Raw genomic sequence first — 115,343 nt, forward strand, 5'->3', positions numbered from 1 at the left:
GCGGGGTGGAGCAGCCCGGTAGCTCGTCAGGCTCATAACCTGAAGGCCGCAGGTTCAAATCCTGCCCCCGCAACCAAATTAGCCCGCTTCATGCGGGCTCTTTTGTTGTCAACGGAAGATTTACGCCACGCTATCCAACAATAGCCGAGGACTATCATCCGGCGCGCCGCAATAACACATTGGCGGTGGCTCCTCCGACTCGGAGGACTTCAGGCTTCGACAGGTTCGCTGACATCATCCAGGAGAAAGTGCACGATCACATAGCGCGTCGTGTATTTCTGACCGCTATCGGAGACGCTCTCGACGCTGCCGCCGTCGGAGGGATGCCATTTCTGATAGTGGGGGTTGTTGGTAATCAGCGTGATCGCCTTGCCCGAGAAGCTGCCATTCAGCCGATAGCGGGCCTCTGCCAGGCTCCAGATCTTCTCAAAATCCTCCTGGCTGATCCGGACTTTCAAGGCTTTTCTGGAGGTGGCTTTTCCAGGCGAGCCATCGTCGCTTGCCGCCGGTGGAACATGCAGGTCAACCTCTTCCGCACCATCAAGCAGAAAGGCAAATTCGTCTGGCCACATCCGTCTCACGTATCGCTCCTCCCAAAGCTTACCGCCCCACAGCACAATCATGATAGCGCGTCCGCCGCGAGAGGCAATGGCGGAAATGTACCTGCGTTTCGAATGCCCGGAACTTGAAATTGGCCGGGAGATCGTGCTTGTTCACGATCAGCAGGGCGTGTTTGCGTCCACCGTCAGTTGAGAACTGCATCGAGGAGTAAGGCATGAAGAAGCTCATCAACGATCCAGCCACCGTTGTGCGGGACATGCTTGAAGGGGTGGTGGCGCTTAGCCCTGCGACGGTCCTGCTAGCAGATGAGAATGTTGTGATCCGGTCTGGTCTTCCGGAAACGGAAAAGCGGAAGGTGGCGGTCCTGTCGGGTGGAGGCAGTGGACACGAGCCAGCCCATGCCGGCTATGTCGGTGCGGGCATGCTGACCGTGGCGGTGGCAGGCGATGTCTTCACTTCGCCCAGCACCGATGCGGTTCTTGCCGGTATCAAGGCTGCAGCCGGCCCCGCCGGCGCTCTGGTTATCGTCAAGAATTATACGGGCGACCGGCTGAATTTCGGATTGGCGGCCGAGCTGGCAAGGGCTGAAGGAATTCCGGTCGAGATCGTGGTCGTTGCCGATGACGTCGCGTTGAAGGACACGGTTCCGGCCGATCGCCGCCGGGGTATTGCAGGTACGGTACTGGTTCACAAGGTCGCAGGCGCTGCCGCGGAGCAGGGACTTCCCCTTCAGGCGGTGGCCCGGATCGCGCGGGAAGCCGCCGAAAAATTGTCCTCCATGGGAGTATCGCTGGGTTCCTGCACCCTCCCTGCTGTCGGCAGGCCGGGCTTCGTCCTTGGCGAAGCTGAAATCGAGGTCGGGCTCGGAATCCATGGCGAGCAGGGCGTGCGGCGGATGCCTGTCGCATCGGCGGACGAACTGGTGAAGCTGGTCCTCGAAACGATCGAAGCCGATGGCAGGCTGAAGAGCGGAGACCGGGTGACGCTTCTGGTCAACGGACTGGGATCAACGCCGCCGATGGAGCTTGCGATCGTGGCGCGATCAGCGGTCGCACGCCTGGAGGCGAAGGGCGTCGTGGTCGAGCGGGCCTGGGCAGGCACCTTCCTCTCCGCTCTCGACATGCCGGGCTTTTCCCTGTCCGTCATGCATGTGGACGATGCAACGCTGAGCCTCATGGATGCGCCAACCGATGCCGGTGCATGGCCGCGCGGCGGTGCGGTGAACCGCACGCGGGTCCTGCCTTCGGCAGGCGTCGAGAAGAGCGCGACTGCGGAAAACACGATAACGGCAGCCGGTGAGCGATTGCGTGCCGCCGCAGAATTGGTTGCCGGAGCCCTGATCGCCGCGGAGCCCAAGTTGACGCAGCTGGACAGTGTTACGGGCGACGGTGACCTCGGAACAAGCATGGTGCGGGGCGCCGAAGCAATCCTGGCGCTGCCCATGGAGAGCTTCGCAGATGTCTCCGGAGGATTGATGGCGATGGCAAACGCGATGCGCAAGGCAATCGGCGGAAGCTCTGGCCCCTTTTACGCCACGGGCCTGATGCGCGCCTCGCGCCATCTTGCCGGCATCGAAAAGCCGACGGCCCAGCAGATGGCGGAAGCATTCGTTGCAGCCGTTGCCGCGGTGTCTGAACTCGGTGGTGCGAGGCCGGGGGACCGCACGATGATAGATGCGCTTCATCCGGCGGCAGAAACCTTCCGGGATAAACTCGCAGGTGGAGCTTCGGCCGCGGAAGCCTGGCGATCCGCGGTGGCGGCAGGCGTTGCCGGCGCCGAGGCGACGGCCTCCATGAAGCCGAGGCTCGGGCGCGCGAGCTATCTTGGCGAGCGGGCTGTCGGACATCTCGATGCGGGAGCGGTCGCCGTCAGTATCTGGCTTGAAGCAATCAGGAACAATGAGCGCTGACGAGAGTGGGCCGGAACAGCCATGCCGTCGGCCGGACGCCCGTGAATATCTTGCGCCGGCTCCGCCGGCCTTGAAGCTCAGATACGCCGCGCCTTGATCGTGTTCATGACGAAGCTGGTCTCGATGGTGTCGACGCATTTCAGCTTTGCAATCTTGTCCTTGATGAAGCGCTCGTAATCCTCCAGCCCACCGCACATGACCTTGAGCATGTAATCCCTCGGACCCGTGACGAGATGACATTCGAGAACCTCGTCCCAGTCAAGAACGGCCGCCTCGAACATGCGGATTTCGTCATCGTGCTGACGGCTGAGGCGGATGGAGGCAAGGGCAGTCATCGTCCACCCCTCGATTGCCGGATCGATGATGGCGGAATATCCTTTGATCGCGCCTATCTCTTCCAGGCGTCGAAGCCGTCGCAGGCACGCCGATGCCGAAAGTCCGACTCGCTCGGCAAGTTCGTTGTTCGTGATCCGCGCATCGGCAGACAGTTCCTTGAGTATCCTGCTGTCGATCGGGTCTGCAATTTTCTGCGACATAAATGACCATTCTCCGCAATATATTGCTTAATGAGATAGTCCGACGCTTCAGAATGCAAGATATTTTGGTTTCACTGCGTGTAATCTGCAGGTAATTCAACGCCAGCTGAGGGATCATCGGAAATGACCGCGCCGCATCCATCCAAAACCCATATCGGCAACCACGCTCTCCATCCTGAAACCCAGATGCTCAATTATGGGTATGATCCAGAATTGTCGGAGGGCGCCGTAAAGCCTCCCGTGTTCCTGACATCGACCTTCGTCTTCAAATCGGCAGAAGACGGGCGCGACTTCTTCGACTACGTCTCCGGGCGCAAGGAGCCGCCGGAGGGCAGGGGCGCAGGCCTCGTCTATTCGCGTTTCAACCATCCGAACAGCGAGATTGTCGAGGATCGTCTTGCCGTTTACGAACGGACGGAGAGCTGCGCTCTCTTCTCCTCGGGCATGTCCGCCATTTCGACGACGCTTTTCGCCTTCGTCCGGCCGGGTGACACCGTGCTCCACTCCCAGCCCCTGTATGGCGGCACGGAGACGCTGCTGGCGAAGACCTTCCATAATTTCGGCGTCTCGGCAGTGGGTTTCGCCGACGGTGTCAGCGAGACCTCGGTGATATCAGCTGCAGAGGAGGCGATGGCGAAAGGCAGGGTGTCTGTCATCCTCATCGAGACCCCGGCCAATCCGACAAACAGCATTGTCGACGTCGCGATGATAGGCCGGGTTGCCGATGTTATCGGCGAAAAGCAGGGGCACAGGCCGATCATCGCCTGCGACAATACGCTTCTTGGGCCCGTATTCCAGCGACCCATCGAGCATGGCGCCGATATCTCGCTCTATTCACTAACGAAGTACGTTGGCGGGCATTCCGACCTCATAGCCGGGGCGGCGCTCGGCCGGAAGGATGTCATGAAGCAGGTGAAGGCGTTGCGTGGGGCAATCGGCACGCAGCTCGATCCGCATTCATGCTGGATGCTCGGACGCTCCCTTGAGACGCTGCAAATCCGGATGGAGCGGGCGAACAGCAACGCCAAGGTCGTGGCGGAATTCCTGAACGCGCATCCCAAGGTCGAAAAAATCCATTACCTGCCGTTCAGCGATCCGGCATCCGCGGTTGGCAAGGTGTTTGCCGCACAATGCTCCGGTGCGGGATCGACCTTCTCGTTCGACATCGTCGGCGGGCAGGCTGCCTCTTTCAAATTCCTGAATGCGCTCAACATATTCAAACTCGCGGTAAGTCTCGGCGGTACGGAGTCTCTTGCTTCTCACCCCGCGACGATGACGCATTCGGGAGTTCCTGCCGATGTCCGCCAGCGCATCGGTGTGCTGGATTCCACGATCCGGCTGTCAATCGGCATCGAACATCCCGATGATCTTGTCGCCGACCTGACCCTTGCCCTGGATCAGGCCTGACGACAGGTAGCCGACAATCTGTAACCGAGCGCGCCAGCGGCTATAAAGGTTGTCCTGTGCAGGTGGATCGATGTATCTGGGGGGAACTTCACTTGAACCTGCAGGCACATGGAAACGTCGCTTTATCTGCCCATCAAGGGCTTTCTCGAAAAGGCGGGCTACGCCGTCAAGGGCGAGGTTGGCGGTTGCGACCTCGTCGGCTTGAGCGATGACGATCCGCCTGTTGTCGTGATTTGCGAGCTGAAACTGAGCTTCAATCTGGAACTCATCTTGCAGGCTGTCGATCGCGCAGCCATTGCGGACGAGGTCTGGATCGCGGCTCGGGTTTCAGCCAGGGGCAAAGGCCGCGAGGCCGACAGACGTTACCGCGATCTTTGCCGCAGGCTCGGTATCGGTATGCTCGGCATTTCCGATACCGGTGAGGTCAGCGTGATCGTTGGTTCCATATCACCGATGCCGCGAACCAATCCGAAACGGCGGTCGCGGCTGATGCGCGAACACCAGAGGCGACGCGGCGATCCGACGGCAGGTGGCAGCACGCGCGCGCCGATCATGACCGCGTACCGCCAGCAGGCGCTCGGCTGTGCCCTGGCGCTGGCATCAGGGCCGATGCGGGTGCGTGAAGTCAGATCCAGCGTACCGGATGCCGGAAAGATCCTGCTTTCGAATGTTTACGGCTGGTTCGAACGGCAGGACCGAGGAGTCTATGGTTTGACCCAGCCCGGCCGTGAAGCACTACAGCGATGGCCGCAGCAGGATACGCCGGCAACTGACACTGTTACCGGCTGATTTTTTTCAGCAATGGAGGCTCGCGCCGCCACAAGATGCGGCCGGCCACACGGCCGGCTCCACATCACTGCTTTGCTGCGATTGCTTCCTTTACCGCCAGCTCCGCCATGGCCAGTGCAGCATCGCGGGTTCTGGCCGCTGCGACAAACCGGCCGTTATGGCAAAAGGTCGCGCCTTCGACGCCGCAAACCGCTTCGAGATCTTTGTCGGTCAGGCCGGCCCAAGCTGCCGGCAGGTCGGCACGCAGCTCAAAGCCCTCATCCGCGCGGCGGATACCGGTCAGACACCAGTCGTTGTTGCGCGGGTGAACGACAAAGAGCAGATGGTCGGCGCCTGCCTTCATGATGGCGGGTCGAAACGGCATTCCCACCGGCAGTTCCAGAATATGTCCCTCACCGGCATCCACGATAGCCCTGTTCACAAGCGCTTCGGCCCGCAATTTTGCAGCGCTGTTGGCAATCTTTGCCTCCACGAAGCTGCGGGCAACGGCCAGCGCCGCGTGGAAACTGCGATTATCCGCTTCGGGATCGGTCTCGTCGAAAACAGGTTTCAGAGTTTCCAGCAGGACGGGCAAAGTCAGCCCAGCGAGCTGCCCGGCGATAGAAGGGCTCAGTGCGCCATTGTCGACCAGATCGACCGGCAGCACGAAGCTGGTATCGAAAGAGGTGTGAATGGCTTCGATATGGTCTTCAGGAACGCCGGAGGCGGCAAGATAGTCGCGGCCGAAATGCTTCCAGATCAGGCCGAACGAGCTATAGGGTTGACCGTCGTCCCGTAGTGGTGCGCCGCGCTGGTGGTGATCAAATATTCCCGCCGTTGGGTCATAAGCACCTCCGACGTCGTAGATGATGCGGTTCGCGCCGGGCGTAATCCATTCGGACGCCCTGCTGCGGATGAGGCGGGCCTGCGGGAAAAGCCGGGTGAGCACGACGCTGGATAGGAGTTCGTCGGCGTGGAAGCCACCGGAATGGGTGACGAGGAAGTCCGGGATCATGTCAGGATGCGCCTTGTTGCTTGCGGAATATCCGCCTGAGATTGAGGCACCTGATATCCTTTGCCGGACGCTATCTCAACCCGCCATTCGTCACAGGGATCAAAAGCAATGCCATGCCGGACGACGTCGGTGGATCGAACCAGCCGACGTTGTCAGCGCTGTCAGTCTCTGTGAGGATATCCCGGGCGCATCGTCCAATTATTCTGCGGCGATTGTTACTCTTTCAAACCGTGCTTTAACAAGCAAAGCAGCTTCTGCGATTGCCTGATTTACCCGCGCGCTTATGGCAGGCGAAAGCTCGCCTTCTATGAAGTCCCGGCCGGAGGTGTAGATTGCGGTGGGTGCCACGAAGGCTTCGAAAAATGCAAATAGCGGTCTGAGCTGATGCTCCACCACAAGTGAATGCCGGTCTCCGCCGCCTGTCGCCGTCAGGATGATCGGCTTGCCTCTGAGGTCGGCGGGGTCGAGAAGATCGATGACGTGTTTAAAGAGGCCGGTATAGCTGCCCTTGTAGGTCGGTGAGCCGATCACCAGAGCTTCGGCATCGATGATCGTTTGAACAATCCGCCGCACATCACCATCGAGATCCGCCACGGATCGTGCCGAGCTCAATGATGCCCCGAGATCCTCGATGTCGAAAACCTGATGCTGCAGGCCCAGTTGTCCGGCCAGCGCTTCGCTGACATTTTCGACAAAGCGCTTCGTGCTGGATGGGCGCGATGTGTTGCCGGAGAAACCGACGATCAGATTGTTGCTCATTGACGTTCTTTCGAGTGATCTTGGGGAAGGGCGGTTTGCGCCAACGCGTCTTAAGCCGTCTTCAGGATTGAAAGGCCGGCCGGATGTGTCGATCGGTCATTCTCGCCTGTTTTCCAGCGCTCAAAGGCGGCACGTCCGAGAATGGCGACGGACGTATCTTCCTGGGGTGCATGGACGAGAACCGACTGGATATCGCGGAAATGCCGCTCCAGACCAAGATCGGCGTTGAGGCCGGGATTGCCGATGCCACGAACAGCCAGTTGCACAGCTTCGCGGATCTGCCTGCCGGCGAGGAGCCGGGCCCTTATCAGGTGTTCGGCATCGCCAATATGGCCTGTGAGCGCGCCGAAGATGATCTGCCGGGCGCCGGAGACCAGAAGGTCGATCTCACCCGAAAGCGTGACAAAACGTTCTGTCCGCGCAATGGGATGGCCCAGATTGGCGGGCACACGTTCGTGCGCGAAGCGGATGAAGGCTTCCTGAGCCGCTTCGGCTGCGCCGAGATAGATTGCGGTCAGCGCAAGCGTCATTGCCGCATGGCTGCGATTATCCTGCTGGGCAACGGAGGGATCAACGAGTTCCAGCACATTTTCTGCCGGGATTTCAACCTCGGTATATTCGACATCGTGCGAACCTGTCGCCCGCATTCCGAGGCTCTTCCAGTTCTCGATAATCCTGATGCCGGGCAGGCCGTTAGGCACGACAAACGTGCCGACCCGCGCCTGAGCCTCGTCGGTGTGCGCCCAGACGAGAAAATGGGTGAGGCCGTGCGCGCCCGTCACGAAGCGCTTGCGGCCCGTGATCGACCAGCCATTTGCCGTCCGGCGCGCACGCGTGGCCGGCAATCCGCCGCGCGCCGGCGAGCCCAGTTCCGGCTCCACACGGGCGGCGTTCAGCAGCAGTGGCCGATCTTTGGCTTTGGAAAGAAGGTCCCTGTAAAGACCGTCGGGCCAATGATCCTTCGTCGCCTGTCCCAGGTGGGTGAAGATCGTCATTGCGCTGATGAGCGCCACCGAGGGATCGCCGCGTCCAAGGGCCGCCAGAATATGGGCCGCGGTGCTCAAGGTTCCTCCCGGGCCGCCGTAACGCGTGGCCACGGTGCTCTCCAGAAGTCCGGCTTGATGAACGGCGCGAATGCCGGTCCAGGGAAACTGACCGGTCTGATCCGCCTCCGGTGCGGCTTCGGAAAGGGCGTACACAGCGGCGTCAAGTGCGGTGGGATCGTAAGACATGCGGATAACGGCTTTCTGGAAGGTCGAGAGGCGGGATCATCCGTTGCGGGCATGGATGATCCCGGTCTTGGAGGAAGAGGTGGGCAGGTCCGACGGCCTGGCCGGACTGCCGTGATCAGGCGGCTGCCTTCTTCTTTGCCTCTTCACGTTCGCGAATGCCCTCGCGGACGAGAGGCAGGATGTATCGTCCGTAGTCGACGGCATCATTGTAATTGTCATATCCACGGATCGAAATCAGATCGGCGCCGAGATCAATATAGTCGAGAATGGAGTCGGCGATTGTGCGCGGCGATCCGACCAGAGCGGTTGTTGCGCCGCTTGCATTGGTCGCGGTGACGGTCGGATACCAGAGCGCGCGGTCATGGACATCGCCGCGTTTGGCGATATCGAGCAGGCGCTGGGAGCCGATATTGGCGGGGGGGGTTGCGTTGACCGGCGCGCGCGAAAGGCCCCTCTGACGGTTCTCGTTCAGACGGTCGAGAACCCTGTGCGCCTTATCCCAGGCCAGTTCGTCTGTTTCAGCCACGATTGGCCGGAAGGTAACCCAGATGCGCGGGCGATCGGTTCGGCCTGCTTTTGCGGCTTCGGCATAGATGCGGTCAATCTGCTGCTTGGTTTCAGCCAGCGGCTCGCCCCAGAGCCCGAAAATGTCGCACAGCGAGCCACCGATACGATAGGCGGCATCCGACGAACCGCCGAGCGAAATCGGGATAAGACCGTTGGTGGGACGCACGGCGCTGCGAAACTGCTTGAACTGGTAATATTTGCCGTCGAAATCGAAGGGCTCGGTTGAACTCCAGGCAAGGCGGAGAATGCGGATATATTCTTCCTGGCGTTCGTAACGCTCTTCCTTGTTGAGGAAATCTCCTTCGCGCGCCTGCTCCTCGTCGCTTCCGCCTGCGATGAAGTGGACGACGACGCGACCGCCGCTCAATTGGTCGAGCGTGGCGAGGGACTTGGCCGCAACCGTCGGATAAACGGTGTTGGGCCGGAGCGCGACGATGATCTTGATGTTCTTCGTATGCGCAAGCACGGTGGCGCCCAGCGTGAAGGGATCGAACGAAGAGGAGGAATAGGGAATGAGCGTGTAGTTGAACCCGTAGTCGTCCAGTGCACGCGCATAACGTTCCAGGAACAGCGGATCAACCGGAGCATCAGGGATGGGGTTCAGATCATTGGACTCGTTGGGAAAGCTGACGCTGATGAATTCCGCAGCCATGGGAGCTCCTTGGTGTTTCTGAGTGTCGGGTAAAAGCTAAAGCCGGTGTGGCATATGAGGAAGACAGGTCTTTCTATTTCTATGGAATATGTAGAAAATATTGCCTGACTATCCTGATGGTCTAGAACCTTAGATTGCCGCCCGTTCCGGCCCTTCGTGATCGGGAGCAGGTTTCCACCCCAGAGATGGAGCAACCGTCGTCGCAAGATCGGTGAGCAGTCGTATGTTTTCGGACAGTCCGAAAGCGGGAGGCAGAAAAAGAACGAGCTCATCTGCGGCCGCCAGTCCCGGATCACCCAACACCGCCTCTATGACTTCTTCCGGTGTACCTTGAAAGACCGGGGAAATCTGCGCGCCAACAGGCGGGCCGGCAGGGGCCAGCGCACCCTTCGGGCGTGAGGCGGCAATTCCCACCGTGCGACGCTCAAGGTCGTAAGCCGCGTATTTCTCACGCAGCTCCGGGGTGGTGCCAACGAGAATGGAAGCGGCAACAGCGACCGGGGGTGGCGTCGTCTTCCAGATGCGGAGCCAGTGGGTGCGATAGGCATCAATGATCCGCGCCTGATATTGACCGAAAGTCTCGCCTTCTGCCTGATCGTGAAGGACGGTCCCGGAAATCAGGCCAATCCCAAGTTCGGCGGCCTGTATTGCTGAATCGAGGCTGGCGGAGCCTTGTCGGATACGGCTGCGCAAGGTTGGGCTATGAGGGGTCACCCGCAACTCGGCTCCCGGAGGTGCACCAATGTCCCGCTCGGTAACAGTGTGCAAAACATCACCGGCAATGGCGGCGAGGAAACGCGACTGGCGTCGCTTTGCCTCTGTGCGGGCATCGGTATCGACGGTTCCGAAAACGGCATCGAACGCGCCGTTGGTCCCGGTCGAAATGGCAAGTTCAAGCCGACCGTCGATCAAGAGGTCGGTTGTTCCCGCCGCCTCAGCCAGGAGGATGGGGTCCTGATAACGCATCGGGATGACGGCGGAGCCAAGCGTGATGTGCCGCGTATGCTGGCCGACTGCCGCAAAGAAGGGTAACGGGGAAGAAAGATAGTGGTCGAAGTGACGCTGATAGGCCCAGCCTGACTGATAACCCAGCCTTTCCGCCTGCCTGAACAGCTCTATGCCCTGTCGCAGCCCCTGTGCCGGACCGTCATCGTCGTTGAACGACACGCGCGTATTGAAACCCAGCCGCTGTTTCGGTCGAAACAACGCGGGAAGGTCGCGGGAAGCTGCTGCAATATTCATGCGAGTTGCTCCTTCCGCAGAGCGCGCTGGACAGCGGGAGCGCGAACCGTTCCGGCAATGCCCGACGGGATGGAGTTCAGCAGCGACGCGGTATATTCGTGTCTCGGATTGGCGAATATCTCGGTGACGGCTCCATGTTCGACAATGCGTCCCCGCTGCATCACCGAAACGCTGTGCGCAAGTTGCCGGACGAGGGCGAGGTCGTGCGAAACGAAAACATAGGTCAGGCCGAGCTTCGCCTGTAGCGACAGCAGAACCTCGACGATATCCGCCTGAACGCTGACATCGAGTGCGGATGTGGGTTCGTCCAGCACGATCACATCAGGCTTGAGGACCAGCGAACGGGCGATTGCCACACGCTGACGCTGCCCGCCGGACAGGGCCGACGGTTTACGCTCCAGGAGGTGCTCGCTCAAGCCGACATTCGCGAGAGCTTCCTGTACGCGTTCGGATCGCTCTTTCGGCGTCCCGATCTCGAAGCGGTCGAGTGGTTCACGAACAAGCTGCCCCACCTTCCACGTCGGGTCGAGGGACGTAAACGGGTTCTGGTAAACCAGTTGAAGATGCCGCCATACGGACCGCAGCGAAGCGCGGTTTTTGTTCGTGACGGTCTCGTCGGCAACCGTAATCGTGCCGCTTTCCGGCTCTTCGAGCCCCAGCAGCAGGCGGATCGTCGTCGTCTTGCCGGAGCCGGATTCGCCGACGAGGGCATGAGTCGTGCCCGCCGGAACCGTAAACGAAATATCGTCCACCGCAGTCAGGGTTTTGCCATCGACAATGAAGCGTTTGGTGACGCCGCTGACGGCGATCTTTGGCGACTTGTCGCCATCAAGGAGGCTGAACCCCGGATCGCGGAATTTGGCATAGCGCTCCGGGTTGAGCGCGGGGACGTCGCCATGGAGTTTTTTGGCATAGGGTGAGGAAGGGGAGGAAAAAACCGCGGACGTCCTGCCTTTCTCCTGCATGACGCCGTTCTTCAGCACGACGAGATTATCCGCCCTTTCGGCCGCTATTGCGAGATCGTGGGTAATAAGAAGGAGGCTGATGTTCAGCTCATCCCGAAGACGGGAGAGGAGATCGAGGATGCGCTTCTGGATCGTTACGTCGAGTGCCGAGGTCGGTTCGTCCGCCACCAGCAGTGCAGGGCGTGGCAATATTGCCAGAGCGATCAGCACGCGCTGCAGCATCCCTCCGGACAACTGGTGCGGATAGGAATCGTAAACCCGTTGCGGATTGTCGAGACCCACCTTGGCGAAGGTTTCGAGAATAAGTGTCCTGCGGATCGCTGGATTGGTCTCTTCCATCAGCGCTGCCGCTTCCAGCGCCTGGGAGCCGATTGTTCTCACAGGATTGAGAGAGTTGCCGGGATCCTGCGGCACGAAGCCGATTTCACGGCCGCGAAACGGCCTGAAGCGGCGTTCTGGCAATGCGAGAATGTTCTGCCTGTCGAAAATAACCTGCCCTGTGGCGTTTGCGCCGGTGGGGAGAAGCCTCAGCACGGCTTTCGCGATGGTCGATTTTCCAGAACCGGATTCTCCGATGAGGGCGAGGCTTTCGCCACGTCCGATTTCGAAGCCGACATTATGGACGACCTCCTGCCGTCCGTAGGACACGGCAAGATTTTCGACCTTGAGAAGGGGTATCGCGTGTTGTGGAGACGCAGCCACGAACTCGGGAAGGATTGGCGCTGTTTTCAGTGCGATTTGCGAAGCCATCGGCTGATCCTGTTGACAGAGAGGACGGTCACGATCGTAACGAACGCGGGCGCATAAACGAGCCAGGGCCATTTGAGGTAGTCCTTGCCGATTGAAATCAGCAGGCCCCAGTCGGAAGAAGGTGGAGGGTCGCCGTAGCCGAGGAAGGCGAGGCTGGCGATCACCAGAATGGACTCGCCGAATTGCAGCACGGCAAGCGGCAGCATTGAGCGGGACGCATTTGGAAGGACGTGTCTGAGAACGATGTAGCCGCGCGAACCACCCGAGAGAAAAGATGCTTCCACAAAGGTCGCCTGACGTGTCTTGATGACCTCAGAGCGCGCCACGCGGGCGAAGAAGGCAATGGCTGATATGCCTGTCGCAATCGCCGCATTGATCGTTTCGAAGCCGATGGCCGTGACGATGATGACCGCGAGCAGGAACTTCGGGATGGAGAGCAGCACGTCGACAAAACGCGCAAAGACGATATCCACCCAGCCGCCGAAAAATCCGGCGAGCAAACCGATCACACCACCGATGAAGACACCGATGACGACAGCGACCAAAGCGCTCGATACGGATGAGGCTGTGCCATAAACGACCCTTGTATAGAGATCACGCCCGAGATGATCGGTGCCGAACCAGTGCGCAAAACTGGGCGCAAGAAGCTTGTCGGCCGGGACACCGTTGATCGGGCTCTGGCTGGTGAACAGTTGCGGCGCAATCGACCAGGCGACGACGATTGCGATGACGAGGAGGGAAAGGGCAACCGTTGGAGTAAGGTTGAGAGCTCTCAGCTTCTCGAACGGATTGCTGCCGGAAACCGGGCTGGAGACAAGGCTCATGGTTTGGCCCCCGTTTCAAGGCCAAGTGACGTGTCGTCGATGGTCGCCAGGCGGCGTTTTCGGCCAACGATAATTTTCACCCGTGGATCGAGCAGCGGATAGAGAAGATCGGCGATGAGGTTGACGACGACGAACACCACGGCTCCAAGCGAGACGATGGCCTGCAGGACGGGCAGGTCCTGCGTGCTGACGGAGCGCTGGACGAGACTGCCGATACCGGTACGGCCGAACACGGTTTCCGTGATCAGCGAGTTGCCCAGAAGCTCGCCCACGGTAAGGGCGATAACGGTCACCACCGGTAGCGAAGCGGGCTTGAGCAGATGTGTAGTGAAAAGCCGTTTCGGCCCGATGCCGCGGCTGCGGGCAACCGCCGCGTAATCCTGTTCCGCTTCATGATCGAGATTGGCGATCAGCACTTCCGCGATCTGCGCGGAAAACGGTATGCCGATGGTGATCGCCGCAAACAGCGTCGCCCAGAAGCTGTCGGGCTCGATGACCCGGAACAGCCGGAGCTGAAACCCGAAAAGGTGGATCAGAAACAGGCCGATGACGAAATTGGGCGTCGACAGGAACAGCGAAGGGAATGCCCGCAGCAGCCCCTGCCCATATCGTTTCGGCACGACCTGTGTGCCATAGGCAACGGCGAAGGCGAGGATCAACGCAACCGTGAGCCCGGCGGAGGCCAGTACCAGCGTCGATGGCAGCACCTCGGCGATCAGGGTCGAGACGGGTCGATTGGAGCGCATGGAGATGCCGAGATCGCCCGTCAGGAATGCCGACAGGGAGTGCCAGAGCTGCACGATGATCGGCCTGTCCAGCCCCTGTGCAGCAATGATTTCGGCGATTTCCTGCTCGGTGAAACCGTTCTGCGGGTTGCGCAGAACGCTGGTGATCGGGTCGCCAGGCAGGACGCTGACGACCACGAACGTGAAGACATAGGCCAGAAGGATGACGACGATCGCCTGGCCGAGCCGCTTTGCGGCGTAGGTTAGGTAGGCATTGCTCATGCCGTCACCTCCTTGACGTTACTTGGTGGGCGCTGGCCTCATTCGGCAATGAACGCTGTGTAGTAGCTGGCGTAAGCGACGCCGTTATAGACTTCGCCCTTCAGCTTCGGCGATTGCACGTAAATGCGCTGGACGATTTGGGTGCGTGGTATGAAATAGCCCTGTTCCAGCACGTATTTTTGCAGGCCGTCCAGAAGAGGCTTTCGTTCCTCGACGGAACCCGCGCCGGCGATTTTGTCACGCAGGTCGTTGAGCTTTGCATCACGCTCATCCAGCGCAAACCAGTTCTCGCCATTGTTGGCGTTGGTCAGGATGCTGGCGACCGTGCCGGCATCGATGAAGCTGCGCGTGACTTCATATGCGGGAACTGCGGCGCCACCGAATTTGACCTTCTCGCCATAGGTCACGACATCATAAGCCCTGATGTTGACCTTCCATCCGAGCCTGCCAAGCTGCTGGGCAATCAGTTCATCGACGGATTTCGAAGTTGCCAGATAGGGATTGGAATGGATCGTCAATTCCAGCGGCTTGCCGTCTTTCACACGAACGCCGTCCGCGCCCTTGGCCCATCCGGCTTCGTCCAGAAGCTTCTCCGCCCTGTCCGGATTGTAGGCGAGGAGATCGCTATGATCGGTCGCGCCGGGGACGTTGCTCTGGATGAACGACGTCGCAAGCTTCCAGTCCTGCGTATAGACGGTGTCGATGATTTCCTGGCGATTGATGCCAGCCTGGAGTGCCTGACGCACCTTCGCATCATCATAGGGTTGAAGCTTGGTGTTGACCGCCCAGCCGTTGACGAAGCCGAGATAACGCGGCGTCGCGACGGTAAAGCCTTCTTCCTTTAGCGATTTCAGTTCCTGGGGCGAGGCGTTATAGGCGACGTCCGCCTGACCGGACTGAACCGAAGCGACGCGAAGGGATGGTTCCGACACCAGCTTGTAGGTGATGGTATCGAGATAGGCGGGTCCGGTATGGCCGACTGCGGCGGGCCCCCAATTATAGTCCTTGCGCTTGACGAGAGTGACATGGTCGCCCTCTTTCCAGGACTCCACCACATAAGGTCCGCTACCGGCGGTCTTGCTGAGGTCTGCCTGCTGGCTTGCAGGCTGGGCGATGCTTTTGGGAGAGATCAGGATGGAACCGTGATAGCCAAGGGTCGGAATGAAACCGAGCGTCGGCTTCTTGAAGAAAACCTTGACCGTCGTGGCATCGACCGCTTCCGCGTGATCATAGGTCTTGGGGAAAAGGCCGATCGGGTTGATCCCCTCGTTCTTGCGGCCGGCATACCAGATGTCGAGATTGGCGACGACGGCCTTCGCATCAAGCGGTTCGCCGTCGGAGAAAGTCACGCCGCTTTTGAGGTGCAGGGTGAATTCCGTTGCGGTGTCGTTCTGCTCCCAGCGTTCGGCAAGCCAGGGGCTGACCTTGCCTTCGGCATCGACGTAAAGCAGCTTATCCGTAACATGACCCCAGATGTGGCCCTGGAAACTGGAGATGGCGCTGTTGTTGGGGATCCACGTGTCGCCCAGTGAATCGATCAGAAACGTGATGTCACCGCCATCGCGCGGCGTATCTGCCGCCAGTGCGCTCAGAGGTGCCAATGTCGATAAAAACAGCGAGGCCGAGACCGCCAAGGAGGCTGTGAAAAGCAGCCGGCGACGCGACAGGGAGAATGAGAAAGAACGTTTTGTCATGGTATGATCCTGATAAATTCAAAGTTTTTTTCGTTGCAATTTCTGCATCTCCTGCGGACGGACTGCTGCTGCCATCGGCACAACGCACGTCAAACCGTTGCCGCACCGGCTTTTCAGCCGGGCGGGAGAATGCTGGAGTTCATTGATGATCGGGTTGGGCGTCGCGGGGTTAGCGAGCGGCTTCTGGAAGCCTGCTTGGCTGAGGAGCGCGCCCGCTTCTACATATTCCAGTCATGACGCGGTCCCTCGTTGCGGTGTTCATCTTGCCCATAACCTAGCAGTCAGGCGTGAGGGAGAAAGACTGGTTGTTCTTTTTCTATCGATTTAGTGAATTATTTTATCGCCATTTTGCCGACAGTTTGGATTGGTGTTTCAGACGCCCTTAAATTGCCGTCTCACGCCGGTGATTGAGGATGGCCCGGCGCCGAAGATGCCGTGTCACGCAGGGCAAATGTCATGGCTTCGAAAATCCTGACCGGCGGCAAATCACCGGTAAAAAGCTCAATCTCCACCCTGGCGATCTGGCCGGTCGAACCCTGAGACAGTTTCGAAGTGCCGATGTCGCGGGTCAGGATATTGGGGTTGCCATGGATGCAGATGGCATTGTCGTCAGCGGAATCCTGCGGCTCGAACCATGCGCCGGTGGCAAGCTGCATCACCCCCGGCATGACGTCCTCACTGACGATGGCGCCAGCGAGGCAGCTGCCGCGCGCATTAAAAAGCCTGACGACGTCGCCGTCAGATATTCCGCGGGCCGCGGCATCGGCCGGATGGATGCGGACAGGCTCCCGATCCCTGATCTTGGTCGAACGGCTGAAATCGCCATAGTCCAGCTGGCTGTGCAGACGTTGATATGGCTGATTGCAGACGAGGTACAGGGGATGCAGGCGGGCGTCATCGGGCGTCTCCATTCTTGGGGGATACCAGCGCGGATGACCTTTGCAGTCCTCATAACCGAAACCCTCGACCGTTTCGGAATAGATCTCGATTTTTCCTGAGGGTGTCGGCAGCGGCTTCGTCCCGGGACCCTCAAGGAAAGCGCGCGCCGGGCCACCATCGTCGGGTTTAACCGGAAGAAGCAGTTCCCCCCGCTCCCAGAAGGTTTCAAAATCGGGCGCGTCGTGGCCGCCCGCCGCAAGCGCCTGACGGGTCGTTTCGTACAGGAAGGCGAGCCATTCTCTGCTGTTGCGGTTTTCGGTAAAGGCATCGAACCTGCCAAGTTTCCGCGCAATCCCGGCGAATATCTCATAATCGTCGCGTGCTTCGCCGACAGGGGCGATCAGGCGCTTCATGGCGATCATCAGGGGATCGCGATCGGCGGCGCCGATGTCGTCACGCTCAAGCGTGGTCGTGGCGGGCAGCACGATATCGGCATGTCGCGCGGTCGAGGTCCAGGCGGACTCGTGGACGATGATCGTTTCGGGACGCCGGAAAGCGGCCCGCAACCGGTTGATATCCTGATGATGGTGAAACGGATTGCCACCCGCCCAATAGACAAGCCGGATATCAGGATAGCGGAGTGCGTTTCCATTGTAATGAAACTCGGTGCCGGGATTGAGCAGCATATCGGCGATGCGCGCACAGGGAATATAGTCCGGCACGGGATTTTTGAATTGCTGCAGCGTTGGCAAGGGAACGGCGAGCAGGCTCTTGCCGATATTGCCCAACGCGCCGATGGAATAGGAAAATCCGCCGCCGTCCAGTCCGATCTGGCCGAGCATGGCGGCAAGGACAATGCCCATCCACACCGGCTGTTCGCCATAATCGGCCCGTTGCAGTGAATGGCTGACCGTGATCAGGGTTCTGGAACCGGCCATCTTCCGCGCCAGCTTGCGGATCGTCTCCGGGTCAATGTTGCAGATCGCGGCCGCCCATTCGGGGCTTTTATGCTGGCCGTCCTCCCTGCCAAGAAGATAGTTCTCGAACCGGTCATATCCAGCCGTATAACGCTCCAGAAACGCCCGGTCGTGCAGTCCTTCCGTGACGAGGACATGAGCAAGCCCGAGCATCATCGCCACGTCCGTACCGGGAATAATGGGAAGCCACTCGGCATTCAAATCACCCGGAAAATCGTCTGCCAACGGGCTGATGAATATGAAATGCGCACCGCGAGCGCTCGCGCCGGCCAGTTTCTGCCGTACGGAATGCGTGCTGATCCCTCCACCGTGGACATCGGCGTTCTTGATCGCCATTCCACCGAAGGCGAGCACCAGCTCGCTGCTGCGTTCGATCGCGTCCCAGGTCACGCTCTTGCGGTCGAAGCTGTCATACGGTCCAAGCACATGGGGGATTATGACCATGGCAGCGCCGGAACTATACGTGTTGACGGACCGGACATATCCGCCAAGGACGTTCAAAAAGCGGTGAATCTGGCTTTGTGCGTGATGAAACCGGCCGGCACTCGACCAGCCATAGGAGCCGCCGAACACTGCGCTCGGGCCATGACCGTCATAGACCCTTTTCAGCTCATCCGCGACCAGCTTCGTCGCTTCGGCCCAGCTGACCTCGACGTAATCGTCAGCGCCGCGTCGCTGCGCGTGGCCGGTCTCGCGTTCAAGCCAGCCCCGCCGGACGGCAGGCCGTTTGATGCGAACGGGGCTGTCGGCAATCGCTGGAAGATTGCCCAGAAGCGGTGATGGATGCGGGTCACCGGGGTGGGGCTCTATCTCCAGTCGCCCATTTGCAAAGCGTCCGGAGAATGCACCCCAGTGGGAACTGTGAGTCTTGAAGGAATTCATCGCGTGGCCTCACGATCATGGATTGCAACGTGGCAATTCTATTTCGGCAGGATTTTCCCCGGATTCATGATGCCGGCAGGGTCGACCGCATGTTTGATGAGCGCCATCAGATCAACCGCGTCGCCATGTTCCTCGCGCAGATAAGCGATTTTCCCGGTGCCGACGCCGTGTTCGCCGGTCGAGGTGCCGCCGATGGAGAGGGCATATTGCACCATCTTCTTGTTGATGGCCGCCACTTCGCCGAGCTCTTCCGCATTGTCGGGATCGACCGCAAAGACAACATGATAATTGCCGTCGCCGACATGGCCGAGGATAGCCGCCGGCACGCTGCAATCCTTCAGAAGTTCGCGGGTCTTTAATATGCAATTGCTGAGCTGTGAGACCGGGACACAGACATCCGATGACCAGCCTTTGGCGTTTGGCCTCTGCGATACGACGGCGTAAAACGCGTTATGTCTCGCTTTCCAGAGACGATTGCGTTCTTCGGGTGCATTGGCCCACTCGAAATCCTTGCCGCCATGTTCCTCCACGATGGCGGATACCATGTCGACCTGTTCCTGAACGCCGGCGGGTGAGCCATGAAACTCGAAAGCCAACGTGTCCTCGATCTTCAGGTCCAGCCCGGAATAGGCGTTGACGGCCCTGATCAGGCCACGGTCCATAAGCTCCATGCGGGCGACCGGGATGCCCAGCTGCACGACCTGAATGGCTGATGCCACCGCCTGTTCGACGCTCTCGAAAGAGCAGAGCGCCGCCGAGATGGTTTCCGGTATTCCGTAGAGACGAAGCGTTATTTCGGTGATGATCCCCAGCGTTCCTTCCGAGCCTACAAATAACCGCGTCAGATCATATCCGGCGGAAGATTTTCTGGCGCGACCGCCGGTTCTGATGATCTGACCGGTCGGCAGCACCACGGTCAGCCCGAGCACATTTTCCCGCATCGTTCCGTAGCGGACGGCATTGGTGCCCGAAGCGCGGGTTGCGGCCATGCCGCCAATCGAGGCGTTTGCGCCAGGGTCGATGGGAAAGAATAATCCCATGTCTCGCAGATATGTGTTCAACTGCTCCCGCGTGACGCCGGCCTCAACCGTGCAATCCAGATCTTCACTGCTGATACGGGTTATCGTCGACATGCGCGAAAGGTCGATCGAGACCCCGCCATTGACAGCCGTCAAATGCCCCTCGAGCGAAGTGCCGGCGCCGAAAGCGATGACGGGCACCCCTTCCGCTGCGCATAGCCGCACGATCTCGGATACTTCGGAGGTGGTTTCAGCGAAAGCGACCGCATCGGGAAACACGGCTGCATGATGCGCTTCACCGCGCCCATGCTGCTCGCGCAATGTCAGGGACGTTGAAAGACGCTCCCCGAGGAGGTCCCCCAGGGATTGGATGAGAGAAGAGGACAGGTCAGGCATAAGAAGATTCCGTGGGAGCCTGGCAGCGGAATGCCACGGCAGACTTACAAACGTTGAAGGCGAAGCGCGCGCCCGGCGGAACGCCAGACTGTCTCCGCCATCTGGCGGTGATATCAGGCGGCGAGCTTTTCGCCCCTGAGATGACACTCTAGGAATGGAAGGCTATCCTGCCCCCAGTAGAGTTCATCCTGATAGCGATAGGTTGGCACGCCGAACACGCCGGCTGTCCTGGCGGCTTCGAAGCTGGCCTTTTGCAATGCCGCAACCGCATCGCTTTGGCCGTGGTTGTCGAGCGCTGCAGCATCAAAGCCTGCGGCTGTCGCAATGGCCCCTCGGACATCTGCGTTGCCGATGTCTTCACCACGAACCCAGAAGGCCTCCTGAAGCGCAGCTGCCAGCTTGAGCCAGTCATCGCCTGTCTCGATCGCCGCCGCGACTATCAGGCCGGCGGGTGCGGGATCCGAGAGAGCGGCGCGATTGTCGAAATTGAGCACTTTTCCGCGCAATGCCGCCCAGCGCTTCAGATCCCTGATCCAGTAGGCGCGTCTGGCCTCCGGGCGGTTTCGTGAATAAATGCCGCCGTTCTCCTCGATCAGCGGAATGACATGAGGGCGGATCGTGGCACCCTGTTCTTTCGCCAGCACAGCAAACGGTTCAAGACCGATGAAGGCCCAGGGGGAGCCGATGCTGAAAAAATAATCGATCGTCTTTGTCATTGTCTGCTGCTTTCAGTTGGGTTGATTGGTGGAGGCGGCGGCCGTGTCGAAGACGGAGAGAGCACAGTCTCGCGCAATCAGCACTGCTTTGGGATCGCGTCTGACGGCGACGGTTGCCAGTGCCCCTTCGTAGAGAAGCGACAGATGGGCAGAGGCAATCTCCACCGTGCTGCCGGCTCTTGCCAGGACAGCGGCAAACACGTCCCTGACCTTCGCCTTATGGGCACGCGCAACGACCACGACGCGTTCGGACTCGCCATGTTCCGCAACCGCAAGAGCGAAGGCGCAGCCGCGAAAATCCGGGCTATCGGCCTTTTCGTGGAGTTGCTCGAAGATCAACCGGATTTGCTCCTTCGGAGTCATGTCGGCATCCAGCACTTTATGGAGCGAATGGATTACCCGCTCGTGACGCGCCTCCAGATAGGCTGCAACGAGATGATCCTTCGACGGGAAATGCCGATAGAGCGTCGCCTTCGCCACATTCGCTTCTTCGATGATACGATCTATGCCGACAGCCCGGATGCCCTCGCGATAGAAGAGTGTGCCAGCGGCGGTGAGGATATGGTCTGATATGGCTTCTCGCATTATCGTTTCACACTGTCGTTTCAAAAGTCGCGCTGATACGGATTGCCGGTCATGAAGTGACGGCAGGACTGGCATGCGCCGCCCGGTCCGGGGCGGCGATGAGAGACGTGATCGCATCGAGCGGCAGCGGCTTTGAAAACCCGCCCTGATGTGCCAGCTTTCCGGCAAGCGTTTGCACGGCTTCGTTATAGGGCGTCGGAACGCCGTGAATCCGGCCCAGCAGAACGATTTCGCCATTGAGGAAATCCACTTCGCTCGAGGCTCCGCGCCTGAAGCTCTGCCAGGTCGATTGCTGGCCCGGATGAATCCCGCTGTTCGGCGCAACCCGCCAGTTCGAGATGTCGAGGCTTCGCTCGGAGGGCGAGGCAAGGGTGTAGCCTGCCGCTTCCAGCACATGTCGCGCCTCATCCACCAGCGCCGCGCTGATCCTGTCGTTCAGATCGGCCGGACCGTCGAACAGTTCCAGGGCATTGCGAACGTTGTGAAGGAGCTTTGCTGCTTTCCATCGGCGGATATCGTCGCTTGGCTCGGCAAGATATCCCGCCCTGTTCAGGTCTGCCGTGACCTGCGCGGTCACGTCATCCTGTCCGAGCGGAAAGCGCCCGACTGTCACGATGCCCAATTGCGGCTCGCCGCCAACCACCACCTTGCCGGTTTCGGTGAACCGCGCCGGGGTCAGAATGCTTGCGCCATAGACCCTGGAAAATGTTCTCAGGGCATTTGCTTCGGTCGCCAGTCCATTTTGAAAAGTTACGATCGGAAGATTTGCCGCCGCCGGTGTCGTTGTGTTCGAGATGCTTTGCCAGGACCAGAAGGCGAGCGCGCTGACGGCATCCTGCGCTTTCACGGTGAGCAGGAGGACATCATCCGGCGTCAATTCCGGAATATCTGTCAGGTCGAAAACCCTCAAATCGATCTGCCGCGTCTCCGAGGGGCGCTGAAAGGTGAGGCCATGCTGCCTGATATGGCTGATCTGGGCGCCCCGTCCGAAAAGCGCATAGTCAATGCCTGAGAGTGCGAACTGCGCTGCAAGGCTCGCGCCCACCGCACCGGCGCCGATGATAACGTAACGTGGCATCTGTCGTTTCTCGTCTTGTCTTTTTCGCGCTCCGGATTTCCCGGAGAGCTTGGCTGCTGATAGGTTCGGCGCTCTGTGCGGATAGCAATTGAGGATCGCGGTAACACACGGTTCAAAAGCACTCTGGGACAGATCGTAAAGCCTGCGAGCAGTTTGAAGGAAGACCGGTCATTCTATATCTACTAATTTTGTAGAAAATCAGTTCCCGAAATCGGCGATTTCGGGAGAGATTGCGCTGCCCCTGGCAGGCGGTCCGTTATCGCCGAGCCAGGCGCGCGTCTGCGTTCGATGCGGGCAGCTGCAACACAGTTTATTTGATGCCGAAACCGAGACGGCGCAATGTCTGGCTCAGTTCCGCGCGGCCTTTGAGCGCGGCGGCGTTCTCGACACGCTGGGAAATGGGTGCTGTCCAGCCGTTTTGCGGCAGGCCCTGTTTTTCCTGAAACGTCTTCAAGACCGCGTCATAGGAATCAAGATCATCCCGTGCGGCCTCCGAATAGGTTTCATGAAACAAGATGGATGACTGGGGCAGGCGCGGTTTGACGTCGGTTTTCACGGCCGGGTCTGGATAACCCACGGTGAGGCCAAAGACGGCAATCGTTTCGGGAGGCAGGTTCAGTTCGCGGGATACGTCTTCCGGCCTGTTGCGAATGCCGCCAACGTAGCAGGAGCCGAGACCGAGTGAATCGATTGCGGCAACGGCGTTCTGCGCGGCCAGCGCCGCATCGATGGCGCCGATCAGGAAGCTTTCCAGATAATCCAGCCCTTCTCCGCTGTTGCCGTGGTTGGAAGCGACCGTTCGCAGCCGCTTCAGGTCGATAAGCCAGATGAGGAAAACAGGTGCATCCTTTATATGGGCGTTGCCGCCCGTGAAGCCCGCCAGACGTGCCTTGCGCTCCTTGTCCTGCACCGCCACCACGCTCCACGCCTGAAGATTGGAGGATGTGGGCGCAGATTGTGCGGCTGCGACCAGAAGTTCCAGGCTGCCCTCCGGCAGAGCTTTCGGCAGATAGGCGCGGGCGGTGCGATGGTTCAGCAAGGCGTCGATCGTGTCATTCCAGAAAGGCGGAGAAAAATCGGCCTGTGTTCCGTAGCGGGCCTCAACACGCTGCTGCGGGATTTCCAGTTTGGTGATCGGACTGGAGAGGGTCATCGTGTGTAGCTCCGTAATGTTGGGAGTGGGGGCAGGCCCGGATGAAGGTCGGAAAGGTTGAGATGCCTTCCACTTGATATGCTTTGCCGGTGCCTGTGCCGAGCAATGTCTTACTCATTGGCGATTTTTCAGGGAAACAACATTTCCATAAGACGTCCGGGAGTCGTGCTGTCGAGATTTCCTTTTATCTCGCCATGTTGGGAAGAAACGCAACGGCGGTCCAAGGTAGCGCAATTATTCAGCACAAATTTTGGTGCCTGGCTGCATACGTATTGGAATAAAATTCTGCAAGAAATGTTTTCTTTGATGGTCGAGAAGAATTTTCTTCTTAAGAACATGCCACTTTGCCCCGATGCTTTCACTATCGAAACGACGTTTTCAAACGGGGATTTTCATGACGATAGGACGCCGCCAGTTCAACAAGATGCTTCTTCTGGCAACGGCAGGAACGGCCCTGCCGGGTTCGGTATTCGCCGCAAGTGACGATGCGAGCCGGCCCGTCTCCGGCGGCACGCTCAAGCTGCTCTATCGTGTCGATCCCGGCAACGCACTTTTCGCCATCAACACATCGTCAGGCACGGGGCAGGCGATCGGCCCGAAGATCGTTGAAGGTCTTCTGACATTCGATTTCGACCTCAATCCGCGGCCCTTGCTGGCAACGGAATGGTCCGTTTCGGATGATCACCTGCGCTATACGTTCAAACTCCGGCCGAATGTGAAATGGCATGACGGTGAGGATTTTACCTCGGAAGACGTTGCCTTTTCGATTTTCCGTCTGAAGGAAGCCCATCCGCGCGGCCGCATTACCTACCAGAACGTCGAGGCGGTGGAGACGCCGGATCCCCTGACCGCCATTATCGTGCTGTCCAAACCGGCGCCGTTTCTGATTGCCGCGCAATCGAGTTCGGAATCGCCGATCGTGCCGAAGCATATTTTCGAAAAGCTGAAACCGGCCGATGGTCAGACATTGCAGACCGCGATTGGCACCGGTCCTTTCAGGCTGACGGAGTGGACGCCGGGCAGTCATCTGATCTTCGATAGAAACCCCGACTATTGGGATGCCGGCAAACCTTATCTCGATCGCATCATTCTGCGCATCATCACCGACCCGGCCGCGCGGACGGTGGCGCTGGAGACGGGGGAAGTCGATATTGGCGACAACCCGGTGCCGCTGGCAGACCTTGAGCGATTGAAGCAGAACCCTGATCTCGTCCTGGACACGAACACCTATGCTTATGCGGGGCCGCAGCAGCAGCTGTTCTTCAACTACGATAATGAAATCTTCCGCAAGAAAGATGTCCGCCTGGCCATTGCGAAGGCGATCAACCTCGATGAAATCGTCAATGTGGCGCTCTTCGGTTATGCGCAGATATCGCCGAGCCCCGTCAGCACCGCCCTGCCGAACTGGTATGACGCATCCGTCAAGGCCCATGCCTATGATCCCAGGGAAGCGGAAAAATTGCTCGATGCGGCGGGATATCCCCGCAAGGAAGACGGCAAACGTTTTCCCGTGCGGTTGACCTACAATTCCTATCTGACGCCCGGCTTTGCCGACGTCCTTCGCAGCCAGCTTGAAAAGATCGGCATTGCCGTCGAAATCCGCAAATACGACCTGCCGACCTATCTGAAGACGGTCTACACGGACCGCGCCTTTGATCTGGTTGTGGAATCCCTTTCCAACACGTTCGATCCGTCGCTCGGCATCCAGCGGGCCTATTGGAGCAAGAATTTCAAGATCGGACTACCCTTTTCCAACGCGGCCAACTACGCCAATCCGGAGGCGGATGCGCTTCTGGAGGCGGCGGCCATCGAGCCCGATGCGAAGAAGCGCTGGGTGACCTGGAGCAGGTTCCAGCATCTCATCCATGACGACGTCGCCTCCGTCGATCTTGTGGCGGCGGGAAGCCAGATCGTGGCGCACAGGCGCGTCAGGAACTACGTCACCGGCGCGCAGGGGCTGAACTGGAGTTTCGGCGACCTATGGCTCGATCCGACCGCTTGAAACCCGATGTGGAAACCAGAATTTGTCAGGAGAATATGCAATGTCCGTAAATGCTGTAACCAAAGACCGCCTCATCGAGTGGCTGACAGATGGCAAGGAACTTGCCGTTCTCGACATTCGCCCCACAGAAGAGGTGGGATATGCTTCCCCATTGTTTGCGACCAACCTTCCGGCTGAAAGGCTGGATGCGGAAATCGACCGTTTCATTCCGCGCCCTGTCGTGCGAACCGTTCTGGTGGATGATGGCAAGGGAAGCGCAGAGCAGGGGGCGGAGCGGCTTGCCGCCAGGGGCTGGAGCGATATTCACTTTCTGCGCGGCGGAATTCCGGCATGGATCGAGGGCGGCCTTGACGCCTTGCCGACATTCGATATTCCCGGCGTTCCTTTCGTCCAGAAGGTGAGAAGCGAAAAGAACACGCCAGTGGTTTTCGCCCGTGAACTGAAGGCGTGGCAGGAAGCCGGCGAGGATGTTGTCGTCATCGACACCCGCACAATAGCGGAATATGAAAAGGCGCATGTGCCGGGCGCCATCGGCGTACCCGGTGCCGAACTTCTGCTGCGTTTTTCCGACCTCGTGCCGTCACCCGACAAAAGGGTTGTCGTCTCCTGCGCGGGCCTTCCCCGCGCAATCCTCGGGGCGCAGACATTGATCGACGCCGGTGTTGAAAACGATGTCAGCTATTTGCACGATGGCACGCGCGGCTGGACGGATGACGGGTTTGAGCTGGAAACGGGGCGTTCGCAAACATATCCGCCCGCCAGCGATGATGCGAAAAATATCGCGAAGGCGCGTCTGGAGACCTTCTCCCGGCAAGACGACCTGCAGTTCATCGATCGCGCCACGGCCGAGACATGGCTGCGGGACACGGCGCGAACGACCTATTTTCTCGATGTGAGAACACCGGAAGAATTCGCAGCCTCCCACCTTAAAGGTTCGATTTCCTCGGAAGGCGGCCAGCTTCTCGGCGTTGCCTATCGCACCATTGCCGTGCGCGGAGCACGGGTCATTCTGGTGGATGATCTGCTGGGCGCCCGCGCGCGTGTTGTTGCCCATTGGCTGAAACGCCGGGGCTTTGAAATCTCCCTTCATCTGCACGACTTCGAACAGGGTGTCGAGGCGGCGGCCGCATAGGTTTCCCAGACGGTAGATGTCACTCGATTGCCGCCGCGCCTCTCCCGTTTCATGAGGAGCCGATTTGAGCCTTCGGCAGGCGCGGCGATGAGATTGCCAGGGGCAGCGCTGTCACAACGACAGGCATGATCAGTGCGGACCATGCCGCCCCATAGCCGAAATGATCGACCAGAAGACCGAATATGTAGGGGCCGATTGCCATGACCCCCAAACAGATGGTGGAAGCGAAGGCAATTGTCGATGCTATCGAACCTTTCGGCGCACTTTCGGCGATTTGCAGAAGGTAAAGCGGAAACCACCCGATCCCGAATATTCCGAGCACGGCGAGCACGAAGAGGACAATGGTTGGCGCAGTGCCGATGGGGAGAGCCGCGAGGATTGCGGCAGCGCCTGCGGCAATAACGGATACCAGGCCGAACGATTGGGTGCGCAGTCCGGGTCGGAAGCGGTCACTGAGCCATGGCAGCAGAATCCGGCCGGGAATGCCGGCAAGCTGTGTTGCGGCAAACATGGACGATGCGGCAAAGAGGCCAAGCCCCAGCCCATCCGCCATGAAGCCGATGATGTGTGCGGTGAGGGTGAATTGAAATGCCGACATGGCGATACCAAGCCGCAATACGGGCCAGAAGCTCGAATTCCGCCCGACCTCGTGGATAAGTTTTCCCAGGGGAAGCGGGCGCTCGGTTTTAGCGGCGACATCGCCTCCTTCGCGATAGAGGCCCCAGAAGAGTACGGCGCCCAGGACGGAAACACCGGCGCAGAGCCATGCCGCCGCGTGCCAGCCGTAACGGACCGCCATGAATGGCAGGAGGGCGGCTGCGATCATGGTTCCGAAAGGAACCGCGGCCTGCCGAAACCCTGTCGCTATGCCACGTTTGGCGGGGGGGAACCAGCGCATGATCGCCCGCGTGCCGCCCGGTTGGACCGCAGCATAGGTGCCGCCGAGAAATGCGATGCACAAAAGCAGCGCGGGCAGGCTGTTTGCGAATGCCGCCGCGCAAGCCATCGCGAGCGCCATGCCGAGCATGGCAATGCCGACGATGCGGCGCTCGCCGTGAATGTCGATGGCGCGGCCGAGCGTGAACATCGTCACGATCTGAACACCGTTCATGACGGTCACGGCCAGTGATGCGGATGCGAGGGAAATACCGAATGCTTCCCGCCAGAAGGGCACGAGAATGTAAATTCCCTGCGATACGAACGAGCCCGCGGTTTGCGTCGCGACTGCCACGGCAAGGACTGCCCAGATCCGGCTGTCGGTGGCGGGCGTGGGCGAGGAAATCTGTGACGACACGAAAAGCTCCTATCATGGGTTTTCGTGCAATAGCGCTCGCGACTATCAGATAGAATTAGGGGCTTGCACATTTCAGCGATAACAGCTTGTTATGCGAAACATGCGCTCATTGGATCCCGAGGCCGTCGAGGCTTTTCTTCTTGTTGCCGAACTGCAGTCGTTCACACGGGTTGCAGGGGTGATGAACACATCACAGGCCGCTATATCCCTGCGCCTGCGCCGGCTTGAGGACATGCTGGGGCATCGCCTCGTCGAACGGACGCCGCGCCGGGTGCGTTTGACGACGGCCGGCGAACGCTTTCTGGAACCCGCGCGTGCTTATGTCGCGGCCGGCCGCCGTGCGCTTGATGTCTTGGGGCAGGAGCCGACCCGTCTCGCGATCGGTTTCACGCATCATTTGATTGGAGCCGACCTGCCTCGGATACTCCGGGTGATCAGCGAGCGCGAGACGAGCGTTACGCTTCATCTGCGCACGGCCGGCACCCGGACCCTGCTTGAACTCTACGATGCCGGCGAGCTCGACGCGATCGTCGTGTTGCGGCATGATGATATCCGCCGGGATGGCGAGCTGCTGTTTCAGGAAAGCTTCGGCTGGTATTGCAGCGCGGATTTTGATCTGCCTTCGAACGCGCCGGTGCCGCTGGTGCTGCAACCCGAACCCTGCAATTTGCGGGCCATGGCCCTTCGGGCGCTGGAGGCGGCGGACATCGCATGGCGGGAGGTATTCGTTGGAACTGGGGCAACGGCGGTAGGGGCGGCTGCCGAAGCCGGGATCGGCGTCGCACTGCTGGCGCGAAGTGTTGCGCCTGCCGGTCTGCGTGAGGTGAGGGACGGCCTGCTCCCACAGCTCTCAAAGCTGAATGTGGTAATGATTTCCGCGGTCACGGGCGATCACGCGAACGCGGTGCTGCGACGGATCACGCGGGCATTTCAGTCGCCTCGAACCTGAAATGCTATTTTCGAATTTCGAACGAGACCACAATAAGGCGGCCTGAGATCACAGCGCCTGTATCCAATCGTGACCCGGGTGAAGGCGGTTAAGGCAGTCTTTGAGCCATTGTCGTTCCGAAAGAGGTAACCCTGGCTGGGCTCTTGCGAAGTCTTCCTCATCCTTGGTGCGTCTGTGCTTCGCCTTGAACAGAAGCACGGCGGAGGGATTAAGGTGAGGAATGCCGTCAGCGCTCAGCGACACCATTTCGATACGGGGCCGCGTCATTTCCGGATTTCTCTTGTAAACCCAGGTGTCATTCGTTCCCGGCTCGATCATCATATCGGCGCGCCAGCATCCGGCAGCGCGATCGAAGCACCAGATCTGGAAAATCTCGGGAGCCGGATCCCGATCCGCCGGTAACGGCTCGATAACGCCATCGTTGACGGTGTAGAACGCCATGTAACCCAGCTTCCGGCGAAAGATGCCCAAATCTTCACGCAGGACCGTGAACTCAAGATCATCATGCTCGCGTGTCTTGCTGCCCAGCCACAGGTCGAGAGCCCAACCGCCAACAACGCACCATGGCCTCGATACACCGTCCAGTCGCCGTGACAACTGGGCAGGGCTCCACGCGTTCCAGGCATCCTGGTCCGGTATAGGCGGGTGATCATTCATAATATACGGTCACTTTCATTCAAATCTCGTGCTGTTGCTTGTTTCCTGATGGCGTCAAGCCCCGCGTTTCAGTAGTCCGGCCAGAAGCTTCAGCGCTTCCGTGAGATCGTCGAAGGACGGGCCGCCGAGGCAAAGGCGAATGCCGCTCGCCTGATCATCGGGATTAACAAGCATGGCTTCCGGAGGGGTCAACTTGATGCGCATTGCCGCAGCGGCGAATGCGAAGCGATTGGCGGCGTCGTGTTCCATTGGCAGCCAGACGTTGTATGCATCGGGATGCGCGCCAAGCTGGTTCGTGCCGAGCAGGGAAACGGCCAGGCTGGAGCGCCGTTGGGCCTCGTGGCGCAAATCGCGCTGGATCGAAGAGATGATGCCGGAGGTCAGCCAGTCCTCAACCACCGCGCAGGAGAGCGCGGATGGGGCCATCGGCATGTCCTGCAGAAGGTCTTCGGCGGTTTCGTGCAGACCGGCTGGTAAAGCAAGGACGCCGATCTGCAAGCCGGGGCCAAGGGACTTGGAGAGCCCGTTCACATGAAACGAGATTTCAGGAGCCAATGACGTCAGCGGCGGCAAGGCTTCCGCGGATGCCGCATAAACACCGTCCTCGATGATCCATACCCCCGCCCGGCGGCAAATATCCGCAATGACCTGCCGCCGCGCCGCCCCCATGGTAACGGTTGTCGGATTATGCAGGGTCGGCGTCAGATAGATTGCTGTGCAGTCACTCGATGGGGTGCCATCCAGCGCCGCCGCCAACGCTTCCGGCACCATGCCTTCGGCATCGATTTCGACGCCCTGCATCCGGTAACCTTTCCGCCGGGCCAGCGCGATGGCGCCGGGATAGGTGATCCGTTCGGTCAGGAGCAGGCCCTTGGGGCCGCAGGCTAGATCGATGGCCAGGGCCAGCGCCTGACGGGCGCCGCTCGTCAGCACTAGATGTGAGGGATCGATGGTGAGACCCTGCGTTTCGAGCCAGCGGGTCAGAAGGCGGCGGTGTTCCAGATGCCCCGCGGGCGGGGCATAAAGATTGATATGATCCGCATCGATCCTGCGCGCGATCCCCGTCAGCGTCTTTGCGAGAATGCGGGCGTTGAGCGTGGCCGGCGGTGCGTTGGACGAGAGGTCAATCTGCCGGTCGTTATGCGCCTCCCGGATCGCCACGAATGTTCCCCGGCCCTTGACGCTGCGTGTCAGCCCGCGCCGTTCCAGAACGGAATAGGCTTTTGTCACCGTGCCAAGGCCCACCCCCAGTTTCCACGCGAGATCGCGATGGGCGGGCAGGCGGTCACCGCCCGCCAGCCGCCCCTCGATGATGTCATCGGCGAGGGCAAGCACCAGCCGTTCTGCGGCATTCGCCTCAATGTCTGCAAGACGGGGAGTCCAGGGGGATTGCAGCAGCACGTTCATACCTTCGATAAAAGTGTCACGTTACACTATTTCAATAAACAGCAAGTGTAACATAGGCTATGACGAGGCTGATTGATATCCACACTTTACGGCGGCCGGCCTGCCATCCTGCCGGCGCGCTTAGAGGATCAAATGTTCAGCCATGTAACCGTCGGAACGCGTGATCTTGAGCGGGCGGAACGCTTTTATGACGCCGTGCTTGCCCCGCTCGGTCTGAAGCGGCGAACCGTGACCCCTGATGGCGGGCCTGCGGCGCTTTGCTGGGTGAGGGCGCAATCCCCGTTGCCCCGTTTTTATGTCTATCAGCCCTTCAATGGCGAACCGGCAACGGTTGGCAACGGCGGCATGGTTGCCTTTCTGGCGCCGTCGACAGAGGCGGTGACTGTGGCCCATGCCGACGGCCTTGCGCATGGCGGCACGGACGAAGGAGGTCCGGGGCCGCGTCCGCATTATGGAGAGGGTTATTTCGGCGCCTATCTACGTGATCCTGACGGCAACAAGGTCCACATCGTGCATCGCGGAGATCTCCAGCAATAGTGCTTGGGGAGGCCTGTCCTGTTTCCGGAGAAAGTCAGAATGATCGCCAGCCAGATCGCCCTCGTTTACGGCACCTATATCGTCGCCACCGCCAGCCCGGGCCCGAGCAACATGGCGATCATGGGAACGGCGATGCGTGACGGCCGTCTGCCCGCCCTTGCTTTGACGGCTGGCGTCATCACCGGCTCGCTGTTCTGGGCGATCCTGGCGGCGACGGGCATGTCGGCCGCGCTGGCCGCCTATACCCAGGCGCTTTTCGTCATCAAGATATTCGGCGGCGTTTACCTGCTGTATCTGGCTTTTCGAGCGGGCAGGTCGGCCATGAAGCCGGTCTCCGACTTTGTGAGTGTGGATACCGGGCGCGCGACGCCGCGCTATCGGGCGCTCTACCGGCAGGGTCTTCTCATGCATATCGGAAACCCGAAGGCCATCATGGCCTGGATAGCGATCATGTCGCTGGGGTTTCGCGAGGACGCGCCTGCGGGCATGTTGCCGGCGATCATTGGCGGCTGCGCCATTCTCGGCGTTATCGTGTTCGGCAGCTATGCACTTCTCTTTTCCACCGCCTCGATGATTGCGCTCTATACCAGATTGCGGCGCTGGATCGAATCCGTGCTTTCCGTGGTATTTGCCGCCGCCGGGCTGAAACTGCTTCTCTGGCAGAACTGACAGTCCCACCATCCGCGTTGCCGATTAATCCCAACTGAAAGAGCCATGTCATGAGTTTTGCTATCCATATGATCGATGTATTCGGCTCCGGGCCGCTTTCCGGCAATCCGCTGGCGGTCGTCATCGGTGCTGATGCCTTATCGACGGATGAAATGCAGCTGATGACGCGGTGGTTCAACCTTTCCGAAACCACCTTCCTGCTACGGCCCACCCATCCGCAGGCTGATTACCGGGTCAGGATATTCTCGCTGGACAGGGAGTTGCCCTTTGCCGGGCATCCCACACTGGGCAGCTGCCATGCCTGGCTCTCCGCCAATGGCATGCCCGGGCAAGAAACGGCGATTGTTCAGGAATGCGGCGCCGGGCTGGTCACGATCCGGCGCTCGCATGGACGGCTTTCTTTTGCAGCTCCGCCGCTTATCCGTTCCGGCGCGCCGACGCCCGCCGAGCTGGAAGATGCGCGGCAGTTTTTGGGGATCGAGGCTTGCGACATCATCGATGCGGCATGGATCGACAATGGTCCGGGCTGGCTGGGGATCAGGCTGGCGTCGGCCGAAAAGGTGCTTGGCATCACCCCGGCCCGCAGCTGGACCCATCACATCGATATCGGTGTGGTTGGCCCTCATGCGAAAGGCGGCGAGACCGCTTTTGAGGTTCGCGCTTTCTTCAGCGATCATCTGGGCGCCATCGTTGAAGACCCCGTCACCGGAAGCCTCAACGCCTCATTGGCGCAATGGCTGTTCGCAACGGGCGTGGTTGGCGAAGACTATGTCGCGGCGCAGGGAACGCGCCTTGGCCGCCATGGCCGTATCTACCTTACCCGCGATGATGCCGGCCAGATATGGGTCGGCGGCGAAACGCGCACGCATGTCGAAGGCCGTTTACTCGGCCTTTGAAAGACAGATGAAAACGAGGTGACTTTGATGAATAGCAGTGTTTACCGCCCTATTTCCGAGCGCGTATTGGCCGATGATTGGGGGCGGCTGACCAAGTATGAATATGAACTCCAGCTGAGGGACGGAAGCTGGCAACGGCAGACCCGGGAGGCATATGATCGCGGCAACGGGGCGACATGCCTGTTGTACAATCCTGCCAGCGACAATGTCCTGCTGACCCGTCAGTTCCGGTTGCCGGTTCTCCTGAATGGCGGTCTGGAATCGCTGATCGAGACACCGGCGGGGTTGCTGGAAGGCGCAGACCCGGCGACGCGAATGCGTGCGGAGTTGATCGAGGAAACCGGTTATGAGGTTTCCGAACTTACGCATCTGTTCGATATCTATATGAGCCCCGGATCGGTCACGGAATATCTCGCCTTTTTCTATGGCGAATATGCCGAGAAACATAAGGTCGGGGCAGGCGGCGGTTCAGCGGACGAGGGCGAAGACATCGATGTGCTGGAAATCGCCTTGCCTGAGGCTATGCGCATGATCACCCGCGGCGATATTCGCGATGCCAAGACGATCATTCTGCTCCAGCATCTCGCTATCCGGCTTCTGCAGGAAAAGGCCACGGCACGCTGATCCTCGCCTCCGGATTTATCGATCCGGGACAGGTGCCGATCATCCTCTCATCGTTGGCCGGCAACAATGCTTCTGATCCGGCGCGACAGCGCCGGATCAACCCGATCATCGTTTTTGAAGTTCAAAAATACGAAGGAGTTTCAGCATGGATATTGCGCCGCTCAGCCCCGTTCACGCATCCACCGCATCGGCAATAGATACCTTGAAAATGCTGGTACGCTACAAAGCCTGGGCGAACGGGTTGACGTTCAGAAGCGTGATGGACCTGCCGGAAGGTGAAGCCCTTCGGCAGCGGCCGACGCGGTTCGGAAACATGGTGCATACGCTGAACCACGTTTATGTGGTGGACGATATTTTCAGGCATCATCTACAAGGAAAGAAACACAGCTACACCGCCCGCAACACCGACCATACGCCCGCAATTGGCGAATTATGGGAAGCCGTTCAGGAAATGGACCGCTGGTATGTCGATATGGTCGATACCTGGTCAGACGGGGATCTCGCGAAAGCCGTTCATTTCGAATTTGTCGGAGGAGGAGAAGGCGTCATGACCCGCGAGCAGATCGTGCTGCATATCGTCAATCATGGCACCTATCACCGCGGCTTTGTCGGCGACATGATGTATCAGGTGCCTTTTACGCCGCCGTCAAACGATCTTCCCGTCTTCATCAGGGATCACTATCGCGGCGCTTACTGAGCGCTTGCGCATCGTTTTATGCCCTTTGCCGTTGGTGCTATCACCGGGTGAAAAGATTGGCGGCCATATAGTCTACAAATGCTCTGACTTTTGGAGAAAGATATCGATTGGTCGGCCAGAGGACGCGGAAGGTCCCTGTGTCGGCCATATAGTCGTCCAGCAGCGATACCAGTTTCCCGTCAGCGACTTCGGACGTCACGGCGAATGACGGCAGGCATGTTATGCCGAATGAACGTTCCGCAAGGTAGATCAGGGGTTCCAGCGTGCTCGCAACGGTGGCGACCGGCAGATCGATCCTGATCTCGCGGCCTTCGCGAACCAGGGGCCACGGCTCAAGCTTTCCGGAATTGGCGAAGCGATGGTGAAGACAGCGGTGCCGGACAAGATCTTCCGGAATCTCCGGACGGCCATGCGCCTCCAGGTAGCCGGGCGCCGCCACGATGCTGTGCCTGAACGTGCCGAGCTTGCGGCTCATCAGCCGTGTGTCCCTGATCTCGCCGGTTCGGATGACGGCGTCGAATCCCTCTTCGATGACGTCAACCAGACGGTCTGTAAAATCAAGGTCGAGGCTGATTTCGGGATATGCCTCCATGAAGGCGGATATCGTCGGCATCAGCAACATGCCTGCCAGCGGAAGGCTGACACGCAGTTGCCCGCGCGGAACGGCCTGCGATCTCGATAATTGCGCCTGCACGGTCTCATATTCCGACTGGATGCGCCGGCAGGTATCGAGGAAGAAACTCCCGTCCTCCGTCAGTGCCATGCTGCGTGTCGAGCGATTGAACAGTCTTACGCCCAGCTCCTCCTCCAGACGTGCAATGGCTTTTCCGACGGCGGATCCGGAGATGCCGAGACGATGCCCGGCGGCCACGAAGCTTCCCGCTTCCGCCACCTGAATGAATATGCCGAGGGTTCCGAGCTTGTCCATGATGTCGTGATTAAGGAATTTTTGTCCGGTATGTTGAGAATAGCAGCTCGTTTATCCGCTATTTTCCTTCCGATATCCAGATGTCGTCGCGGCTGAAATGGCCCGAAGCTTCAAATGGAGATAATTCATGGAAACGAAACCTATCGCAGCTTTTGCGGACTCGCCCGCTCCCACGACCTTTGTTGTCAACGTCATTCATGCCCATCCGGGAAAGCAGGACGAAGCCTTCGCCATCATTCAGGATGTCGTTCACTATGTTGCCGAACGAAAGGAAGGGTTCCTCTGGAGCAGCCTTGCGAAAAGCACCGACGGAGAGACGGTCGTTAATGTCGAGGCCATTCAGGGAACCGGCAATGTCGACGAGTTCTTTTCCGATCCGCAATTCGTCGAAAAATTCCGGAAACTGGATACCGTCTCCAAAAGCGAGTTCCACACATATACGGTCGGCGATCTGGTCCTGCCAAAGCCCGTGGCCGTGTGACAGACGTACGGCTCTGAAAAATGTGCCGGTCAGGCAGCTGCCGGGGGGCTTCCCCCGGCATTGGAGAGGGACGCCGCCGCCGGGCCGTGATCGAAGCATTCGATCAGCATTTCAGTGAGAACCCGGATTTTTCTGACGGGATGTTGCCCCGGCGGTCTGACGACATATATCCCGGCCGGCGGCGGCGGATGACGTTTCATCACCTGCACAAGCTCGCCTGAGGCCAGATAATTTTTGACGAGATCGTAAGGCAGCACGGCGACCCCCAATCCGGCTGCTGCGGCGACGGCAAGAGCGACCCCGTTATCGGCCTTGAACCGTCCCTGCGGGCGAAGAGTTATCACCTTGTCGCCATCCATCACCTGCCAGGTTTCCGTTCCCTGCATGAGAGCCTGATGGGTCACGAGTTCCTCCGGTGTCTCCGGAGAGCCGTGGACCTCGATATAGTCCGGGCTGGCGACGAAAATGCCGTAGAGGGGGCCGACGCGTCTGGCGACGAGGTTGGAGTCTGGAAGGGTGCCGACCCGGATCGCACAATCGTATCCTTCTGCAATCAGGTCCACGAAACGATCGGTGTAACAGGTCTGTATCTGGAGTTGAGGATGACGGCGCGCCATCTGCGCAATCACCAGCGCGAAATGCGTTGGGCCGAAGGAAAGCGGCGCAGCAATCCGCAGGCGGCCACGGAGCTCACCAGCCGGAAGGATTGTCTCTCTGGCGACGTCGATTTCGGCTGAAATCCTCGCCGCATAGTCGCGGAAGGTTGCGCCCTCCTCCGTCAGGGAAGCACCGCGTGTGGATCGGGCCAGAAGCTGGACACCAAGCTCCGCTTCAAGCCGCACCAGCCGCCGGCTGACCATCGATTTGGAGATACCGAGCCGCAGCGCGGCCGCTGTGACGCCTCCCGCATCCGCAACTTCGACGAATGTCCTGATATCTTCGATATCCATTCAAGCGTTCCCCATTCTGCGACACAGCTTAGCACGGACAAGGACTACCGCATCAGAAACGGGAATGACAAGTTTCGTCCCGCGGCAACGCCCAAGGGGGTGCATGCCTTTTGCGCAAGCGCGCTTCAATAAACCACCAATATAGGATGAACCCATGACCTTTCGTAACGGCCTTGATTCGCTTCTCCGTCCTGAAGACTCGGTCCTCGTTCTGATCGATCACCAGCCCTATCAGTTAGCAAACCTGAACAGCCATGATCCGCAAGCTGTGGTCAACCTCACGACCGCGCTGGCAAAGCTGGCTAAAGCTTTCAATGTTCCGACCGTTCTCACCAGCGTGATCGCGGCGCGCGGTGGCCTTCTCTTCAAGCAGATCACCGACGTGTTCCCCGGCCAGGAGGTCATCGACCGCACCTGGGTGAACACCTGGCAGGACGAGAATGTGGTGAACGTCGTCAAGGCGACCGGCCGCAAGCAACTGATCATCGCGGGCCTTTGGACCGAGGTCTGCGTCGCAATGCCCGTCATCCAGGCGGCCGGCGAAGGCTGGGACGTGACCGTGATCACCGACGCGTCGGGCGGGATTTCGAAGGAGTCTCACGAAGTTGCCATCCAGCGAATGATCGCTGCCGGCGCGAACGTGATGACCGTGATGGCGCTTGCTGGCGAATGGCAGCGCGATTGGGCGCGCACCGAGCATGTCGAGGAACTGACCGAGATTCTCATTCAGCACTTCGGCGGCAGCGGCATCGCTTATCTCTGGGAGCAGCAGCTTCTCAACACGCCGGCGCCGACCACAAAGGGCGGACACTAGAACCGGCAGGGATGGCGGGCGTCTGTCGGCCCGCATCCCGTCCTCTCCGAATATGCGGATTGACCCCTTCTGAATTGAGCAAGGCGTGCGGCCGCGACGGTTCCACTGTTGCCTCGACGCGGAAGGGGCTCTCCATTCGCAGCTGCATGGCACCGCCGGCGCGACCCCAATGAGAAAGGGAGGCGCCGGCGTTGATCCCTTGCTTATCGGCGCGCGCATCGGACATACTGGCTCCTGAACCAAAAAGGCCAAGGGCAAGACGAAGCCAGAGACGCAGAGCTGGATCGCGGAGCCATGCGAGGAGATGGACCCCATGAACACGCGATTCCTCGAAACTTTCCTCTGGGCAGCACGATTGAGCAGCTTTTCGGCGGCTGCGGAACGTTTGCACACGACGCAGGCGTCGGTCTCCAACCGGATTGCCGCGCTGGAGCGTGAGCTCGGTGTCGTGCTGTTCACGCGCGATGTGCGCTGCGTCAACCTGACACCCGCCGGTCGTCTGGCGTTGCAGCATGCCGAAAAGATCGTCAACCTCACCGGCGAGTTCCGCCAGATCGTCAGTAACCGGGAGGCGTTGAGGGGCACCGTGCGCATCGGTGCTGCGGATACGATCGTGTACGCCTGGCTGCCGCTGCTTATCCGCCGGATGAACGAACAATATCCCGGTGTCAGCCTCGATCTGACCATCGATACCAGCCTGAAACTTTCCCAGCGCATCCAGAACGGCGAGGTGGATGTCGGTTTTATCATGGGGCCGATCATGGCGGCGGATATCTACAACTCACCGCTCTGTACCTTCGAATCCTGCTGGGTCGGCGCTGTCGAGCTGCCGCTGCCGGAAACGGGTGTCACGCTCGAAGATATCGCGCATTTTCCGCTGCTTACCTTCTCGACCGGGTCGCAGCCGCACCAGGCATTGCGCGCGCTCCTCGATTCCCATGGATTGTCCGACAGCCGCATCTATAATTCCAATTCTCTGTCGATCATGACCCGGCTGGTGGCGACCGCCGTTGGCGTGGGCGCGCTGCCGCGCGTGCTGGTGGACGGCATCATCAAATCGGGCGAAGCGCGTATTCTCGACATCACGCCGCCGGTGCCGCCCCTTACCTTTCACACGGTTTACCAGGAGCGCGGCGACAATGCGCTCGCCCGAGCCATCGCCGACATGGCGACGGAAATCGTTAGTGAAACCACCACGCAATGGATGATCGCTGCGGCTTAAATTTTATGCTGCGGCGCAAAATGATTAATCCATAAGCTTATCTTATGGGTTTCGATAGAGTTTTTCCGTTTGTCAGGAAAACAGTTCCCGTTCTTAATTCTCCTCGCAACATGAGAGGAGAGCAACGTGAAAGTCTCACTTGTTCAAATGAATACCCAGAATGACAAGGCAGAAAATCTTAAGGTTGCTGCCGATTTGATTGAGAAGGCGGTCAAGGCGGATAATCCAGACCTTGTTGTTCTTCCTGAGTACTTTGCATTTCTTGGAGATAATCCTCAGGAGATGCATGAAAGCGGCGAGGAATTTCCCGGTGGTGAAATCTATACGCTGCTTTCGGGGCTAGCAAAGAAGCACGCGATCACGCTGCACGCCGGCTCCATCGTCGAGAAGGAAGGCAACCGCTTCTATAATTCGACACTCGTTTTCGGTCCTGATGGCAAGCAGATTGCCCGGTACCGCAAGATTCACCTGTTCGACGTCGATACGCCGAACGGCATCAGCTATCGCGAATCCGATTCCGTGGCCCGTGGCGAAGAGGTCGTGACCTATAAGGTCGGTGACAAGACGGTTGGTTGCGGAATTTGCTACGATATCCGCTTCCCGGAACTGTTCCGCGCCCTGCGGGACAAGGGCGCCGATGTCATCGTTCTGCCAGCCGCCTTCACGCTGATGACAGGCAAGGACCATTGGGAGGTGCTGGCTCGTGCCCGCGCCGTCGAAACCCAGACTTATTTCCTCGCTGTCGGCCAGATAGGCGCTCACGCGGGTGGCAAGAAGGCCTGCTGGGGTCATTCCATGGTCATCGATCCCTGGGGCCATATCGTCGCCCAGTGCTCTGACACTGTCGGAACAGCGGGGGCTGCCCTCGATTTCGACTATTCGACCAAGGTGCGCGCCAACGTGCCGGTGGCAAACCACCATGTGCTCTGATCGGAGAAAGACCTGATGTTTATCGTCAACCCCATGCCGGAACAGATCAGCGGCGACATTATCGAGCTTCTTGAGAAGGTCGAAGTCGCAACGATTGGTCATGTGCTTCACTCCGGCTTTGTCGATCCTGAAATCCGGGCCGTTCTTCCGGGCAAGCGCGTGGCGGGCACCGCCGTCACCCTGCGTATCCCGAACGCGGATTCGACCATGCTCCACTACCTGACGCAACTCGTGCGTCCGGGCGATATCGTCCTCATCGACCGTTGCGGTGATACCCGCCACGCCTGCTGGGGCGGTGTCATCACCAACACGATGAAGATGGCTGGCGTCAAAGCCGGCGTCGTTGATGGCCCGGCGACTGACTTCTCTGAGTTCACCAAGGTCGACATGCCCATGTGGTGCCGCGGCCCGTCGCCGATCACCACCAAGATTCTTGGTCTGGAAGGTGCGATCAACATTCCGATCAGTGTCGGCGGCCAGGTGATCAATCCGGGCGATGCGATCCTGTGCGATGAAAGCGGCGTCGTCGCCCTTCATCCGAGCCAGGCGCGCGCCATGGCGGAGCGCGCCATCGGCATGCAGGAAGCTGAACTCGTGCTTCTGGAACGCCTGCGCAACGGCGAGAAGCTGCCTGATATTTCCGGGGCCAACAAATTCGTCCAGGCCAAGCTCAGCGCCTGACACAATCTTACGGGTGGCGGATCAGTTCGCCACTCCCAATAACAATAGAGGAGAACAGGACAATGAAGAAAACGATACTTCTGAGTGGGATTCTCATGCTTGGCGCGGCCGCCCTGCCGGCGCACGCCCAGCAGACCGTAACGTTCCTCGGTTATAGCGGCCTTTTCCAGGAGCGTTACACCAAGGCCGTCATCGAGCCTTTCATGGCCGCCAACCCTGACATCAAGGTCGATTATTTCCCGCAGCAGGGTTCTGCCGCCATGCTCGGCTCGCTGCGCGCCCAGAAGGCTGCGCCGCAGGCCGATATTGCGCTGATGGATGTTTCTGTCGCCAAGACCGGCACGGATGAAGGCCTGTTCGACAAGATCGATGAAAGCGTTACGAAGAATGTCGCCGACCTCTATCCGAACGCCCGCTTCGAGGGCGTCGCCGGCGTTGGCGTGACCTTCGACAACCTCGTTCTCATCTACAACACCGATGCGATCAAGACCGCACCGGACAGCTGGAATGCCCTGAAAGACAGCGCCTTCAAGGGCAAGGTCGCCATGCTCAGCGCCCCTGACATCGTCGGTATCGGCACGACCATCATCATGGACCACATGAATGGTGGCACCGATTTCATCAAGAATATCGACGCCGGCATCAATGCCATGGCGGAAGTGGCGCCGAACATCCAGACATGGGAACCGAAGCCGGAAGTCTATCCGAATGTCGTCAATGGCCAGGTGTCGCTGGGCGTGGGCTGGAACGCCCGTAGCCAGGTGAATGCCGATGGTTCCAAGGGCAAGATGAAGGTGGTTCTGCCGAAAGAAGGCACGATCCTGCAGATCAACACGCTCAACCTCGTCAAGGGCGGCCCATCGTCCGAGGCGGCCCGCAAGTTCGTTGACTATGCGCTGAGCCCGGAAGCCCAGGCCGCCTTTACCGCCGCCATGTATTATGCGCCGACCAACGCCAAGGCCACGGTCGCTGCCGATGTGAGTGATCGCACGGTCGTCAAGGCGATGGACAAGGTTATCCCGGTTGACTGGATCGGCCTCTCGAAGGTTCGCGACCAGATCACGCAGGACTGGCGCCGCAAGGTCATCCCGCTCAGCCGCTAAGGCTTTCGCGCCCGGCGTGAAAAATGGCAAGACTTCCGCATCCCTCCGGGCTGGTGCGGAAACGGTATGGGCCTCGGCTCATTTCCTCCGTCGGTGTTGGGGTCGATGGAGGAGTGAGGTGGCTCGAGGGCCTGCGTTAGGGAAAGCACCGCGCACAGCGCAGGTGAATTTCCGCCGTGATTGCATAGATCAAGGGACAGGACATGTCCGAGACCCCGCCGGGGTGGGACATGTTCTGGAGAAAGGCAAAAAGCCAGAATGGGAACTTCAGACATCATGCAGCCAGGATTTCTCTCGATTCGTTCACTGACCAAGCGCTACGAGACTATGGTCGCCGTGGATAATCTCAACCTCGAGATACCCAAGGGCGAGCTGGTTGCCTTCCTCGGTCCGTCGGGTTGCGGCAAGTCGACGTCGCTGCGCATGATTGCCGGTCTTGCACCCGTGACGTCAGGTTCAATCCTGATCAACGGCAAGGACGTGACGCAGCTTGCACCCTATAAGCGCGACATTGGCCTTGTTTTCCAGAGCTATGCGCTCTTCCCGCATATGACGGTCCTCAGGAACGTCATGTTCGGACTTGAAATGCGCAAGGTGCCGGCCGCCGAAGCGGAACGGCGTGCCCGCGAGGCGATTGCCATGGTCCACCTGGAAGGGCGCGAGGACCGCCGTCCCGCCCAGCTTTCCGGTGGCCAGCAGCAGCGCGTCGCACTGGCGCGTGCGCTTGTCATCCAGCCCTCCATCCTTCTGTTCGATGAGCCTCTTTCCAATCTCGATGCCAAGTTGCGCGACGAGATGCGCTCGGAAATCCGCCGCATCCAGAAGCAGCTCGGCATTACCTCCATCTTCGTCACGCATGATCAGGTCGAGGCGCTCAGCATGTGCGACAAGGTCGCCGTCCTCAATGGCGGGCGTCTGGAACAGCTCGGCACCCCGCATGATCTTTACGAGCGTCCGGCAACGGCTTTCGTCGCCTCCTTCGTCGGCCGCACCAACAGACTGGTCGGAAACGCGGTCGGCGATCACATCACGGTCGGCGATGCGGTATTGCGGGCACCCGGTTCGCACAATGGCAAGATCGACCTTATGGTGCGGCCGCACCGCATGGTTATGACGGTTGCTGATGACGCCGTGCCAGATTTCGATGGCGCGCCGGTCAACCGCATCACCGGCGAGGTTCGTGACGTCTATTATGCCGGTGATATCCTCCACTACGAGATCTCAGCAGGCGGACAGACATTGTCGGTGGAGCGCGCCACCTCCGGCGGCGAAACGCCGGTTGCGGCCGGCAGTGCGGTCAGCCTCATCTGGCGCGTGGAGGACACGCTGGTCTTCGGAGCAGACCAATGACGGCGGCGGTCATGATCACGGCTCCCGGCAGCCGCACATCCTCCATGGTGTTTCTCGCAACGCTTCTTCTCGGGCCGATCATCGCGGTCAATGGCCTTGCCTTCGTGATGCCCGTCTTCAACCTGCTTTTGCTTTCCTTCCGTGAAAGCCTCGGCGGCGGCGGTCTCGGGGAAGCCCACACGCTCGACAACTGGTCGTCCACGCTGACCGATGGTTTTTATATCGAACTGATCGGCCAGAGCATCCTGACCAGTCTCCTGATCACCATTCTCACGCTCATCGCCTCCTATCCCATCGCCCTTTACCTTCACCGGGCGCAGGGCCGTTGGAAAACCCTGCTGCTGGTGCTGGTCATTTCGCCGCTTTTGACCTCGGCCGTGGTGCGCACCTATGGCTGGATCGCGATCCTTGCTGATGACGGCCTCATCAACAACATCCTCTTCGCACTCGGCGCCGAAAGCGGCGTGCGGTTGCTGTTCAACAAGGTTGGCGTCGTCATCGGCCTCACGGAAATCCTGATGCCCTATATGATCCTGGCGCTGCTTGCCGGTTTCGGCAGGCTTGATCCACGTGTCGAGGAAGCGGCCGAAACACTCGGCGCGTCGCCCTGGAAGGTGTTCTGGCGGATCATCGTGCCGCTCACCATGCCCGGCGTCGCGCTCGGTTGCCTGCTCTCCTTCGTTCTGGCGGTCAGTTCGTTCATCACCCCCAAGCTGCTCGGCGGTGGGCGCGTCTTCCTTCTGGCGACGGAAATCTACGATCAGGCCATCGTGACGCTCAACTGGCCACTCGCTGCGACGCTTTCGATGATCATCCTCGTGATCTTCGGTGCGGCGCTGGTGCTTTATTCCCGGCTTCTGCGGGCCATTCTTTAAAGGAGATCGAAGATGGAAGAACGTCCCGCTCCGCTGGCGCTGAAAATCGTCGCCTTCATCATGTTCCTTTTCCTGCTGGCGCCCGTGGTTCTCGTCGTGCCGATCTCGTTTTCGGCCGACAGCTACATGGCCTTTCCGCCCTCCGGCTGGAGCCTGCGCTGGTATGTGGAACTCATGCATAATTCCAAGATGATGGCGGCGCTCGGCACCAGCACCCTTCTCGCCGTCATCGTCACCGTGCTGTCCATGCTGATCGCGCTGCCTGCCTCCTATGCCATCGTGCGCATGCGGGTGATCGGCGCGGATGCGCTTCTCGCCTTCTTCACGGCTCCGCTGCTCCTGCCCACCATCGTGCTCGGCCTCGCGATCCTGATCGTCTTCGCTGGCGCCGGCCTGCTCGCCACCTTCACTGGTCTGGTGATCGCGCATCTCATCATCGTGCTGCCCTATGCGCTGCGCGTCCTCACCACCTCGCTTGCGGGCCTGCCGCTGATCTTCGAGGAGGCTGCTTCGACACTCGGGGCATCGCCGCTCACGGTCTTCCGACGCGTGACCATGCCGATGATCGCGCCGGGCGTCGTGGCGACGGCCGCACTTTCCTTTCTCGTGTCGTTCGATGAAGCGGTGATTTCGCTGTTCCTCACCGGCCCGCGCATCACCACGCTTCCCGTCGCCATGTATCAGCATGTGGAAACGCAAGCGGATCCGCTTGTTGCGGCCATTTCCGTTCTTTTGATCGTGCTCACCCTTGCCGTCGTTCTCATCGTCGACCGCACTGCGGGCCTGACCAAGACTTTCGTGAAGTAAAGTCGGCGGGGCCACCGGCTGGTGCTGGCTGCCCCTACTGGCACAGGCGCGAATTTCACTCTCGTTTATGAACGCCGCTGCTGCATCGGCGCGATCCGTCGCGCCTGTTGATTTCGCTTTGAAGGACGAAGGCAAAGGGAAGCCCATGGCTCAGACCCCCTCCACGGAATTCGACGTTGCCGTCATTGGCGCCGGTGTGGTCGGTTGCGCGGTCGCCCGCCGTTTCGCGCTGGCCGGTGCGAAGGTGGTGGTCATCGAAAAAGGCCCCGATATCCTCTCCGGCGCCTCCAAGGCCAACAGCGCCATCCTCCATACCGGCTTCGATGCGCCGGAAGGCAGTCTGGAACTGGAACTGGTGAAGGCAGGCCGGGCGGAATATCTTTCCATTCATGGGCAGATGGGCCTTAGCCTCGTTGAAACCGGCGCGCTCGTCTGCGCCTGGAACCCGGACGAGGCGGAAAAACTGCAGGCAATCGCCGATCAGGGGCGGCGCAACGGCATTGCCGGACTTGAGCTCGTCACGGCCGGACAGGCCCGTGAAACCATGCCGGGCCTGTCCGAGCGCCTTGTCGCCGCGCTCGACGTTCCGGGCGAACATATCATTGATCCGTGGTCCGCCCCGCTTGGCTATCTCACGCAGGCGGTGGCGCTGGGCGCGCGGCTGGTGCGAAACGCGGAGGTTCTGTCCGGTGTGTTCGACCGTGCGTGGCGGATCGAGACGATGGCGGGCGCTATCCTTGCCACGAGCGTCGTCAATACCGCCGGTCTGTTCGGCGATATCGTCGATGCGCGTCTGGGGCTTCCGCCCGAATTCACCATCAAGCCCCGCAAGGGGCAGTTCGTCGTGCTTGACAAGGCTGCCCGTCGGCATGTGCCGCGCATCGTTCTGCCTGTTCCCACCGAAATCACCAAGGGCATCGTGGTGTGCCCCACCGCCTTCGGCAATGTTCTCGTCGGGCCGACGGCGGAAGAGCAGGACGACCGCGAGCGTGCGACTGTCGAAACGGCGACGCTGGAAGCGTTGCTGGAGCGCGGCGCGGAGATCGTTCCGGCGCTGGCCTCTGTTTCTGTAACCGCCGTTTATGCCGGTCTGCGGCCGGCCTCCGAAAAGAAACATTACCGGATTTCCGCGCGGCCCGAGCGGCGCGCCATCACGCTCGGCGGGGTGCGTTCCACGGGTCTCAGCGCAGCACTCGGGCTGGCGCAGCATGCTTTGACGCTCCACGAGGGTTTCGGTAGGAGGTTTGCCCCGCCGCCATCAGTCCCCGAAGTGACGATGCCCAACCTGACCGAAACCTGTGAGCGGGACTGGCAGCGCGCCGATCACGGCGAAATCGTCTGTCATTGCGAACTCGTCACCCGCCGCGAGATCGAGGCGACATTTTTAAGCCCGGTGCCGCCCGGTGATTTCGGCGGGCTGCGGCGACGCACGCGGGCCGGCATGGGCCGCTGCCAGGGCTTTTATTGCAACGCCCGGCTGGCAGCGATGACGGGCGACCGTCTGGCAACCCCGCTTGCCGTTCGGGAGGGAGACGACCGATGAGCGCCGTGGAGTCCTTTCAACGAGAGCATCCAAACGCTGAGAATGCAGATGCAATCGTGGTTGGCGGCGGCCCGGCGGGCGTGGCTGCGGCGCTGGAACTGAAAGCGCGCGGTATCGCCCGTGTGATGATCCTCGACCGCGAGCCGGCCCTTGGCGGCGCGACCCGGCATTGCCTGCATTCGCCCTTCGGCATGCGCGAATTCGGACGGGTCTATTTCGGCCCCGCCTATGCACAACACCTGCAGCGGCAAGCACAGGAGGCGGGTATCGATATCCGCACCGGTCATTCCGTGGTGGAACTCGGGCAGGATGGCGCGCTGCTGGTGACATCGGCGCGTGGCGTCGAGACGCTGAAGGCTAGACGCATCGTGCTGGCGACCGGCGCACGGGAAAAACCACGCTCCGTGCGGCTTCTGCCCGGCGACCGTCCGGTGGGCGTGGTCACTACTGGCACGCTGCAATCCTATGTCGCCTTTCACGGTATCATGCCCTTTCGCCGGCCGTTGATCATCGGTTCGGAGCTGGTTTCCTTTTCCGCACTTCTGACCTGCCTCACCCATCGCGCCCGACCGGTCGCGATGATCGAGCCGGAGCCTCATCCGCTGGCGCGGTCGCCTTTTCATTGGTTTCCGCGACTGGTCGGGGTGCCCTTTCATTGTGGTGCGACACTCACGGATATTCGCGGGCGTGACCGTGTCGAGGAGGCCGATATCCGTCTGGCGGATGGCCGCATCCTGACCGTTCAATGCGACGGTGTTCTGCTCACCGGGCGATTCACACCTGAGGCAGCGCTTCTCAATGCATCCCCCGTGGATGTTGCGGCAGGCAGTGCCGGGCCGCTGATCGATCAGGACGGACGGATGGCCAATCCGATTTTCTTCGCCAGCGGGAATGTCTTGCGAGCCGTGGAAACGGGCGGCTGGGCGTTTCGCGAAGGCCGCCGCGTTGGCGCGTCGGTGGCTGACGATCTCGCCCGGGAACCCTGCAACGCGCCGGGGGTTCCCGTTGCCTTCGCCGATCCGCTCAAACTGGCGGTTCCAGCCATGTTCCGGCCGGGTGGACTCGATAGACCGGCATTTCGCGATTTTCAGCTTCGTTTCACCAGACGCGTTCAAGGCCGGCTTTCGCTTCGTCTCGACGGAACGGAAGTGTGGAGCAAGACCGGCCGGTGGCGCCCTGAACGCCGTGTGCTGGTGCCCATTCCCGGCGCTGCGTTTGAAGCGAGCCAGATTGCCTTTCACTTTCGGGAGACCAATTGATGCGCATTGCGGCGATCGATCAGGGGACGACATCGACCCGGTGCCTTGTGGTGAGCGATAGCGGCACGGCGGAGGTCGTGGCCAGCCGGCGTCACGCGCAATTTTACCCGGCCGCCGGCCATGTGGAACATGATCCGGAAGAACTGCTGCGCAATATTCGCGCGGTGCTGGCTGCCGCCGGACCGGTGGAGGCCATCGCCGTCGCCAATCAGGGCGAGAGTTGTCTGGCGTGGGATGCCGTGAGCGGTGAGGCGTTGTCGCCGGTCATCGTCTGGCAAGATGCCCGGACCACCGAAGCGCTGGCCGCCCTGCCGCCCTCGGCGACAAATCGTTCGAAAGAGATTTGCGGGCTGCCGCTCGATCCCTATTTTTCGGCCAGCAAACTGGCCTGGCTGGTCAGGCACAATCCGGCAGTGGCGCAGGCAAGGGCCGCAGGGCGTTTGCGGCTGGGCACCACCGATGCGTTCTTTCTGGACCGGCTGACGGGCGCTTACCGCACGGACCTTGCGACGGCGTCGCGCACGGGGCTGCTCGATCTTTCAACCGGAGACTGGAGCCCTGAACTCTGCGCGCTTCACGGCGTGCCGATGGATTGCCTGCCCCTGATCGGTCCTGTCGATCGCGGTTTTGGCGCGGTTGAGGCAACGCCCATCCGCGTTTCCATTGTCGATCAGCAGGCCGCGCTTTATGGGCATGGCTGCCGCAAGGCGTGTCTCCCGCATGGCCGTTTCCTTACGAGGAGCTGGAGCCATGGTACAGCAAGGCGGAGGCGATGTATCAGGTTCGCGGCGAGCTGGGCGCGGACCCGACCGAACCTGAACATTCCGCAGCATATTCATTTTCCCCCGTTGCGGACGAGCCGCCGGTGGCGGATGTCCGGGCACGCCTGAAGGCGAAAGGCCTGCATCCCTTCTCCCTGCCGCTTGCCATCGATATCGAAAAATGGCTCTCGAAAGGCCGGACACCGTGGGATGCCCATCCAAATTCTCGCGATGGCAAGATGGATGCGGAGACTGCGGCGCTCCTAAAAGCTCTCGAATATCCGAACGTCAAAATCGAAACCTCCGCTAAGTTAACCAGACTTGAGGCGGGACAGAGCGGCAACATCGAGCGCGTCCATTATGAAAAGCACGGCGAGGCCCGCTCGGATACGGCAAAACTGGTGATCCTGTCTGCGGGAGCCGTGCAGTCGGCCGTGCTGCTGCTCCGCTCGGCGGATGAACGATATCCGAAGGGTCTTGCGAATTCCTCCGATCAGGTCGGGCGAAACTTCATGAACCACAATTCGTCGGCTGTAATTGCCGTGTCGCCAAGCTTCCGCAACACGGCCGTCTATCAAAAGACATTCGGCTTCAATGACTTCTATCTGTCCGACGGTGAGGGCGGGCCGCCTCTTGGCAACGTCCAACTGCTCGGCAAGATTTCTCCGGCGATCTTGAAGGGGGCAATGCCCCGCGTGCCGGAATGGTTGCTCCGGCAACTGACCGGACACGCGATCGATTTCTACGCCATGAGCGAAGACATTCCTCATCCCGACAGCCGGATAATGGTTGACGGAAACCGCATCGTTCTCCACTGGCGGCGAACCAACTGGGACGCTCATCTGGCGCTGGTTGCGAAACTCAAAGGCATCCTCAAATCGGTCGGTTTCCCGATCGTCTTGTCGAAACCTTTCGATAAACGCACGCCGTCGCATCAGTGCGGCACGATCCGCATGGGCAACGACCCGGCGGCTGCACCGCTCGACCCCTTCTGCCGTTCCCATGACCACCGCAATCTTTTCGTTGTCGATGCCAGCTTTCTGCCGACGTCGGCAGCCGTCAATCCGGCGCTCACCATTGCGAGCCAGGCGCTGAGGGTTGCCCATCATATCTCGACGGAGGACCTCGCCCCATGAGGCTGACGACCCCGCATTTCATGGCCGCGATGCCGCTTTATGCCGATGGCGGCCATCAGATTACTCAAGTGTAACAGGATAGTTCGATGCGTTTCGACTATATTATCACCGGTGCCGGCCCCGCAGGATGTGTGCTTGCAAACCGTTTGAGCGAAGACCCCGATGTCAACGTCCTGCTGCTCGAAGCCGGTGGAGGGGACTGGAATCCGCTTTTCCACATGCCGGCCGGTTTTGCCAAAATGACCAAAGGCGTGGCGAGCTGGGGTTGGGAGACGGTGCCGCAAAAGCACATGAAGGGCAGGGTGTTGCGGTACACCCAGGCCAAGGTGCTGGGCGGCGGCTCATCGATCAATGCCCAGCTTTATACGCGCGGCAATGCGGCCGATTACGACACATGGGTCTCCGAGGATGGCTGTGAAGGCTGGAGCTATCGCGACATCCTGCCCTATTATAAACGCGCCGAAGACAATCAGCGTTTCGCCGACGACTATCATTCCTATGGCGGACCGCTTGGCGTCTCGATGCCGGTTTCGGCCCTGCCCATCTGCGATGCTTACATTCGAGCAGGCCAGGAACTCGGCATGCCCTATAATCACGATTTCAACGGCCGGCAGCAGGCCGGCGTCGGCTTCTATCAGCTCACGCAGCGCAACCGGCGCCGGTCGTCCGCATCACTCGCCTATCTCAACCCGATCCGGCATCGCAAGAACCTGACGATCAAACTCGGCGCACGCGTCTCCCGCATCGTTCTGGAAGGAAAACGCGCCATAGGGGTCGAGGTTGTCGGAAAATCCGGCTCGGAAATCATCCGCGCCGAACGGGAAGTCCTCGTCTCTTCCGGCGCGATCGGCTCCCCCAAGCTCCTGCAGCAATCGGGTATCGGCCCGGCGGACCATCTGAAATCCGTGGGCGTGAAGGTGCTGCATGACCTGCCCGGCGTCGGTTCGAACCTGCAGGATCATCTCGATCTTTTCGTGATTGCCGAATGCACCGGCGACCATACCTATGACGGCGTCGCCAAACTTCACCGGACGATATGGGCGGGGCTTGAATATATTCTGTTCCGCACCGGCCCGGTTGCCTCCTCGCTGTTTGAAACGGGCGGTTTCTGGTATGCGGACCCGGACGCGCGCTCGCCGGATATCCAGTTCCATCTGGGATTGGGGTCGGGTATCGAGGCGGGCGTGGAGCGGCTGAAAAACGCCGGGGTCACGCTGAATTCCGCCTATCTTCATCCCAGATCGCGCGGAACCGTGCGGCTGTCATCCTCCGATCCGGCCGCCGCGCCGTTGATCGATCCCAATTACTGGTCCGATCCCCATGACCGGAAGATGTCACTGGAAGGTCTCAAGATCGCCCGCGAGATATTCCAGCAGGCGGCGTTGAAGCCATACATCATGGCGGAACGTCTGCCCGGCCCCAAGGTCATGACGGATGATGAGCTTTTCGAATACGGCTGCGCGAATGCCAAGACCGATCACCATCCCGTCGGCACCTGCAAGATGGGCAACGGACGGGAATCAGTCGTCGGCCTTGATCTCAAGGTACACGGTCTTGAAGGACTGCGCGTCTGCGATTCCTCCGTCATGCCGCGCGTTCCCTCGTGCAACACCAATGCGCCGACGATCATGGTCGGAGAGAAGGGCGCGGACCTGATAAGAGGACTTGCCCCCCTTGCACCGGCGATTTTCTCGCACGAACGCAATGAAACGCGTCCAAGGGCGCGCGCGCAGGTTCGATAGTCATTCCGCGATCAGGCGGTCTTGATGCGAACCCGAGACGAAGCCTGCAAGGCAATTTACGAGGAGTACAACGCTCATGGACGCGACCGTCCCGCAGCATATTCTTGACGCGCTCACGGATGTGAACATGCCGCGTTTGCCGAAAGCGCCCGGTCCCAAGGAGATGATCGTGCTCGGTGGCATCGATGTCCCGGTTCATCGCGCCGGCTGCGTCGTGGTCGGCTCCGGTGCCGCCGGGCTGCGGACTGCGGTGGAAATGAAGCGGCGCGGCGATGACGTCGTCATCCTCAGCCAGAGCGCGTGGGGTGGGACATCCGCCTGTTCCGGATCCGACAAACAAACGCTCCACACCGCGAACACGGCCGATCAGGGCGACAACTTCAAGGCAATGGCGCGCGCCATCCGCAGCGGCGGCGCCATGGATGAGGATACCGCCTATGTCGAGGCGGTGGGATCGGCGCGCATGATGGCCTCCCTGCAATTCCTCGGGCTGCCCCTGCCGCAGGACCCGCTGGGCGGGACGCTGCGATATCAGACCGACCACGACGAAGTCGGCCGGGCGACCAGTTGCGGCCCCCGCACATCGCGGCTGATGGTCAAGGTGCTTGCGGATGAAGCGATCCGTCTGGATATCCCGTTTCACAATCATACCACCGTCGTCAAAATACTGACCGAAGGTTTGAATGACGAAAGACGGGTCGTCGGCGTCCTCGCCATGCAGCCCCATGAGCGCAGCGATACCAACCCGTTCGGGATTGCTCTCTTCGTGTGTCCGGTGATTGTGCTTGCAGCCGGCGGACCGGGCGAGCTTTATCGCGACAGCGTTTATCCCAATGGCTGTTTTGGTTCTCTGGGGCTGGCGCTGGAGGCGGGGATAGACCTCGTCAACCTCACGGAAAGCCAGTTCGGTATAGGCACCCGACGGGAGGGATTTCCCTGGAACCTGTCGGGAACCTATGTTCAGGCCATCCCGCATATTTATTCGCTGGATGCCGGGGGCAAAGAGCATCATTTTCTGGCGGACTACTATCGCAATACGCAGGAAATGGCCTCCAACATTTTCCGAAAGGGCTATCAATGGCCCTTCCATTCGACCCGTATGCTCGATTTCGGTTCAAGTCTGGTCGACCTTGCGATCTTCCGCGAGTCGGCGGCCGGGCGGCGGGTCTTTATGGACTTCAATCGCAATCCGCTGGCGGTGCCCGGCGATCTTCCGTTCAGCCTTGACCGTCTCGACGCAGACGTCAGCAGCTACATCGAAAACGCCGGCGCGATGAAGGAACGGCCGATCGACCGGTTGAAGCATATGAACCCGCTCGCGATCGAACTCTACCGGCGCTACAAGATCGACATCGCCAGCGAGCCGCTGGAATTTGCGGTGAACAACCAGCACATGAACGGCGGCATCATGGTCGATACCTGGGGGCGGACCAACCTGACGGGCTGCTATTCTGTCGGCGAGGCCGCAGGTACGCATGGTGTGACACGTCCGGGTGGTGCGGCGCTGAATGCCGGGCAGGTATTCGGCACACGCGCGGCCGAACATATCGGCGCAAGTCGCCGCGCGAAATCCCCGTCATCGGCAAATATTGAGGCGGCGGCATTAGCGGGCATCAATGACCTTCTCGCCATTCTGAAGGAGGATAGTCGCCTGTCCGCCAAGAACATCCGCACCGAAATCCAGTCCCGCATGAGCGATAAGGCGGGGATGATATGCGATGCCGAAAGCGTTTCGCAGGCGCTTGCCGGGGCGCGTTCGCTCAATGCGACGATCCGCTCGAACGGGATTGCTTACGGACGGGCTGCCGAGGCGGTTCGCGCCGTTCAGTGGCAACAGATGGCGATTGCGTCCGAGGCCGTGCTCACGGCGTTGGATTACTTCATTCGCGATGGCGGCGGCAGCCGAGGCGCACGCGCGATCTGCGATGCTGACGGTGAACTGGTTCCGAACGTCAATGCGGGACCCTTGCATCAATTCCGCTTTCGCAGGGAGAAAGACGACCATCGAAGCGAGCAGATCGTCGTCAGGCTCGAAGGTGAGGATATGGCGACATCGACGCGTCCCAACCGCGTCTTCGATGAAAGCAAGAAATCCTTCTTTGAACGGGACTGGCCCGCCTGGCTCACCGGACGCATCTATGATCTCGGTGAAAGAGAAGGATGCGCCGAAGACTGAATTCGTTTTGAATTATGCTCGGACGGGCCCCATTCACGCCTTTGATACGGCCGATCAGCATTCTGTCCTCGCGCTCGCAAGCTAGGCGCCTTTCAAGAAAAAAAATGAAGAAGCGGATCAGCCTCTACCGGTGGAGGTGTTTTCCTCCATGGCTGGCCAGCTTGCCGGTGCGAGGAGCCCCCCGGCGGGATTGTCTTCGGAGGACCGGCGTTGCCCCCGGTCGCGCTGACGACGAGCATCTAATTTCTCTAATTTAAAGAACAGGCGACAAAGGCGCCCGGATTTGATAAATTACAATTTAGCCGGTTGCGGTTTGACGCGCGGATAAAGTCTCCAGGCGTTTCCACGCCGCCAGCCGGATCATGGCGCAGGAGGAGAAGTGCTATGACGGCATTCCATGTCATGGCCGGTGCGACCGGTGAATTTACTCGCCCCGAAGTCCGCAAGATTGGTTTCGCGGATATTGTCGATGCATTGAAGTTGGGACTTGATGACTTCAAAGAGAAGCCGTCCCATTATGTCTTTCTCTGTCTTATGTATCCGATTGCGGGTGTTTTTCTGGTCATGTGGAGTTCCGGCGCCAATCTGCTGCCGCTGATTTATCCCTTGATGTCAGGTTTTGCGCTGATCGGTCCGATCGCCGCCATCGGTCTTTATGAAATCAGCCGACGACGTGAGCAGGGGTTGGATAGCTCCTGGCGTCATGCGCTGGAGGTTCGACACTCTCCGGCCCTGCCGTCGATTATCGCGGTCGCCGTCATGCTGTTCGTGCTTTTCGCCCTCTGGCTGATTGTGGCGCAGCACCTCTACACCACGACGTTCGATGCGGCCGGTCCGGCTTCACTCTCAACCTTTCTGTCAGACGTGCTGACCACCCCGGAGGGACTTTCCCTGATAATCTGGGGGAATCTTGCCGGTTTCGTTTTCGCGGTCATTGTGCTGGCGACAACGGTGGTGGCGTTCCCGCTGATGCTTGACCGGGATGTCGGCGCAGTCGCGGCGGTGGATGCGAGCATACGCGCCACGCTCGCCAATCCGGTTCCAGTTGCGCTTTGGGGGTTGATCGTCGCGGCGCTGCTCGTCGTCGGCACAATCCCGGTTTTCGTCGGCCTTGCAGTCATCATGCCCATCCTCGGACATGCAACCTGGCACCTCTATCGGAAATTGATCGTCCCCGTTTATCCAAACCGTATGCCTTGAACCCATAACGGAAATCTAGCTGTCGATCATCCTTCCCGCTGTTGCGGCTCTCCTAAGGGAGCCGTTGCGGCCGGGATTGCGATGGAGCGCGTGAGGATGCCATGTCGTATCGTTTTCTTGCCATCTGTCTGCTTTTCGCCACGACCCTTCCGCTTGATGCGCACGCACAGGAGGGGGACCCTGCCGCCGGCGCCACCGTTTTCAAAAAATGCGGCATTTGTCATGTCGCCGAAACCGACCAGAACAAGGTCGGACCTTCACTGAACGGCCTGTTCGGCAGAGCCGCCGGCACCCATCCGAATTTCGCCTATTCGCAGGCGATGCAGGATGCGGGCAAGGCCGGGCTGGTATGGGACGAGACATCATTTCGCGATTATCTGCACGACCCCAAGGCGAAGGTGAAGGGCACAAAAATGGCCTTTGTCGGGGTGAAGGACGACACCGACATCACCAATCTCATCGCCTATCTGAAGCAATACTCCAAGTAGCGAAATGATGCGAGCTGAAGAGCTGTTTCTCGCCGGGGTGGATCGGCAGGATAGGGCCGAATGAGGGGCGAACTGCTGCTGTTGCCGCAATTGCTCGCCCGAACTGTTCATGAGATAATGCTAATACGTTTCGCGATAGGATTGTAGAAATAGTCGCGGCCGTGTCAGGGGAGGAGACGATGGCTGTCGTTGTGGTTCTCGTTCTGCTGGTGGTGGGATCGATCGTATTCCACCTGCTGAGCCCTTGGTGGTGGACGCCGATTGCCTCCAACTGGAGCTATATCGACAATACGATCATCATCACCTTCTGGATCACCGGTTTCGTTTTTTCGGCCATCGTGTTGTTCGTCGCCTATTGCGTGTTCCGTTTCAGGCATCGCACGGGAAACCGGGCGGCATACCAGCCTGAAAACAAGCGCCTGGAGGGGTGGCTTGCTGGAGGAACCGGGGTCGGGGTGGCTGCCATGCTCCTGCCGGGCCTCTTCGTGTGGAACCAGTTCGTGACCGTGCCTGATGGCGCCAGCGAGGTGGAAGTCGTCGGTCAGCAATGGCAATGGAGTTTCCGGCTGCCCGGCGCGGACGGCCGGCTCGGACGGGCCGACACGCGCGCCATTGCGCCGGACAATCCGCTCGGTTTGAACAGAAACGACCCCGCCGGAATGGACGATGTCATCGTTGAAGGCGGCGAGTTGCATTTACCCGCCGGCAGGCCGGTGAAGATGCTGCTGCGCGCGGTTGACGTGGTGCATGATTTCTACGTGCCGGAGTTCCGGGCCAAGATGGACATGATCCCCGGTTCGGTCACCTACTACTGGTTCACCCCGACGCGGACAGGAACCTTCGAGGTTCTCTGCGCGGAATTGTGCGGCGTCGGCCATCCGCAGATGCGCGGCACCGTCGTCGTCGATACCGAGGCTGACTATCAGGCCTGGCTACAGCAGCAACCGACTTTCTCGAAATCGCTCGCTTTGGCGGAAAAGTCGGCAGCCAGATGAGCGCCATGCGTCGTTGAACGGAAAAGCCGCGTCGGAGGAAACAGGGAGGACGGAAGATGGTCGAGATTGGATCCGGCGCGGGGCAGGTCATCCAGCCCGCTGAGGTCGAGGATGTCGAGCTTTATCACCCGAAAAGCTGGTGGACGAAATATGTCTTCAGCCAGGATGCCAAGATCATCGCCATTCAATATTTCCTGACCGCGACGGCAATCGGCATGGTGGCGCTGGTGCTATCCTGGTTGATGCGCCTGCAACTCGGCTTTCCCGGTTATTTCTCTTTCATCGACGCGGAACATTATTATCAGTTCATCACCATGCACGGCATGATCATGGTGATTTACCTGCTTACCGCGCTGTTTCTCGGCGGTTTCGGCAATTATCTGATCCCGCTGATGCTCGGCGCGCGCGACATGGTGTTTCCCTATGCGAACATGCTGAGCTACTGGCTCTACCTGCTCGCGGTCCTCGTGCTGGTCGCCGGTTTCTTCGCGCCTGGCGGGCCGACGGGCGCTGGCTGGACGCTCTATCCGCCGCAGGCGCTTTTATCGGGAACGCCGGGCGGGCGCGACTGGGGCATCATCCTGATGTTGTCCTCGCTGATCCTGTTCATCATCGGCTTTACCCTGGGCGGGCTGAATTACGTCGTCACGGTGCTACAAGGGCGCACGCGCGGCATGACGTTGATGCGCATGCCCCTGACGATATGGGGCATATTCACGGCAACCGCCATGGCGCTGCTCGCCTTCCCGGCGCTTCTCGTTGCCGCCGTCATGATGTTGTTCGACCGGCTGCTCGGCACGAGCTTCTTCATGCCCGCCATCGTCGAGATGGGCGAACAGCTGAAACAGGAGGGCGGCAGTCCCATCCTCTTCCAGCATCTGTTCTGGTTCTTCGGCCATCCGGAAGTCTATATCGTGGCACTTCCGGCCTTCGGCATCGTCTCGGATCTCATCAGCACCCATGCACGCAAGAACATCTTCGGTTACCGGATGATGGTCTGGGCGATCGTCATCATCGCGGCGCTGAGCTTCGTCGTCTGGGCGCATCATATGTATGTCAGCGGCATGAACCCGAATTTCGGCTTCTTTTTCGCGACCACGACGCTGATCATCGCCGTGCCGACGGCGATCAAGGTCTATAACTGGGTGCTGACGCTCTGGCGCGGCGATATCCATCTGAACTTGCCGATGCTGTTTGCGCTCGCCTTCATCGTCACATTCATCAATGGCGGATTGACCGGTCTTTTCCTCGGCAATGTCGTCGTAGACGTTCCGCTTTCGGATACGATGTTCGTCGTCGCGCATTTCCATATGGTGATGGGGGTCGCGCCGATCATGGTGATTTTCGGCGCGATCCACCATTGGTATCCCAAAGTCACGGGCCGCATGCTGAACGTGGCGATGGGGCATATCCACTTCTGGATCACCTTTCTCGGCGCTTACGCCATCTTCTTCCCGATGCATTATCTCGGCCTGATGGGCGTGCCGCGCCGTTATTACGAACTGGGCGAGGCCGCTTTCATTCCGCCCTCGGCACACACGCTGAACATGTTCATCTCCGTTGCAGCACTGGTTGTTGGCGCCGCACAACTGCTGTTCCTGTTCAATCTCGCCTGGAGCCTTCGCTGGGGCAAACAGGCGGGCGGCAATCCGTGGCGGGCGACGACACTGGAATGGCAAACGCCGCAGACCCCGCCCGTTCATGGAAACTGGGGCAAGGAGCTGCCGGTCGTCTATCGCTGGCCTTATGACTACAGCGTGCCCGGCGCGGATGAGGACTTCCTGCCGCAAAACCAGCCGGCTGCGGCCGGGCCGTCGGAGAGGGCCCTGTCATGATCGCCATTCTCATCTTCATGGCGGGTATTGCCGGCATCATCGCCTGGTGGATGGCGGGGCAGCGGCTCACTTCAAAGCCATGGCTGGAAGTGGGGGTGGCAGGCGATGCACCGCAGATGCAGGGATCGTCGGCGACAATAGCGAAACTTGGGCTCGGCATTTTTCTGGGTGTCGTGGGCGCGCTGTTCACGCTGCTCATCAGCGCCTATCTCGGCCGCATGGGCGGCGCGGACTGGTGGGGCATCCCCATTCCCGGGCTGTTATGGGCCAATACTGCGACGCTTGCCGCTAGTAGTCTGGCGCTGCAATGGGCGAAAACCGAAGCCGGCGCCGGTCGCCGCGACAGGCTGAATATGGCTCTCGCGGCAGCCTTTGCGACGGCCGTTCTCTTCGTTGCCGGGCAGTTTCTGGCGTGGTGGCAACTCACCTCCGCAGGCTATGTGCTGGCGGATAACCCATCGAACAGCTTCTTTTACATGATCACCGGGCTGCACGGCCTGCATATAGTGGGCGGGCTCTGTGTGCTTGGACGCACCGCAATCCGCGCCCGCAGCGAGCCCTTGTTGGCAAGGATGCTCCTGAGCGTGGAGCTGTGCGCCATCTACTGGCATTTCATGCTGGTGGTGTGGCTGATCCTTTTTGCGCTCTTCGCCGGCTGGGCGAATAGTTTTGTCGATCTATGCCGTCAATTGGTCAGCTAGAGCGGCGGGAGATGAACCGGAGCAGGTCCCGCCGCTCTAAGTTTTATCTAAGCATCAGATTTTCCGGACGCTACGTACTTTTACTGGAAATCCTCTAAGGAGTGTCGATCATGACCGCATCCATGGAAAGGCCAGCAAGCGATCCGCATCTGCGCCCCACGGGAATGCGCGGCGTTGCCGCCGATCTGTCATCGGACCAGCGGGCGTTCAAGAACGTCTCCTGGGGCAAGGCGATGATGTGGATCTTCATCCTCAGCGACATCTTCATTTTCGGCTGTTTCCTCCTGGCCTATATGGCCGCGCGCATGTCGACCACCGTCGCCTGGCCCAATCCGAGCGAGGTTTTTGCGCTGACGATTGGCGGCAAGGATATCCCGCTGATCCTGATTGCCATCATGACCTTCGTCCTCATCAGCAGCAGCGGCACGATGGCCATGGCCGTCAACTTCGGATACCGCCGTGACCGTCGCAAAACCGCGGCGCTGATGGTGGTAACGGCCCTCCTTGGCGCGACATTCGTCGGAATGCAGGCATTCGAATGGACGAAACTGATCGAGGAAGGCGTGCGTCCCTGGGAAAACCCATGGGGTGCGGCGCAATTCGGTTCGACGTTCTTCATGATCACGGGCTTTCACGGCACCCATGTCTCGATAGGCGTGCTGTTCCTCCTCATCATCGCGCGCAAGGTATGGCGGGGAGATTTCGATCAGGAAAGGCGGGGATTTTTCACCAGCCGCAAGGGGCACTACGAGGTCGTCGAGATCATGGGGCTTTATTGGCACTTCGTCGATCTGGTGTGGGTCTTCATCTTTGCATTCTTCTATCTGTGGTGAGTGAGGATGGCATCATGGCACAGGAACAATCACAGCAGCATCCGATAAGACTTTATATGGTGGCCTGGGGACTGCTTTTTGTTCTCAGCACGTTCTCCTATATGGTCGATTATCTCGGCATTCAGGGCTATCCCCGATGGTCTTTGATCATCGTATTCATGCTGCTGAAGGCGGGGCTGATCATCGCGATTTTCATGCATCTGGCCTGGGAACGGCTCGTCTTGATCTACGTCATCCTGCTCCCACCGGTCCTCGTGCTTGTCTTCGCCGCCCTGATGGTGTCGGAATCCAATTATACGGCTTTCACCCGGCTGACCTTTATGACTGCGGGTTCCTAGGCCGCGGCAACATATTTCAGGCTTGCGGAAGCAGCACGCCGACGGCGAATTCCTCGTCAGTCGCTGTGTGGCCGGCCTGCGTCTTGCGATATTCGCTGGGCGTGAAACCGCGCTCGGTTCGCAGCGTGCGAGAAAGATGCGGCGCGTCGCAGAAACCGGTGGCGAGCGCAATCTGGGTGATCGGGTCATGCGTGGTGCGCAGGAGGGAGAGCGCACGGTCCAGCCGAAGCTCGAGATAGACCTTGGACGGCGTCGCGTTCAGGTCGGTGAGGAAACGCCGTTCGAGGCTGCGGCGGCCAAGGCCAAGGTCGTTCGCCAGTTCCAGCACTGTTTTCGGAACCTCGATATTCTGCTGCATCCGCAGGATCGCTTTTTTGACCAGAGGATCATTGGCCTTTCGCGCGCTCTGCTGGCCGGGCTGGGGTTTTTCGCCGCTCAGCGCGCTGTCGATCATCATGATGTTGAGGCTTTTGATGGCGGCGGACTGGCCGACATGGCGCTCGACGAGGAAAGCCGCCAGATGGGCTGCGCCGTGACCACCGGAACAGGTCAGCCGGTCACGGTCGATGACGAAAATCTGGTCGGAGATCATCTGGACGGTATCGAAACGGTCGAGAAAATCCTGATGGTGGAACCAGCTCACGCAGCAGCGATAACCATCAAGCAGGCCCGCTTCATGCAGAATGAAGACACCGGTGCAGAGCCCGACGATGGGAATGCCCGCCGCCGCCCGGTCTTTCAGGAACCGCAGCGCTTCCTGCGGCAGGGCGCTGTGATCGCTGATCAAGCCGCCGACAACGACGATATAGTCGTAATGCCCGGCGTCCATCAGCCGTGTATCCGGCTGCACCTTCACGCCGCAGCTCGATTGCACGCTGCCCAGCGTTGCCGAGAGCACCGACCACTCACACAGGATAGGCCGGGAACGGTCCGCCTCGTCGGCGGCAAGACGCAGCACATCAACGAAATTCGCAAAGGCTGACAGCGTGAAGCGGTCGGCAAGCAGGAAGGCGACGCTGAGGCGTTTTCTGGCGCGGTGTGAGGTCATGACGCAAATATTCATGCAAACAGACGCGATTGTCCAGCCGGGGCGCGGCAAATGCTCATAGCGTTTACGACACGAGATTTTCCAACCATCGGGTCCGCTCATGACGCGTTTTAATGCTTTCAATCTTTTGCGGAATGCCCTGACCGGCCACAAGAACTGGGACGAGCAGTGGCCGGACAGCCAGCCGAAAGCCGAATATGACGTGGTCATCGTCGGCGCCGGCGGCCATGGTTTGGGTGCCGCCTATTATCTGGCCAGCCAGCACGGCATCACCAATGTCGCCGTCATCGACAAGGGTTGGCTCGGCGGCGGTAATACCGGCCGCAACACGACGATCATCCGCTCGAACTATCTCTATGACGAGAGCGCCCGTCTTTACGATCACGCCGTCGATCTGTGGGAGAACTTGAGCCAGGAGCTGAACTACAACGTCATGTATTCAAGGCGCGGCGTGCTGATGCTGGCGCATAATGTGCACGATGTGCAGAGCTTCAAGCGTCATATCCATTCCAACCGTTTGAACGGTGTGGACAATCGCTGGCTCACCCCGGAAGAATGCAAGGAATATTGCCCGCCGCTCAGCATTGTGCCGAATGCGCGTTATCCTGTCATGGGCGGTGCGCTTCAGGAACGTGCCGGCACTGCGCGCCACGACGCCGTCGCCTGGGGGTATGCGCGCGGCGCTGCCGCCCGTGGGGTCGATATCATCCAGAACTGCCCGGTCACCGCCATTCGTCGCAATGCCGATGGCTCCGTCGCTGGTGTCGAGACGGCGAGGGGCTTCATCAAGGCGAAGAAGGTCGCGGTTTCCGCCGCCGGCCACACCTCAGTTGTTATGGACACGGCCGGCGTGCGCCTGCCGCTCGAAAGCTATCCTTTGCAGGCGCTGGTGTCGGAGCCGATCAAGCCGATCTTCCCCTGCGTTGTCATGTCGAATGCGGTCCACGCCTATATCAGCCAGTCCGACAAGGGCGAGCTGGTTATCGGTTCGGGTACGGACCAATATACATCCTATTCGCAGCGCGGCGGCCTGCCGCTGATCGAGCATACGATTGCGGCCATCGTCGAAATCTTCCCGATCTTCAATCGCATGCGGATGCTGCGCAAATGGGGCGGTATCGTCGATGTGACGCCGGATCGCTCGGCCATTCTCGGCAAGACGCCGGTTGACGGGCTTTACGTCAATTGCGGCTGGGGTACGGGCGGTTTCAAGGCCACGCCGGGCGCTGCGCACACCTTCGCCTGGACCATTGCCAAAAACGAACCGCACCCGATCAACGCGCCGTTCACGCTGGAACGCTTCCGCACCGGCCGCCTGATCGACGAGGCCGCCGCCGCCGCGGTGGCGCATTGAGGAGCCGACCCCATGCTTTTGATCCGCTGCCCCTATTGCAATGAAACGCTGCCCGAAGCCGAATTCACCTATGCCGGGCAGGCCCATATTACCCGCGCCGCCGATCCTTCGTCGCAGACCGATGAGCAATGGGAAGAATTCCTGTTCATCCGCGAAAACGTGAAAGGCCCGCATTTCGAGCGCTGGCGGCATCTGCATGGTTGCGGCCGCTTCTTCAACGCCGTGCGTGACACGGTGAGCGACCGCTTCCTCACGACCTATCGTGCGGGTGAACCGCGTCCAGAACTTTCTTCCCTGACCCGTGCACCAGCCAGTTCCGAGGTGTCGAAATGAACTCCTATCGCGTTTCCGGCCGTGGCCGTGTGGATGCCACCCGCTCGGTCAGCTTTACCTTCGATGGCAGGACCTATCGCGGCGTGAAGGGCGATACGGTCGCCTCGGCACTTCTCGCCAATGGCGTGCATCTCATGGGCCGCTCGTTCAAATACCACCGCCCGCGCGGCCCGGTGGCGGCGGGTTCCGAAGAGCCGAATGCGCTGATCGGCACCCGCCGCAGCGCAGGACGTTTTGAGCCGAACACCCGCGCCACGGTGCAGGAAATCTGGAACGGGCTGGAAACCACCTCCCAGAACAAATATCCGAGCCTGAAATTTGATATCGGCGCTGTCAACGACATGGCCTATATGCTGTTTTCAGCAGGTTTCTATTACAAGACCTTCATGTGGCCGAAGAGTTTCTGGAACAAGGTCTATGAGCCCTTCATTCGCGCGGCCGCGGGTCTCGGCGTTTCCCCCACCGAGGAAGACCCGGATATCTATGCCTCGCGCAACCTGCATTGCGATGTGCTGATCGTCGGCGCTGGTCCGGCTGGTCTGGCGGCGGCGCGTGCGGCGGCGGTCGATGGTCTCAAGGTCGTGCTGGTCGATGAAAATGCCGAAGCCGGCGGCACGCTGCTGTCGGAGCCGCAGGCGAAGATCGATGGCAAGCCCGTATGGAACTGGCTGGCGGATGAATTGACGGCACTGAAGGAGCGCGGCGTCAAGGTAATGACCCGCACGACGGCCATCGCCTATTACCACCAGAACATGATCGGCCTTTGCGAAAAGTTGACCGACCATTTAGAGGCCGTGCCGAAGGATACGCCGCGCGAACGCCTGTGGCGCGTTCGGGCGCGTCACGTCGTATTGGCGCAGGGTGCACTGGAAAAGCCGCAGGTTTTCCACGGCAACGACCGGCCGGGCGTGATGCTCGCGGGTGCCGCCCAGACCTATCTCAACCGCTATGGCGTCAAGGTCGGCAACCGGCCGGTGGTGGTGACGAGCCATGACAGCGCCTGGTATGCGGCGTTTGATCTTCACGGCGCGGGCGCACGCGTTCAGGCAATTGTCGATACCCGCGCCAAGGTGCGGGAAGAACTGGTGAACGAGGCGCGTGCGCTCGGCATTCCGGTCAAGCTGTCGCATACGGTCACGGCGACGTCGGGGCGGCTGCGCGTCAAGTCAGTCCGGGTCAATCCGGTTAGTGGCGCGTCGGTCGGTGCGGGACAGGAAATCGCCTGCGATGCGGTGCTGATGTCCGGCGGCTGGACGCCGTCGCTGCATCTCTTTTCCCATACGCAGGGCAAGATCGCCTGGGATGATGAGCGGACTACCTTCCTTCCTGCCGCCACCAACGAGGATTGCGTGATTGCCGGGGCCGGACGCGGGCTGTGGGGCATCGAAGCGGCGCTGAAGGACGGTGCTGAACGGGGTCGCGAAGTTGCAGCAGTGCTCGGCAAGGCCGCCAACCCTTCCGCTCTTGTGGTGGAACATGACCGCACCGGCAGCGGCGTCTCGCACACGGAACTGCCGAGCGACCGTGATGCCGGCAAGGCCAAGGCTTTCGTGGATTACCAGAACGATGTGACCGCCAAGGATCTGAGGCTCGCCGTGCGTGAGGGCATGCGTTCCATAGAGCACGTCAAGCGCTACACCACCAACGGCATGGCGACCGATCAGGGCAAGATGTCCAACATCAACGGCCTCAACATCGCGGCGGAAGCACTCGGCAAACGCCAGCCGCAGGTCGGCCTCACCACCTTCCGCCCGCCCTATACGCCGACGACCTTCGGAGCCTTCGCCGGTTATCACCGCGGCGCGCATTTCGAGGTAACGCGCAAGACGCAGATCGACGGGTGGGCTGAGGCGCATGGCGCGGTCTACGAGCCGGTCGGACAATGGCGTCGCGCCTGGTATTTCCCTAAACCGGGCGAAGACATGGATGCGGCTGTCGGCCGTGAATGCCGGGCGGTGCGCCAGAGTGTGGGCATTTTCGACGCCTCGACGCTCGGCAAGATCGAGGTTGTCGGGCCTGATGCGGTCGAGTTCATGAACCGCATGTATACCAATCCCTGGACGAAGCTCGCCGCCGGCCGTTGCCGTTATGGCCTGCTGCTCGGCGATGACGGCTTCATTCGCGACGATGGCGTCATCGGCCGCATGACCGAAGACCGTTTCCACGTCACCACCACGACAGGCGGCGCCGCCCGGGTGCTGAACATGATGGAGGATTACCTCCAGACGGAGTGGCCGGATCTCAATGTCTGGCTGACCTCGACGACCGAACAATGGTCCACCATTGCGCTGAACGGCCCGAACGCGGCAAAGCTGCTCGCGCCGCTGGTGGAAGGCGTCGAACTGACGGAAGAGGCCTTCCCGCATATGTCCTGCGTGGAGTGCACGGTGGCCGGCATGCCGGCGCGGCTGTTCCGCGTCAGCTTCACCGGCGAGATCGGCTTCGAGGTCAATGTCCCTGCACCGCTCGGCCGCAAGCTCTGGGAAATCCTGTGGGAGGCCGGCCAGCAATATGGCATCACGCCTTACGGCACCGAGACCATGCATGTGCTGCGTGCCGAAAAGGGTTACATCATCGTCGGTCAGGATACCGATGGTACCGTCACGCCCTATGACGCCGCGATGGGCTGGGCCGTGGGCAAGAACAAGCCGGATTTCGTCGGCAAGCGTGGCCTTGCCCGCCCCGATCTCGTCGCCAAGGATCGCCGTCATCTCGTCGGCCTTCTGACCGAAGACCGCTCGAAGCTGGAAGAGGGCGCGCAGATCGTCTTTGATCCGAAACAGCCGATCCCGATGAAAATGGTCGGCCACGTCACCTCGTCCTATCACTCGGATGCCGCCGGCCAGCCCATCGCGCTGGCTCTGGTGGAGGGTGGCCATGAGCGGATGGGCGAGACCGTCTACATCCCCATGCTGGACCGCACCATTGCCGCGAAAATCACCGGGATGGTCTTTGTCGATCCCGAAAATACCCGCCTGAAAATCTGACCCGGAGATGACAATGAACATGCGCGTTTCCTCCCTCGTTTCCGGCACTTTGGCCGAGAGCAAAGCGGCCCGGGTCAGCATCCTGCCGGTGCAGACGCGGCTGTCGCTACGCGCCCGGGGTGATCTCACCCCGCTCAGCGCCGCCCTTGGCCTTGCCTTGCCCGACCGGATCGGCACCCGCTCCGCCGCAGGCGAAATCGAGGCCGTGCGCCTCGGTCCCGACGAATGGACGATCCTTGCTCCGACAGGGGAAGCCGACAGGCTGATTGCGGCCTGCGGCGCTGTCTATGCCAGCCACCCACACAGCCTCGTCGATATTTCCGGCCGGGAAGTGACGCTCTCGATCGAGGGGCCACAGGCTGGCGAACTGCTGACGCTGGGCTGCGCCCGCGATATCGACACCATTGCTATTGGTGAGGCGCGCCGAACGATTTTCGACGGCGTGACCGTGGTGCTCTGGCGCGATGCGGAAAACCGTTTCCGCATGGATATCTGGAACAGCTTCGTGTCGCATCTTGGCCATTTGCTTGAAACCGGCTGCAAGGAACTTGCGGCTGATATCGCTTGATCTGGGAGGAAAAAACAATGCTCAACCGCCTGTCACATAATACCGTTTCGGACACGGTGATCGCTGACGCCATCGCCGAGGAACTCGACCGCCAGAAAACGCAGATCGAGCTCATCGCTTCGGAAAACATCGTTTCCGCCGATGTTCTGGCGGCTCAAGGCTCGGTGCTGACCAACAAATATGCCGAGGGCTATCCCGGCAAGCGTTATTACGGCGGCTGCGAATTTGTCGACAAGGTCGAACAGGTCGCCATCGACCGGTTGAAGCAGCTCTTCGGTGCAGAATTCGCCAATGTGCAGCCGCATTCCGGCGCGCAGGCCAATCAGGCGGTGTTTCTGGCGCTGCTGCAGCCGGGCGACCGGATCATGGGCATGTCACTTGCCCATGGCGGCCACCTGACCCACGGTTCGCCGGTGACGATGTCCGGCAAGTGGTTCGATGTCGTCTCCTATGAGGTCGATGCCGATACACATCTGATCGATATGGAGAAGGTGCGGGCGCGGGCGCTGGAGACCAAGCCGAAGCTGATCGTGGCGGGCGCATCGGCCTATCCGCGCCAGATCGATTTTGCCGGCTTCCGCAGAATAGCCGACGAAGTCGGCGCTTATCTGATGGTCGACATGGCCCATTATGCCGGTCTGATCGCCGGCGGCAAATATCCGAACCCGGTGCCGCACGCCCATGTCGTCACCTCCACCACCCACAAGACCCTGCGCGGCCCCCGCGGCGGCGTGATCCTTACCAATGACGCCGATCTGGCGAAGAAGCTGAACTCGGCCGTCTTCCCCGGCAATCAGGGCGGCCCCCTGATGCACGTCATCGCCGCCAAGGCCGTGGCTTTCGGCGAGGCCTTGCGTCCGGAATTTTCCGACTATGCCGGCCAGGTCATCGCCAATGCGCAGGCGCTGGCAAAGGTGCTGACGAAGGGTGGTCTGGGCATCGTCTCGGGTGGAACCGACAGCCACATGGTGCTGGTCGATCTGCGGCCGAAAGGCGTGACCGGCAAGGTTGCCGAAATCGCTCTGGAGCGGGCGGGGCTTACCTGCAACAAGAACGCCATTCCCAACGACCCGGAAAAGCCCTTCGTCACTTCGGGCGTCAGGCTTGGAAGCTCGGCGGGTACCACCCGCGGTTTCGGCGTGGCCGAATTCGAACAGATCGGCGCGCTGATCTTACGTGTCATCGACGCGCTGGCGGCGAATGCCGAAGGGGATGCCGCGGTCGAAGCCGAGGTGCGGGGAGAGGTTGCTGCACTTTGCGAGGCCTTCCCGATCTACGGTTCGTAAGCGGCCCTGCCGGGCTTCGATTAGTCTCAATCGCCGTCCTGACCACGGCCGGCGGTTGATAGGCAATCTGCGCGAAAGCGCGGGCGATCCGTCCGCGCGGCAAAGACCCAGGGGAGCAGGATTTGAGCACCTATATAATGACAGTCGCGTGCCCGGCGCGCAGCGGCATCGTCGCCGCCGTATCCGGTTATCTCGCCCGGTCCGGATGCAATATCAACGACAGTTCGCAATTCACCGACCAGGAGACTGGCCGCTTTTTCATGCGGTTGAGCTTCGTTTCCGAACAGGGATCGGGACGCGATGCGCTGCTCGACGGCTTTGGTCCCGTCGCGGCCGATTTCGATATGGACTATGATATTCATGACCTTTCGCGAAAGACGAAGGTCGTGATCATGGTCTCGCGCTTCGGTCATTGTCTCAACGATCTGCTGTATCGCTCCCGCATCGGCGCGCTGCCGGTCGAGATCGTCGCGGTGATTTCCAATCACCTCGATTACCAGAAGCAGGTGGTGAACGAGGATATTCCCTTTCACCACATTCGCGTCACGCCGGAAACGAAGCCCGAGGCGGAAGCCGCGATCCTGCAGGTGGTGCGGGATACCGGAGCGGAGCTTGTGGTGCTTGCGCGCTACATGCAGGTCCTGTCGGACCGGCTGTGTCAGGAAATGTCTGGCCGCATCATCAACATCCATCATTCTTTCCTGCCATCTTTCAAGGGCGCCAACCCTTATAAACAGGCCTATGAACGCGGGGTGAGGCTGATCGGCGCGACCGCCCATTACGTCACCGCCGATCTCGATGAAGGGCCGATCATCGAGCAGGATACGATCCGCGTAACCCATGCCCAAAGCGCGATGGACTATGTCAGCCTGGGTCGGGATGTGGAAAGCCAGGTTCTTGCGCGGGCCATCCACGCCCATATTCATCACCGGGTCTTCCTAAATGGAAACAGGACGGTTGTCTTTCCCGCGTCTCCCGGAGAACACGTGTCCGAGCGCATGGGTTGAATGCGGGGTCGCGCGGAGCCGTGATTTGTGTCCTTCGTCAGTGGTTCGTCGTCATGTCGTCCCGCCAGTAGCAGGCGTTGAGATAACGTTTTTTGGACAGGACGGATAATTTGTCCCGAAAGCCCTGCCATTGGGAGAATGCATTGGCGAGCCACAGGAAATAATCATTGGTGGAAGCGGCTGTCTCCATTGCCGCATCGCAAACGCATTCAACAAATTTTGCGGAAGACACGGCCGAGCGCGGCAGCCAGTATATTTTTATTCCCGAAGGTGCGGCGATGTCATATCGGCAATTCTCGGCCCGGAGGAAGATATGGCCCACGGCATTTTCGCGCAGGTTCTCGCAGATGCGGGCGGCAAGGCCGCTTCATCTCCGGCCAGCAGATAGTGTCGAACGATGCAGCAGTCGGTGCCGAATTCGAGAATATGCGAAGCGACGGCGTCGATAAGCAGGATCGCCCCGCAGGCATGATATCATCGGCCATCAATGTTGCCGGTATCATGCTTGCGGGGCGACAGCAAAGTAAAACAATCGCTGTACTATAGATTGGTCTGTGACCTTTCCTGCGCAAATATCAATTACCGCGATGAATGAGGCAGACTACGAGTAAAGGTTGTTATTCGGCGGGCTGCGCCACGGCCTCTATGCCGGATCTTTCGCGATCTCCGGAGAGGCTGCGCTGACCGAGCGTGATGATGGCAACGGTCGAAAGGCTTGCGGCGACTGACACCCAGAAACCGTTATCCGGGCCGAAATTATCGATGACCCAGCCGGAGAGAAATGCCCCGAGCGCCATGCCGATACCGATGCCGGTCATCACCCAGGTCACGCCTTCCGTCAGCATCGATTCAGGCACACGGCGCTCGATCAGGCCGAATGAGGTGATGAAGATCGGAGAGATTGCAACGCCGCTGAGGAAAACGGCAAAAGCCAGAAGGGCGACAGAAGTGCTGGCGACAAGCAGCGGCAGAGCGGTGAGTGCAAGCACGCTGACGGCGATCAGCAGTTGGCGTTGCAGCGGCATTTTGGGATTGAGCGCGCCGAGAATGAGGCCGACCACGAAGGACCCGATGGCATAGACGCCGATGACGAGGCTGGCGGCTTCCGGTTGGCCAAGTTCCTTGGTGATTGCGACGGCACTTACCTCGGCAGTGGCGAAAGTGGAGCCGACAAAGATCAGCGCAAGCGTGATGATCTGGACCGGACGCAGGGAGATGGCCGAACGCTGCCGGCGACCGCTTTCAACCGGGCGTACCTTGGGCTCGGTCGAACGTTGCAGAAGGAAAGCGAAGGTGCCGAGCGCCAGGAAGGTGGTGCTGATCATCATGCCCGCTTCCGGAAAGAGCGAGACTGCCAGGCCGACGGAAAGCGAGGCGCCTGAAATGTAGACGAGTTCGTCGGCGGCGGATTCAAAGGCGAATGCGGTGTTCAGTTCCGGCCGGTCGCGGAAGATTTCCGTCCAGCGGGCGCGCATCATGGCCGGAATGCTCGGCATGGCAGCGGCGAGGAAGGCGGAAAGGAACAGCGTCCAGGCCGGCCATTTCTGGTTTGTCGCGATAATCAGCGCCGCAAAGGCGATGACCGAGACGATGGTGGCGGGGATGAGGACCTTGCTCTGCCCCTTGCGATCCACCAGCCGGGAGATTTGTGGGGAGACGGCGGCATTGGTCAGCGCAAAGGTTGCGGAGACGGCGCCGGCCAGCCAATATTCGCCATGGGTTTGCGAAAGCATGGCGACGATGCCGATCGGGGCCATGGCAATGGGAAGGCGGGCGAAGAAACCGGCGGCGGAAAAGCCTTTTGCGCCTGGAGCCCGGAAAATTTCTCTGTATGGATTAGCCATCGGGATGCACCTTGTTCAGAGGGTGTCCACCACATACATACGTGGCGTATGTGAATGAGATAATTGCATACGGCGCGTATGTCAACTAATATACGCGTCGTATGTGGAAAATGGAGAAAAAATGCGCAAACCTCGCAGTGAAATGATTGCCGAGACGCGGACGAAGCTTCTGGCTGCCGGCCGCAAGGCCTTTGGCAGCATCGGTTATGCGGAAGCGTCGATGGATGACTTCACCGCCGAGGCCGGTCTCACCCGCGGCGCGCTCTATCACCATTTTGGCGACAAAAAAGGCCTGCTGTTGGCGGTGGTGGCCGAAATCGATGCGGAAATGACGAAGAGGCTCTGTGACATCTCCTCGAGGGCCGAGTCCCGGTGGGAAGGTTTTGTCGAGGAGAATCTCGGCTATGTGCGCATGGCTCTCGAACCGGAAATCCAGCGGATCATGTTTCGTGACGGGCCGGCGGTGCTCGGCGATCCGTCGCGCTGGCCAAATGCAAACGGCTGCATCTCGGCAGTCGCGCGAAGCCTCGATGCCCTGAAGGAAGAAGGCACCATCGGCGATATCGATGCGGAGGCATGCGCCCGCTTCATCAACGCGGCAAGCAGCGCCGCCGCTCAGTGGATCGCCAATTCCGACGACCCCGAAATGACCTCGAAACGGGCCGTGGGCAGCTTCCGGGCCTTTCTGGAGGGATTGCGGATCAGGAAAGACTGAACCGGGCTTTACACGGTTGCCCATGCGCGCCGGGCAGCCCGATCATTCGGCCCCGCAGCATCTCTGCATACGCCCGACAATTTCGTCGAGGCTCGATATCCGCTGGCCCCCTCGGAGAGAAACGCATCATAGAGGGTTGCCGCGCCGCGCGGCGACCGGAGGAGGACGGCGTGCTGAAACCGTCCCCCGCGAATTTCCCATGAGCCCGGATATGCTGCCTGCAAGTCATGCAACTGTCATATCGCGGGTCTAGGAGAAAGTGTGGTTTTCACACGTTTCGCGAGGGGAATATGCGCAAAATCGTTGCTGCTTTGGTCGCCACGACCTTTCTTGCCAGCGCCGTCCAGGCTGCCGAGGTTTATCCGCTTGATCGTGCTACGATCCTGACCGGTTCGCCGTTCGATTTCAAAGTCGAGTTCGCTTCCGTCGTAAAGCCGGAAGACGTCAAGATCACCGTCAACGGCCAGGATTACAAGGCCGCTCTCGGCAAGGATGCCGAGTTCGTCGCCGAAGAAAAGAACAAGGACAAGGTCCTTGGATCGGCCGTCATCCTGCGTGGGGTCACGCTCGCCAGCGCCGGTGACTACAAGGTCGAAGTTTCTGCCGGTTCCGAAACCAAGGCGATCACCTGGACCGTTTATGGCACGCCGGCCCAGGCAAAAGCCAAGAACGTCATCTTCCTGATCGCCGACGGCCTGTCCGTCGCTCACCGCACTGCTGCCCGCATCATGTCCAAGGGCATGACCGAGGGTAAGGCCAATGGCCGCCTCAACATGGATGATGTGCCGCCGGTCGCCTTCATCGGCACCTCCGCCACCGACGCCGTCGCCACCGACAGCGCCAACACCATGTCAGCCTACATGACCGGTCACAAGACCGCCGTGAACGCCATTGGCGTTTATGCCGACCGCACCCCGGCCTCGCTCGACGATCCGAAGGTCGAAACGATCGCGGAAGCCCTGCGCCGCCAGACCAAGAAGTCGATCGGCATCATCTCAACCGCCGAACTGCAGGACGCCACGCCGGCTGCCGTCGTTGCCCACACCCGCAAGCGCGGCGACAAGGCCGACATCAACGGCATGCTGTTCGACGTGAAGCCGGATGTCCTCCTCGGCGGCGGCTCCGCTTATTTCCTGCCGCAGGCGACGGCGGGTTCCAAGCGCAAGGATGACAAGGACTATATCGCTTTGTTCAAGGAAGCTGGCTACACGCTGGCGACCAGCAAGGCGGAACTCGCCACGGCCGCCGGCACCAACACCGGCAAGATCCTCGGCCTGTTCCACACCGGCAACATGGACACAGCGCTCGACCGCGAGTTCCTCAAGAAGGGCACCACGGCGAAGTTCCCGGATCAGCCGGGCCTCGTTGAAATGACCAAGGTTGCGCTCGGCGAACTGTCGAAGAACCCGGACGGCTTCTTCCTGATGGTCGAAGCTGCCAACGTCGACAAGATGTCCCATCCGCTTGACTGGGATCGCGCTGTCGTCGACACGATCGAATTCGACAAGGCCGTCGGTGTCGCCCGTGAATTCGCCGCGAAGAACCCCGATACGCTGATCGTCGTCACCGGCGACCATACGCATGGCGTTTCCATCATCGGCACCGTCGATGATGACAAGCCGGGTACCGAAATGCGCGAAAAGGTCGGCACCTATGCCGAGGCCGGCTTCCCGAACTATGAAGACAAGGACGGTGACGGTTATCCTGATAAGGTCGACGTTTCCCGTCGTCTGTTCCTGAACGCCAATAACGGTCCTGACCATTACGAGACCTTCCGTCCGAAGCTTGATGGCCCGTTCACACCGGCCGTCCAGAACGAAAAGAAGGAATATGTCGCCAACGAGCAGTACAAGGACGTTCCCGGTGCTGTGTTCGTACCCGGCATCATTCCGAAAAGCTCGGATAGCGGCGTCCACGCGGTGGATGATGTCGTTCTGCAGGCTGAAGGCCCCGGCGCCGAAGGCTTCCGTGGCTACATGGAACAGAGCGACGTCTACAAGGGTCTCGCCGAAGCTTTCGCACTTGGCGCCAAGCAGACCAACTAAGATATGAATGTTGTGAGGGCACGCCGCTATCGCGTGCCCTCACAATAGTTTCAGGTCTTTCATCGTCCATTCTGACGAGGGACGATGGCAGACCTTTTCAAGAAGGAGAATGGTCATGAGCAAGGCTGATCGGGCGCACTTCAACCGTCGTCAGACCCTGGGTCTCATTGCCGGTCTGCCGCTGCTGGCCGCCGGCACGCGCGCGCAGGCGAACAGCGACATCACCTTCGACGAACTCTATGGCAAGGTTAGCGTCCTCGGGCTGGAGTTTTCCGAAAAGGTCAAGCAGTTGAACGGCAAGGAGATCGCCATGCGTGGTTTCATGGCGCCGCCGCTGAAGGCCGAAGCGCAGTTTTTCGTGCTGACCGAAATCCCCATGTCGATCTGCCCCTTCTGCTCCACGGATGCAGATTGGCCGGACAACATCGTCGTCGTTTATCTCGGCGAAAAACAGACTTTTACCCAGCCGAGCCAGACAATCGAAGTGCGCGGCACGCTGGAAACGGGTTCCTGGACCGATCCGGATACCGGCTTTGTCAGCCTGCTGCGCATCCGCCAGGCAGAATACGCGACGGTTTGAGACCATGCTGTCCCTGAAGATAGATGATCTTGCCGTATCCTTTCCCGGTTTGTCAGCGCCGGTTCTCGTTCTCGACGGTCTGGAAATCGCTGCCGGTAGCCGCGTTGCGCTGACGGGTGGTTCCGGCTCGGGCAAAAGCACCCTCATCAACATCATCGCCGGCCTTGAGCGTGTTCAGGCCGGCCGCGTTGTCTGGGGGGAAGAGAACATTGCGGATTTGCCCGAGGGCCGTCGCGACCGCTGGCGGGCCGCCAATATCGGCCTCGTCATGCAGGAGTTTCATCTTTTTCCCGGCTTGTCCGCGCTGGATAATATCCTGCTGCCCGCCCGCCTGTCGCGTGCGGCAAATGCGGACCTCATGAAGCGCGCGGAATCCCTGTTTGCGACTGTCGGCCTCAAACGCCCGGGGCAGCACGTTGAGACCATGTCGCGCGGTGAAATGCAGCGTGTCGCTATCGCCCGTGCGCTGCTGCGCAGTCCCGGCGTTATCATTGCCGACGAACCGACCGCAAGCCTCGATCTCGAAAGCGGCGAGGCTGTCGGTGATCTCCTGCTTTCCGTTGCGGCCAGCACCGGCAGCACGCTTATCGTCGCCAGCCATGACCAGCATCTTATCGGCCGCCTCGACCGGCGTCTCACCCTCAGCGGCGGCCGTATCGTCGCCGATACCGAGCGGAAGGAGATTGCGGCATGATCGGTTTCATCCTTGCCGACCTGCGCCGTCTTTGGCTGGGTGGCATCGTCGTGGTTCTCCTGGTTGCGCTTGCCACCGCGCTTGGCGTTGCGGTCACGCTGCAGGAGCGTTCGCTGCGTCTCGGCAGCGCCCGTGCCGCCGATAAATTCGATCTCGTTATCGGCGCGGCCGGCAGCGAAACCCAGTTGATCCTTTCCTCCATTTTTCTGCAGGCCGCACCGCTGCCGCTTGTGGACGGCGCTGTTCTGACGAAGCTCGCCGCCGATCCGCGCGTTGCCTGGGCGGCACCTGTCGGGTTTGGCGATTCCTTTGCCGGATACCCGATAGTCGGCACGACGATGAGCCTCGTCAGCAACACGACATCAGGTTTTGCCGAGGGCAGGATGTTCGCGCTGGAAGGCGAAGCCATACTCGGGGCTGCCGTCGATCTGTCTCTCGCTGCTGAGATCAAGCCGATGCACGGCACCGCCGAGACCGGCGGCCACACCCATACCGAGATCGCCTATAAAGTCGTTGGCAAATTGCAGCCCACCGGCACGCCCTGGGATCGCGCCATTCTCGTGCCGATACAGGCCGTGTGGCACGTCCATGGTCTCGGTCATGATCATGGCCATGATGAAGGGCATGAGGATGGCCATGCGGGCGCGCATGATGAAGAACATCACCACGGGGACGGTCACGATCACGCCCATGAAGGCGAAGAACATCACGAAGATGGTGATACGCATGCCGAAGGCGAGGCGGATCATGCCGAAGCCGCTGTTCAGCTGGTGGTCTCGCAGCGACAAAAGCATGCTTTGGCCCTCGGCCCAGCCACTTCGGCGCATGTGGAGTCTGACCATCAAGGCGGCATCGATGCGGATGCGCCAATCGTGGAGACTTTCGGCGAGGGCACGCCCGGCCTGCCGGCCATTCTCGTCAAGCCCAAAACGATCGCCGACGCCTATCGCCTGCGGCAGGAATACCGGACCGGTAATACGCTTGGCGTTTTCCCGGGCGAAGTTCTGACGGGTCTCTATGCGACGCTCGGCGATGCCAAGATGGTGCTGAGCGCGGTTGCCGCCGGTTCGCAGGGGTTGGTGGCGGCGGCGCTGGTGCTGGTGACGGTGATCCATGTCGGGCAACGACGCAGGCAGATCGGCGCATTGCGGGCATTCGGCGCGCCGCGCGGCTCGGTATTCGCCATCGTCTGGCTGGAGCTTTTTTTACTGGTGGTGCTCGGTGTCGGCATCGGTTTTCTGGTCGGATTGGGCGCTGCCCATATCGGCGCACAACTCTTTACCGCAAAAAGCGGCGTCATCCTGCCGGTTGGCTTCACCCGCGAAGATTTGCGTCTTGCACTGTTCCTGCTGGGCTTTGCCGCGGTTCTTTCGGCGATACCGGCTTTGCTCGCCTATCGTCAGTCTCCAGCCGCCGCCCTCCGCGCCTAGGCCTCGGGCAGGGTGCCGCAGCCTGCGCTTTTTTTGGATTGATCGAATGGCGTGCAAGTCCGGGCGATTGGCACGGTCTAGTTCGTCAGCGTTTTGATAGCCACGCCGACACATCGACGCTTCGGCCTCAAATATGCTCTCCAAGGCGTAAAGCATGAGCACGCACATAAAATATAGTTTTTTTACTGTGGCCGCTTTTTATGGCAGGCTTGCATCGAGGCTTGGGAAAAAAAAGCAGGAGCCGCGTAATACCGGGAGGGAACCGAGATGGTCGAAAAGAAGCCGGGTAAATCTGCCGAAATCGCGCAAACCGAGCCGTACGCTGCTGCGCCGACACTTCTTTCGGGCGGCAATCCGCAGATTGCCAAGGGATATGGCGACGGCCCGGTGCAGGCCTATATTGCCGCCATGCCGGGTTGGAAAAGTCCGGTCGGAGCACGTATCGATGCGCTGATCGAAAGCCTCGTGCCCGGTGTGCGTAAGGCCGTGAAGTGGAATTCGCCCTTTTACGGCATGGAAGACGATGTCTGGTTTCTCAGCCTTCACTGTTTTACGAAATATATCAAAGTGACCTTTCTCAACGGCGTATCTTTACAACCCTTGCCACCCGGCACCTCCAAACATCCGAAGGTTCGTTACCTCGATATCCATGAGGGTGCGTTTGATGAAACGCAGTTTGCCGACTGGGTGCGGCAGGCGAGCGCCTTGCCCGGCGAAAAAATGTGAGCGATTTGGTTCGCCGGCTCGGCAGGCTTGGGAGCGGGTGAAGATCGCGGAATGCGGCGGCGAATCATGCCGTCTTTCCTCACCTTCAAAGGCCGCGCCGCACTGGGGATGATGAGAAATTGCAGGCTCCTCGATACAGTTTTTCCGTCGCGAAGAAAAACCGGCCGATCCGGCCGATTTCTGTTTACTTTTGCCGATGTTGCACGCCATCACGCTTGCTGAACTCGCTGCCAGGCGTATCGCAAACCACGGAGGATGAGATGAAGGCACTGGTGCTGGAAGAAAAAGGCAAGCTCTCGCTCAGGGATTTTGATATTCCCGGTGGAGCAGGATCCGGTGAACTCGGGCCGAAGGATGTGCTTATCCGCACCCATACGGTCGGCATCTGCGGCTCTGATGTCCATTATTATACCCATGGCAAGATCGGTCATTTCGTCGTCAATGCGCCCATGGTGCTCGGGCACGAAGCGTCTGGAACGGTGATCGAAACCGGTGCCGAGGTAACACACCTGAAGGCTGGTGATCGCGTCTGCATGGAGCCCGGCATTCCCGATCCGACATCGCGCGCCGCAAAGCTCGGCATCTATAATGTCGATCCGGCTGTCCGCTTCTGGGCGACGCCGCCGATCCATGGCTGCCTGACGCCTGAGGTCATTCATCCTGCCGCCTTCACCTACAAGCTGCCCGAAAACGTGTCCTTTGCCGAAGGCGCCATGGTCGAACCCTTCGCCATCGGCATGCAGGCGGCGCTGCGGGCGCGTATCCAGCCGGGCGATATCGCCGTGGTAACGGGTGCAGGTCCGATCGGCATGATGGTGGCGCTCGCAGCACTTGCCGGCGGTTGCGCGAAGGTCATCGTTGCCGATCTTGCCCAGCCGAAGCTCGATATCATCGGCTCCTATGATGGCATCGAAACCGTCAACATTCGCGAACGCAATCTCGCAGAGGCCGTTTCGGCTGCGACCGACGGCTGGGGTTGCGATGTCGTCTTCGAATGCTCGGGCGCCGCACCCGCCGTGCTTGGCATGGCGAAGCTGGCGCGGCCGGGCGGTGCGATCGTGCTGGTCGGCATGCCCGTCGATCCGGTTCCGGTCGATATTGTCGGCCTGCAGGCCAAGGAACTTCGGGTGGAGACGGTTTTCCGCTATGCCAACGTCTATGACCGCGCCGTGGCGCTCATCGCGTCCGGCAAGGTGGACCTGAAGCCGCTGATTTCCGCGACCATCCCCTTCGAAGATAGCATCGCCGGTTTCGACCGTGCGGTGGAAGCGCGGGAAACGGATGTGAAACTGCAGATCGTGATGCCGCAGTAACGAACGAAGCCAGCCGCTGATGATTGAGCGGCAGAGACGTTGCGGAAAAGTATGAGTGTAGCTTGCCGGCATCCGGCAGGCTACACGTCAAAATTTCAACGAAAATCGCTTCCGGTTGCGCATTGTTTGAGCGCATCACGCCAAATTGAGCGGAAAAATCGGCCCCATCGCCGCGTTTATGGTCAGCCCTTTCGGGCGACTCTTCAATTTTCGACAAAAAAGAGTCAAAAAAGTATCGGTAATTTCTTCGGCGTGATGTGGATGTACCGCAGCCGCCCGCCATATGCTCCTCATCAACGCCTGGGACGAGCCATAAAGAGGAAATGGCTCCTGTCCGCAAATACGGCGGACGCGACTGATGGGAGGAACCATGATGCAGCCCGATCTGGAACTGGTGCACATCCGCAAGGGCGAATCCTTCGCCGCCTGGCGGCATGGCTATCCGTTCCGCACCGTGCGCTGGCATTATCATCCCGAATACGAAATCCACCTCGTCGTCGCCACATCGGGCACGTTTTATATCGGTGATTTCGTCGGCCGCTTCGGCCCCGGTCAGCTCATCATGACCGGTCCCAATCTCCCCCAGAACTGGATCAGCGAGATCGAGCCGGACGAAATCGTGCCGACACGTTCCCTCGTGATCCAGTTTCCGGAGAGCTTTATCGAGGATGCCTGCACTTCCATGTCGGAAATGGACGTGGTGCGCGGCCTCCTGGATCGCAGCCGCCGCGGCATTCTTTTCGATGATGAGACGAGCGACCGCGTCCGCCCGCTGATCCTCCGGTTGATCGAAGCGCAGGGACTGACGCGTCTGGCGCTTTTCTGGGAAATTCTCGATCTCCTGGTCAATGCCCCGACATCGGAGGTGCTGGCGAGCCTTAGCTACGAGTTGGATCTGACCGGCATCGGCGACAGCGGCATCAACCGTGCTCTGTCGCATCTGCGCCAGCATCTGACCGAGCAGGTTGAGGAAATCGATCTCGCCGACATGGTGGGTCAGAGCCCGAGCGCCTTTTCCCGCGCCTTCAAGCGCCACACGGGAACGACGCTGGTGCGGTATCGCAATCAGTTACGCATCGATCTTGCCTGCCAGATGCTCCTGGCGGATCAGGATGTGAAGGTGGCGGAGGTCTGCTACGATGTGGGCTTTTCCAACCTTTCGAATTTCAACCGGCATTTCCTGAAACTGAAGGGAATGTCGCCGTCGAGGTTCCGAACCATATTCGCAGCCCAGAAGGCAGCGGTCATGGCGGAGTAAACCAGCGACACATCGCCGATTTTTACCAATTCGGGCAGAGGGCTGTCCGGAACCGGGCACCTGTTGCCCCAACTTTCCAAACGGGAGGAAAAGTGAGATGAAAATGAAATCCAAGTTTCTGATGGCGACAGCCGCAATTGCAATGATGGCCGCTCCGGCGCTGGCGCAGGAAAAGCTGAAGATCGGCATGACCTTCCAGGAACTGAACAACCCCTATTTCGTATCGATGCAGGAAGCCCTGAAGGAAGCCGCCGCAAGCATTGGCGCAGATGTCGTCGTCACCGATGCCGGCCACGATGTGGCAAAGCAGATTTCCGATGTTGAAGACATGCTTCAGCAGAAGATCGACATCCTGCTCCTGAACCCGACCGATAGCGCCGGCATCGAAGCCGCCGTTCACGCTGCCAAGGCTGCCGGCGTGACTGTCGTCGCCGTCGACGCCAACGCCAATGGCCCGGTCGACACCTTCGTCGGCTCGAAGAACCGCGACGCGGGTTACCAGTCGTGCAAATATCTCGGTGAAGCCCTCGGTGGTAAGGGTGAGGTTGCTATCCTCGACGGCATTCCGGTCGTGCCGATCCTGCAGCGCGTCGAAGGTTGCAAGGCGGCTCTTGCAGAATTCGCAGACATCAAGCTGGTCGACACGCAGAACGGCCGTCAGGACCGCTCCGTTGCTCTCGGCGTCGTCGAAAACATGATTCAGTCGCGTCCGAACCTCGCCGGTATCTTCTCGGTCAACGATGGCGGTGCGATGGGTGCACTCGCTGCGATCCAGGGTTCCGGCAAGGACATCAAGCTGACCTCGGTAGACGGTGCGCCGGAAGCGGTGAAGGCAATTGCCGACGGTGGCCCTTTCATCGAAACCACCGCGCAGTTCCCGCGTGACCAGGTTCGTGTCGGTCTTGCCATGGCGCTCGCCCAGAAGTGGGGCGCACGCGTCGTGCCGAAAGAAGTGCCGATCGACGTCATGGTTGTTGACAGCAAAAACGCCGGCGAGTTCAGCTGGTAAGAACTCCTCCCAGGTCCCGTCCCCGCTTCGTGCGGGGGCGGGGCAGTCCCGACCATCGAGGAGGGTGAAATGCTGGAACTGAATGGAATAAGAAAAAGCTTTGGCAAGATCGAAGTCCTGCGTGGCGTCGACCTTCAGGCGCGCGCCGGTGAGGTGCATGCGCTTCTAGGCGAAAACGGCGCCGGCAAGTCGACTTTGATGAAGATCCTGTGCGGCATTCTGCAGCCCTCGGAGGGGACGATCCGCATCGACGGCAAGGATCGCCGCTTCGCCAATTATGATGAGGCGATTGCCGCCGGCGTCGGCATCGTGTTTCAGGAATTCAGCCTGATCCCCTATCTCAATGCCGTGGAAAACATGTTCCTCGCCCGCGAAATCCGCGGGCCGCTGCGCCTTCTCAACAAGGGCGCGATGCGCAAGCGCGCGGCCGAGATCATGAGCCGGCTGGCCGTGGATGTGCCGCTCGACGTGCCGGTGCATCGTCTTTCCGTTGCCCAGCAGCAATTTGTCGAAATCGCCAAGGCGCTGTCGCTGGATGCCCGCATCCTTGTTCTTGACGAGCCGACCGCGACGCTCACCCCGTCTGAGACCGAGCACCTGTTCAAGGTCATGCGCGAGTTGCGTCGTCAGGGTGTGGCGATCATCTTCATTTCGCACCACCTTGAGGAAATATTCGAGATCTGCGACCGCATCACCGTTCTGCGCGATGGCGAACTGATCGGCTCCTGCCTGACGTCGGAGGTCGATAATGACCGTCTCGTCGAGATGATGGTCGGCCGACGCATCGAAGCCAATTTCCCGCCGAAGCCGCAGCTCGATCCTTCCGCCGAAAGCGTGATTGAAGTGGAAGAGCTGCAATTGAAGAAGGGCGGCCCCGTCTCGCGCTTTGCGCTGCGCAAGGGTGAAATCCTCGGCTTTGCCGGGCTTGTCGGTTCAGGCCGCACCGAAACGGTGCTGGCCATGCTCGGCGCGCATTCCGCATCGCGCCGCAAGATCAAGGTCGATGGCGTGGACACGCGTTTTTCCGGCCCCGACGAAGCGTTGATGCGCGGCATCGGCCTCTTGCCGGAAAGCCGCAAGGAAGAGGGGCTGATCACCAGCTTCTCCATCCTGCAGAATATTTCGCTGAACAATTACCACAAATACCGCAAGGCGCACTGGTTCCTCGATCTCAAAAAGGAACTGGAGCACACGACGAAGGCCATGGCGCAGGTGCAGGTGAAGGCGCAGGGGCCTTTTGCCCGCGTCGACACGCTGTCCGGCGGCAACCAGCAGAAGATCGTCATCGCGCGCTGGCTGAACCATGACATGCGCGTGTTGATCTTCGACGAGCCGACACGCGGCATCGATGTCGGCGCGAAGGCGGAAATCTATTCGCTCATGCGTGAATTCGCCGCCAAGGGCCATTCGATCATCATGATCTCCTCGGAGCTGCCGGAAGTGATCGGCATGTCCGACAGGGTCTGCGTCTTCCGTTCCGGCGGCATCGTCGCCACGGTCGAGGGCGAAGACATCAATTCAGAAACAATAATGACAAACGCCACCACCGGGAGAGTTGAACATGTCGCTTGATGCAAACACCGGCACAGCCGCGAAAACGGGCGGTTTCAGTCTCGGCGCCATGTTGCGTTCGCCACTTGCTCTGCCTCTGGCAGGTCTCATCGTCGTATCGATCCTGATGGGGCTTGCGAGCGACAATTTCTTCAGCGTCAACAACATCATGAACGTGCTGCGGCAGGTTTCCGTCGTCGGCATTCTCGCCGTGGGCATGACCTTCGTCATCCTCACCGGCGGCATCGACCTATCGGTCGGTGCGGTCATGGCGCTTGTCGGCACGCTGTCGGCCGGCCTGATGGTGAATACCGGCCTGTCGCCCGCGGTTGCTTTGCCAGCTGGCCTGTTCATCGGTCTCGGCATCGGCATCTTCAACGGGGCGCTTGTCGCCTGGGGCAAGATGCCCGCCATTATCGTGACGCTTGCCACCATGGGCATGGCGCGCGGTCTCGGCCTCATCTATTCCGGCGGTTACCCGGTCAGCGGTATTCCGAGCTGGATTTCCTGGTTCGGCGTCGGCCGTATCGGCGTCGTTCCGGTGCCTGTCGTGATCATGGTGGTTATTTATGCCATCGCCTGGGTGCTGTTGCAGCGCACGGCTTTCGGCCGTCATGTCTATGCACTTGGCGGAAACGAGCTGGCGGCCCGTCTTTCGGGCGTGAAGACCCAGCGCGTCAAGCTTGCGGTCTATGGCATCTCGGGCGTCACGGCAGCTTTTGCCGCGCTCATCCTCACCGGCCGCTTGATGAGCGGTCAGCCCAATGCCGGTGTCGGCTTCGAACTGGACGCCATTGCGGCGGTCGTTCTCGGCGGCACGGCGATTGCAGGCGGCAGGGGTCTCATTCTCGGCACGCTCATCGGCGCGGTGCTGCTCGGTATCCTTAATAACGGCCTCAATCTGATGGGCATCAACCCCTATCTGCAGGATGTCATCAAGGGCGGCATCATCCTACTGGCCATCTATATCGGGCGCGAGTGGCGCTGAGCCGGCCCGGAAACATCTTCATAAACGCAGGAGAACTAAATGTCTGAATCGCTGCAAGGCAAGATCGCGGTCATCACCGGCGCCGCATCCGGCATCGGGCTTGCCACCACGGAAGCCCTCTTGGAACAGGGCGCGACCGTGGTCATGGTCGACTGGAACGAGAAAGCCTTGAATGATCTGGTGGCCAAGCTTGGCGACCGCGCCATCCCGCAGGTCACGAACCTGCTCGATGCCGACAGCTGCAACGCCATGATCCCGGAAATACTTGCGAAGGTCGATCATATCGACATTCTCTATTGCAACGCAGGCACCTATATCGGCGGCGATCTCACGGAGACGACGCCCGAAGCCATCGACAAGATGCTGAACCTCAACGTCAACGCCGTCATGAAGAACGTTCATGCCGTCGTGCCGCATATGTCCGAGCGCAAGACCGGCGATATCATTGTCACCTGCTCCATCGCCGGCCATTTCCCGACCTATTGGGAGCCGGTCTATTCGGGCTCGAAATGGGCGATCACCAGCTTCGTGCAGGGCATGCGCCGCCAGATGATCCCGCACGGCGTGCGAGTCGCGCAGGTTTCTCCCGGCCCGGTCGTTTCCGCACTTCTGGCCGATTGGCCGGAGGAAAACCTCCGCAAGGCCAAGGAATCGGGCAGCCTGATCGATGCGAGCGAAGTGGCCGATGCCGTCATCTACATGCTGACGCGCAAGCGCACCGTCACCATCCGCGACATGCTGGTCTTGCCGACCAACTTCGACCGCGTTTAAAAACTTCTGGAGCGGCGGGAAAACCGGAAACGGCCCCCGCCGCTTAAAATCTGTTCAAGTACCGGATGATCCGCTCCGAGGAGTATCGTAAATGGCTTCCTATCTTGTTGGCGTCGATGTCGGGACCGGCTCGGCGCGGGCCGGTGTCTTTGATGTCGCGGGCAAGCTTCTCGCCACCGCCAAGCGCCCGATCACCATGCACCGCGAAGATGGGGGCATTGCCGAACAATCGAGTGGTGAGGTGTGGCAGGCCGTTTGCGAAAGTGTGCGGGAAAGCGTGTCACGCGCCGGTATCAATCCGGCTGAGGTTGCCGGCATCGGTTTCGACGCGACCTGTTCGCTTGTCGTGCGTGGTGCTGATGACGAGACTTTGCCGGTCGGCGCTACCGATCATCCCGAACGTGATATCATCGTCTGGATGGATCACCGCGCGGTCGAACAGGCGGAGCGCATCAATGCGGGCGAGCATGCCGTCCTGAAATATGTCGGCGGGCGTATTTCCCCGGAAATGCAGACGCCGAAGCTGCTGTGGCTCAGCGAAAACAGGCCGGAAATCTACGCCCGGGCCGAGCACTTCTTCGACCTGACGGATTTTCTGACATGGAAGGCTTCCGGCGCGCTTGATCGCTCCGCCTGCACGGTCACCTGCAAATGGACCTATCTCGCCCATGAGAACCGTTGGGATGCGGACTATTTCACCCGCATCGGGCTTGGTGATCTCGCGGAGCAGGGCTTCCGCCGCATCGGTGAAAGCGTCGTTCACCCCGGCACGGCGCTGGGCAAGGGTCTCACCGAAGACGCTGCAAAAGCCATGGGGCTGGTTGCAGGCACCGCCGTTGCCGCAGGCCTGATTGACGCCCATGCCGGCGGCGTTGGCACGGTGGCAGCGGGTGGCGACGCCTCGCGATGCCTCGGTTATGTCTTCGGCACTTCCTCCTGCACCATGACCACCACAGCCGAGCCCGCCTTTGTGCCTGGCGTCTGGGGTCCCTATTATTCCGCCATGGTTCCCGGCGCATGGCTCAATGAAGGCGGTCAGTCCGCCGCCGGCGCGGCCATCGATTACCTGGTGCAATTGCACCCGGCCTCTGCCGAGGCGAAGGCGCTTGCCGAGAAGGATGGCAAAGCCTTGCCGGTCTGGCTTGCCGACCGCGCCCTCGGCCTTGCCGCTTCCGTTTCCGCCGCAGCTGAGATCGCCGAGGATTTTCATGTGGTGCCGGAATTTCTCGGTAACCGCGCGCCCTTCGCCGATCCGCATGCCCGCGCGGTCATTGCCGGTTACGGCATGGAGACGGGCGTGGATTCTCTCGTCGCGCTTTATGTGGCGGGGCTTCTCGGCCTCGGTTATGGGCTTCGCCAGATTATCGAGACGCAGGCCCGCAACGGCGCGCCTGTGGAAACGATCAGCGTCAGCGGTGGGGCGGGTGCTCATCCGCTTGCCCGGCAATTGCTGGCGGATGCGACCGGCCTTCCGGTTGAACTGACCGAATGCGAGGAGCCGGTGCTGCTCGGTTCGGCTATGCTGGGTGCCGTTGCTGCGGGAACCTATCCCGACCTCATCGCCGCCATGCCAGCGATGTCGCGTATCGCCAGCTGCGCGACACCCGATCCTGATTTTCAGAATGTTCATCAGGCGCGTTACGATGCGTTTCTGGCGCTACAGAATGCGGCGCGCGCCATTCGTTCCGCCAGCCATTCCTGAAACGCGTCACAAGCTTAGATCATCCGGCCGTATCGGTCGCAAAATAACGAGGATTCCATGCAGTTTTCCGGAAAATCCGTCATCATCACCGGCGCAGGAAAAGGTATCGGCCGCGCCTGTGCGCAGCTGATGGCCGCGCGCGGTGCGGAAGTGGTGGCGATCAGCCGCACGCAATCGGATCTCGACAGCCTGAAAAGCGAAATCGGCGGACGTTCGATCCGTGTCGATCTTGCCGATGTCGCCGCCACCCGCGCCGCCATGGCGGAAGCTGGCCCCTGCGATTTCCTGATCAACAGCGCCGGCATCAACGTGCTGGAAAGCGTGCTCGACATGAGCGATGCGGGTTATGAGGCCGTGCTGGGCATCAACCTGCGCGCGGCCCTCGTCACCTGCCAGGAATTTGCCCGCGCCCGCATCGCAAATGGCGGCGGTGGCGCCATCGTCAACATCACGTCTATCGCCGGCCATCGCGGTTTTCAGGATCACCTGTGTTATGCAGCGTCCAAGGCAGGGCTTGAAGGCGCAACACGCGTTCTCGCCAAGGAACTCGGCCCCCACGGTATCCGCGTCAACGCGGTTGCGCCGACCATCACGTTGACCGAACTCGCTGCCGAAGCCTGGAACGACCCCGCAAAGAGCCAGCCGATGATGGTTCGTCATCCGCTTAACCGTTTTGCCGAAGCGGAAGAGGTGGCGCAGAGCATCGCGCTGCTGCTCTCGGACGACAGCAAGATGATTTCCGGCGCCGTCTTGCCCGTCGATGGCGGTTTCCTCGCCGTTTGAGACAGGCAACGGCGGATATCAAGGCGCATTGCTGAAAACCATCAAACCTGATGCGCGGGGTGCAAGATGCACCGCCGCGCATTTTATTTTTTGACGCGCAGTTGTCAGTTCAGGTCCGGATGGCGGCCAACGAGTTCCTCGCGTTTCGCCTGCAGGGTTTTCTTCTGCTCCTCCAGCTTGACGAGTTCCTCGTCGATCTCCTCGACACTTTTTTCGATGTGGAGATATTGCTCGGCAAGAAGCGATTTTGCTTCCTTCCGGCTGGAGGCATTCGGCGTATCGCCATAGAGCGGCCGGTTGGCCGTTTCCTTCAGGAAGAAGGTCGTGACGATGCCGAAGACGGCTGCGACCATGAGGTAATAGGCGGGCATGTAGATGTTTTCGGTCACCTCCACCAGCCAGGCGGTTACCGTTGGTGTCAGCCCCGCGACGATGATCGAGATATTAAAGGCGATTGCCAAAGCGCTGTAGCGGATGCGGGCCGGGAAGAGGGCGGGTAAGGTGGAGGCCATGATGCCGATCAGGCAATTGAGTGCGACTGCGAGAATGAGCAGCCCGAAGAAGATCTGCACCACCTGACCGCTGGCAATGAAATGAAAGGCCGGCAGCGAGAAAAAAAGGATCGCCGTGCTGCCGACGGCGAGAAACGGCCTGCGGCCGATCCGGTCGCTCAGCAAGCCGATCGCCGGCTGGACGAACAGCATGCCGACCATGACAGCGATGATGATGAGAACGCCGTGATCCTCACTGTAATTCAGCGTTTTCGACAGATAGGTCGGCATGTAGGTCAGCAGCATGTAATAGGTCACGTTGGTGACGAGAACCATGCCGATGCAGATTGCCAGGGATCGGGTATGCTCTCTGGCGATTTCCGCGATCGGCACCATCGGCCGCTCCTTGAGCGACTGGCGGTCCTCTTCTTCAGCGCGCTGCAGCCGTTCGGTGAAAGCCGGGGTCTCTTCCGCGGCGTGGCGGAGATAAAGGCCGATGAGCCCGAGCGGTGCGGCAAGGAAGAAGGGTATGCGCCAGCCCCAATCTAGGAACTTTGCTTCCCCCATGGCGCTACTGAGCAGCACGACGAAGCCCGCGCCAAGCACGAAGCCGGCAATTGAGCCGAAATCGAGCCAGCTGCCGAGGAAGCCGCGTTTGCGGTCCGGCGCATATTCCGCCACGAAGATCGCCGCGCCGGTATATTCGCCGCCTACGGAAAAGCCCTGTGCGAGCTTGCAGAGCAGCAGGAGGACGGGCGCCCAGATGCCTATCGTCGCATATCCCGGAATGAGGCCGATGCAGAAGGTGCTGGCCGCCATAATGATGATGGTGAGCGAAAGGACTTTCTGGCGTCCGAACTTGTCACCCATCGCGCCGAAAAAAATGCCACCGAGAGGACGAATGAGAAACGGCACCGAAAATGTCGCCAGTGCCGCCACGGTCTGAACGGCGGGAGCCGCCTCGGGAAAGAAGACCTTGCCGACGGCGTAAGCGACAAAACCGTAAACGCCGAAATCAAACCACTCCATGGCGTTGCCAAGGGCTGCGGCCGTTACGGCCTTTTTGACCTTTTCGTCATTGATGACGGTCACGTCGTCAATGCTCAGCGGGCTGGCCTGAACCTGATTGTGCAATTGTTATCCCCTTGAATGCCTTGCGATCAATTATCGCGCGCCATGAAAATGCCTGACATGCGCAAGCGTTCCATTTGCCGACCGAAGGGGAGTGTTGCGGGGAGCGGCCCATATAAACGAACGCCCGGCACATGGCCGGGCGCTTCTGAAGTCTGCTGGGACAGGCTTAGTGACGATGTTCGGGCATGTCCTTCAGCTGGTCCTTGGTCCACGAGGTAACGGCATGGACGTCGCCATCCTCGTCGCGCATGAAATCAAGGTCGCTGATAGGCACTGCAACGGGCTTTGCGCCAATGCCGAGAAAACCGCCGACATCGATGATGGCTGTCGTGTTGGCGCCGACACCGTGCACATGGTCAACTTTACCGACCTTGTGATCATCCGCGCCATAAACGGTGGCGCCTTCCAGAACGGATGGCGTGAGTTCGGTTTCAGCCAGACGGACGTGATTGCTGTGGTCCATTGTTCTTCCTCCTGTCTTGGGTTTGCACAAAACAAACTCCCGCACCGCAAAACCGTTCCATCCAAAATCCCCCATGCTGGCGAGCGCGGGACCGCTGCCTATTTCTCATCGGTACATTGTTGGGGTTTGCTTTTGGGCGCTTCCGAAAAGGTTGCGGAATGGTCACACCTTTTCTTTGGAAGACAAGTTTTCGCTAAATTGCAACCGCTAAAGTTGTTGCGATGATGTGTCGGGATGTTATCTCTGCGTCAGGTTGAATCATCGAGGGGATGAGGGATGAAAAAGTTGGGTGCGGTTTTGCTGGTGGCGCTTTTGAGCGCATGTGCAAAGCCATCTGACGGACCGACCGCAGGCAATATCCGATCTGCGACTTTCCCACGAACCAACGAAAAAATCCCCGTCATCGAACTGGCGAATGCACCGGCGGCCACGGTTTCCGCCGGAAGCCTGCAGGGCGCCTCCGGGCCTGGCCTTACCGCGCTTCGCAACACCGGTTACAACGCCCAGAGATTGCGGCGCGGCGACGTGATCGACATCACCGTGCTGGATACGGGAGAAGACGGACTTTTCTCCCCGACGCAAAGCAAGACGCTCAATCTTGGCCGCTTTACAGTGGACCAGAGCGGATCGGTGAATATTCCCTTCGTCGGCAAACAGCGGGTGGTGGATTCGACGCCTGAGGGGCTGCAATCGCAGGTCGTCGCCGGGCTCAAGGGATCGGCCGTGAACCCGCAGGCCGTCGTCACCGTCGTTGACAAGCCGACGAGCGCCGTCATGCTCAGCGGTGCGGTGAAGAACCCCGGCAAAATAACGCTCACCGCCCGGCAGGAGCGGGTGCTCGATGCCCTCAATCAGGCCGGCGGCCCGACTGTCGCGCCGGGCGCTGCGACGGTCACCGTTGTTCGCGGCTCGCACAGGGCCAGCGCGCCGCTTGATCGCGTCATGCGGGAAGACCGCCAGAATATCCGACTTTCGCCGGATGACCAGATCATGATCGATGGCGATGCGGCGAGTTACACGGCGCTCGGCGCCTTCAAGAGCGCCGGCGAATTCCAGTTCGAAGCCGGAAAACTCACCCTGGCGCAGGCTGTCGGCCGCGCCGGCGGGTTGCTGGATGACCGTGCGGACGCGCGCAATGTCTATGTCTTCCGCAACGAGATTATTCAGGTGCCGTCTGCAACGGCACCGGGCGCGAAAGGCCCGGTCGCGACAGCCACGACCATGCGGCCGGTAATCTATCACGTCAATATGCGCGACGCTTCCAGCATTGCCCTCATGCAGCTTTTCCAGATGCAGAAGGGTGATGTGCTTTATGCCAGCAACGCGCCGCTGGTGGATTCGGCCAAGCTCCTGACCGTGTTCCAGAAGAGCGTGCCGACGGCGGCAGCACCGCTTCCCGGCAGCGGCAACTGACGATTGGGCGCTACAGAAGCTGCAGCGCTTCCATCGCGGATTGCGGACGCAAAGCGGGATTGTCATGGCAACAGGCGTCCGCAAAATCCGCCAAGCTTTGCGTGACCTGCTTCCCGTCTGCCCCGGCGAGCCGCCGGGCAAGCCGTCCCACTGAAAATATATCCTGATCCGGCTTTGCCGCTGCGTCCCGCATCCGTTCCGGCGCCGCAAATTCGCGCGAGGCGGCGAAGCTCATGCCTCGTTCCGCATGTCTTTGGCCGATCTCCAGCGTAATACCGAAATCGCCAAGCCTACCTGTTTCGAAATCGCCGTCCTCCAGAAAAATATTGGCTGGCGTGACATCGCAGTGGATATAACCCCGTGCATGCATGGCGCTTAGCCCTTCCAGCAGGCGGCGAAGGATTGTGACCGTATGCGATGCGGTAACCGGCCGCAGCGATGCCAATGACCGCGGCAGCCATGGTTGCAACAGACCCGGCCGGCCATCGGGCAGTCTCAGCAGCGCCGATGTTTCCACCAGGCACGGATGGCGCAGTGTCAGTCCGACCTGTGCCTCCTCCCGCAATCTTTGCAGTAGCGCCGCGTCGTTTCTCAACGCTGGTGGCACGGTCTTCAGCGCATGAAGGGTGCCGAGATCGCGGTGCCGCACTTGCAGCAGCAGCGTGTTTTCGCTTTCGTAGGCAATCCGTTCAAGGGAAAAACTGTCGGCAATCCAGTCGGGTTTTGCCTCGGAAAAATGCGAGACTTTCCGATCCAGCGCGTTCCTGATCTGGTCGATCAGATCCTTCCGGTCTTCGGCCGACCTCTCCTCAGTGCCATCGTGGCGGATGCTTTCCCACAGATCGGAAAAGCGCTCGGCGACCTGCGGATAGGCAGGCCCATCGCCCGGTTGTTTACCCTTGCTCAAGCCGGTTTCCAATCACGATGGCGCTGACATTCTCGCGTGCGTCTTCGATCAGCGCTTCCTGGATCAGGGCGCTGGCGCAGTCCTTGATCGGGGTGTTGCCGACAATCTCGGCAATGGCGCGCTCCTTCAGGATTTGCACCAGCGGATAGCTGCACAGGAGCAGCCTGTCCTGCGAACTCCACTCTTCCCCGACGATATCCGGCCGGAATTGCTGGGAAAGGCCGACACATTGCGCGAGCTGCTTTTTCATGCCGACAACGACGTGATCGCGCGAAAGCTGGTGCATGGTTCCGTTTTTCAGGAGATAGGCACGCGCGTCGCCAGACCACAACACGCTCAGCCTGCGGCCGAAAATGGAGGCTATGATAACGCTCGCCATCGGCCTGCCGTCGGCGCCCATGGCCTGTCGGGACAGAAGCAGGCTGTTGACCGTGCCGAGCTTCCCCCTGATCTGCTGCGCCATCACCTCGGGATTTTCGGCGTCCGGCGTCTCGGCAAGAATATTCGTGACCAGACGCGCCGCTTCCACGGCGCTGTGCGTGTCCCCCTGTCCATCCGCTATGGCGAAGAGGGCAGGCGTCTGGGAAACGAAGAGCGAATCCGCATTCAGGGAGAGCCGTGTTCCCGGGTGCGTGGCATAGCTGTAGATAACCGGCGTGGGCTGTTCGGCTGAGGGCGCGGGCGAAATAGTGGGTGGGGTTTTCTGTCTCGCACTCTCCGGCGCCTGCGCAGGTGCTGAACCTTCCTCATCGCCCTTGCCTGCCATGTCGCTGAAGAGGCGCAGGAAATCGGAAGCTTTGGGTTTGCCGTCAAATTTGAGGCCGCGTGCACGGCGGTTGACGGGATCGATGCGCCACCAGAGGCTCGTCGGTACACGGTTACGCACCATGTCCGGTGCATCATCCTCTTCCCGTGGCTTCGGCGGGCGCAGTTTTTTGACGGAGGCGTTGAACCGGGACATGTCGAAATCACCCGTCATGGATGTTTCGGCCAGCGCCTCGGCGGCCATGAACCAGGTGTCGTCGAGATAGAGCGTTCTTGGATGTTTCCGGAAGTTATTGAGCTGGGCAACGATGGCAAGCGGATATTTTCGCCCCACCCGGTCTGCACTGGGCACCAGCACGCCGGCATAGGCGGAGTTTCCCCATATGCCGCTTTCGATGATGAAACGTATGGGAGGCGATGACGCGAATATTTCGGACCATCGGCCCGCGAACGTGTCCGCGCAGGCGTGCAGGCCGGATCTCATCCAGTCATCAAACGTCCCGATCAACTCTCGTTCAAGCCCGTCGGAGATGAAGTCGCCATGGCTGGGTACCTTGCCGAAGAAACCGATACGGTCGCTTTCCGCTGCGGTTTCCGCGGGCCTCGATGCCTGATTGGCCATTAGTTGTTATTGACCGTGGTGCTTTTCGTCGTTGCTTTCATCATAGATCCCCTCCGGTAAAAAAAACGCTGCGCCGCCCCGCCGCTAAAACTGCGCGGGGCAGGCAAAGCCGGCGATGGCGTCCAGCCTGAATGGGTTGAGAACCGAGCCGAACTGAATATCGAATTCGGCAGCCTGAGCACCATTCTCAAATCGCACCCGCAGCAGATCACCCGACTGGTTTTCGATGTCGGCGCCGTCAAACAGCCGGAATGGCGACCAGTCGCCGTTTTCGGTCTTCGCCTGCTGCCAGCCGCCCGGCTGGAAAGCGATGCGCGACAGGCTGGCCGTGTTTTCGCGCGACGGCCAGGTAATCGATTTCGCCTGAATGGGGCCGTGATAATAAACGACCCGCTCACCCTCGATTTCCAGCATGACGGCACTGGAGGCATTGGTGAGCGAAACGGGTTTGACATTGATCGACACCGCCGGCGTCTCGCTGCCATTCGGGAAGAAGGCGCGCGAAATCTTGTCGGCATTTTCGAACTGGGCAATGGCGCTGCTGGGAATGCCTGCGGCGCCGAAGGTGCCTTTCCAGCTCCAGGGGTTGGTTGTCCTGTCGACAAACGGCTCCAGTCGCTGTTTGAAGAAGCTCTGGAAAACACCCGTTGGCCCGAAGAGACGGGTGAAATCCGCGATGGCGACATCGCGGGAGGATGACCTGTCAAAAGGATAACGGCCTGTCACGATGGAAGAGCACAGGGATGCCGCATCGGCTGCCCAGAGTTCGGCAATGCGGCTGCGTGCGGATTTGACCGCAAGCGAACCGACATCCGCCGCCACGCCCGCCACCCACACATCCAGCGGCGCCGGCAAATCGCGGGCCTGCTGCAACAGATCCTGATTTGCTTTGGTAAGCTGGCTATCCACGTCGAACACCTTGGCGACTTCGTCGGAGGTGGTTGCCGAGCGGGCAAGCTGCTCGTTCAGCATCTTGAAATGCGCGAGCAACTGTTCCGATGGCGAACCCCCGGCCTTGCCGCCATTGGCCTGCTCGCCTGCTGCGGCCGCGCCTTTCGCCGCCAGCATGTCCCGCAGTCTCGCATAGGGATCGGCCGCGTTCACCGTGGCGGCCAGAACGGCTGCGGTTGCGTCGCCTTCCGCGGTGGAGGCGAGGGTGGCCGGGTTTGCTCCGGGACGTAGATCGGTCGCATCCGCGATCGATCTGGCAGCTTCCACCACGATATTGCGCTCATTGGCAAGTGCGCGGGTCGTTTCCACCGCGTCGCCAAGGGTCTGGGACGATTTGACCCGAAGGTCGGCCAGCGTATCGGCCCATTTTTTCTCGAAACGGTCGAAATAGATTTGCAGTGCAGCCTGCGCCACCTGCTCGACCGTTGCGCCACGGAGTGCATCATCGGAACCGCGCACCCACCCTTCGGAAAGTGCGATGCGCGCCGCATGGGCCACCTGTGGAATGACGACGCTGCGATATCCTTCCGCCGTGAAAAGACCTTCGATGCCTTCCGCCATCGGCACCTTGCTGCGGCGCTCGAAGGCACGCTCGCCAAGCGGGCCGAAAGCCGTGGCGGGTGTCCATTCCATCAGTTCCCGCGCCTGCGGAAGACCGGCGAGAATATCATAGGCACGCGTGCCGACAGCCTGGTCGCGGATGGTTTCGCGGGCGGTGGCGATGAGCCGCGCATCGAGCTCGATCGGGGCGAGTACGCCATTCGCCAGCGCTTTCGCGTGCTGGTCGAGCGCTTCTCTCGCCGCCGCTCGTCCGTCGCCGGGGTAGAGGGATGCGAACATCTGATGCGTCTGCACGGTCAGGAAATCGGGGTCCAGCGCACCCATGCCGCCGAGCATTCCATAGAGCTTCAGTGAATTGAAGGTGCGCGTGACATCCTTTTCGTCCTTCAGCTGCTTCTGCAGCTGCACGATCATGCGTGGCAGGAGCAGGGCGTTGAGCGCGCGCTGATAGGCGTCGCGCTGCCGTCCGGCGATCTTGTCTTCCTGATCGAGGCCGAAGCTGACGTTCCACACTCTCTCGCGGGCAAAGCCGGAATTGACATCGCGCAGATTGTCGAGCGCCGGAAGGATGCGGAGAAAATCGGCGTCGGAAACATCGCGCACGGGAATGCCCTGAACGAGCTGTTCATAAGCGCCAAGTTTGCGATCGGCTTCCGCCAGCGCCTGCGTATTGGCGAAATAGGTGAAAATCCAGCCGGTGAAGACAATGGCGACTGCAATGGCGGATACGCCATAGGCGATGCGCCGCACCAGCAATTGCCGTCCGGAAAGGCGCTTGTCGCGCATCACCAGTGCGGCTTCTGGGAAGATGACGTCCTTGAACAGCCGCGACAGGAAATAGCTTCGGCGGGCTCTGGACGCTGCGGGCGATCTTTCCGTTTCCGGCTGCGTTCCCGAAGCGAGATAAACGCCACGCAAAAGTGGGGCTTCGATGAGGGGAGAACTTGCGCAAAGTTCGCTCAGCGCCTCATGGAGCCGGTCTTTCAGCCGCGCGAGTTCGGCGGGAAAGCGGAAGATGCGCCCGCGCGTTTCGGCATTCTGCTCCTGCTGCAGGCGCTCGATCAGCATCGCATCGACGCGCTGTTGCAGCAGTTCGAATTCTTCCGTCAGGCGTTGCGGCAGGTTCTCGGCGGAGTAGCTCTCATCCAGCTTGAAGGTGGTGCCCCATACCTGCTGGCGATCGGTCTTGTTGAAACCGTCGAAGAATTCCACGAAACCATGCAGCAGATCGGCCTTGGTAAGGACGATGTAGACCGGAACGCGGGCGTGAAGATATTCATCCAGTTCCGAAAGCCGCCGGCGAATGGAGCGCAGTTCCTGCCTTTGCTCCTCGGGGTCGCGGGTCAGAAGATCGGGGATCGACAATGTCACCAGCGCGCCATTGATCGGCTGCGAGCGGCGATAACGTCTCAGAAGGCCGAGGAATCCTTCCCAGCCAGCCTTCGATGAGCCATCAAGGTCGTCCTGCGTGGTGTAACGGCCGGCGGTGTCGATCAATATCGCCTCGTCGGCGAACCACCAGTTGCAGTTACGCGTGCCGCCGATGCCCTTTACCGCGTTTTCGCCAAGCGCATCGCCAAGCGGAAATTGCAGGCCGGAATTGGTGAGCGCTGTCGTCTTGCCGGAGCCCGGTGCGCCGAAGATCACGTACCAGGGCAGGTCGTAAATATAACCGAAGCGCTTTTTCGTGACCCGCCGCAGCAGCGCCAGCGCTTCCTTGAGGCGCGTCTGGATTTCGCCGACTTCGGCCTGGCGGTTGGCCAGGGCTTCGCGCTCGATACTGTCGACAAGTTCCTTGTCCTGCTTGCGACCGCGATAAAAGGTGACGACGATATAGACCAGCCATATCGCCAGAATGATGCCGATGGCGATGAGCCGGGCCTGTGTCGTTCCCAAAGGCTTGAAATCGCCCAGCGCGACCAGATAGCCGTAAAACCAGATGACGATACAGAGCGCGACCGCCCATAACAGCGACAGGAAACGGCGGCCGATGAGAGCCGCATAGCTCTCGACATAGGATCGGATCGTATAAAAATAGCTCAATGGATTCATGGCTGGGCCTCTTGCGGCTGCTGTCCCGAACTGTTCTGGATGGTCGGCGAGAGAATGCCGGCGTCGCTCAGTTTTTCATCGGGATTGGTCAGGACCATGATTTCCGTTCTGCGGTTTATCTGGCGGCCTTCCTCCGTCTTGTTGTCGGCGATGGGGTCGCTGTCGGCCCGGCCTTCGGTCAGGATCGCTTCCGGGCCGGTGAATTGGGAAAGAATGTCCCCGACCGCCTTGGCGCGCGCTTCGGAAAGGTGCCAGTTCGATGGAAACTCCACCGTCTTGATCGGCACGGTGTCGGTATAACCGATGACAACGGCGCGGAATTTCTCAGCCGCAAGCGCGCCGCCGATGCGCTGGATGAGGTCGCGGAACTGCGGGCTGACATCGGCGCTGCCGGTGGAGAACAGGCCCGAATTGTTGATGCGGACGCGCAGCCGACCGTTCACATCCGCAAGCGTGACAAGCTTCTTTTCGACTTCCGGCTGAAGGAAGGCCATCAGCTTTTCAAGCCGGGATGGTTGCCGCGGCTCCGTCTTCGGCGGTTCCACGACCTTGGGCGTTTCGACCTGCGCCGGCGGTTGTGGCGGCGGGCTTGCGATCAGCACGCTCGGTGTTTCGTTCGGCGGCAGATGGGCGAGCCTCTCGAAGGTGACATCGGAGGCGTTGTTGAGCGACAGCGTGAAGAAGAGATAACCAAGCGCAAAGGCAAGCGCCATCAGGGACAGCAAGGTCCACAACGCTGCCATCGTGCGCAATGGCGTATGCCGTGCATCGACGCCTTTCCAGTGTGGCGAAAGCTCCCGCTCGAAAGTGCCGTATTGGCCGATCAGCGTCTTGTAGAGGCTGTCGCGGATGCGCGAGAGCTCCAGCGTACCCTTTGGCGAAACGCGGGTGCGTCCTTCGAAAGCCAGCGACAGGCACAGATAGATCAGCAGCAGCAGATCCTTGTTGGCGCCGGGCGACTGGTGGAAATGGTCGAGAATGTCGAAAACCCGGTCGCCGCCGGTGACATCATTGTGGAAGGTGGAGACGAGGCCGGAGCGCGCCCAGCCTGCCCGCACGCCCCAGGGCTTGCTCAGAACGACATCATCCACCGTGGCGCAGACGACATAATGCGCCGCCCTTGCCCGCTCGGGGCTGATGCGGGCGGAAGCGAGGTCGCGCTCGTAGCGGGTGATCGCTTCAACGCAGGCGCGGCGAAGCTGGTCGGAATCCGGCTCGGCATCGCTGAAGCGCAGGAGATGCGCGAGGTTGAGAAGGGGGGCGGCCGATTGCACGAGCGTCGGCACATCGCCGCCGCCGAAATGAAAACCGGAGAGCAGCTGATCGACCGGCATGGCGGCAGCGCTTCCCTTGGGTCGCCCGGCCGGCTCGTCGGCCTCGACAATGTCTTCCAGGATCGCCGCCATGTTGCGAGCGTTCTGGTTGCGTCGGCGGCTTTCTTCGGTGATTTCGACCACCGTCGGCAAATCCTGCCAGGAGGAGGGCTTTTCCTTGCTCATTCGCGTAACGCCCACATTTCCATCTCAAGCCCGGGAAACTCGCCTGCCAGATGCAGGGCGATAGCGCCTGATGTATCAAGCTGCTTCCAGAGTGGTGATTGCGTGTCGATCTCGAAATAGACAGTGCCGGATCGATAGGGCAATTGCCGCGGCAGAACCGGCAGGGAGCGCACGGGAATGCCCGGCAGCGCCACGTTGACCAGTTCGGAAATCCGCTCCACCGGCCCAACCTTGATCTGAGCCGGCAGACGGCGGCGAATGTCCTCGGCGGCTATGTCCGCGCGCACGGCAAGCACGAAACCGGCATCGCGCAGAAGCGTGCGGTCGTGGATGGTGCCGACGCGGACGCCGTGGCGGCGTTCCACCAGTTCGATTGCCACAGCCGCCTGTTCCAGAACCGCTGACAACGATGTGCGCAGATCATCAAAAACCGCACCGAAGGTGGCCTTCAAATCTTCGTGCCGATAGGGCGGGAAATCCGTCGCCCGTTTTTTGTCCGTGGTGAAGGTGGCGAGTTCGCCGGCAAGCTGGATGCAGTCTTCGTAAAAGCGGATGGGGTGAAAACGCGTGGCGTTGGCGCAGCGGTGCGCCAGCAGCGGATCGGCGCGGTTGAGGATCTGCAGCAGGAAATAATCGCCCACTTCCGCGGTTCCCCGGATCGTCGGGTCGCCGATGCGTTCGGCAATCGCCTGCGCACGGTGGCGCACGATCCCGAGAAGTTCCGTCAGCAATTCGTTGAGGCGGGGTGCCGCCGCGCAGCTGAGGCTCGGAGGAATGAAATCCGGGTCCAGAATGACCGCGCGGTCGGAGCGGACCTCGATGACCCGTGCCAGCCCGATGAGATCATAACCGGAAAGATCGTCGCCGGTCTTGAGGAATTTCAGGCTAAGACGGCCGACATCGATGGGGGCCACGAAATCCGTCTCGATATTGGTGTCGGAGACCTCATAGCTGGAAGCGGTGAAGCGCACATTATTCGCATCTTTGCGGCCGCTGGCGGACATGTCCGCCTTGCCCGGCTGCCGGGCCGGCAGGGCGAGATAGATGAAGGCGTTCTTCACGCTTTCGTCGAGATCGAGTGGCGGCGGCAAGTCGGAATCTTCAGGCGCTTCGAAGGGCGTTCCATCGGGAAGGACGCCACGCAGGTTCGACAGGGCGAATTGCCCTATCGACAATGCGCTGCGGTCCACGCCGATTTCGGCGATGCCCCAGGGGTAAGGCGAGAGGTTGCGCGTGGTGTTGCGCACAAGGCGTTCGGTCCAGCGGTCGGATTGCTGAAAATGCTGGACGCGAAGAAACATGCCCTCGCTCCAGGCAACACGGTTCTCATGTCTCATTGTGGTTGTTTACCCCCTTTGCATCGGCCGCAATCGCGTCAGGTTCCGGTGTAGGCGCGGTCTCACCGCGCGCTGCCCGCTGCAGGAACTGTCTGATCGGTAATGGACGGCCGTTTTCCTCAAATTGCTTTTTGTACGTGGACCAGTAATCGGTCTTCATGATCAGGCCCTGCCAGTCCCTGCGGCCGATTTTCGCCCGGAGATCGTTGCCGGCATCGACGGAGGTTTCGAAAAGCCTTGGCTCGAGCTTTTGCGTGCAGTTATGGATCAAGGTTTCAAGAGAGGCGGCGAGACGCCGCTGCTGGCGGATGAGCATTTCCACCCGCTCGGTCAGGGAGGCTGACGAACCGTGGCCGGCGCGCTCGCTTTCAATGTCGAGAATGGCCAGACAATCGGCGCTTTCCCGCTCCAGCGCGGTCAGAAGATCGCCGATCTCCTGGGCGGTCGAAACATCAGCAGTTGATGCTTTCTCCAGGGTCAGCTCTTCGCTTGCCTCCGGAAAAACACTGTCAAAATCTTCGCTACTTACGGCCGAAACCGGGCGTGAGATCATGACCGGCGTGTTCAGTGCGTCGGTATGTTCGTGCTCGCTGCTCGCAACCGGCTCCTCGTCCCAGTTGTCAGGCAGAACGGTGCCGATTCCGCGCGCCGAGGGCGGCTCGCTCCAGCCTATCTCGACATTTCGCGAAATGGATTTTGCCTTCCGGTTCGCGCCCTCGCGCCATGTTTCGGACCAGTCATCGGGCGAAGCGGTGTTGCCCATCACACCGCCGGCCGAACGGCCGTTCGGGGCGATGTCGGCAAGGATCGCCGAAATGGTCAGCGGCTCGTCACTCATACGCAGGGATGCGTCGGGATCGGAAAAATCCAGCTCGGCATCACCGCTGATGGCAACCTGAAAAATCTGCCCGCCAATATTGATTTGCGAACCGTCCCGGAGACGCGCGCTTTCACCTTCGAGCAGCAGGCGGCCATCGACCAGCGTGCCGTTCGCGCTCTGGTCAAGGATCGTAAAACCTTCACCATCGCGGCTGAGCGTGCAGTGCTGCTTGGAAACGCGCCGCTCATTGTCGTCGATCTGCCAGTCGCAATCGCCAGATCGGCCGATGACGCGGCGGCCGCGCTCAAAGCTCCATGGATTGGCTCTTGCGGCTCCGATATTTTGTGTGCCCCTGAGTGCAAGCTTCATATCCATGCCCTCACGCGGAAATCGCCGAGCCTTCCGGCTCGGTCACCACAGCATCGGCGCTGTCTTTTTGGGCGGGCGCCACACGAGCCCAGCTGTTCCAGCCGAGACGGGCGGGAGCATCGGACTGGCCGAGGCGGCAAAAGGGAATGTCCTCCTTTTTCAGGATCACCTGCACATCGAAATGCAATGCGCTTCCAACGAACAGGCGCGTCAGCGAAAATATCTCCGCAAGCCGCTTCGATCCGGGCGTCAGGGCCAGATAATCCGCATAGGCGACAGGACCGATCACGACCCGGAAACCGCCGCTCATATCTTCGACAGCGCTTCCCGCCGTCGCGTTCTGTCCGAGCCTCAGTCCGGATGCCTGCCCGAGCTGGCTTTGTTCATGAAGCGGCAAAGCCACCCACCGCCGGCGAAACTGTTCGACATTGACCGGAAGTCCCGTGAATTCGCAAAGCATTGATGTCAGGGCGGAAACGTTGCGATTGCGGCCGGCCAAAAGGCCGCTGAAACGCAGGAGCGCATCTTCGCTCACGCCTGCCTTCTCGACCAGACCTGCAGTGCGAAAACCGGTGAGCGCGAGCAGGGTTTTATGGAAACCATTCTCCCGCTGCTCGACCGACCAGCGCAGGCCCCTTGCGAGGCGGTATTTTTCCGTCGCGGATACGAATAATTCGCTGAACCTTGCCGCGAACAGATTGAAGAAGCTTGCCAGCGCGCCGGAGCGATTGCGTTCCTCCCGCTGCAGCAATTCGCCATAGGCCGGCGGCAGCGAACCGAGCGGCCCGACGATGGGCGCGAAAGCGGATTTCAGTTCGGCCTGGCCGCGTTTGTGGTTGAAACCGCTGATCGCCAGCGGGGTCGGTTGTGTTCCGCCATGGGCACCGATGACGATCCCGTCATCCGCGGAAACGAGTTGGGCGACGCGAAACGCAGTGGCGGGCTCAAAACGGCCGGGATCGTCGCTGAGAAGCGCCGCCTGCCGGTCTTTCATGGTTGGCGTTTGCTGTTCCATCCCGGTCTCCTAGAGCAGCGGCCGGTCGGCCGCACGGGCAGGCCAGCGGGCAATCGGTTTGGAGTGGCCGCGCATCGTCGCCGTCAGCCGCGTGAAACTGTTGATCGAGGTGTAGAGCCCGAAGAAATGGTTGAGGACATTGGCGAAAACAAATGCGGCGGGTCGCGCGATCAGCGCGGGGTCGAACTCCACGGTGATGTCCGTTCCCGGCACCATGGCCGAGCCGATCCGGGCATGGGAATTCTGCGCCTCGACATTGCTGATCGCCTCCACGAGCTGCCGGGTTTCCGGGCTGTCCCTGAAGGAATAAAGCGACAGAATGTCCTTCAGCGGTGCGCCGCCGCTGTCGGTGAGGGACAGATGGTTGAGGAGGAGATGCGAGATCAGCCGCCATTCACGCGCCGAACGCTCGTTGACACGGATCGCCGCTGTCGGCGGCATCAGCGCATGGATGGATTTTACAGCCTCGTTGCCGGTCGAAAGCTGCAGGAAGGGGTGTCCCCCGCCAAAGGGGAGCTGGCTTGGCAGCTCGCGATTGATGCACAGCGTGTCGATGCTCGCTACCATGTCGAGCGGTCCCAGCGGTCCGCGCTTCTGATCCACGAAGGCGATGTCCGTATCGGAAGAACCATCGTCATCGAACCGGCGCTGTATCTGCCAGAACACGTTGGCGCCGTTATTGCGCTGTGTGCGGCCGAAGAACGGGGAGGTCTTTTCGGTCTGCCCGGAGCGGCTGGTCAGCTGGACGTTTTCGACGGCGTAGATTTCGCGGGTCCGCTGCCGCCGTGCATCCGGCAGCAGGCGGTATTCCGTGCGCGTGCCATCGAGGCTGAGCGGTTCGCAGCTTTGTTTGAACAGGTTGATAACCGGCGAGGCGTTCAGCACAAAATCCCGGACCGACACCATGCGCTCAAGCTGCGTGTCCGCCGCATCCAGATAGATGTAAAGCTCGCAATCGCCGCCGCTCCATTTCTGCAGTCCGTCGATATCGAGAAAGAGAAACTTCTGCGGCAGCGCGAAGAATTCGGTGAGAAGCCGGTAGCCGTCAAAACTGTTGGCGGGATAGGGCAACATCGCCTGATCGCGCGTATAGCCGGATGGCCTGAGATTGCCGGCGGGCAGGAAAACGGCTTCCTTGTCCTCGGCGTGACGGGCAAGCGCCATGCCCACGCAATGATTGGTCAAAAGCTCGTAAAGCGCCGTGGCCTGCTGCCAGGCGGCGGACAGGAAAATCTGAAGCTTTGTCAGTCCCATTTCCGGGAAAGTGCCGCCGCGCGGCGCCGTGCTGCGCAGCGAAAGCCGCAGGCAGCTGGCGGCGCCGGCGAAGGAGGCCGAAAACGGCGCGTCGATCGGCTGGCCGGACAAGGTTGCGGCTGCGATTTGCAGCGGCGCGATCTCCACCGCCTGCGTGGTGCGAAAACGGCAGCTTTCACCGCCGACGGGTTCGGCGAGGATTTCACTGTGCCTTGGGAGCGTCTGCACGGTTGCGAGCGCCGTGCTCGGGGTGAACTGCACCACGCTCATGGACGGGATGGGCGCAAGATAGTGCGGATAGAGCGTTTCCAGCAGGCTGTCCGACAGTTCGGGAAATTCGTCGTCCAGTTTCTGGCGCACACGGGCGGCGGAGTAGGCGAAGCTCTGGATCAGCCGCTCGACATGCGGATCGTCGGCGACATCTCCCGTCATGCGCAGCCTGCCGGCGATTTTCGGGAACGCCGCCGCGAAACGCGATGCGCGTTTTCTCAGGGCAAAAAGTTCGTCATTGTATTTTTCGAGAAAGCCGTCAGCCATTCGTCGCCTCCACCAGGAAACGCTGCGTGGACGGATCGATCCGGGATTCGAAGCTGATCGGCGGCATACCTTCCTGAAGGCGGAAACTTGCCTGTATGCGCATGCGAAGCGCCCGGTCGCCATCCGTGCGGTTTTTCAGGATTGTCACATGCACGTCGGCAAGGCGGGTTTCGAACAGGGAAATCCGCCGTTCGATGCTGCGCGCGAGCCGCGCCTTGGAGGCATCCGTCACCAGATTGGCCGAGAGAATACCGTCCACGCCGTAGCTCACCAGCGCATCGGACAGTTCCTTCAGCGCCGCCGGCGGGCCGGCGGGGTTACGGCGGGTATTGAGCAATGCCTCGAGATCGCGGCGGATCACCTCACGCATTTCGCGCGCCTGATCCTTCAGGCTGACGAGCGCGTCCGTTTCGGCATCCGGCGCGTCATCGAGCAGCCGGTCCAGAACGGAGCGTGACAGCGTTCTCTGTCGTGCGCGATATTGCTCGAGCGGATCAACCACGGGCGATCTGCCTTTCATCGTCGGATGCGGCGGAAAGAGAACCGATCTCGTGGAACGGCACGACATCGTCGCCAATCAGCAGGCAGCGCTGGCCTTGCCCGGTCGCCAGCGGCTGGTCCTCTTCGCTCCAGCGCGTTTCCCGGCCAAGGAGAAGGCCGACATCGTCCTTTGCGCCGTGATAGATGGCCGGAAGCAGCACGGATGCGACCGCGCCGTCGCGCAACGTCAGTTCGGCCCCGCGGAAAGCGAGGTCACGCGGGCGGCTCATGGGGTCGATGGTGAGGCTTTCGATGCGGCCATAATCGATCCACAGATAGCGGCCGCCATTGGTCAGCACTTCCAGCGCGTGCGGAATCCGGTCGTCCAGATCGCGGATATCGCCGGCGTTCTTGTCATTATGGCCGATCGCCACATTGCCACGTTTTTCGTCGAGTTCAGCCAGCGCGGTTCCGGCAGCATCCGCGTCACCGCTGCGTGCGGCGATATTCGCCCGGATGGCCAGCTGATCGAGTTCTGACGGACCGCCGGGGAAATCCGGCACCGCGCCGGTTTCGAACCATGCATTGCGTGCGGCCATAGCGCGCAGCTGGTGGCGGAAGAGGGAAAAACCAACGCTTTCCTGCGGCGAGAATGTTGCGGCCAGATTGCATTGCGCATCGGCCTTCTCATAGTCGCCGGCGAGGACCAGCAGGTCGATGTAGAAATGGCGACCATCCTTGTCGGTGGGCCTGGTTTTGACGTGTTCGCGCGCAAGCCCGATCGCCTCTTGCAGCCGGTCATCATCGAGAAGGCGGGAAATGTCGTCGCGCAGCGTCATGCGGATATCCTTTGCGGCTCGGCCGAAGATCGGGATGCGGCCGCCGGCGGCATCATGGTTTCGGCAATGAGGTGGAAGCTCGTGGAGACGTCATCGAGCTGGAAATGCGGCTGAAGGCGCACGGTGCAGGAGAATGTTCCGGGCTTGCCGGGAACCTCGAAGACGTTGATCCCGGCAGAGCGCAGCGGGTAGCGCGTGCGCAGCGTCGCTTCCGCATCGTCATTGCCGAGCGTGTAGGAGGAAAGCCAGCCTTCCAGCTTGCGTTCTATCGTCGAGGCATCGCTCAGCTGGCCGATATCGTCGCGCATGATGACCTTGAGGTAATGCGAGAACCGGGAGGCGCACAGCACATATTGCAGCATGGCCGCGAGGCGGGCGTTCTGTCTTGCCGCTTCGCTGGAATAGTGGCCGGGCGCATGCAGGGACTGGTTGGCGTTGAAGATCGCCATGCCGGAGAGATAGGTGGTGGAGACGGGCACGATGCCGAGATCGGAAAATTGCTGTTCCTGCCCGGTCGTCAGCTGCACCTCGACGGGCGGCTGCGCGGAAAGGCCGTTGCTCTCGATGCCGAGATCGAGCGGCGGCAATTGCCGGGAAGAAAGCATGCCGCCATCCACGGCGTCCTGCGTTACACCGCGCAAATCCGCAAACCAGCCGGAATCGACGAAATTGCGCACCACCACCGTGGCAAAAGCGAAGGCGGCGTTGCCCCAAAGCAGGGTCTCGCCGCTTTCCGCCACATGCTCGCGAAACGGAAATCCGTCATCGCGTCCGCGCGCATAGGGCCTGTAGGGCGAGCGCAGCAAAACCCGCGGCGCGACAAGGCCGACAAAGCGGGAATCGTCACGTGCACGAAGCGCGTTCCAGCGCAGTCTCGATTTCTCCTGTTTCAGCCAGGAAAAATCGTGGACCCGGCTGAGCTCCGAGAAGTCCTGCAGGCCGACGGCCGAAGGCGAGGCCGCCGCCACGAAGGGGCAGAAGGCGGCCGCAGCCACCATGCCGATCTGCGACAGCGTCGTGATGGAATCGGCACCCTCGAGATCGTCAGGGGAAAATTCGTAGTCGCCGATCAAAAGACCGACCGGTTCGCCACCCGGCATGCCGAATTCGCGGTTATAGACAACTTCGAAAAGATGGCTCTGGTCGAAATCGGTGGCGCGTTCCGTGTTGCGGGCAAGGTCGCGCCAACTGGCATTCAGCAGCTTCACCTTGACGTCAGTGCCGCGGCCAGCCTCGCGCACGACCATGGCAAGCCCACGCCATCTCGCTTCCATCGCCTGAAAATCAGGGTGATGGAGAATGGCGTTCACCTGGCCGGTCAGCGCATCGTCGATGAGGGCGATGAGCTGGTCGGCAAAAATACGGGCGTCCGGAAAGGACTGATGCGCCATGAGCGGGCTCCGGGTGAAGAACGGGGCCGGGGTGGCCGGACCACCCCGGTCCGGGTTCAGTTCTTGGACGGAATACGGGCAACCATGCGTAGCGACGTCGTCAGTTCTTCCATCTGCAACCAGGGCCGCATCCATGCGACCGCATTATAGGCGCCGGGTTTGCCCGGCACTTCCTGCACGGTCACCTTGGCATCGCGCAGCGGATATTTCGCCCGGCTTTCCTCGCCCGCTTCGTCATTGGCGTTGACGTAGTTGGCAATCCAGCGATTGAGCCAGACTTCGCAATCCGACGCTTCCATGAAAGAGCCGATCTTGTCGCGTCCCATCACTTTGAGATAATGCGCAAAACGCGACGTGGCCATGATGTAGGGCAGGCGGGCCGAAACGGCGGCGTTGGCCGTTGCTTCCGGCTTGTCGTAAAGCTTCGGCTTATGCGCGGTCTGGGCACCGAAGAACACCGCATAATCCGTGTTCTTGTAGTGGCAGAGCGGCAGGAAACCGAGCTTGCCGAGTTCGGCGTCGCGGCGGTCGGTAATGCCCACTTCCGTCGGGCATTTGAGGTCGAGATCGCCGTCATCGCTGGAGAAGACGTGCATGGGCAGATTTTCCACCCGGCCGCCATTTTCCGCGCCACGGATCGCCGTGCACCAGCCGCTTTTCGCAAAAGCGTCGGTCAGCTTGGTGCCCATGACATAGGCGGCGTTCATCCAGCAATATTCGTCATGCTGCAGGTCGCCATTCACCGCACCCTTGGTTTCGTCATAGGCGAAATCATCGATTGGGTTGGTTTTGGGGCCATAGGGCATGCGCGCCAGCACACGCGGCAAAGCGAGTGTCACGAAACGGGAATCGTCGCTCTCGCGGAAGCTGCGCCACTTGGCATATTCCACCGTATCGAAGATTTTCTCCAAATCGCGCGGACGGGCGAGATCGCGGTAATCCTCGAAGCCGAACATATGCGGGCTTGCCGCCGAGATGAACGGTGCGAAAGCCGCCGCCGCAATCGACGAGACGCCCTGCAGCAGCTGCACGTCATCGAAGGAGTTGTCGAATTCATAGTCGCCGATGATCGCGCCGAGCGGCTCGCCGCCGGGGGTGCCGAATTCGTCTTCGTAGATCGCCTTGAAGAGGCGCGACTGATCGAATTCCACGGCCTTTTCCAGATCGCGCGCGAGTTCCCGCTTGCCGGAATTCATGACGCGGATCTTGAGGTTGACGCTCGTCTCGGAATTCTTGACGAGATAGTTGAGCCCGCGCCAGGTGCCTTCGAGCTTCGCGAATTCCGGCGCCTGCATGATGGCGGCAAGCTGTTCGGAAATCGTCCGGTCCAATTCGGCAATGGCGTGGTTGAGGGTGACGGTGAGGTTGCGGTCGTATTTGACCGTTCCCTTCAGCGCCTGGTCGGTCAGCGTGCGCAGAAGATTTTGCGCGCGGTCCGGTTCGGTCTGGCGGGTTGCGGCAACCACCTTGGACAGCAGTCCATGATCTTCGGCGGTCGTTGCCTGTGCTTCATTTTTCAGCAGGCTTTCAGCGCTCATGTTTCAGTCCTTCCACATGCGGCTTTGAAAAATGCCGCTTGAACAGTTGAAGCCCCGCAATGGGGGCCGTTCGGGGAGGTTTTCCTCCGCACAGGCGATTATTTGCTCGCGCCGTTCTTTTCCTTGAGTTCGGAAACCAGCGTTGCGAGATCGGTCTTGTTCTGCAGAATATCTTCCAGCATGCGTTCCAGATCTTCAGAACGGTCAGCCTTGGAAAGCAGGTCGCGAAGCTCGTTGCGGGCGTCCAGAAGCGCCTTCAGGGCAGGAACCTGCTGCACGACGGCACCGGGTTCGAAATCGTCCATGCTTTCGAATTTCAGGTTGACCTGCATGTCCGTTCCGTCTTTCTGCAGCGTGTTGGCAACGGAAATGTTGAGGCCGGGGGTCATGCGGCGCATCACCTCATCGAAATTGTCGCGGTCGATCTGAACGAACTTGCGCTCGCCGAACGGCTTCAGCGGCTGGGTGGGATTGCCGGAGAAATCACCCAGCACGCCGACGACGAAGGGCAGTTCCTTGACCACCATCGCGCCTTCGGTTTCGACTTCGTATTTGATGTGAACGCGGGGCTTGCGAACCCGCTCCAGCTTTTCATGTACACTTGCCATTTCAACCTCCTTGATGCCCCTTGGCATGGCTGACTGTTAGGGGACGGCGTCTCCCGTCCCTTGCCCGTTATTTTCCGTTTTCTCCGCCGGGCTTGATCCCGGCGGCCGTCAGAACTGCGTTTCGGGCCTGCGTTTCGGGCAGAAGCTCTGCCAGCAGTTCCGAAAAATCCATGCGCCCCCTGCGAACCAGCGTTTCGATGGAGAGCGAGATCGGCGAGTGCGGCTCGGTCCGGCGAAAGTAACGCGCAACCGAAAGAAGAGTTTCAAAGGCCTCGTCGCGTGAAGATATGCCTTCCGGCGAGGCTGCGGATATCCGCACCGCCGGTTGCCCGCCCTCGTCAGTGTCCGCAACAGCGGTCGCCGCCTGCTCAACCGGGGCCGGCTCCTTTTCGCGCCCGCCCAGCGTGCGGATGGCGGCGGCGGCTTCGATGAGCGTGTTACGGATATTGGAACTGGGTGGCGCGAACTGGCCGCAGCGTTCGGAAAGAACCGCCATGATGGCGTCGAAGCTGGAGAGACAGGCGTTGACCTCGGCCAGATGGGAAGACATGGCGGCAACGCCCGCTTCTGATGCCAGCCGATACAGTTCTTCGCGCCGTTTGCTCTCGGTTGGCCGCTGCGCCAGCTGGAAATCCCAGAGGCTGTGCTCGCCAAATTTCCCTCCGGGGATCAGCGGTGCAAGCCGGAGCGGCTGAACAAGTGTTCCTTCAGTGCCGATGCCGTTCAATCCCGCAAAAGGTGCAAATTTTTCCTCATCATTATCGTCGCTGATCGAGCGCAATGAGTCCCAGTGGTTGTAAAAAAGATCATTACAAAGCTCATAGATTTCGCGCAGTCCAGGAAAGCCGCGCAACCGCAGGCTTGCTTCGGAAAGCCACGCCAATATTTCTATGTCCTTGCTTTCGGAATATATAATCTGCAATCCAAGATTGCTGACACTGTCCCAGCTACTGGAGATCTTTAAGTTATCCTGAGGGGAGGTGGCGCGCTCTTCTGTGCGTGCCTGGTTTCTTTCATCCTTAATTCTATAGTATAGTTCGCGCGTTCTTGAATCATTGCGGATATTATCTCCGCAATTCCCTAAAAGTTCTACATCTGTTTTAACATGCTTCGTATCCAAAGGTAGTCTATCCCCAGAAAATAGTAATGGATTTTTTGTAGTTACTTCCCTTACGTGAGGCTATTGATCAGACAGACTTATTCAAAATGTGTCTAAATTGTGGCGTCTAGTGTCTAATCTAACCCGATAAAAAATAAACTTCGGGGTGGACAACCCGGTTTCATCATCATAGTTATTCCACGTCACGTTGTGGAATGAACCCGGGCAGGAGGCTCATTGCATGTCGCATATCGATCTCAATCGCCTCGTTGAAGCGCTTGAGCCTGACCTGCGCGTCACCCTTGAAGCTGCGGCTTCTGTCGCGGTGCGTATGGGGCACAGGTACGTGGATATCCCGCATTGGCTGCTGGCGGTTGTAGATGCCGGCATCTATGCGAAAACATTCGAGGAATTAAAAATTCCACTTCCGGTGTTGCGGGCAGAAATCGGCCGCAGCCTGGAAGAGGCCGTGATTGGCGACGGCGAGGCCTTGTCGCTCTCCCAGAACATTCTGACGGCGGGCCGCGAGGCATGGGTTCTTGCTTCGCTGGAGGCCGGACGCGACCGCGTGACGCTCTGCGACCTGCTTCTGGCGATGGACGAGGAAACCTCGCTCCGCTCTTTCGTCCGCTCCGCTTTTCCGTCGCTGAAGACGATGGATCGCGCGGCTCTCGAGCGCCTTCGCAGTTACGTTGAAGAGACCGCCGGGAACGGCGTTCCTTCCACGACGGCGGGTACAGCGCCAGCCGCCGGCCAGAACGATTTTCTTCGCCTTTACACCCAGGACATGACCGCCGATGCCCGGAACGGTAAGGTCGATCCGGTGATTGGGCGCGACGATGAACTGCGCCAACTCGTTGATATTCTTACACGTCGTCGTCAGAACAATCCCATTCTCGTGGGCGAGGCCGGTGTCGGTAAAACGGCGGTTGCGGAAGCGCTGGCGCTGGAGATCGCTTCCGGGAACGTGCCGGAAAAATTGCGCAACGTCCGCCTGCTGAACCTCGATATTTCGCTGCTGCAGGCCGGCGCCGGTGTGAAGGGTGAGTTCGAGCGCCGTCTTCATGGTGTGATCGATGCCGTAAAGCGCTCGGCCGAACCGGTTATCCTGTTCATCGACGAGGCGCACGGCCTTGTCGGCGCAGGTGGTGCGGCTGGCCAGGGCGATGCGGCCAATATTCTCAAGCCAGCTTTGGCGCGGGGTGAAGTGCGCACCGTCGCGGCGACGACCTGGAGCGAATACAAGAAATATTTCGAAAAGGATGCGGCGCTGACGCGTCGTTTCCAGCCCGTGCATGTGCGCGAGCCTGATGAGACAACCGCGATACGCATGTTGCGCGGTGTCGCCGACAGCTTCGTCAGCCATCACAACGTTGTCGTTCGTGACGAGGCGATCGTGGCGGCGGTGCAATTATCCGCGCGTTACATGCCGGCGCGGCAATTGCCGGACAAGGCCGTCAGCCTTCTCGATACGGCCGCGGCTGCCGTTTCGCTGGCGCGGCAGACCCTGCCGGAACGGCTGCGCGCGATGGAAAGTGAGCGGCGTCTTCTGTCCGATGAGTTGAACTGGCTTCTGCGTGAACCGCAGGACGAAGAGATTGAGGGCCGTATCCAATCGATACGCGACGAAGTCGAAAAGCTCGAGAGAGGGATTGACGATCTGCGCAGCCGTTACGATGCGGAAATGGCTGAACTCAGCGAAGAACAGTCGGTTGAAACCGGTGCATCGAATGTGTCGCCCCTGCGGCGTGCGGCTGAGACCAGGCCGGCAAATGCTGAAAGACTTGTGCCGACGGTGGTTGATCGTGAAGCGATTGCGTCCGTCGTATCGCGGTGGACGGGAATTCCGCTCGGTAAACTTCTGGCCGACCAGATCGAAAGCGCCCGCACTCTGGATGCGCGCATGCGCCAGCGGGTCGTGGGGCAAGATGCCGCAATCGGCCGGATTGCCGATGCCATGCGAACCGCGCGCGCCGGATTGTCCGATCCTCGCCGCCCGCCGGCCGTGTTCTTTCTCGTCGGCATGTCGGGAACGGGCAAGACCGAGACGGCGCTGTCGCTGGCCGATCTGCTCTATGGCGGCAACAGCCATCTGACGACGATCAACATGTCGGAGTTCAAGGAGGAGCACAAGGTTTCGCTGCTTCTCGGCTCGCCGCCGGGCTATGTCGGTTTCGGTGAAGGCGGGGTGTTGACGGAAGCGGTGCGCCGCCGGCCGTTCGGCGTTCTCCTGCTCGACGAGATCGACAAGGCCCATCCCGGCGTTCAGGATATTTTCTACCAGGTGTTCGACAAGGGTGTGCTTCGCGATGGCGAAGGCCGCGATGTCGATTTCAAGAACACCACGATCTTCATGACGGCCAATACCGGATCGGAACTGCTGACCGCACTTTCGGCCGATCCGGATACGATGCCGGAAGGCGAGGCGCTGGAAGCGCTGCTGATGCCGGAGCTGACCAAACAGTTCAAGCCCGCTTTCCTCGGGCGCACGATCATCCTGCCGTTCATGCCGCTCGGTGCGGAAGAGCTTGCAAGGATCGTGGACATGCAGATCGGCAAGATCAGGGAGCGTGTTCTGGCAACATATGGCGCCGACCTGACCCTGTCCGATGCCGCGCGCGACGCGTTGGTGGCGCGCGCCGGTGCAAGTGAAATTGGCGCACGCGCCATCGAAATCATGATCGGCAAGGATCTCCTGCCGCCTCTTTCCAGCTTCTTCCTTGAGAAGGTGATCGCGGGAGAACGGGTGGGCAAGATCGTTGTCGATTTTGATGAAAATCGGTTCGGTATTCGTGCCGAAGTGGCTGGGGAGCCAGATGAATTCGCCGCAACCGAAGAGGGTGGGGTGGATAAAGTTGCCGCGTCGGAAGGGGCTACCCGACGCATGCGGCATTAAACGAAGGGTAACGCGGCCTCGAAGCAAGAGGTCATTTCAGCTACAGGAGCTTACAGCATGCCAATTTATCTGCAGATTGACGGTATCCAGGGCGACGCCACGCATGAGGAGCACCGCAAGTGGATGGACATCGAAGCCATTCACTGGAACGTGGCACGCAACATGAACACATCTGCTGGTTCTGCTGCAAACCGCGAAGCATCCGAACCGACTATTTCGGAAGTCATTCTGACCAAGGTCAGCGATTCTTCTTCCACCAAGCTTTTCCAGGAAGCCTGCGCCGGCCGCACTGGCAAGCTCGCAACCATCCATCTGGTGACCACGGGCAATCCGGGCAACACCTATATCGAGTACCTGCTGACGAACACACTCATCGCCAGCTACTCGGTGGATTCCAGCGGTGATCGTCCGGTGGAAACCATCAAGCTCAACTTCACCAAGATGGAAGTGAAGTACACGCCGTTCGACGACAACAACTCGCCGCAGTCTCCGATGATCGCCTCTTACGATCTGGCGACGACGAAGGCCGCTTGATAGCGACGCGACCCGGTGCCGGCCTCGGCCGGCACCGGAACGTTTTCATTGCAGTTTTGCAGCTCACGTCGTGATGTTTCTCATCCACGTTGGACGAGGCGGGTTAATCATGCGCTCCCTATATGCGTTTTTTGCTTCCGTGCCGGTTGTTCTGGCTCTGTCCGGTCTTTCACCGGCCGGTGCCGAGGAACGGACATGGATATTCTCCGGTACCGAACTCAAGCAGGCCATCGAGGGCAAACTTGCCCCTGAGGTGTCTGATCCGGAAATGCGGCGGCTGGTTTCCGTTGCAAAATCGAGCGCCTATATCGCCGGTGTGGCCGATCTGACAAGCGGATCGGACTGGTGTGGTGCGGGCGCCGTGGCGCCCCATGAACTCACCGACCGGATCTACACCTATCTCGGCGATCTTCCTGCGGAAAAACTGGATGAACAGGCAGCCACTCTCGTGCGGGAGGCGCTCAAGGTCTCCTTTCCCTGTGAGCAGAAAAGTAACTAGTGGGACGAACCATGCGTGTTAACTTTGACACTCTCTATAAGAACTATCCGAGCAGCGACCCGTCGCACCCGAACTATATCAGCCAGCGTGATCTGTTCACGGAAATCGGCTGGGATGATTTCATCGGCAATCCGAACTATCACAATACCTGCGCCATTCGCGTCAGCATCGCTTTCGTGAAGTCGGGCATCAACATCGTGCCTGCCTCGCACCGCATCCAGAAAGGCCCCTATGCCGGAAAGGGCATAGAGGTGAACATGCGCCGCCTCGCCAACCTGATGAAGCGGACGAGCTATCTCGGCGAGCCCGAGCCTTTCACGCCCGCGACGGCGCGTAACGGCATCGGCGCGCGCAATGGCGTCGTGGCGTTCAACAATATCCCCGGCTACACCGGCGGCGGTCATATCGATCTTGTGCGGGGCGGCTCGGAAGCCACCCAATGCGCATCTGCCTGCTACTACAATTCGGAAACGATCTGGTTCTGGCCCCTGCAGTCCAGCCGCGGGTCCTGATTAGGAGTGTCCCATGACCGACCAGCCTTCGTTTTCCGATTTCGTCCAGGCGAGCCGCGTTCTCAGGGTGAAGTCTCCGTTGGGCGAAGATCAGCTTCTGCCAGAGCGCCTGACGGTCGAGGAAGGCGTGTCGCAGCTCTTCGACATCCGCCTGACCGTGCGAGCCAAGAAAGAAGCGGTCAAGCCCGAGGAACTGATCGGTCGGCTGGTCGATATCTCGGTCGAGATCAGCCAGGGCGAGGGGGATGGCGGCGGTGTTCGCCGCCCGTTCAACGGCCTGGTGACGGAGCTGCATGAAGGCCCGCCGATCACACGCGGTTTGCGCTCTTACGCCATGACCCTCCGCCCGCAAATGTGGCTTCTGTCGCGCCGCTCGGATTGCCGTATCTGGATGGACAGGACGGCGGTCGAGGTCGTCGAGACGCTGTTTTCCGAACACGGCATTCCCGCGCCCGATACGTCGGGCATCATTTCTCCGCCACCCGCACAGCACTACAGCGTCCAGTTTAACGAGACGGACCTCGACTATCTTTTGCGCCGCTTTGAAGAGGACGGCCTGTTCTACTGGTTCAGCCATGAGGATGGTTCCCACAAGCTGCATGTGGCCGATAGCGCCAGTGGCTGGCTTGGGCCGTCGCCGGCCGCCCAGGGGGAGGGGACGGTGCGTCTGGCGCAGGGTTCGTCGGATCGCAACCACATCAACGACTGGGCACGGCGTTTCTCCTATGTCCCGGGCCAGCGCGCGGGTGCGGACTGGAATTTCGAGACGCCGGGCATGGTGCCGGGTACGATGACGCCGTCGCTGGTGCAGATGCCGGATGCGACGAAGCGCGAGCTTTACGAATATCCGGCCCGCATCAGGACGGTGGAAGAGGCCGAGCGGGCGCAGAAACTGCGCACCCAGGCGATCGAGGCCGACCACGACCGGGTATTCGGTTCGTCGACCACGCGCATTCTGGAGGCCGGTCGCCGTTTCACGCCTTTCGAGGTTGCCCATCCAGAGCATGCTTACGAAGAACATGTGATCATCAGGGCAAGCCACAGCATCGTTGATCTCTCTTATGAGACAAACAGTAACGAGCCGGAATATCGCAATCACTTCGAAGCGATCCCGGCCCGCGTGCCGCTGACGCCGCACCGGACGACGAAGCGCCCGCGCATCGAAGGCACGCAGGTGGCGATCGTCGCCGGCCCTGAAGGCGAAGAAATCCATCCTGACCAGTATGGCCGTATCAAGCTGTGGTTCCCGTGGGATCGCAAGGCGAAGAAGGATGGCACGGATACGTGCTGGGTGCGGGTCAGCCAGGCATGGGGCGGCGGTACATGGGGTGCGCAGGTTATCCCGCGCATCGGCATGGAAGTGATGGTGGCCTTTGTCGATGGCGACCCGGACAAACCGCTGGTCATAGGCGTGGTCAACAATCCCGCCAATTCCGTGCCCTACGATCTGCCCGCCAACAAGACGCGCATGGTGCTTCGCTCCAACAGTCACAAGGGCGACGGTTTCAACGAAATCACCTTCGAGGATGAGGCCGGCAAGGAGAACCAGTTCTTCCACGCCCAGAAGGACCAGACAACGCGGGTGTTGAATGACCGGACCAAACGTATCGACCGGCATGAGGTCGCCTCGGTCGGCGGTAACCGCGCGGTGGAAGTTTCCGGCAACCAGAAACACGAAATCGGTGGTTCGGTGAACACCGTCGTCGGCGGCACGGGACCGATGGCGATGATGGCCATGGCCGGCGTACAGGCGCTCTCCGGGCAGACGGCCGGGTTGCTTTCGCAAGCCGCCCAGATCGCCGGCGGCGGCGGCCCGGGTCTCGCGGCCTTCGCTACCACGCTTGCCTCATCGGCGCTAGGTTTCCTCGGTGCGGGCGGTCTTTCCGCACGCGAAGGTGTTGTCTCCGGTCCAAGTCCGCGTGCGGACGCCGGTACGGCGCTTGCCGGTTCCGGCTCGGGCGTCGGTTCCGATGCTTCGGGATTGTTTCCGCTGCCGGGCATCATGAACACGATCGTCAGCACATTCAAATCCGACAGCGTCGGGGTGGCGCGGGCTGAGCAGATCGGGGTCAGCAAGGTTACGAATGTCGGCCAGACGTCGCTGGAAAGCGTCGGAAAGTTCAAGAAGATTGCAGTCGGTGAAGAGTTCGTCATCGAATGCGGCGATTCCAAATTCATCATGAAGGCGAATGGCGAGGTCATCATTCTTGGCAAGACCTTCAACTTCGTGGCGACGGATCATTTTCAGCTTCGCGGCAAGCCGATCGATCTGAACTGACGGAGGCCGGGTCTTGGAACTTCAGAACCGCCTGCCGTTTCCCGCCATGGCTTTCCGTCAGTTCGATGCCGAAGGAGGGCTCGATTGTATCGTCTCCGTGCGTGCAACATTCATGCATGCCCAGGGCGGTTCTCTGGATATCGCAGCCGAGCAGGAAAGTTTTCAATGGGAGGACGCCTATGAGGGCGATCCGCACCAGACCGTCCTCCTGCGCCAAAGCGATCTTACCCCGGACAAGCCCGGGACGGATATAACCTTTCTCGGGAATGCGTGGTCTGCGAGCGGCGAGCCGGAGAAATCCTGGCGTGCCTCCATCCGCGTTGGCGGAATTTTCAAGCAAATCGAGGTTTTCGGCAGACGCTTCTGGCAGCCTGTCGTTAAGGAGAAATGGGCAGGTTTTTCCGCCAGGGAAGCCAAACGTGTCATAGCGGATTGGAAACTGAGCGATCCTGAACCGGCTAGAAGCGTGGCCATATGCTGGCGCAACGCTTATGGCGGCGCGATCCCTGGCACAGGTGACGCGGGGACGGAAACACCGATTGACGTGGAGCGCCGAAACCCGCTTGGGTGCGGCATCGTCAATCTTGAGATGCCTGCCGACGCCGGGCCTGTTCCAGCTCCGCAGATCGCTGCCGTCGGTGAGCATTCCGATTGGCGGAGCACGCCGGAACCGCAGGGATTTGGGCTCGTTTCGCCTTGGTGGCAGTTCCGTCAGCAATATTCCGGAACCTATGATGATGGTTGGCGGGAGGAGAGGCACCCCCTCTTGCCGCGTGATTTTGATCCACGCTTCTGGCAGGCGGCCCATCCTGATCTCATCGCGACGCCTCACCTCAAGGGTGACGAGAACTACGAGCTGGTTAACCTGAGTTCTGAGCATCCGGTCGCGAAAGGCTCGTTGC

At 60.3% G+C, this 115,343-nt stretch carries 99 protein-coding genes and 2 pseudogenes (1 of these 101 running past the window's edge); 60 read left to right on the forward strand and 41 right to left on the reverse strand.

The window, feature by feature from the left end; translation table 11 throughout:
* Window positions 1-209: 209 nt before the first annotated feature.
* A complete protein-coding gene (locus V6R85_RS16965; RefSeq protein ID WP_060724383.1) occupies window positions 210-572 on the reverse strand; it encodes a hypothetical protein in 363 nt (120 codons plus the stop codon).
* 203 nt (window positions 573-775) lie between these two features.
* Here V6R85_RS16965 and V6R85_RS16970 point away from each other — a divergent pair, with 203 nt between their 5' ends.
* Window positions 776-2,470 (forward strand): dihydroxyacetone kinase family protein, encoded by a 1,695-nt coding sequence (locus tag V6R85_RS16970; RefSeq protein ID WP_099087064.1) that lies wholly within the window; start codon window positions 776-778, stop codon window positions 2,468-2,470.
* A gap of 77 nt (window positions 2,471-2,547) precedes the next feature.
* On the opposite strand, the gene V6R85_RS16975 is transcribed toward V6R85_RS16970, so the two are convergent.
* Complete coding sequence (locus V6R85_RS16975; RefSeq protein ID WP_003504223.1) at window positions 2,548-3,006, reverse strand: Lrp/AsnC family transcriptional regulator; 459 nt, start codon at window positions 3,004-3,006, stop codon at window positions 2,548-2,550.
* A gap of 123 nt (window positions 3,007-3,129) precedes the next feature.
* On the opposite strand from V6R85_RS16975, the gene V6R85_RS16980 reads away from it, so the two are divergent.
* Together V6R85_RS16980 and V6R85_RS16985 are read left to right on the forward strand one after the other, a co-directional pair.
* Window positions 3,130-4,413: a cystathionine gamma-synthase family protein gene (locus V6R85_RS16980; RefSeq protein WP_003504226.1), complete on the forward strand. Its 1,284-nt coding sequence runs from the start codon at window positions 3,130-3,132 to the stop codon at window positions 4,411-4,413.
* 108 nt (window positions 4,414-4,521) lie between these two features.
* The gene (locus V6R85_RS16985; protein WP_060726777.1) at window positions 4,522-5,202 is read left to right on the forward strand and encodes a DUF2161 domain-containing phosphodiesterase; all 681 of its coding nucleotides are present in this window, start codon (window positions 4,522-4,524) and stop codon (window positions 5,200-5,202) included.
* A gap of 64 nt (window positions 5,203-5,266) precedes the next feature.
* Here the strand turns inward: V6R85_RS16985 and V6R85_RS16990 are convergent, their stop codons facing one another.
* From V6R85_RS16990 to V6R85_RS17060, 15 genes are all read right to left on the reverse strand, one after another.
* Entirely contained in the window at window positions 5,267-6,196 is a 930-nt protein-coding gene (locus V6R85_RS16990; RefSeq protein ID WP_060726778.1) for an MYG1 family protein, read from the reverse strand.
* A 198-nt stretch (window positions 6,197-6,394) separates the two neighbouring features.
* Complete coding sequence (locus V6R85_RS16995) at window positions 6,395-6,955, reverse strand: NAD(P)H-dependent oxidoreductase (RefSeq protein WP_060726779.1); 561 nt, start codon at window positions 6,953-6,955, stop codon at window positions 6,395-6,397.
* Between the two features lie 50 nt (window positions 6,956-7,005).
* Window positions 7,006-8,187: an acyl-CoA dehydrogenase family protein gene (locus V6R85_RS17000; RefSeq protein WP_060726780.1), complete on the reverse strand. Its 1,182-nt coding sequence runs from the start codon at window positions 8,185-8,187 to the stop codon at window positions 7,006-7,008.
* 115 nt (window positions 8,188-8,302) lie between these two features.
* Window positions 8,303-9,406: an LLM class flavin-dependent oxidoreductase gene (locus tag V6R85_RS17005; RefSeq protein WP_003504237.1), complete on the reverse strand. Its 1,104-nt coding sequence runs from the start codon at window positions 9,404-9,406 to the stop codon at window positions 8,303-8,305.
* A gap of 129 nt (window positions 9,407-9,535) precedes the next feature.
* The gene (locus V6R85_RS17010; RefSeq protein WP_060726781.1) at window positions 9,536-10,648 is read right to left on the reverse strand and encodes an LLM class flavin-dependent oxidoreductase; all 1,113 of its coding nucleotides are present in this window, start codon (window positions 10,646-10,648) and stop codon (window positions 9,536-9,538) included.
* Window positions 10,645-12,363 (reverse strand): dipeptide ABC transporter ATP-binding protein, encoded by a 1,719-nt coding sequence (locus V6R85_RS17015; protein ID WP_060726782.1) that lies wholly within the window; start codon window positions 12,361-12,363, stop codon window positions 10,645-10,647. Before V6R85_RS17015 ends, V6R85_RS17010 begins: the two co-directional genes overlap by 4 nt.
* A complete protein-coding gene (locus V6R85_RS17020) occupies window positions 12,342-13,187 on the reverse strand; it encodes an ABC transporter permease (RefSeq protein WP_060726783.1) in 846 nt (281 codons plus the stop codon). The genes V6R85_RS17015 and V6R85_RS17020 overlap by 22 nt, the downstream gene beginning before the upstream one ends.
* Window positions 13,184-14,194, reverse strand: coding sequence for an ABC transporter permease (locus V6R85_RS17025; RefSeq protein WP_020813058.1), 1,011 nt, complete (start codon window positions 14,192-14,194; stop codon window positions 13,184-13,186). The genes V6R85_RS17020 and V6R85_RS17025 overlap by 4 nt, the downstream gene beginning before the upstream one ends.
* Window positions 14,195-14,232: 38 nt before the next feature.
* On the reverse strand, window positions 14,233-15,888 hold the full coding sequence (locus V6R85_RS17030) for an ABC transporter substrate-binding protein (RefSeq protein ID WP_020813057.1): 1,656 nt from the start codon (window positions 15,886-15,888) through the stop codon (window positions 14,233-14,235).
* Between the two features lie 395 nt (window positions 15,889-16,283).
* Window positions 16,284-18,626: a molybdopterin guanine dinucleotide-containing S/N-oxide reductase gene (locus V6R85_RS17035; RefSeq protein WP_111792875.1), complete on the reverse strand. Its 2,343-nt coding sequence runs from the start codon at window positions 18,624-18,626 to the stop codon at window positions 16,284-16,286.
* Window positions 18,627-18,664: 38 nt separating this feature from the next.
* Window positions 18,665-20,041, reverse strand: a complete 1,377-nt coding sequence (locus V6R85_RS17040) for an FAD-binding oxidoreductase (protein ID WP_080864581.1) — start codon at window positions 20,039-20,041, stop codon at window positions 18,665-18,667.
* A gap of 113 nt (window positions 20,042-20,154) precedes the next feature.
* A complete protein-coding gene (locus tag V6R85_RS17045; RefSeq protein ID WP_111792876.1) occupies window positions 20,155-20,757 on the reverse strand; it encodes a 2-hydroxychromene-2-carboxylate isomerase in 603 nt (200 codons plus the stop codon).
* A 12-nt stretch (window positions 20,758-20,769) separates the two neighbouring features.
* On the reverse strand, window positions 20,770-21,342 hold the full coding sequence (locus V6R85_RS17050; protein WP_020813052.1) for a TetR/AcrR family transcriptional regulator: 573 nt from the start codon (window positions 21,340-21,342) through the stop codon (window positions 20,770-20,772).
* Window positions 21,343-21,391: 49 nt separating this feature from the next.
* Window positions 21,392-22,420, reverse strand: coding sequence for a ketopantoate reductase family protein (locus V6R85_RS17055; protein WP_003504255.1), 1,029 nt, complete (start codon window positions 22,418-22,420; stop codon window positions 21,392-21,394).
* A gap of 310 nt (window positions 22,421-22,730) precedes the next feature.
* Window positions 22,731-23,573: an NADPH-dependent oxidoreductase gene (locus V6R85_RS17060; RefSeq protein WP_003504257.1), complete on the reverse strand. Its 843-nt coding sequence runs from the start codon at window positions 23,571-23,573 to the stop codon at window positions 22,731-22,733.
* Window positions 23,574-23,967: 394 nt separating this feature from the next.
* Here V6R85_RS17060 and V6R85_RS17065 point away from each other — a divergent pair, with 394 nt between their 5' ends.
* Both V6R85_RS17065 and V6R85_RS17070 read left to right on the forward strand, forming a co-directional pair.
* Window positions 23,968-25,575: an ABC transporter substrate-binding protein gene (locus V6R85_RS17065; RefSeq protein ID WP_336377088.1), complete on the forward strand. Its 1,608-nt coding sequence runs from the start codon at window positions 23,968-23,970 to the stop codon at window positions 25,573-25,575.
* Window positions 25,576-25,615: 40 nt separating this feature from the next.
* A complete protein-coding gene (locus tag V6R85_RS17070) occupies window positions 25,616-26,707 on the forward strand; it encodes a rhodanese-like domain-containing protein (RefSeq protein ID WP_020813050.1) in 1,092 nt (363 codons plus the stop codon).
* A 49-nt stretch (window positions 26,708-26,756) separates the two neighbouring features.
* Here V6R85_RS17070 and V6R85_RS17075 read toward each other — a convergent pair whose 3' ends face one another.
* Complete coding sequence (locus V6R85_RS17075) at window positions 26,757-28,001, reverse strand: MFS transporter (protein ID WP_020813049.1); 1,245 nt, start codon at window positions 27,999-28,001, stop codon at window positions 26,757-26,759.
* 91 nt (window positions 28,002-28,092) lie between these two features.
* On the opposite strand from V6R85_RS17075, the gene V6R85_RS17080 reads away from it, so the two are divergent.
* Window positions 28,093-28,950 (forward strand): LysR family transcriptional regulator, encoded by an 858-nt coding sequence (locus V6R85_RS17080; protein ID WP_336377089.1) that lies wholly within the window; start codon window positions 28,093-28,095, stop codon window positions 28,948-28,950.
* 48 nt (window positions 28,951-28,998) lie between these two features.
* Here V6R85_RS17080 and V6R85_RS17085 read toward each other — a convergent pair whose 3' ends face one another.
* Window positions 28,999-29,607 (reverse strand): nucleotidyltransferase domain-containing protein, encoded by a 609-nt coding sequence (locus V6R85_RS17085; protein WP_003504267.1) that lies wholly within the window; start codon window positions 29,605-29,607, stop codon window positions 28,999-29,001.
* A gap of 54 nt (window positions 29,608-29,661) precedes the next feature.
* Complete coding sequence (locus V6R85_RS17090) at window positions 29,662-31,014, reverse strand: aminotransferase-like domain-containing protein (protein ID WP_162690429.1); 1,353 nt, start codon at window positions 31,012-31,014, stop codon at window positions 29,662-29,664.
* A 132-nt stretch (window positions 31,015-31,146) separates the two neighbouring features.
* Between V6R85_RS17090 and V6R85_RS17095 the strand changes: the two genes are divergently transcribed.
* From V6R85_RS17095 to V6R85_RS17115, 5 genes are all read left to right on the forward strand, one after another.
* Window positions 31,147-31,551 carry a VOC family protein gene (locus tag V6R85_RS17095; protein ID WP_031234481.1) on the forward strand — a complete coding sequence of 135 codons (405 nt, stop codon included), beginning with the start codon at window positions 31,147-31,149 and terminating at the stop codon, window positions 31,549-31,551.
* 39 nt (window positions 31,552-31,590) lie between these two features.
* On the forward strand, window positions 31,591-32,220 hold the full coding sequence (locus V6R85_RS17100) for a LysE family translocator (RefSeq protein WP_020813045.1): 630 nt from the start codon (window positions 31,591-31,593) through the stop codon (window positions 32,218-32,220).
* A 50-nt stretch (window positions 32,221-32,270) separates the two neighbouring features.
* Entirely contained in the window at window positions 32,271-33,116 is an 846-nt protein-coding gene (locus V6R85_RS17105) for a PhzF family phenazine biosynthesis protein (RefSeq protein WP_020813044.1), read from the forward strand.
* A 27-nt stretch (window positions 33,117-33,143) separates the two neighbouring features.
* Window positions 33,144-33,740: an NUDIX domain-containing protein gene (locus tag V6R85_RS17110; protein WP_020813043.1), complete on the forward strand. Its 597-nt coding sequence runs from the start codon at window positions 33,144-33,146 to the stop codon at window positions 33,738-33,740.
* Between the two features lie 145 nt (window positions 33,741-33,885).
* Window positions 33,886-34,437 (forward strand): DinB family protein, encoded by a 552-nt coding sequence (locus V6R85_RS17115; RefSeq protein ID WP_003504276.1) that lies wholly within the window; start codon window positions 33,886-33,888, stop codon window positions 34,435-34,437.
* 40 nt (window positions 34,438-34,477) lie between these two features.
* Here the strand turns inward: V6R85_RS17115 and V6R85_RS17120 are convergent, their stop codons facing one another.
* On the reverse strand, window positions 34,478-35,365 hold the full coding sequence (locus V6R85_RS17120; protein ID WP_003504277.1) for a LysR family transcriptional regulator: 888 nt from the start codon (window positions 35,363-35,365) through the stop codon (window positions 34,478-34,480).
* Between the two features lie 127 nt (window positions 35,366-35,492).
* Between V6R85_RS17120 and V6R85_RS17125 the strand changes: the two genes are divergently transcribed.
* Complete coding sequence (locus V6R85_RS17125; protein WP_020813042.1) at window positions 35,493-35,846, forward strand: antibiotic biosynthesis monooxygenase; 354 nt, start codon at window positions 35,493-35,495, stop codon at window positions 35,844-35,846.
* A 29-nt stretch (window positions 35,847-35,875) separates the two neighbouring features.
* Here the strand turns inward: V6R85_RS17125 and V6R85_RS17130 are convergent, their stop codons facing one another.
* A complete protein-coding gene (locus tag V6R85_RS17130) occupies window positions 35,876-36,796 on the reverse strand; it encodes a LysR family transcriptional regulator (RefSeq protein WP_003504282.1) in 921 nt (306 codons plus the stop codon).
* Window positions 36,797-36,950: 154 nt separating this feature from the next.
* Between V6R85_RS17130 and V6R85_RS17135 the strand changes: the two genes are divergently transcribed.
* From V6R85_RS17135 to V6R85_RS17235, 21 genes and pseudogenes are all read left to right on the forward strand, one after another.
* On the forward strand, window positions 36,951-37,610 hold the full coding sequence (locus tag V6R85_RS17135) for a hydrolase (RefSeq protein ID WP_020813041.1): 660 nt from the start codon (window positions 36,951-36,953) through the stop codon (window positions 37,608-37,610).
* Window positions 37,611-37,923: 313 nt separating this feature from the next.
* A complete protein-coding gene (locus tag V6R85_RS17140) occupies window positions 37,924-38,832 on the forward strand; it encodes a LysR family transcriptional regulator (RefSeq protein WP_020813040.1) in 909 nt (302 codons plus the stop codon).
* A gap of 126 nt (window positions 38,833-38,958) precedes the next feature.
* Complete coding sequence (locus tag V6R85_RS17145) at window positions 38,959-39,762, forward strand: carbon-nitrogen hydrolase family protein (RefSeq protein ID WP_020813039.1); 804 nt, start codon at window positions 38,959-38,961, stop codon at window positions 39,760-39,762.
* A gap of 15 nt (window positions 39,763-39,777) precedes the next feature.
* Complete coding sequence (locus tag V6R85_RS17150; RefSeq protein ID WP_003504292.1) at window positions 39,778-40,443, forward strand: RraA family protein; 666 nt, start codon at window positions 39,778-39,780, stop codon at window positions 40,441-40,443.
* Window positions 40,444-40,505: 62 nt separating this feature from the next.
* A complete protein-coding gene (locus V6R85_RS17155; protein WP_111792882.1) occupies window positions 40,506-41,546 on the forward strand; it encodes an ABC transporter substrate-binding protein in 1,041 nt (346 codons plus the stop codon).
* Between the two features lie 276 nt (window positions 41,547-41,822).
* Window positions 41,823-42,896 carry an ABC transporter ATP-binding protein gene (locus V6R85_RS17160; protein ID WP_020813037.1) on the forward strand — a complete coding sequence of 358 codons (1,074 nt, stop codon included), beginning with the start codon at window positions 41,823-41,825 and terminating at the stop codon, window positions 42,894-42,896.
* The gene (locus V6R85_RS17165; protein WP_020010153.1) at window positions 42,893-43,771 is read left to right on the forward strand and encodes an ABC transporter permease; all 879 of its coding nucleotides are present in this window, start codon (window positions 42,893-42,895) and stop codon (window positions 43,769-43,771) included. Before V6R85_RS17160 ends, V6R85_RS17165 begins: the two co-directional genes overlap by 4 nt.
* 12 nt (window positions 43,772-43,783) lie before the next feature.
* Window positions 43,784-44,578 carry an ABC transporter permease gene (locus V6R85_RS17170; protein WP_020010154.1) on the forward strand — a complete coding sequence of 265 codons (795 nt, stop codon included), beginning with the start codon at window positions 43,784-43,786 and terminating at the stop codon, window positions 44,576-44,578.
* 145 nt (window positions 44,579-44,723) lie between these two features.
* A complete protein-coding gene (locus V6R85_RS17175; protein ID WP_031234479.1) occupies window positions 44,724-46,121 on the forward strand; it encodes an NAD(P)/FAD-dependent oxidoreductase in 1,398 nt (465 codons plus the stop codon).
* Entirely contained in the window at window positions 46,118-47,380 is a 1,263-nt protein-coding gene (locus V6R85_RS17180) for an NAD(P)/FAD-dependent oxidoreductase (RefSeq protein ID WP_020813036.1), read from the forward strand. Before V6R85_RS17175 ends, V6R85_RS17180 begins: the two co-directional genes overlap by 4 nt.
* Window positions 47,380-48,090: pseudogene (locus tag V6R85_RS17185) on the forward strand (FGGY family carbohydrate kinase); the annotation flags it as partial. The gene V6R85_RS17180 and the pseudogene V6R85_RS17185, both read left to right, overlap by 1 nt.
* Window positions 48,084-49,277: pseudogene (locus V6R85_RS17190) on the forward strand (GMC oxidoreductase); the annotation flags it as partial. The pseudogenes V6R85_RS17185 and V6R85_RS17190, both read left to right, overlap by 7 nt.
* 86 nt (window positions 49,278-49,363) lie before the next feature.
* Window positions 49,364-51,019, forward strand: a complete 1,656-nt coding sequence (locus tag V6R85_RS17195; RefSeq protein ID WP_111792884.1) for a GMC family oxidoreductase — start codon at window positions 49,364-49,366, stop codon at window positions 51,017-51,019.
* 76 nt (window positions 51,020-51,095) lie between these two features.
* Window positions 51,096-53,195, forward strand: a complete 2,100-nt coding sequence (locus tag V6R85_RS17200) for an FAD-dependent oxidoreductase (RefSeq protein ID WP_020813024.1) — start codon at window positions 51,096-51,098, stop codon at window positions 53,193-53,195.
* Between the two features lie 384 nt (window positions 53,196-53,579).
* Window positions 53,580-54,395 carry a DUF2189 domain-containing protein gene (locus V6R85_RS17205; RefSeq protein WP_020813023.1) on the forward strand — a complete coding sequence of 272 codons (816 nt, stop codon included), beginning with the start codon at window positions 53,580-53,582 and terminating at the stop codon, window positions 54,393-54,395.
* A gap of 101 nt (window positions 54,396-54,496) precedes the next feature.
* Window positions 54,497-54,883 (forward strand): c-type cytochrome, encoded by a 387-nt coding sequence (locus V6R85_RS17210; RefSeq protein ID WP_020813022.1) that lies wholly within the window; start codon window positions 54,497-54,499, stop codon window positions 54,881-54,883.
* Window positions 54,884-55,062: 179 nt separating this feature from the next.
* Window positions 55,063-55,878 carry a cytochrome c oxidase subunit II gene (locus V6R85_RS17215; RefSeq protein ID WP_020813021.1) on the forward strand — a complete coding sequence of 272 codons (816 nt, stop codon included), beginning with the start codon at window positions 55,063-55,065 and terminating at the stop codon, window positions 55,876-55,878.
* 56 nt (window positions 55,879-55,934) lie between these two features.
* Entirely contained in the window at window positions 55,935-57,713 is a 1,779-nt protein-coding gene (locus tag V6R85_RS17220) for a cbb3-type cytochrome c oxidase subunit I (RefSeq protein ID WP_111791298.1), read from the forward strand.
* Complete coding sequence (locus tag V6R85_RS17225) at window positions 57,710-58,414, forward strand: cytochrome c oxidase subunit 3 (RefSeq protein WP_020813019.1); 705 nt, start codon at window positions 57,710-57,712, stop codon at window positions 58,412-58,414. The genes V6R85_RS17220 and V6R85_RS17225 overlap by 4 nt, the downstream gene beginning before the upstream one ends.
* A 110-nt stretch (window positions 58,415-58,524) precedes the next feature.
* Window positions 58,525-59,247, forward strand: coding sequence for a heme-copper oxidase subunit III family protein (locus tag V6R85_RS17230; RefSeq protein ID WP_020813018.1), 723 nt, complete (start codon window positions 58,525-58,527; stop codon window positions 59,245-59,247).
* 14 nt (window positions 59,248-59,261) lie between these two features.
* Window positions 59,262-59,585 carry a cytochrome C oxidase subunit IV family protein gene (locus V6R85_RS17235; protein WP_020813017.1) on the forward strand — a complete coding sequence of 108 codons (324 nt, stop codon included), beginning with the start codon at window positions 59,262-59,264 and terminating at the stop codon, window positions 59,583-59,585.
* A 16-nt stretch (window positions 59,586-59,601) separates the two neighbouring features.
* Here V6R85_RS17235 and V6R85_RS17240 read toward each other — a convergent pair whose 3' ends face one another.
* On the reverse strand, window positions 59,602-60,648 hold the full coding sequence (locus V6R85_RS17240; protein WP_020813016.1) for a GlxA family transcriptional regulator: 1,047 nt from the start codon (window positions 60,646-60,648) through the stop codon (window positions 59,602-59,604).
* Between the two features lie 85 nt (window positions 60,649-60,733).
* Here V6R85_RS17240 and V6R85_RS17245 point away from each other — a divergent pair, with 85 nt between their 5' ends.
* The 6 genes from V6R85_RS17245 (at window position 60,734) to purU (ending at window position 68,168) form a co-directional block, all read left to right on the forward strand.
* Window positions 60,734-61,987, forward strand: a complete 1,254-nt coding sequence (locus tag V6R85_RS17245) for a sarcosine oxidase subunit beta family protein (protein WP_020813015.1) — start codon at window positions 60,734-60,736, stop codon at window positions 61,985-61,987.
* Window positions 61,988-61,999: 12 nt separating this feature from the next.
* Complete coding sequence (locus V6R85_RS17250; protein WP_003504489.1) at window positions 62,000-62,320, forward strand: sarcosine oxidase subunit delta; 321 nt, start codon at window positions 62,000-62,002, stop codon at window positions 62,318-62,320.
* The gene (locus V6R85_RS17255) at window positions 62,317-65,307 is read left to right on the forward strand and encodes a sarcosine oxidase subunit alpha (protein ID WP_336377090.1); all 2,991 of its coding nucleotides are present in this window, start codon (window positions 62,317-62,319) and stop codon (window positions 65,305-65,307) included. The genes V6R85_RS17250 and V6R85_RS17255 overlap by 4 nt, the downstream gene beginning before the upstream one ends.
* Before the next feature lie 13 nt (window positions 65,308-65,320).
* Window positions 65,321-65,875, forward strand: coding sequence for a sarcosine oxidase subunit gamma (locus tag V6R85_RS17260; RefSeq protein WP_162690428.1), 555 nt, complete (start codon window positions 65,321-65,323; stop codon window positions 65,873-65,875).
* A gap of 17 nt (window positions 65,876-65,892) precedes the next feature.
* A complete protein-coding gene (gene glyA / locus V6R85_RS17265; RefSeq protein WP_080864576.1) occupies window positions 65,893-67,161 on the forward strand; it encodes a serine hydroxymethyltransferase in 1,269 nt (422 codons plus the stop codon).
* Between the two features lie 122 nt (window positions 67,162-67,283).
* Window positions 67,284-68,168, forward strand: coding sequence for a formyltetrahydrofolate deformylase (gene purU, locus V6R85_RS17270; RefSeq protein ID WP_003504493.1), 885 nt, complete (start codon window positions 67,284-67,286; stop codon window positions 68,166-68,168).
* A 37-nt stretch (window positions 68,169-68,205) separates the two neighbouring features.
* Here purU and V6R85_RS17275 read toward each other — a convergent pair whose 3' ends face one another.
* Together V6R85_RS17275 and V6R85_RS17280 are read right to left on the reverse strand one after the other, a co-directional pair.
* Window positions 68,206-68,358, reverse strand: a complete 153-nt coding sequence (locus V6R85_RS17275; RefSeq protein WP_223565243.1) for a hypothetical protein — start codon at window positions 68,356-68,358, stop codon at window positions 68,206-68,208.
* Between the two features lie 427 nt (window positions 68,359-68,785).
* On the reverse strand, window positions 68,786-70,012 hold the full coding sequence (locus tag V6R85_RS17280) for an MFS transporter (protein WP_020813010.1): 1,227 nt from the start codon (window positions 70,010-70,012) through the stop codon (window positions 68,786-68,788).
* Between the two features lie 121 nt (window positions 70,013-70,133).
* Between V6R85_RS17280 and V6R85_RS17285 the strand changes: the two genes are divergently transcribed.
* The 14 genes from V6R85_RS17285 (at window position 70,134) to V6R85_RS17350 (ending at window position 85,577) form a co-directional block, all read left to right on the forward strand.
* Window positions 70,134-70,727, forward strand: coding sequence for a TetR/AcrR family transcriptional regulator (locus V6R85_RS17285; protein ID WP_020813009.1), 594 nt, complete (start codon window positions 70,134-70,136; stop codon window positions 70,725-70,727).
* Window positions 70,728-71,017: 290 nt separating this feature from the next.
* Entirely contained in the window at window positions 71,018-72,772 is a 1,755-nt protein-coding gene (locus V6R85_RS17290; RefSeq protein WP_111792885.1) for an alkaline phosphatase, read from the forward strand.
* A 115-nt stretch (window positions 72,773-72,887) separates the two neighbouring features.
* Window positions 72,888-73,352 (forward strand): hypothetical protein, encoded by a 465-nt coding sequence (locus tag V6R85_RS17295; protein ID WP_003504497.1) that lies wholly within the window; start codon window positions 72,888-72,890, stop codon window positions 73,350-73,352.
* Between the two features lie 4 nt (window positions 73,353-73,356).
* Window positions 73,357-74,046, forward strand: a complete 690-nt coding sequence (locus V6R85_RS17300; RefSeq protein WP_020813007.1) for an ABC transporter ATP-binding protein — start codon at window positions 73,357-73,359, stop codon at window positions 74,044-74,046.
* Window positions 74,043-75,476 (forward strand): ABC transporter permease, encoded by a 1,434-nt coding sequence (locus tag V6R85_RS17305; protein ID WP_020813006.1) that lies wholly within the window; start codon window positions 74,043-74,045, stop codon window positions 75,474-75,476. The genes V6R85_RS17300 and V6R85_RS17305 overlap by 4 nt, the downstream gene beginning before the upstream one ends.
* A 267-nt stretch (window positions 75,477-75,743) precedes the next feature.
* Window positions 75,744-76,202 carry a DUF1801 domain-containing protein gene (locus V6R85_RS17310; RefSeq protein WP_020813005.1) on the forward strand — a complete coding sequence of 153 codons (459 nt, stop codon included), beginning with the start codon at window positions 75,744-75,746 and terminating at the stop codon, window positions 76,200-76,202.
* A 260-nt stretch (window positions 76,203-76,462) separates the two neighbouring features.
* Window positions 76,463-77,515: an NAD(P)-dependent alcohol dehydrogenase gene (locus V6R85_RS17315; RefSeq protein WP_020813004.1), complete on the forward strand. Its 1,053-nt coding sequence runs from the start codon at window positions 76,463-76,465 to the stop codon at window positions 77,513-77,515.
* Between the two features lie 373 nt (window positions 77,516-77,888).
* Window positions 77,889-78,773, forward strand: a complete 885-nt coding sequence (locus tag V6R85_RS17320) for an AraC family transcriptional regulator (RefSeq protein WP_003504503.1) — start codon at window positions 77,889-77,891, stop codon at window positions 78,771-78,773.
* Window positions 78,774-78,870: 97 nt separating this feature from the next.
* On the forward strand, window positions 78,871-79,782 hold the full coding sequence (locus V6R85_RS17325; protein ID WP_020813002.1) for an ABC transporter substrate-binding protein: 912 nt from the start codon (window positions 78,871-78,873) through the stop codon (window positions 79,780-79,782).
* A 69-nt stretch (window positions 79,783-79,851) separates the two neighbouring features.
* On the forward strand, window positions 79,852-81,354 hold the full coding sequence (locus V6R85_RS17330; protein WP_336377091.1) for a sugar ABC transporter ATP-binding protein: 1,503 nt from the start codon (window positions 79,852-79,854) through the stop codon (window positions 81,352-81,354).
* Window positions 81,344-82,321, forward strand: coding sequence for an ABC transporter permease (locus V6R85_RS17335; RefSeq protein WP_020813000.1), 978 nt, complete (start codon window positions 81,344-81,346; stop codon window positions 82,319-82,321). The genes V6R85_RS17330 and V6R85_RS17335 overlap by 11 nt, the downstream gene beginning before the upstream one ends.
* A gap of 39 nt (window positions 82,322-82,360) precedes the next feature.
* Window positions 82,361-83,092, forward strand: a complete 732-nt coding sequence (locus V6R85_RS17340) for an SDR family oxidoreductase (protein ID WP_003504511.1) — start codon at window positions 82,361-82,363, stop codon at window positions 83,090-83,092.
* A 91-nt stretch (window positions 83,093-83,183) separates the two neighbouring features.
* Entirely contained in the window at window positions 83,184-84,794 is a 1,611-nt protein-coding gene (locus V6R85_RS17345) for an FGGY-family carbohydrate kinase (protein WP_020812999.1), read from the forward strand.
* 57 nt (window positions 84,795-84,851) lie between these two features.
* Window positions 84,852-85,577 carry an SDR family oxidoreductase gene (locus V6R85_RS17350; RefSeq protein WP_003504515.1) on the forward strand — a complete coding sequence of 242 codons (726 nt, stop codon included), beginning with the start codon at window positions 84,852-84,854 and terminating at the stop codon, window positions 85,575-85,577.
* Between the two features lie 104 nt (window positions 85,578-85,681).
* Here V6R85_RS17350 and proP read toward each other — a convergent pair whose 3' ends face one another.
* The gene (gene proP / locus V6R85_RS17355) at window positions 85,682-87,202 is read right to left on the reverse strand and encodes a glycine betaine/L-proline transporter ProP (RefSeq protein WP_162690427.1); all 1,521 of its coding nucleotides are present in this window, start codon (window positions 87,200-87,202) and stop codon (window positions 85,682-85,684) included.
* 166 nt (window positions 87,203-87,368) lie between these two features.
* Window positions 87,369-87,665: a PRC-barrel domain-containing protein gene (locus tag V6R85_RS17360; RefSeq protein ID WP_003504518.1), complete on the reverse strand. Its 297-nt coding sequence runs from the start codon at window positions 87,663-87,665 to the stop codon at window positions 87,369-87,371.
* 276 nt (window positions 87,666-87,941) lie between these two features.
* Between V6R85_RS17360 and V6R85_RS17365 the strand changes: the two genes are divergently transcribed.
* The gene (locus V6R85_RS17365) at window positions 87,942-89,078 is read left to right on the forward strand and encodes a polysaccharide biosynthesis/export family protein (protein WP_111792887.1); all 1,137 of its coding nucleotides are present in this window, start codon (window positions 87,942-87,944) and stop codon (window positions 89,076-89,078) included.
* Between the two features lie 10 nt (window positions 89,079-89,088).
* Here V6R85_RS17365 and V6R85_RS17370 read toward each other — a convergent pair whose 3' ends face one another.
* The 14 genes from V6R85_RS17370 to tssA form a co-directional block, all read right to left on the reverse strand.
* On the reverse strand, window positions 89,089-89,985 hold the full coding sequence (locus tag V6R85_RS17370; RefSeq protein ID WP_111792888.1) for a protein kinase domain-containing protein: 897 nt from the start codon (window positions 89,983-89,985) through the stop codon (window positions 89,089-89,091).
* On the reverse strand, window positions 89,972-91,372 hold the full coding sequence (tagF, locus tag V6R85_RS17375) for a type VI secretion system-associated protein TagF (protein ID WP_111792889.1): 1,401 nt from the start codon (window positions 91,370-91,372) through the stop codon (window positions 89,972-89,974). The genes V6R85_RS17370 and tagF overlap by 14 nt, the downstream gene beginning before the upstream one ends.
* A gap of 84 nt (window positions 91,373-91,456) precedes the next feature.
* Window positions 91,457-94,936 carry a type VI secretion system membrane subunit TssM gene (gene tssM / locus V6R85_RS17380; RefSeq protein WP_111792890.1) on the reverse strand — a complete coding sequence of 1,160 codons (3,480 nt, stop codon included), beginning with the start codon at window positions 94,934-94,936 and terminating at the stop codon, window positions 91,457-91,459.
* A complete protein-coding gene (gene tssL, locus V6R85_RS17385) occupies window positions 94,933-96,435 on the reverse strand; it encodes a type VI secretion system protein TssL, long form (RefSeq protein WP_111792891.1) in 1,503 nt (500 codons plus the stop codon). The genes tssM and tssL overlap by 4 nt, the downstream gene beginning before the upstream one ends.
* Entirely contained in the window at window positions 96,432-97,772 is a 1,341-nt protein-coding gene (gene tssK, locus V6R85_RS17390) for a type VI secretion system baseplate subunit TssK (RefSeq protein WP_020811182.1), read from the reverse strand. Before tssK ends, tssL begins: the two co-directional genes overlap by 4 nt.
* The gene (locus tag V6R85_RS17395; protein WP_162690426.1) at window positions 97,762-98,967 is read right to left on the reverse strand and encodes a type VI secretion system-associated FHA domain protein; all 1,206 of its coding nucleotides are present in this window, start codon (window positions 98,965-98,967) and stop codon (window positions 97,762-97,764) included. The genes tssK and V6R85_RS17395 overlap by 11 nt, the downstream gene beginning before the upstream one ends.
* A gap of 4 nt (window positions 98,968-98,971) precedes the next feature.
* Entirely contained in the window at window positions 98,972-99,976 is a 1,005-nt protein-coding gene (gene tssG / locus V6R85_RS17400) for a type VI secretion system baseplate subunit TssG (RefSeq protein WP_111792892.1), read from the reverse strand.
* Window positions 99,977-99,985: 9 nt separating this feature from the next.
* Complete coding sequence (gene tssF / locus V6R85_RS17405; RefSeq protein ID WP_060724232.1) at window positions 99,986-101,767, reverse strand: type VI secretion system baseplate subunit TssF; 1,782 nt, start codon at window positions 101,765-101,767, stop codon at window positions 99,986-99,988.
* Complete coding sequence (tssE, locus tag V6R85_RS17410; RefSeq protein ID WP_003504539.1) at window positions 101,760-102,269, reverse strand: type VI secretion system baseplate subunit TssE; 510 nt, start codon at window positions 102,267-102,269, stop codon at window positions 101,760-101,762. The genes tssF and tssE overlap by 8 nt, the downstream gene beginning before the upstream one ends.
* Complete coding sequence (locus V6R85_RS17415; RefSeq protein ID WP_111792893.1) at window positions 102,262-103,086, reverse strand: type VI secretion system accessory protein TagJ; 825 nt, start codon at window positions 103,084-103,086, stop codon at window positions 102,262-102,264. The genes tssE and V6R85_RS17415 overlap by 8 nt, the downstream gene beginning before the upstream one ends.
* Entirely contained in the window at window positions 103,083-104,477 is a 1,395-nt protein-coding gene (tssC, locus tag V6R85_RS17420) for a type VI secretion system contractile sheath large subunit (RefSeq protein ID WP_060726790.1), read from the reverse strand. The genes V6R85_RS17415 and tssC (V6R85_RS17420) overlap by 4 nt, the downstream gene beginning before the upstream one ends.
* 56 nt (window positions 104,478-104,533) lie before the next feature.
* Window positions 104,534-106,015 (reverse strand): type VI secretion system contractile sheath large subunit, encoded by a 1,482-nt coding sequence (gene tssC, locus V6R85_RS17425; RefSeq protein WP_060726791.1) that lies wholly within the window; start codon window positions 106,013-106,015, stop codon window positions 104,534-104,536.
* Window positions 106,016-106,113: 98 nt separating this feature from the next.
* A complete protein-coding gene (gene tssB / locus V6R85_RS17430; protein WP_020010212.1) occupies window positions 106,114-106,623 on the reverse strand; it encodes a type VI secretion system contractile sheath small subunit in 510 nt (169 codons plus the stop codon).
* Between the two features lie 67 nt (window positions 106,624-106,690).
* The gene (gene tssA, locus V6R85_RS17435; protein WP_080864573.1) at window positions 106,691-107,743 is read right to left on the reverse strand and encodes a type VI secretion system protein TssA; all 1,053 of its coding nucleotides are present in this window, start codon (window positions 107,741-107,743) and stop codon (window positions 106,691-106,693) included.
* Between the two features lie 220 nt (window positions 107,744-107,963).
* Here tssA and tssH point away from each other — a divergent pair, with 220 nt between their 5' ends.
* The 6 genes from tssH to V6R85_RS17465 form a co-directional block, all read left to right on the forward strand.
* Entirely contained in the window at window positions 107,964-110,618 is a 2,655-nt protein-coding gene (tssH, locus tag V6R85_RS17440) for a type VI secretion system ATPase TssH (RefSeq protein WP_111792894.1), read from the forward strand.
* A gap of 57 nt (window positions 110,619-110,675) precedes the next feature.
* Window positions 110,676-111,152 carry an Hcp family type VI secretion system effector gene (locus V6R85_RS17445; protein ID WP_003504561.1) on the forward strand — a complete coding sequence of 159 codons (477 nt, stop codon included), beginning with the start codon at window positions 110,676-110,678 and terminating at the stop codon, window positions 111,150-111,152.
* Between the two features lie 109 nt (window positions 111,153-111,261).
* Window positions 111,262-111,651, forward strand: a complete 390-nt coding sequence (locus V6R85_RS17450) for a Rap1a/Tai family immunity protein (protein WP_003504562.1) — start codon at window positions 111,262-111,264, stop codon at window positions 111,649-111,651.
* An 11-nt stretch (window positions 111,652-111,662) separates the two neighbouring features.
* Window positions 111,663-112,163 (forward strand): type VI secretion system amidase effector protein Tae4, encoded by a 501-nt coding sequence (locus V6R85_RS17455; protein WP_003504563.1) that lies wholly within the window; start codon window positions 111,663-111,665, stop codon window positions 112,161-112,163.
* 13 nt (window positions 112,164-112,176) lie between these two features.
* A complete protein-coding gene (tssI, locus tag V6R85_RS17460) occupies window positions 112,177-114,441 on the forward strand; it encodes a type VI secretion system tip protein TssI/VgrG (protein ID WP_112350497.1) in 2,265 nt (754 codons plus the stop codon).
* A 46-nt stretch (window positions 114,442-114,487) separates the two neighbouring features.
* Window positions 114,488-115,343 carry the 5' portion of a DUF2169 family type VI secretion system accessory protein gene (locus V6R85_RS17465; protein ID WP_233283016.1) on the forward strand. The gene runs 227 nt beyond the window's last position, so only the first 856 of its 1,083 coding nucleotides appear in the window; it begins with the start codon at window positions 114,488-114,490; its stop codon lies off the right edge, out of view.

Source organism: Agrobacterium sp. CCNWLW32 (assembly GCF_037083425.1).
Taxonomy (GTDB): domain Bacteria; phylum Pseudomonadota; class Alphaproteobacteria; order Rhizobiales; family Rhizobiaceae; genus Agrobacterium; species Agrobacterium radiobacter.

Bases quoted from the DNA above. Each gene is read 5' to 3' on its own strand.
- V6R85_RS17035 (WP_111792875.1), bottom strand. From the start codon at position 18,626: ATGAATTCCTTCAAGACTCACAGTTCCCACTGGGGTGCATTCTCCGGA.
- V6R85_RS17255 (WP_336377090.1), top strand. From the start codon at position 62,317: ATGAACTCCTATCGCGTTTCCGGCCGTGGCCGTGTGGATGCCACCCGC.
- tssC (WP_060726791.1), bottom strand. From the start codon at position 106,015: ATGAGCGCTGAAAGCCTGCTGAAAAATGAAGCACAGGCAACGACCGCC.
- V6R85_RS17285 (WP_020813009.1), top strand. From the start codon at position 70,134: ATGCGCAAACCTCGCAGTGAAATGATTGCCGAGACGCGGACGAAGCTT.
- V6R85_RS17195 (WP_111792884.1), top strand. From the start codon at position 49,364: ATGCGTTTCGACTATATTATCACCGGTGCCGGCCCCGCAGGATGTGTG.
- V6R85_RS17100 (WP_020813045.1), top strand. From the start codon at position 31,591: ATGATCGCCAGCCAGATCGCCCTCGTTTACGGCACCTATATCGTCGCC.
- V6R85_RS17080 (WP_336377089.1), top strand. From the start codon at position 28,093: ATGCGAAACATGCGCTCATTGGATCCCGAGGCCGTCGAGGCTTTTCTT.
- tssG (WP_111792892.1), bottom strand. From the start codon at position 99,976: ATGGAACAGCAAACGCCAACCATGAAAGACCGGCAGGCGGCGCTTCTC.
- V6R85_RS17115 (WP_003504276.1), top strand. From the start codon at position 33,886: ATGGATATTGCGCCGCTCAGCCCCGTTCACGCATCCACCGCATCGGCA.
- V6R85_RS17120 (WP_003504277.1), bottom strand. From the start codon at position 35,365: ATGGACAAGCTCGGAACCCTCGGCATATTCATTCAGGTGGCGGAAGCG.
- V6R85_RS17030 (WP_020813057.1), bottom strand. From the start codon at position 15,888: ATGACAAAACGTTCTTTCTCATTCTCCCTGTCGCGTCGCCGGCTGCTT.
- V6R85_RS17280 (WP_020813010.1), bottom strand. From the start codon at position 70,012: ATGGCTAATCCATACAGAGAAATTTTCCGGGCTCCAGGCGCAAAAGGC.
- V6R85_RS17290 (WP_111792885.1), top strand. From the start codon at position 71,018: ATGCGCAAAATCGTTGCTGCTTTGGTCGCCACGACCTTTCTTGCCAGC.
- V6R85_RS17165 (WP_020010153.1), top strand. From the start codon at position 42,893: ATGACGGCGGCGGTCATGATCACGGCTCCCGGCAGCCGCACATCCTCC.
- V6R85_RS17315 (WP_020813004.1), top strand. From the start codon at position 76,463: ATGAAGGCACTGGTGCTGGAAGAAAAAGGCAAGCTCTCGCTCAGGGAT.
- V6R85_RS16975 (WP_003504223.1), bottom strand. From the start codon at position 3,006: ATGTCGCAGAAAATTGCAGACCCGATCGACAGCAGGATACTCAAGGAA.
- V6R85_RS17305 (WP_020813006.1), top strand. From the start codon at position 74,043: ATGATCGGTTTCATCCTTGCCGACCTGCGCCGTCTTTGGCTGGGTGGC.
- V6R85_RS17245 (WP_020813015.1), top strand. From the start codon at position 60,734: ATGACGCGTTTTAATGCTTTCAATCTTTTGCGGAATGCCCTGACCGGC.
- V6R85_RS16965 (WP_060724383.1), bottom strand. From the start codon at position 572: ATGTGGCCAGACGAATTTGCCTTTCTGCTTGATGGTGCGGAAGAGGTT.
- V6R85_RS17095 (WP_031234481.1), top strand. From the start codon at position 31,147: ATGTTCAGCCATGTAACCGTCGGAACGCGTGATCTTGAGCGGGCGGAA.
- V6R85_RS17345 (WP_020812999.1), top strand. From the start codon at position 83,184: ATGGCTTCCTATCTTGTTGGCGTCGATGTCGGGACCGGCTCGGCGCGG.
- V6R85_RS17050 (WP_020813052.1), bottom strand. From the start codon at position 21,342: ATGCGAGAAGCCATATCAGACCATATCCTCACCGCCGCTGGCACACTC.
- V6R85_RS17125 (WP_020813042.1), top strand. From the start codon at position 35,493: ATGGAAACGAAACCTATCGCAGCTTTTGCGGACTCGCCCGCTCCCACG.
- V6R85_RS17415 (WP_111792893.1), bottom strand. From the start codon at position 103,086: ATGACGCTGCGCGACGACATTTCCCGCCTTCTCGATGATGACCGGCTG.
- tssK (WP_020811182.1), bottom strand. From the start codon at position 97,772: ATGAGACATGAGAACCGTGTTGCCTGGAGCGAGGGCATGTTTCTTCGC.
- V6R85_RS17395 (WP_162690426.1), bottom strand. From the start codon at position 98,967: ATGGATATGAAGCTTGCACTCAGGGGCACACAAAATATCGGAGCCGCA.
- V6R85_RS17140 (WP_020813040.1), top strand. From the start codon at position 37,924: ATGAACACGCGATTCCTCGAAACTTTCCTCTGGGCAGCACGATTGAGC.
- V6R85_RS17170 (WP_020010154.1), top strand. From the start codon at position 43,784: ATGGAAGAACGTCCCGCTCCGCTGGCGCTGAAAATCGTCGCCTTCATC.
- V6R85_RS16995 (WP_060726779.1), bottom strand. From the start codon at position 6,955: ATGAGCAACAATCTGATCGTCGGTTTCTCCGGCAACACATCGCGCCCA.
- V6R85_RS17210 (WP_020813022.1), top strand. From the start codon at position 54,497: ATGTCGTATCGTTTTCTTGCCATCTGTCTGCTTTTCGCCACGACCCTT.
- V6R85_RS17325 (WP_020813002.1), top strand. From the start codon at position 78,871: ATGAAAATGAAATCCAAGTTTCTGATGGCGACAGCCGCAATTGCAATG.
- tssH (WP_111792894.1), top strand. From the start codon at position 107,964: ATGTCGCATATCGATCTCAATCGCCTCGTTGAAGCGCTTGAGCCTGAC.
- V6R85_RS17230 (WP_020813018.1), top strand. From the start codon at position 58,525: ATGACCGCATCCATGGAAAGGCCAGCAAGCGATCCGCATCTGCGCCCC.
- V6R85_RS17055 (WP_003504255.1), bottom strand. From the start codon at position 22,420: ATGCCACGTTACGTTATCATCGGCGCCGGTGCGGTGGGCGCGAGCCTT.
- V6R85_RS17235 (WP_020813017.1), top strand. From the start codon at position 59,262: ATGGCACAGGAACAATCACAGCAGCATCCGATAAGACTTTATATGGTG.
- V6R85_RS16985 (WP_060726777.1), top strand. From the start codon at position 4,522: ATGGAAACGTCGCTTTATCTGCCCATCAAGGGCTTTCTCGAAAAGGCG.
- tssF (WP_060724232.1), bottom strand. From the start codon at position 101,767: ATGGCTGACGGCTTTCTCGAAAAATACAATGACGAACTTTTTGCCCTG.
- V6R85_RS17200 (WP_020813024.1), top strand. From the start codon at position 51,096: ATGGACGCGACCGTCCCGCAGCATATTCTTGACGCGCTCACGGATGTG.
- V6R85_RS17025 (WP_020813058.1), bottom strand. From the start codon at position 14,194: ATGAGCAATGCCTACCTAACCTACGCCGCAAAGCGGCTCGGCCAGGCG.
- V6R85_RS17455 (WP_003504563.1), top strand. From the start codon at position 111,663: ATGCGTGTTAACTTTGACACTCTCTATAAGAACTATCCGAGCAGCGAC.
- V6R85_RS17155 (WP_111792882.1), top strand. From the start codon at position 40,506: ATGAAGAAAACGATACTTCTGAGTGGGATTCTCATGCTTGGCGCGGCC.
- V6R85_RS17330 (WP_336377091.1), top strand. From the start codon at position 79,852: ATGCTGGAACTGAATGGAATAAGAAAAAGCTTTGGCAAGATCGAAGTC.
- V6R85_RS17000 (WP_060726780.1), bottom strand. From the start codon at position 8,187: ATGTCTTACGATCCCACCGCACTTGACGCCGCTGTGTACGCCCTTTCC.
- V6R85_RS17335 (WP_020813000.1), top strand. From the start codon at position 81,344: ATGTCGCTTGATGCAAACACCGGCACAGCCGCGAAAACGGGCGGTTTC.
- V6R85_RS17130 (WP_003504282.1), bottom strand. From the start codon at position 36,796: ATGGATATCGAAGATATCAGGACATTCGTCGAAGTTGCGGATGCGGGA.
- V6R85_RS17060 (WP_003504257.1), bottom strand. From the start codon at position 23,573: ATGACCCTCTCCAGTCCGATCACCAAACTGGAAATCCCGCAGCAGCGT.
- tssL (WP_111792891.1), bottom strand. From the start codon at position 96,435: ATGAGCAAGGAAAAGCCCTCCTCCTGGCAGGATTTGCCGACGGTGGTC.
- V6R85_RS17360 (WP_003504518.1), bottom strand. From the start codon at position 87,665: ATGGACCACAGCAATCACGTCCGTCTGGCTGAAACCGAACTCACGCCA.
- V6R85_RS17445 (WP_003504561.1), top strand. From the start codon at position 110,676: ATGCCAATTTATCTGCAGATTGACGGTATCCAGGGCGACGCCACGCAT.
- V6R85_RS17240 (WP_020813016.1), bottom strand. From the start codon at position 60,648: ATGAATATTTGCGTCATGACCTCACACCGCGCCAGAAAACGCCTCAGC.
- glyA (WP_080864576.1), top strand. From the start codon at position 65,893: ATGCTCAACCGCCTGTCACATAATACCGTTTCGGACACGGTGATCGCT.
- V6R85_RS17320 (WP_003504503.1), top strand. From the start codon at position 77,889: ATGCAGCCCGATCTGGAACTGGTGCACATCCGCAAGGGCGAATCCTTC.
- V6R85_RS17090 (WP_162690429.1), bottom strand. From the start codon at position 31,014: ATGAACGTGCTGCTGCAATCCCCCTGGACTCCCCGTCTTGCAGACATT.
- V6R85_RS17340 (WP_003504511.1), top strand. From the start codon at position 82,361: ATGTCTGAATCGCTGCAAGGCAAGATCGCGGTCATCACCGGCGCCGCA.
- tssM (WP_111792890.1), bottom strand. From the start codon at position 94,936: ATGAATCCATTGAGCTATTTTTATACGATCCGATCCTATGTCGAGAGC.
- V6R85_RS16990 (WP_060726778.1), bottom strand. From the start codon at position 6,196: ATGATCCCGGACTTCCTCGTCACCCATTCCGGTGGCTTCCACGCCGAC.
- V6R85_RS17110 (WP_020813043.1), top strand. From the start codon at position 33,144: ATGAATAGCAGTGTTTACCGCCCTATTTCCGAGCGCGTATTGGCCGAT.
- V6R85_RS17045 (WP_111792876.1), bottom strand. From the start codon at position 20,757: ATGACAAAGACGATCGATTATTTTTTCAGCATCGGCTCCCCCTGGGCC.
- tagF (WP_111792889.1), bottom strand. From the start codon at position 91,372: ATGGCCAATCAGGCATCGAGGCCCGCGGAAACCGCAGCGGAAAGCGAC.
- V6R85_RS17015 (WP_060726782.1), bottom strand. From the start codon at position 12,363: ATGGCTTCGCAAATCGCACTGAAAACAGCGCCAATCCTTCCCGAGTTC.
- tssB (WP_020010212.1), bottom strand. From the start codon at position 106,623: ATGGCAAGTGTACATGAAAAGCTGGAGCGGGTTCGCAAGCCCCGCGTT.
- V6R85_RS17070 (WP_020813050.1), top strand. From the start codon at position 25,616: ATGTCCGTAAATGCTGTAACCAAAGACCGCCTCATCGAGTGGCTGACA.
- V6R85_RS17105 (WP_020813044.1), top strand. From the start codon at position 32,271: ATGAGTTTTGCTATCCATATGATCGATGTATTCGGCTCCGGGCCGCTT.
- V6R85_RS17175 (WP_031234479.1), top strand. From the start codon at position 44,724: ATGGCTCAGACCCCCTCCACGGAATTCGACGTTGCCGTCATTGGCGCC.
- V6R85_RS17040 (WP_080864581.1), bottom strand. From the start codon at position 20,041: ATGCCTGACCTGTCCTCTTCTCTCATCCAATCCCTGGGGGACCTCCTC.
- V6R85_RS17295 (WP_003504497.1), top strand. From the start codon at position 72,888: ATGAGCAAGGCTGATCGGGCGCACTTCAACCGTCGTCAGACCCTGGGT.
- V6R85_RS17135 (WP_020813041.1), top strand. From the start codon at position 36,951: ATGACCTTTCGTAACGGCCTTGATTCGCTTCTCCGTCCTGAAGACTCG.
- V6R85_RS17150 (WP_003504292.1), top strand. From the start codon at position 39,778: ATGTTTATCGTCAACCCCATGCCGGAACAGATCAGCGGCGACATTATC.
- V6R85_RS17005 (WP_003504237.1), bottom strand. From the start codon at position 9,406: ATGGCTGCGGAATTCATCAGCGTCAGCTTTCCCAACGAGTCCAATGAT.
- V6R85_RS17350 (WP_003504515.1), top strand. From the start codon at position 84,852: ATGCAGTTTTCCGGAAAATCCGTCATCATCACCGGCGCAGGAAAAGGT.
- V6R85_RS17225 (WP_020813019.1), top strand. From the start codon at position 57,710: ATGATCGCCATTCTCATCTTCATGGCGGGTATTGCCGGCATCATCGCC.
- V6R85_RS16970 (WP_099087064.1), top strand. From the start codon at position 776: ATGAAGAAGCTCATCAACGATCCAGCCACCGTTGTGCGGGACATGCTT.
- V6R85_RS17010 (WP_060726781.1), bottom strand. From the start codon at position 10,648: ATGAATATTGCAGCAGCTTCCCGCGACCTTCCCGCGTTGTTTCGACCG.
- tssC (WP_060726790.1), bottom strand. From the start codon at position 104,477: ATGGCGCATCAGTCCTTTCCGGACGCCCGTATTTTTGCCGACCAGCTC.
- tssI (WP_112350497.1), top strand. From the start codon at position 112,177: ATGACCGACCAGCCTTCGTTTTCCGATTTCGTCCAGGCGAGCCGCGTT.
- V6R85_RS17085 (WP_003504267.1), bottom strand. From the start codon at position 29,607: ATGAATGATCACCCGCCTATACCGGACCAGGATGCCTGGAACGCGTGG.
- V6R85_RS17215 (WP_020813021.1), top strand. From the start codon at position 55,063: ATGGCTGTCGTTGTGGTTCTCGTTCTGCTGGTGGTGGGATCGATCGTA.
- V6R85_RS16980 (WP_003504226.1), top strand. From the start codon at position 3,130: ATGACCGCGCCGCATCCATCCAAAACCCATATCGGCAACCACGCTCTC.
- V6R85_RS17020 (WP_060726783.1), bottom strand. From the start codon at position 13,187: ATGAGCCTTGTCTCCAGCCCGGTTTCCGGCAGCAATCCGTTCGAGAAG.
- V6R85_RS17065 (WP_336377088.1), top strand. From the start codon at position 23,968: ATGACGATAGGACGCCGCCAGTTCAACAAGATGCTTCTTCTGGCAACG.
- V6R85_RS17180 (WP_020813036.1), top strand. From the start codon at position 46,118: ATGAGCGCCGTGGAGTCCTTTCAACGAGAGCATCCAAACGCTGAGAAT.
- V6R85_RS17220 (WP_111791298.1), top strand. From the start codon at position 55,935: ATGGTCGAGATTGGATCCGGCGCGGGGCAGGTCATCCAGCCCGCTGAG.
- V6R85_RS17275 (WP_223565243.1), bottom strand. From the start codon at position 68,358: ATGGAGACAGCCGCTTCCACCAATGATTATTTCCTGTGGCTCGCCAAT.
- V6R85_RS17160 (WP_020813037.1), top strand. From the start codon at position 41,823: ATGCAGCCAGGATTTCTCTCGATTCGTTCACTGACCAAGCGCTACGAG.
- V6R85_RS17310 (WP_020813005.1), top strand. From the start codon at position 75,744: ATGGTCGAAAAGAAGCCGGGTAAATCTGCCGAAATCGCGCAAACCGAG.
- V6R85_RS17365 (WP_111792887.1), top strand. From the start codon at position 87,942: ATGAAAAAGTTGGGTGCGGTTTTGCTGGTGGCGCTTTTGAGCGCATGT.
- V6R85_RS17450 (WP_003504562.1), top strand. From the start codon at position 111,262: ATGCGCTCCCTATATGCGTTTTTTGCTTCCGTGCCGGTTGTTCTGGCT.
- V6R85_RS17300 (WP_020813007.1), top strand. From the start codon at position 73,357: ATGCTGTCCCTGAAGATAGATGATCTTGCCGTATCCTTTCCCGGTTTG.
- V6R85_RS17250 (WP_003504489.1), top strand. From the start codon at position 62,000: ATGCTTTTGATCCGCTGCCCCTATTGCAATGAAACGCTGCCCGAAGCC.
- V6R85_RS17260 (WP_162690428.1), top strand. From the start codon at position 65,321: ATGAACATGCGCGTTTCCTCCCTCGTTTCCGGCACTTTGGCCGAGAGC.
- V6R85_RS17205 (WP_020813023.1), top strand. From the start codon at position 53,580: ATGACGGCATTCCATGTCATGGCCGGTGCGACCGGTGAATTTACTCGC.